Here is a 115,343-nt window from a genome sequence, read left to right on the forward strand (position 1 = left end):
AAGATAGACTGGGCGGTCTGCTATATAACAATAAACGCAAAAAAGTCACAACAAAGAAAATCTAGAAAAGACATAACGTTAGATGGAATTTTTGCAGGCCTTAATGCTTAAGGTCCAGTGTATGAGTAAGCATTATAACCATAAGTAGCATAATGTTATTCAGTATTTCAGCGAGTGCCTTGGAGCGCTTCGCGGGGATTGAAGATGGCTCAGATGCGAACCTAAAGGCCGTCTGCCAAGACTATATGGTTAACAGTTTCTTAAAAAATGACTTTGAACTTTTTTTTCATTTATTACCAAAATCCATGAAGAAAATGGAGGCGATGCTTGAGAAAGATTGGCCAGAGGGACACCTAAAACGTTTTGGTGCTGAGCCATTAACGGAATATGATTTTTTTGAGATAGATGATGAGTTCAGAGAATCAATTTATAAAGGTCATCCAGTTAAAAGCATAAGTATAAAATATCAAGCGGGTGTTATGAAGCGTTACCGCGGTAGTTCGTGCTCTTTTGAGCAATTTGAGGATAAACGTTGGTACTTAGCCCAAAAGCCTTAACTAAGTCAAAAAGCCTTATTATTAAATCAATAGGGCTTTGCTTTTTTAATGCCTAAAAAATATTAAAGGGATTTATGAGTTATAAAATTTGTAAGCAGACAGATGATTGCATTGTGCTACAAGATACTGGTGGCATTATCGACTTTGTTTTTGGTATTGGTATGGCGGCAATGGGTGCAGGTGTCATCTATTTAGGCTGGTTTGGCTACCAAGATACCGGTGAGATATTCATGCCACTCATTATAGCCCTTGTCGGCAGTTGTTTTTTCTTTCCTATGTTTAAGCGTAACCGATTAACGATTGATGCGACCCGTAAAGAGGTGGTGAAAACAAAGTCCTGGTTCGGTATAACCAAAGAAAAAGAGATTGTGACTAATAGCAATCTTTCATTACTCGAAATGTCTGGTTTCATTACCGGTGAATTTAACGCTTTTTTTGATCGTCAACAAAGCGTTATGCATCATTATGCGCTTAAGTTTTATAGCTACCCTGAATGGCATATCACTATCAGAAATGTTTCAACCATGATCAATATCGTGATGTTTTTTGAAAAACACTTTGATACCGATTTAGCATTAGTTGTTCAGCATAAAAGGCATAAATTTAGTACTAAAGGGTTATTAAAAGACCATAAGCCCACTGCACTTCCAACAGGTGGTTTAGTACGCGAATCTGGCTTTCAGCAACTGACTGTAGGCGGCATGCCTTTTACATCATTAAGGTTTTGGCTGTTTGCGATGAGTACCATAGGCATATCATTTTTTATGTCGATATTTATATTATTCTTTTCTGAATCCGTTTTTACACCCTATGTATCCTTGCCGATTCAATACGCTTTATCAGCGTTACTGATTGGCTTTTTTTCTTGGGTATTTCTTTACCGCGCAGCAGGGACAAAACTCAGAATTTATAATGATACTTTGATTATTAAACATGGTGCATTTAACGAGAAAACCTATAAACGTTCAGATATTATTGGCGTAGTAAACATTACTAGAAATACGTATTTAGTGACTCGGCTAGGTGCAGAATGGTTAGCTTTTAGATTACCCACAGAATACAGCTATGCCATTCATAGTTGGTTAATGCCATATCTGAAACGCTGAATCAGAATACTGGAACCATTTACTTATTTAACTCAATTACAGGATGTTATCTATGGATATTTTTAAAAAAGCCAGCTTGTTGGTGGCCATGACTACAGCCATTACCACAATGAGCTTTGCTGCGTTGGCGAGCAATCAAGGCGCTATTGATGCATTTGAAGCCAAAACTAAACCCATAGCACAAGATGCAAAAGTCTTATCCGACAAGCAATTAGTATTGATGGATGAGTTTAATCAGCTCGTGGCGTCGGGTAATGCTGCTGCAGTATTTCAAAGTGGTAAGGTTACAGAGTTACAAGCCCTCGGCGAGCAGACGTTGGTGCAAGCTAAGCTATTTGTAAAAGAGTATGAGCAGTTTTTAGCGCAATTACCTGAAACCTCTACCTGTTATACACCTGAAAACGTCACTGAATATAATCAGCTTATTAATGAGGTGGCGACTAAGAATCAATCTTTATCTGAGTTAAGCAGTACGGTCGCACCAGGTGATGAAGTGGCGGCCACGATGGCAGTATTAAACTTACAAATGCATGCCGGGCAGGTGAGTGGTTTGGTGCAAATGTTCCAACTGGTGAAGATGTGTTACATCTCTGATGCGATGGGTTATACCAAAGAAGATGTTGAGCGTATGCAAGCGGAAGAAGAGCAGTAAAGTCTATGTTAGCGATCATTTATTAACACGGAATTATAATGCAGCATTAAAAATAAACCCCATTCGCTTTTGCTTATGGGGTTTATTGTTATCTGTGACAACGCCTTAAATTAGACGACACAAATTGCTCTATGACTAGAATTAAAATACCAATGGATTAACCTGATCATATAAGTGTTGATATAACGTTTGAGTAAACCCTGTGTTGTTATCAAAGGTGACTGATACATTATTGGACGCAGATGTTTGCATTTTTTCATGGAGTTCAACTTTCATCAGTTGCTGGTCTATGAATAAGAAGTAGTCTGGATAGACATATTGCTGTGCGGTGCCTTCAACGATTTCAGCAACTTTAATCAATAAATGATCACTTGGACTGGTGCTTTTTGTCATTTGATAACGTTGTTCAATGTTGCCATTGCTATCAAGCAAAGCAATGGTTTGTTCTTCTTCATCAATAATGATGTCGAGAGGGAAGTAAAAATCAAACAAAATTTCAGCTACCATTGTTGTCGAAAGTGTTTCTTCAGTGACAAAGCTTGATAGTTCATATGTCTCATAATCTTCAACTACTCGGCACATTACATCTTCGGTTTGAGTGACCGTTAAGCTATATAGTGTATCTGGCCAGGTTAATGCGTCTAATTTTAGCTTTTCTGGAGATGTATTTAACACAGATTGCCAAAAGTCACTGGTATTCGCGTTAGTGATTTTATTGATATCGATTGTAACAGGGACATTCGTTCCGGCATAAATCGTGTTGTAGGTATTACCCGTAATGCTTGGCTCCGTTACTGGGCCATTGTCTTCGGTGTACCAGCGCTTGTCCGTTGTGTGCCAACATTCGTTAACCTCGTCATCGGCTTCATCTAATGGCGCTTCAAATGCCAAGGCTTGGCCGGCTAGCGCGGATACCCAGGTTAACACTTTTGTGTTGTCAGCATTTTGCATAGAAAATCCACTCAGATCAGAAGATAAGGTTAGAGATAAGGTATTAGTGAAACCTTTATCATTAATGATATTACCTAGCACAAGGTCCCAATCATCTTGCGACAAAATACGCGAATCGATAGGTAATTCTGTAAATCCTAATGCGATGGCAGAGTCACTAAAGAGTATATTAATAGCTAAGGTAAAGGCGTCATCTGAGAAGAACTCTTCGATAGACAGACCACTATCACTTAATATTTGCCAAATTTGAGCATAAGTCGCAGCAAGAATTTTTTCTGCTGCAATTAAGTTTGGAATTTGAGTCGCGATGACTTGTTGTAAATAAGCAATGGCATAGTCTATGCGCATAAAATTAGCTGTGGCTGACGTTTCAGCAGAAACTGAGTATAAGGTGTCGGCATCTAATTGATACAAAATAGCTAATAGTGCGTCTAACTCTGTTGATAGCTGACTAATGTCACTGTCAGACAGGTTTTGATTCATCATTTCTATCACACGAGACTGCTTGATATGGGTTAGGTTGTTAATCGCGCCATTATATTGAGGGCTTGCGATTAATGTACCTTGTCCTGCGTCATTAACGATAGATTTTGGTGCTGCTCGGTTAGTCGGGTTTTTAACCTTAAGCGCTAAAGAGCGGGCCTGGATTGCTTGTGTTGCTGCTGCCGCTTGCCAGTTAGCCACTAAATAATAGTCTGGCGTTTCAACTTCGCTTGTCCACTCTAACTGATAGTTACCCTCAGCATCGGTAATTGCGAATGGTTCATCGCTATCACAAGCTAAGTTTTTATTTAAATCAGCGCACACTGTCGCGCCAGATAATGCGCCTTGATAAACCGCTAACCCAGCAATTTGATGATTATATTCAGACACCGGTGGTGTTGTAGGGGTAGTTGGTGTACCTGCATCTGGTTGGGTTACGTCTGTAGTTGAATCATCGTCTGATGAACCACAACCCATCAATAGGGCGCTAGAGATTAAAATAGCTAATAAACTTTTATGGTGCATTAATGTGTCCTTACATTAGATTATTACTGCGTTTTAGCTCAATGGTTGTGCAGTAAGTATTGCATTACAATGCAGCAGCTAACCCACCATTGAAGGTGAGTTTAATGTGTGTCGCTGATACATGCTGGCTTGGTGTTATTAAAAGAGATGGTTAACCTGCTGCGTAGGCAAATAGCTGACCACGATTTTTAATCTTGGTTTTTTTATAAATGTTTTGCACGTGCATTTTGACCGTGTTAACGGAAATGTTGAGCTCTTTGGCCATTTCTTCGTTAGTCAGTCCATGCAGTATAAGCGATAGAATTTGTTGTTCTTTTTTTGTGGTAACAGCAAGAATTTTTGCGCGGTTGCCTGACGACGGAACTCGTTTTTTTTGCAAAATGTACTTAGATACGGCTTTATCGCTAAAGCTAATATCGCCATCTTGTACTTTGTTTATGCTCTGTATTTGATCGACCAGGCTTGCGTCGATGCTCATCGCCGCATGAAATCCAGAAGAGATTAGAATCACTTCGAGCTCTACGTTTAATGCTGGGCAATAGGCAATATGTAAATGACTCTTAAACAATTCTGCAGATAAATAGCTTATCTCTTGTAGCGGGTGCTCAAGGTAATGAATCAATATTGCGGTGCTATTTTCAATACTCGCAATCGTCGACAACTCAGCAGATGCACAGCTTGAACTGCATGTAATAAGATTGCATTCTATGAGATTTGCAAGATGCTGAAATGGCTCTTGCAGATGTAGAGGGAAATCGAGAATAAGCAGGTGTTTAGTGAGCATGTTACTTTCCTTGTTTAAAAATACAGCATCCCTTTGCGGTATTTTTTGAGCCTCGCGGTTGCCTGTTATGCAGAAAGTGGCATCGCTTAGTTATCAAAATTGCGTACTGTTAACTCATTTTTTATTTTTGGCGCTAACTCTGATCTTGCCTGGGCTTGTCACATTGTTTGCATTTAAATTTGTGCAGTTTATGAGCCGAGTAAGATAAATTAAAAAAATAGAGCTGTACATTATGCTCATGCTATAACTTGACAAATACAGCGTAAGTACATGTTTACACGCTGTATTTGAGGTCGTCACTTGCTGTTTAAATGAGCAGGGCGATATAGTACAACATTATAATCCTGTTGCATACGGTAAAATGGGTGTTTTTTGTTCAACACCCATTCTTTACGATATACCCTTTGTGCTGTGAGGCGGTTAACGTTTAGGTTTACGTGAATGGCTAGATTTGCCCTTGTTTGCGGCGGGTTTTTTAGGCTTGCTTCCTCGACCTTGCATAAAGTGTTCTGGGCCTTCAATGGTGTCGCGCATACTCTTGAGTGGCTTTTTCTTGGCTTTTTGCGGGGCTTTTTTTACTTCAGATGACGAGTGTTCAATCAACTTCATTAAGGTACTGAGTTCTTGCTCGTCTAGATCGCGCCATTCACCAATCGGTAATCCTTTAAGCGACACATTCATTATTGATTGGCGCTCAAGCTTGGTGACTTCAAAGTTGAAGTATTCGCACATGCGGCGAATTTGGCGGTTAAGGCCTTGGACTAACACAATTTTAAATGCATAAGGTGACACTTGCTCAACCTTACACTTTTTAGTCACTACGCCTAGTATTGGGACGCCAGCAGACATGCCTTTGATAAAATCATCGGTGATAGGTTTATTTACGGTAACCACGTATTCTTTGTCGTGATTATTACCCGCACGCAAAATCTTATTCACTAAATCGCCATTGTTGGTTAAAAATATCAACCCTTGCGAGTCTTTATCTAGGCGACCAATCGGAAAAATGCGCTCGCTGTGGTTAACAAAATCGACAATATTGTCGCGCTCAGTACCTTCGGTGGTACTGACAATACCAACAGGCTTGTTTAATGCGATGAACACTAAATCGGCTTCGTCACGTGGCTCAATGTCCTGGCCGTTGACTTTCACTTTGTCACCAAACTCAACCGTGTCGCCAATTTTGGCGCGTTTGCCGTTAATAAATACATTGCCCTGTTCAATGAAGCGATCGGCTTCTCGACGTGAGCATATGCCACTCTCGCTGATGTATTTATTTAAACGGGTTGCAGATTCACTCATAGCGGTTCCTTTATCAACATAAACGCGCTGCACTGGCAGGCTGGATCGGCGCAGATAATATCATAAACTTTTTGATTATTCTGTAAGGCACAGACGCTTAACCCTGGTGAATCAATCATCCAAGTCACATTACAAATCCAAGCCTAGTTGCGCCGTTGCATCATGATGTTGTGCCAGTAAGTTGATGTCGCTTAGTGGCGTAGGGGTATGCATGAGCTGTTGCTGTAGTAAGCGATATAAATCGACAGCTAGCTGCGGTGCATCATGATTGTCTGGGGTATGAATAAACAAGTAGGGGTGTTTGCCCTGGTTTATCCATAATGGCAGTTGCTTAAGCCAGTTTTGAAAAAAGTGCACATTTGCTTCGGCCTGTGGATGGCCAATAAAACGCACTACTGGATGTTGAGCTGTGGCAATGGCATGCACTGGCACGTTAGGCTTTTTTTGATGAGCGTCTATTACCGCGGCCGTGGTTGGTGGCGCAGCAAATACTGGCCGAGTGTCCATAATAATGCGATTGCATTGGTTATCGATAAGTAAGCGATTAAGGTCGCGTTCGGCGTCTCCTTTGGCAAAAAAGGCTGGATGACGAACCTCGACACCATAGGTTAACCCTTGAGGTACTTGCGTTAAAAATTGCGCTAAAGCTGGCAAATGCTGTGGACCAAAGCTGGCCGGTAATTGTATTTTCCACATACCTGTTACGTCGAGTAATGGTGCCATTACCGAGAAAAACTGTTGTACTGCGGGGCCGGCATTGTGCAGCTTTAATTCGTGAGTAATGTGTTTAGGCAGTTTAAAGGTAAAGCGAAAGGTGTCATTAACGGCATTACGCCAAATTTGGGCTTGCTGTAATGAAGGTGTGGCATAAAACGTAGTGTTGCCCTCTACGGTATTAAATATTTCTGCATAACGGGCGAGTCGCTGGCTTGAGTCATTATTGCCATACACGGTTTGCTGCCAATGGTTTTGCGACCACATTGCTAACCCCAATCGTATGAATGGTGCATGCGGTTGTTGAGCTGATGTCGGGGAATGCGTATTCAAAATGTTCCTCAGAATAAAAACGGTTTTTGCCTTGTTTATGACAAAAAACGCTTTAACGGCTTAAAAAGTGATATTTAGTTATTTTGTCTATATCTAATCAGTTTGCCCATCTGATAAAATTAGCATCATTGGCTATGCTATCTGGTTATCATATCAGCCAGAAAACAAAAAATGCATTATCTTGGTGTTAAGCGTGAGTTGGAGTGTTTGTGTCTAGTTCTGATCCTGAAAGTCAGTTTGATAATTACCGCCCTAAAGCGTCTTCGGCAAAGCCGGTTAAAGTCCGTAAAAGTAAAGCCGGCTGGTTACTGATTATTTTTGTGTTAGCGACAGCCTATTTGGTTGAATTTGAGGTAAGAACCTCTTATTACCAATCGTACTTTTTACACCAATACGCCACTAAGTTGACCTATCAGTTACGTGACTATCGTAGCGACGCAGTTATTTACCCTAAATATGGCCCGTTTGATGACCGCCACGGGTATAGCCGACTGCCGCAAAAAATTGATCGCTTAATCGAACGTAATTACCAAATTACCCAGCAAGTGGCGTTTTCGCCGATGTTGATGGATTACACCGAAAAAGGTTTTTTCCCGCCTTATCATGAAAAAGCCCAATCAGGCTTATTAATTAAAGACTGCCGCGACATGACAGTGTTTGATTTCTCATACCCTAAACGCGTGTATCAAGACCAGGACAATATTCCGCAACAAGTCATCAGTACCCTGTTGTTTATTGAAAACCGTGAAATGCTCAGCCCAGAAGCCAACTACAACCCTGTGGTCGATTGGCCTCGTTTTGTGTTGGCCGCGGCCAGTCAAATTGCTGAAATTGCCGGCGTTGACATGTCTAAAGCGGGCGGCAGTACGTTAGCCACCCAAATTGAAAAATTTAGGCACTCTAATCATGGCTTAACCTTAAGCATTAAAGACAAGTTACTGCAAATTGGCTCGGCCATTGTGCGGGTCTATCAACAAGGTGAAAGCACTGTTAATGCTCGTCAGCGTATTGTGCAAGATTATCTTAATACCGTGCCGTTATCGTCGGCCCCCGGTTTTGGCGAAGTGCATGGTATTGGTGATGGTTTATGGGCATGGTTTAAAACTGATTTTGCTCAGGCCAATCAGCTACTGTTGAGTCGTCATACCCAACAAAACTCAGCGCAGCGTGGCAAGGTGTTTAGAGAAATTGTCGCGCTTATGATTGCTCAGCGTCGTCCGTCATATTACCTACTGCAAGGCCATGATGATTTGGAGTCATTGGTTGACAGTTATTTGCGTTTACTGGGCCGCGATGGCCTGATTGAAACCCAGTTAATGGTGTCGGCACTAGAGCAAACGCTTACCTTTAACACCACTAAGTTAGCAACAACTAACCCTGCCAATAATAAAGGCGTTAACGCTGTACGCATCCGCACCGCGGGCATGTTAGACGTAAATCTATATGATTTAGACCGTTATGACTTATCGATTAACAGTACATATCATGGTGATTTACAACAAAAAGTGAGTGATTACTTACGCAGCCTGGCAAATGTCAGTTCAGCCGAACGCATTGGTTTATTGGGCGAGCGTTTATTGTCTGTGCAGCAACTCGATAAAGTGCTATACAGCTTTACCTTATATGAGAGCACCGACAGCGCTAACCGCGTGCGTATTCAAACCGACAGTATTGATCAGCCTTTTGATATTAACGAAGGCAGTAAACTCGAACTCGGCTCTACCGCTAAATTGCGGGTGTTGGCAACGTACCTAGACATTATTGCCGAGTTGCAACAGCGTTTCTCAGCTATGACGGTAGCTGATTTGCGCCAGGTTGATGTAGAGCGCAAAGATCATATTACTCGCTGGGTGGTGGATTATTTAATTACCACGCGTGACCGTAACTTAACTCGTATGCTCGACGCGGCGCTGCAACGTGAATATTCAGCTTCACCAGAAGAGCGCTTCTTTACGGGTGGTGGTCTGCATGTATTTAATAACTTTAATAAGAAAGAAAACAGCCGCGTACCTACCTTATATCAAGCCCTGCAAGAGTCGATTAACTTGCCGTTTGTACGCTTAATGCGCGACATTGTTAGCTACAGCAGTAGTTACAATAGCGAAGGTAGCGTGTCGCAATTGTTGCGAAATGACAAAGATCCACGCCGCGAAGAATACTTAAAAGCGTTTGCTAAGCGTGAGGGAAGCTCGTTTGTAAAACGTTTTTATCGCAAATATCGCCAGCTTGCGCCTGAGCAACGTTTAGAGGTGTTATTTGATGGGATCTCGCAACAAGAGCACAAGTTAACGGCGGCATATCGCTATTTAAAACCCTACGACGGTGCCCGCGAACTTAAGGCCTTTTTAACAGCGCGTTTGCCGACTAAAAGCTTTACCGATAAACAAATTAACTTACTGTATAACAAATACGGCGAAGAAAAATTTAACCTTGCCGACCAGGGTTATATTGCCCGAGTGCACCCGTTGGAGTTATGGGTATTACGTTATTTAAATGATTACCCAGAAACCGGCTTAACTCAGGTATTAGACGATGCCCAGCCTCAACTGCAAGAGGTGTATCGTTGGCTATTTAGAACCCGCCATCAAAATGCCCGCGATGTGCGTATTCAGGTCATGCTTGAGGTTGAAGCATTTTTAAGTATCCACCAACGGTGGGTGAGAATGGGTTATCCGTTTGAGTATATGGTGCCATCGTTAGGCTCTGCGTTAGGCAGTTCGGGTGACAGACCAGCAGCGCTCGCAGATTTAATGGGCATCATTCAAAATGACGGTTATCGTTTCCCAACCGTGCGCATTGATGAGCTGCAATTTGCGAAAGACACCCCATATGAGGTGACGCTTGCCAATAATAAGCAAATGGTCACACGAGTGATGCATCAAGAAGTGGCCAGAGCCCTTAAGCGCGCGCTTGCGAATGTGGTGCAAAATGGTACCGCCAGACGACTCAATGGCAGCTTGTTAGACAGTCAAGGCCAGGCGATTATTATGGGCGGTAAAACCGGCACAGGTGATAACCGCATCGCAACCGAAATCCGTAATGGGCGCAAGGTATCATCAACGGCGATTAACCGCACAGCAACGTTTGTGTTTTACCTGGGCGATAGTCACTTTGGTACCTTAACGGCATTTGTTCCCGGGGAAAAGGCAGATGATTTTAGCTTTACCTCTGCACTGCCATTGCAAGTGCTTAAAGGTATGATGCCAATCCTGTCGCCAATGATTAATCAAACCGAGCAGTGTCAGGCAGGGTTGTGATTTAATTAAAACGATTGTTTAACCAGCCCATGGGTTATTGGGCTGGTTATCGTGAAGAGAACTTTTGCTACAAAGGCATTGCTACAAAGGAATGGCTACAAGGCTATTGATTCAAGGCTATTGATATAAGCTAAGCATCACCACTACATGACACACAGCAACGATACTAGTGAGTATGGTGCGCAGAGTCATATAGCTGGCAGAACTTGATAATTGCTTGGCTTTAAACTCAATATACAATAAATACACGTAACCACTGAACAGTAAGATTAATGCCGACAATTCAAACGGCGTTAATAATGCAATCCAGCAACCTAGTGCAATAACGTTACTGACAATCAATAGCTTAGCGATATTATCATCGAGGTTCAGCACTACAGCTTTGCCCCACAACGCCCCCGCCATAAAACTTAAAATAATCGCACTGTAACTAATAAAGCCAAGTAAGGTATGCTCAGGTGATAGCACACTATGATTAAACGCCAATAGGCTTAACGCAATAAACGGAATTAAACCTGCAAATCCGAGCCATTGCCAAGTGCTGATATTTTTCATGGTATCTCCTTTGCTGTAAATAATACCGTTAACACCAATATAAATGATCTTGGTTGTACAACCTATAGGTGAGTGAAACACAATGAATATTTATCTTAAAGACGTTAGCGAACAAGATTTAAGTTTACTATTTGAGTTTCAAAATGACCCCATCGCCAACAATATGGCCGATGTTCCGGCGCGCACTCGTGAGGCATTTTACCTACACTGGCAGCAAAATATTTTTGCCAATGATCAAGGTATCGCAATCGGTATTTGGCATAACAATTTGTTGGTTGGCCATTTGGTATCGTGGGTCAATCTTGAATTAGCCACAATCGATGAGCCAGAAGTGCGTTTAATTGGCTACTGGATTGGGCGAAAATACTGGGGGCAGGGCATAGCGACTCAAGCACTTAAGTTGTTTTTACAGCAATATATCACTAGCCCGGTTTACGCCTATATTGATGCGCAAAACCAGGGCTCGTTAAAAGTCGCTCAGGCCAATGGGTTTGTGGAGGTCACTTCGCAATACCCATCGCTGTTTGCTAAAGATAACTTATTAATATTTAAGCGTGATAGCGTTAAAAATTAATGACCAGCACCGCCGCATCCACCACAACAACTGCCACCATTACCTTGTTTTTTCTGTGACGTTTCTGTTTTGGGTGCTGTGTTGGTTTGTTCAGATTTTGGCGCAACATGACTCACAGATTCTGTCTGTTTGGCAGGTTTAAAAATACCGCTAATTGAAAAGCTCATGGTGCTACCTCGTGATAAAGTGATTTATAGCAAATGAATTAAACATATAATTATTTTACATGTTTAAATTGTATAATTCCCACTTTTACAGTCAAGTATTATTTGTGGCACTTTGTTAGGTATGCGTTAAACGTCACATTAAGTCATAACACAATGTCATTACGAGTCTTTGTTTTGATGTGAATGGACATGATAAACTGCGCATCCACCTGTTTGGAGCTGTTATGTCTTTTGCTGAATTATCGCTACACCCTACGTTAATGACCCGTTTAGCTGAGCTTAATTACCAGCAAGCGACGCCGATCCAATTGCAGGCTATACCGGTGATTTTAAGCGGTAAAGATGTCATGGCTGGCGCGCAAACCGGTACAGGGAAAACCGCCGCTTTTGCGCTGCCCATATTGCAGTCAATTTTGACTCAGCAAGCGCTCAGTCCTAATAAAGCCATTAAGGTTATTCGTGCTCTAGTGCTGGTACCTACCCGCGAATTAGCCCAACAGGTTCATCATAGTATTGAGCAATATGCCTTTGGCTGTGGCATTAACAGCGTAATGGTATATGGCGGCGTGAGTATTGGTGGGCAAATTACTCAGCTCAACAATGGCACCGACATTTTGGTAGCAACCCCAGGGCGATTATTGGATTTATTGCGTAAAAGAACGCTTACTCTGTCGCAGTTAACACACCTTGTGTTTGATGAAGCTGACCGTATGCTGGATATGGGCTTTAAAGATGAGATTATCGATGTGCTCAAGCAAGTGCCTAAAACACGGCAGACACTGCTGTTTTCAGCCACGTTAGATGATCGTATTTTTAGCTTTAGTAAACGCTTACTGCAATCGCCTAAAGTTATCGAAGTTGCAAAGCGCAACACCACCGCCGCGAGTATCGTTGAGCGTGTTTATAACCTCGACAGCAACCGAAAGTGTGCGGCATTGTGTCATTTAATTAAGCTTGAAAAATGGCAGCAAACCTTGATTTTTAGCCGCACCAAACAAGGTGCTGATGCCCTTGTTAAACAAATGAAGCATGCAGGTGTTAGCGCTGAGGCGTTTCATGCCGATTTATCACAAGCCGTGCGTGAGCAAGTGCTAAACCAGTTTAAAAGTGGCGAGCTTACCGCGCTGGTGGCCACTGATGTTGCAGCCAGAGGTCTAGATATTAACGAGCTTAATTATGTGGTTAATATGGAGTTACCGTTTCAGGTTGAAGACTATGTTCACCGAATTGGCCGCACAGGCCGTGCAGGTAATCAAGGCCAGGCAATCACGTTACTGAGCGTCGATGACGAGCCGTTACTGGTTAAACTAGAAACTTTTTTAGACCGCCGACTGCCGCAACAATGGTTAACAGGCTATGAGCCCGATTTAACACAAATGGCGGTGACTACGCGTAAAACCACCAAAAGTGCCCTTAAGCAACAAGCGCGTAAAAAAGCCTTGGGTCAACGTCCGTCACGCAATAAAAAGTCATCACCTTAGCGCCACTGTATCTTAGCGTCACTTTCTCATGAGAGTGGCGTATTCGCATCATCGTGATTAATCGTCTTTTAATTGCCATATTATTGTCATGTTTTTTGAACCTTGCTGTCACATTAGATGCTTATCTTATCTGTCGAATAATCATACCTACAGCTAATGTTGAGCATACACAAGGAATACATATGAGCAAGGCGACGTTTAACCCAACTCGTTTTAATAAAAGCAATAATACTCCATTTAATGAAGTGATGGACGCTCACTTATCACGCCGTAATTTTGTTAAGCGTGGTTTGGGCTTAAGTGCCATGACCGCCTTTGGTGGATTTGGATTAAGTGCCTGTGGTTCTGATAACAACAGCAGTACGCCTAATACCCCTACGACACCAACAACACCGACAGCGCCAACACAAAGTTCAGCTGTGTTAGGTTTTGAGTCAATTCCAGGGTCGTTAACCGATGCAGTGGCCATTCCTGCTGGCTATTCGGCCTATGTATTAGCGCCTTGGGGTACGCCACTTAACTCAAAAGCGGCTGCATGGAAAGATGACGGAAGCAACACTGCAGATGACCAGGCCAATTCTGTGGGTATGCATCATGATGGTATGCATTTCTTCCCGCTCAATGATGCCGGTGATGACGGTTTATTGTGCATTAACCACGAATATATTGACCAGGATGCTCTGCACCCAACAGGCCCAACTTACGACACCGATGGCAAGCGCAGTGTTATTGATGAAGTGCGTAAAGAAATCAACGCACATGGTGTATCAGTTGTGCGTATTAAGCTGGTATCTGGCATGTGGCAAGTGGTTGAAAACGACAGCTACAACCGCCGATTTACTGGTGCGAGCGTAATGGATGTAAGCGGCCCATTAGCCTATAGCTCTTACCTTGAAACTCGCTACTCGCCTGACGGCAGCCAGGTGCGTGGCACGTTAAACAACTGTGGTAATGGCTACACGCCCTGGGGCACGTATTTAACCTGTGAAGAAAACTGGCCAGAATATTTTGTGAATAAAGGCGAGCTGACTGCAGTGCAATCACGCACTGGCATTCCAAATACTGACACGCGTTATGGCTGGAACCACTTAGCCGGTAATGACGATGAACGTTTAGACGAGTTTGCTCGTTTTGACATGACCCCAAGCGGTTCAAGTGCGGCTAACGATTACCGCAACGAAGCCAATGGCCATGGTTATATTGTTGAGATTGATCCATACAACCCTAACTCTCGCGCAGTTAAGCGCACAGCATTAGGCCGTTTCCGTCACGAAGGTTGCGTGTTTGGTAAGCTTGAAGAAGGCAAGCCTCTGACGTTTTATTCTGGTCACGATTCTCGCTTTGAATACCTGTATAAATTTGTGTCTGACGCAGTATGGGACGCAGCAGATGCCAACAGCACTAATCGTTTAAGTGTAGGCGATAAGTACATGAATGCCGGCACCTTATATGTGGCCAAGTTTAATGAAGATGGCGTAGGCGAGTGGTTGCCTTTAACCCTAGACGGAATGACAACTGACGGCGGTACACTAGCGGATAGTTTTGGTTCTTTAGAAGAAATTATTTTAAACACAGCGGGCGCAGCAGATTTGGTCGGTGCAACCCCAATGGACCGCCCAGAATGGGCTGCGGTTGATCCATTTACTGGCACGGTCTACCTGACTTTGACCAATAACAGCCGACGTACTGACAATACTAACCCTGCTAACCCACGTTTAAATAATAACTTTGGTCATATTATCCGTTGGGATGAAGGCGACGCTGCCACTGACTTTAGCTGGGATATTTTTGTCTTTGGTTCGCCAGATGATGGCGATGCAGCAACTAACTTATCGGGCTTAACTGATCTCAATCAGTTTGCTAGCCCAGATGGATTGGCGTTTGACCCTCGCGGTATTTTATGGGTGCAAACCGATAATGGCGCCTCTGAAGTGGGTGAAGAAACTAACGATCAAATGCTCGCGATTGTGCCATCAACTATGGTTGATGCCGACGGTAACCAACAAGTAGTGAGTGCCGACAATCAAACTCAGCTTAAGCGTTTCTTTGTTGGGCCAAACGGTTGTGAAGTCACCGGTTTTGCGATTACTCCTGATTACACTTCCGTTTTTGCTAATATTCAGCACCCAGGTAACTGGCCTTACTCTGATAAAGCAGACGAAGCCACACCAGCAGGTGTTACTGTACGTCCACGTGCCGCAACAGTGATTATTCGCAAAGATGATGGCGGTGCGGTTGGCGTTTAATGTGTTGTAGGTTGCTTAGAGATAACTGCGAGATAACTCATTAGTTGCCTTAAGCTGTAATCACTTTTAATGTTCAAACCCTGATAGACTTGTGCTATCAGGGTTTTATTATTTATCAACGTATAATTTATCAGCGTATAAGTTATCAACATATAATTAAAAACAGGAGCGTTATGCTAAAAGGCATTCACCATGTGGCCATCATTTGTAGCGATTACCCTCGCTCAAAAGCGTTTTATACCCAAATATTGGGGCTGAAGATTATTGCCGAAAATTATCGCGAGATCCGCGACTCATATAAGTTAGACCTTGCTTTACCAGACGGTAGCCAAATTGAGCTGTTCTCGTTTAATGGTGCCCCACAAAGACCGAGTTTTCCAGAGGCGCAAGGATTACGACACCTAGCGTTCAAAGTTGACGATATCAATCAAGTGGTACAGCATTTACAACAACAGGGTGTGGAGGTTGAGCATATTCGAGTCGATGAGTACACCAATAAGCAATATACTTTTTTCAGTGATCCTGATGGTTTGCCATTAGAGTTATATCAAACAGCTTAACAAGCTTTCTCCCAACGTTACCGCTTAGCTTTTTACTCTCTCATTGCGATCATACTTACGCTGCCTATGTCGTTTTTGGCAGCGTGCTTAAGTTATTTTGTGTCAACGTTACCTTTACCTTGTTATTAATTATCATCAGTTGCAGCGTAAACAGACTCCTAAGATTACAATCTTTACACAAATGATAATGATTTGTATTTGCGATCTTTATTGTATTTATGTAGAGTGCGTCACATAAACAAGCTTTCATAAACGCTAATTAATAATAGGATGATGTTAGACATGAAATCGAACAGTTACAGTAAGTTGTCGTTAGGTGCACAGGCCATTGCCGCGGCATTAGTGTTTGGTAGCCCAGCAGTTTATGCCGCTGACACCACTAAAGAAACGTGCGATAAGGACATATTAGCCAACTGTAAGCCAGCAGAAACTGACGAGTCTATCGAGCGCATTCGCGTACATGGTGTGCAAAATTCTGTTTACATGTTTAACAGTTCAGCCGACAAACGCCGTCTAGCAGAGTTAGTCGACACGCCACAGGTGATTACGGTATTAACCCAAGACCAAATTCAAGAGTCAGGCAACACCGACCTAAAAGACATTTTGTCAGCCCAGGCGGGTGTAACCCTAGGTACAGGTGAAAACGGTAACGCGTTTGGCGATCGTTATATTATCCGTGGCCACGAAGCGCGCAGTGACGTGTTTGTTGATGGCCTACGTGACCCTGGCATGACAACCCGTGAAAGCTTTGCTACTGAGCGTGTTGAAATTACCAAAGGCCCAAGCTCAACCTTTGCTGGCCGTGGTTCATCAGGTGGTGCGATTAACTCCGTCACCAAAAAAGCCTCAGTAGCGTATGATTTTGGCCGTGTCGATTTAGGTGTAGGCACTGACGATCACAGCCGTGTCACCATTGACTACAACTTACCATTGTCTGAAAAAGTCGCAGTACGATTAAATGGTTTAACCGCACAAGAAGATAAGCCAGGCCGCGAAGGCATTAGCCGTGAACGTGACGGTGTGCAGTTATCGGGTGTGTATGAAACCACCGATGCACTGTCATTCATCGCAGACGTTTATCATATAAGCGCTGAAGACGTACCCGATTTAGGCAGCTACTTTGATCAAGACACCCGTAAGCCTTTAGAAGATATTCCTGTCTATGCACAAGAAGGTGACTTTTTAGACTCAGAGGTGACCACTTTTACCCTGCGTACTGAATACGAGCTTAATAGTGACATTACCCTGTATAACGCCACTCGTGTGGGCCATACCGAAAACGGCTACATTACTACCGGTATGAGTGGCACAACTCGCGCCGATACCGATGCAACTGCGCCAGGTGAAGATACGCTAACATTGAGTACTCACCAGGGTAATCAAGATGTAGATTATTTTAGCACCCAGTTCAACTTATTCTGGAACACCAAAATCTTTGGTTTTAACAACAAGCTAGTCTTTGGTTTGGAATACTCTGACGAAAACGTCGATAACGGTGTGTATAACATTACCAACAACAACTCAACCAACTGTTCTACAGATGGCCGACGCGGCGTGTCTGAGTCCTACTGTATTATCGATGGCAATGGTAATACCGTTGACAACATCAGCCAGTTAATGGGGCGCACCTATGTAAAAGGTGAGTCAGATGCCATCTTCGACATCCAAACTGTTGCAGCATACATGATGGATAACGTTGAACTGACAGAGCAACTGTCGATGTTTTATGGTTTAAGACTCGACAGCTTCGACTACAGCAACCAAACCAGCAACACCTTATATGAATATTCAGACACCATGTATAACTTTAACTTCGGTTTAGTTTACGATCTGTCTGAAGATGCCAATATTTATGCTAACTACAGTACAGCAACCAACATCAATGGTGGCGAGTCTGACCTAGGCGGCAACTGTGGTTATGGCGGTGTATGTGGTACTGAAGATCAAGCCAGTGAAGCCGATGCTGAAATTGTAGAAAACATTGAACTTGGTACCAAGTGGATGTTATTTGACGATAAAATGATGTTCTCAGCCTCTATTTTCCAAATCACAAAAAGTGACGTAATGGAAAGTGTAGGCGAAGACGACTATGCAACCCTAGGTACGCTAAACACAGGTAAAAACCGCGTTAAAGGGATTGAATTTGGCATGGTCGGTAATATTACAGATAAGCTGAGCATACAATTTTCGGCGGCTAAAATGGATTCAGAAGTATTGGATTCTTACAACTCAGCAAACATTGGTTTAGCACTCAGTAACTTTGCCGACGAAAGCGCGTATTTACAATTACGTTATCAGTTAACAGAATCATTTGTTATCGGTGGCAGCTACACATATCAGAGCAACATGTTCGGCGGACAACCTGATACTGCCGCAGATTACGACAGCACAAATGAACGTTACAATATTGAAGTACCTAGCTATCAAGTGGTTGATTTATTTGCCAGCTACAATGCCACAGAAGCCTTAACATTTCGCTTAAATGTGGGTAACGTAATGGATGAAGAGTATTGGACCGCAGCATACCGTTCAGGTGCATTTATGTATCTGGGTGATGCGCGTAACTCAAAACTGTCGATGACATACGAATTTTAATCCGTAGTTAGTAATCAATGGTTAACCATTGATTAGTTAACCACTCACTCCAACGCTTAGCCTCTCGTTAAGCGTTGGTTTTTTGATTTTAGGAAGCCAGCTCACAAACCCCATTACGGCTTCAAATGACTTTAATGTAGATGACTACACCGACAGTCATCTACATTGTATTGAGCTTCGTGACAGAGCCTAAAGTAGATAATATTCTAATAAGGATAAGTGCATGGTTGTTATAGAAAAAGTTCTAAATAAAGAGCAGGTTAGCGCTTATCGTCAGCAGCTGGCGCAATGTCCCTGGGGCGACGGTCGTCAAACGGCAATGGGCATGGCAGCATCTGTTAAACAAAATCATCAAGCTGATGCGCAAGACGCCAAGGTACAACAACTGGCTAATCAGTTATTAGCACGTATTGGTGACACGCCTAAAGTAGTTTCAGCGGCATTACCGCATAAAATTTTCCCACCGTGTTTTAACCGCTACAGCGAAACCGAAGAGTATGGCTACCATGTGGACGCCGCGATTATGCGTATTCCACATACCAGCGAGGTGATCCGCAGCGACGTGTCGATGACGGTTTTTTTAAGTGAGCCAGAAGAATACGACGGCGGTGAATTGGTTATCTCTACCGAGTTTGGTCAGCAGCAAATTAAACTGCCAGCAGGGTATGCCGTGGTGTATCCATCAAGCAGTTTACATAAAGTCACCGCGGTCACTCGCGGCCAACGTGTTGCTGCAATTACCTGGATGCAAAGCATGGTGGCAGATACAAGCTTACGCCAAACCTTGTATCAACTTGACCAGAGTATTCAAAAGCTGATTAATGCCAACAAAACCGATCGCGCTGAACTCGACAATTTACACAATGTGTATCACAACTTAATCCGGCAGTTTACTCAGGTATAAACATCACAAAAAGGGCGTATATTTTGTCAATATACGCCCATTGAACTTGTTGAATTTATTGTTTTTAATATATTGTGTTTAATTTATTAGCTTATCGTCATCTGCCCAGTGTAAAGAATAAAGTTACGCAGTAAAATCACCCCAAGTAAACTTAAACACGCTGTACCGGCCACGTATGAAAACGTACGTTTTGAGGTAGCAGTCATAAACAGGTTCATGGCTAAAGGCGCAGACAATCCCAATCCCATAATACCGAACCAGAACACCCATCCCCAAAATCCTTCGCCAATGGCAGTAAAGGCCGCCATTTTACTTTGGCCTCCACTGAGAATAAGCCCAGCAAAGAAGGTAAACATGAGTACGATTTCACCCAAAATTAACGGGATTTCAACGCGGTGAATAAAGTGTACTTCTTTACCGTTAGGGTTGCCGTTAAGTAACACCCCACCTAATAACGAGGCTGCAGAGCCAGACGACAAACCAGAAGCTAAAAACAGTAAAGGTAATACAGGGTTGTTCAGCATTGGAAAGCGCGGTTGGGCTGAGAGTAAAAAGCCGGTATACGCCCCTAATGCCACCGAAAATATAATCAGCAATCCGGTCACACTAGCTTCATAGCGGGCTAATTTTTCACTGAGCTTAGTGATAAATGCAAACCGTGGTCGACACCAGTCCTCAATAGGTTTACGAAAGGTGATGGCTATCCAGGCATACATAAATACCTGGTAAATCATCAGCACCACAACGCCTATGGACATCACCGAGGTTGGGTTGTAAAAAACTAATATTTTCCAAAACTCAAAAGGCTTGGTTAAGTCGAGCACCAAAATACCCAGCCCTGCTAACACCGCAATTGGCGCGACAATACAGGCAGCTTGCACAAAACCAGAGCGATAAGCTTGGTCTTTAAGACACGCATGCTTTAACAGCACAGCAAAAAACATCGCCCCAGCAGACACCCCAGCCAAAAACAGATAAATGGCAATCGGCCAATGCCAGACTAACGAGTCAAAGTGGAAGGCACTCATAATGTAATCTCCCCTGGTTTGGCGGTAATTCTAAACAGTTTAGGGCGGGTGCCTAAATCTTGTTTGTTTCGTTGAGTCGCATTAGCTTTTAAGGTCGCAACGATTAACGAGTCGGGATCTTTAAGGTTACCAAACACCAATGCATTAGTTGGACAGGCTTCAACACAGGCTGGCTGTTTACCTTGTTTAAGATTTGTCTCTTTACAAAAGTCGCACTTGTCGGCCGCTTTAGTGACTGGATTGATAAAGCGTATTTCATAAGGGCAAGCTAAAAGGCAATATTGGCAACCAACGCATTTATCGGCATGCACCGATACTATACCGGTTTTCTTATCAATATAAGCAGCACCTGTTGGGCACACATTGACACAAGGCGCGTCTTCGCAATGCTCGCAAGAGTGGCGGGTAAAGTGGTAATACTGATCAGGGTACTCACCATAAGGGCCTGTTTTTTCGATGCTTAAACGGGTTACGCCTTCAGGTACATGGTTGGTTTCACGACATGCTTCAACGCAGGCATTACAGCCAATGCATTTGGTTTCATCATGAATGATGGCGTACTTTATGGCTTGTTCAGTTTCTGCATCTGTGGTGCCATTGACCGCGAAAGGAGAAACTGACACTCCCGCAACTAATGCACAGGTTCTTCTCAGGAAATCTCTTCTTGAATTTTCCATAATGTATTACCTCTGCACACTATGACAACGCTGGCATTCATCACTACGTTGTTTGGTTGTTAAGGTCATTATTCTGTCAGTTTGCGGATGCAATTGATGGCATGCACTGCACGCAACTTTTTGCGCATGTACATTATGAGTCCACTCAGTATCTGCTAACTTTTTAGGGATATGGCATGTTAAGCAGACATTGTTTTGGGTCGCAACGGCTAGGTCGCTGTCGGCTGAAAACACCATTAAATCATTCGGTTTTTTAGGGTGATTACCTTTTTCACCATGACAAGAACTGCAGCTTAAATTAAGCTCATCGAGGGCGTGATGTCCCTGCATTTTGCCATTGCGTTTATGGCATTTCATGCACGAGTCATTGTTAATTTGCTCAGTAGAGTCATTGCAATGTGCTTGCTGACTAATAAGGGCAAGCGATAATACACTTGCACTTAACATCAGTAGCCAGTTTATACGGGACATAGCCAGTCCTCTCTACAATGGTTTGATCACAGGAAATGTCGGGTGAGAGTAGTAAGCTGCCACCCGACAGGGTTTTCACGCAGGTAACACGCCTTGCAACATCTGCACGTCATAAGGTTTGCCTCGAGCCATTTCAACCAATTTCACATTGAATTTCTCGAATAAACTTTTCGCGTTAGCGTCATCTTCTTTACTGAAATCAGAGATAATCAATTTCACTTCAGATGAGTCATGGTCTATGACTACGTAATCGAGTTTCGTGTGGTTTTCGGCTGCGGTATGGGCATCCATTTCAAACACATTGTCCATGGGGACATTGCAGCAAACATCGTACTTTCCTCCCACCATTGCTTGTAGTGATTTCATGAAATCAAAGCTTTGGGTGTCAAAAAGCGCTTTTTTGAGCGTGATAGTGTGCTCTTCGTGATCTGTTTTGAAGAACTTAATACATGTCATAATAAACATGACAATGATAAAAGGAACGGCAATAAACAGAACTGAGTACACAAACGCATAACTTAAAAAGACTGAAGTAAACATATATACCTCCCAAACGCATTTTAAAATTATTTTTTTAAAACCATCCTTTGTCGTAGATGCATGATCAATACTATGCCTGATGTGGTCGATTTAATTGATCTTAATCAATAAATCACAATGAGTTGCTGATTGTTGGTGAGAGTTTAGGGGTGGCTCTAATTCACTGTTTTTATCTTTTTGTTTTAGGTTTTTGGGTAATAAATAAAGCATTAATGAGTAATGCTAGTTATGCAATTTTGGTTAGTTAAAATCTATTTTGCTCAAATAGGGATTACGTAAATTGTAATTCGTGATTATCTGTGGGTTTTAGGAATTTAGTTTTGTGAATTTAATGATCTAGGTTAACTAAATAGTAAATAATTAAAATATCGTTATCATATATTTGCTGTTTGGTTAATATTATAGGTTGCATTTGCAACAGGAGACATTGATATGAAACCGATTGAATTAGATAAATTGGATTTATTAACGCTCACTATATTAGTTAACCTATATGAGCATAAGTCAGCTACGCATGTCTCTAGAATGTTAGATATACCCGCATCAAAAATTAGTCGCTGCTTACACACGGCAAGATTAATTTTTGGCGATGACCTGTTTATTAGGCGAAAATACGGCTTAGTGCCGAATGATTATGCCGGAAAAATTTACCCCATAGCCAAAGAGATTGTTGATTGTGCAAAACATTTTAATCGGGTCAACAGTGCAGAGCAATTACACCATCGCTATTTTGAATTAACCTTCCCAGGCATGATAGCGCACGCATATCCTAGAGCCTTGATGCATGCCATCAAAGTACACAATAAAAATATTCACATCAACGTCAGTAGTTGGAGTAATCACTCACTCGAAACCCTGACCAACGACCCTCATGGTATCGTTATGTGTTGTTGTAAAGACCCTGATGAAATACGTTTTTTTGATCAAAATTTGCAGGTTGAAGTGCTTGCAACATTAAACCGTCAGTACTTATTGTGTTGTAAAAAACACCCTATTTTAAAACAAGAAATTAGCCTCGAAACTATTTCTAACTATCCGTTTATCAATACCTTTATTGGCGTGCAGGCGCCGGTGCTTAATCCGTTTCAAGAATATTGCCAATCTCATAAGCTTACCTTAAATACTGAAATGACGATTACCAGCATTTCATCGTTATTTGAGTACCTCTCTGATTGTAACTCGTTAGCAATTACGCCCTATAAAGCGGTATACGACATGCTCGATGATGACTCAGGTATCCATGCTTGCCAGTTATCAGAAGTGGAGTGTGAACGTATTTTTCAAGTCGTTGAGCCTTTAAAGCTGGTAATGGTGACTTACCCTACGACAGACAACGAAGAATCTACCTGGTTAAAGAAAAAAATCCGCGAATTAACCTTAGAGCTAGTATAAGTTTGACAGCATATCTACGTTTTAAGTGTGCAGGATAATGAATATATCCTCCCGCTTTATGATGCCAATAAGTTGATAGTTTTATCATCTGCATAGATTTATTTCGCTACAACCGCTTTATATTCCCTCATCAATGATTAAACATGCTATTTTTATTCATCTTTAATAAATAAAACTAATGGATGTTGATATTGTTTCGTTAATTCAATAGGCGCTATTGTTGCTCATGCTTTAATCGTGGCATTATTGCTGATTTAGCATGTTGATATAACGGGATGTAAAAGTGGTTAATGCTGTTTTTAAATTTATGATTACATATTATTGAAAAAGTTTGTTGCGGTGTGAGAAATTAGATTTATATAAAATACATTTTATATTTTGGTATTTTTGTTTTTGGTTTACTTTAATGATTAAGTATTTTTCCTCTGATTTTTCACTTTTATGCTATTTATTAGTGTCATTTTGTTGATTGTCAGTGAGTGTAAAAGTCTAGCTGTATAATAAATACACGTTATATAATCTTTTAAAAATAAGGCAACTAATAAGGCTTTACTGTTTTATTCAGAGTAGGCTAATCTTCAGTTCACATAGCGCGCATAAGTGCTGCAAAGGACGGCTGCATAAGGAGACTGTGTGAGCACAACTCAATCTATTTCAATCCCGACTTCAAAAATGAAATCGTTTCTGTCGGGTGCATTAGCAGTAATGCCATTAACCATTGCCGTGATCCCCTGGGGCATTTTAGCTGGCTCATTCGCATTAGAAATTGGCCTCACCGCGGTAGAAAGCCAGGCCATGTCGGCGATTATCTTTGCTGGGAGCGCGCAATTGGTCGCCCTTGGGATGATAAAAGCCGGTATTGGTATCGGCAGTATTTTAATTACCACCTTACTCATTACCTCTAGGCATTTACTGTATGCCATGGCCATGCGCAGCCAAATTAGTCCATTACCCCTTAAATGGCGCCTAGGGCTGGGTTTTTTACTCACCGATGAGTTATTTGCTATCTCCAACCAAGCCCATGGCGGCGATACGCCCGCACAGCATCAGTTTGATCGCTGGTATGCCTTGGGTGGCGGCTTAACTTTTTATATAGGTTGGAACATCGCCACCTTACTGGGTATTGTGGCTGGCCAGTCTATCGATAATTTAGGCGAACTCGGACTCGACTTTGCTATTGCTGCCACCTTTATCGCCATTGTGGTACCAACAGTAAAAAAACCATCGATATTAGTGTGCGTGTTGGTGTCACTCACGTTAGCGGTGGTGTGCGCCGTGTTTGCCATTCAAGCAGGGCTTTTGATTGCCGCCATATCGGGCATGGCAGCGGGTATGGCTTATGCCAAACTCACCAATGAAGGCGTTGCCGTTACCGATACGCCTTGTGCTGATATTGCGCCCACCAAGGAGGACGCCCTATGACATGGTTAATTATTATATCGATGGCGGCAGTGGTGTTTGTGAGTCGGCATTTGCTGTTAGAACCCAAAATCCCCATTAGGTTAAGCAAAAACACCTTAACCTTTTTAAGTTACTCAGCCCCAGCGGTGTTAACCGCCATATTAGCGCCCATTGTGTTTGTGCCAGAAGGTGAGCTGGCTATCAGCCTGTACAACCCCTACTTAACCTGTGCGCTGGTGGCCACGGTGCTAGCTTATATTACCCGCAATACCTTGCTGACCACTGTGCTCAGCATGGGGTTATTTTTCTTTTTGTATTAACCCTAACCCCATTGATGATTCTCAATAATTGTTAACTGACATTCACAGGTGCAATAGATTAGAATAAGCGCCATATACTGGATCAATAGAGTGAAATCATGCACGTACACATTTTAGGTATTTGTGGCACTTTTATGGGCGGATTAGCCCTGCTTGCCCGCGCAATGGGCCATAAAGTGACCGGCAGCGACGCCAACGTTTACCCGCCCATGAGCACTCAGCTTGAGCAGCAAGGTATTGAGCTAATCCAAGGATTTGACCCAATTCAACTGGGCAAAGAAGACGAAAACCAACCCGACCTAGTGGTGATTGGTAATGCCATGAGTCGAGGTAATCCGTGTGTTGAAGCGGTATTAAACCGCGGCATGAAGTACACCTCTGGGCCGCAATTTTTATCCGAACATATATTGCCAGACCGCTGGGTGCTAGCCGTAGCGGGGACTCACGGTAAAACCTCTACCTCAAGCATGCTCGCCTGGGTGTTAGAGTATTGCGGCTACGAGCCAGGTTTTTTAATTGGCGGCGTACCGCAAAACTTTGGCGTGTCAGCCCGTTTAGGTAACTCGCCATTTTTTGTGGTTGAGGCCGACGAATACGACAGCGCCTTTTTTGATAAACGCTCTAAGTTCGTTCATTATCGTCCGCGCACATTGGTAATCAATAATTTAGAATTTGATCATGCCGATATTTTTGCCGATCTGGCTGCGATTCAACGTCAATTTAATCATGTTATTCGTACCGTACCCGGTGAGGGTAAAGTGATTTGGCCTGCACAGGTTGAAGCCGTACAGCAAGTGATTGACATGGGCTGCTGGAGCGAGCAAGAAGTGTATTCAACCCAGAGCAGTTTGTTAAAGAATGAGGGTGAACCAAGCTCCTGGCAGTCGCGTACTATTGCCGACGATGGTCATGAGTTTGAAGTGTTGTTTAATGGTGAAACGCAAGGCGTTGTCAATTGGGGCTTAATTGGCCAGCACAACATTGAAAACGCCATAATGGCCATTGCTGCAGCACGTCATGTGGGTGTTGCGCCAAATCACGCGATTGAAGCGCTAGCACAATTTAGCCCGCCAAAGCGCCGTTTGGAGTTATTAGCCACCGTGAATGGCGTAGCAGTGTATGACGATTTTGCTCATCACCCCACAGCGATTGCCACCACATTACAAGGCCTACGGGCCAAAGTTGGTGCAGGTGATAACAGCAGCGGTAATATTATTGTGGTGCTAGAGCCGCGCTCCAACACGATGAAAAGCGGTGTTCATAAAGACACGCTCGCCAATTCAATGGCATTAGCCGACGTAGGTTATTTGTATCAGGCCGACAATATTGGCTGGGACATTACCGCCAGCATGGCCAATGCGCCGATACCTGTGACAGTTTTTCATAACATTGAAGATATTATTACTAACGTAGCCAATACCGCCCAAGCAGGCGATACCGTGGTGATTATGAGTAACGGTGGCTTTAATGGTATTCATCAAAAAATAATTAAGGCTTTAGCGTAAACCGCGCAGCCGCAAGAGGGTACAAGATGGCCTACGCCAAAAAAGCCAAAGCAATTAGTCTCGCCTGGACCGGCGCCTCGGGTGCGCCGTATGGCATCAAGCTACTTGAATGTTTGCTGGCGAACGACTACCAAGTATTTTTAATGATTTCGAGTGCCGCAAGGGTGGTACTGGCCACCGAGCATGGTTTACAGCTTAGTGCCAACCCAGAAAAAGCCAAAGCGCAATTGCTTGAACAGCTTGATACCCCAGATGCGCCTCTTAGCGGTGAGCTAGTGGTACTGGGCAAAGATGAGTGGTTTTCGCCGCCGGCTTCAGGCAGCGCCGCGCCAAAGCAAATGGTGATTTGCCCGTGCTCAACCGGCACGTTAGCGGCTGTAGCCACTGGCATGAGCAACAATTTGCTCGAAAGAGCAGCAGACGTGGTATTAAAAGAGCGCGGCCAATTGATTTTGGTTCCGCGTGAAACTCCGTTTAGCGCCATACACTTAGAGCATATGCTAAGCCTAACCCGCAATGGTGCGACCATCATGCCAGCGGCGCCAGGCTTTTATCATAATCCCCAATCGGTAGAAGATCTGGTAAACTTCATGGTTTCGCGGATCCTCGATCATTTAGGGATCGAGCACGACCTTACGAGTCGCTGGGGATACGGACACACCCAGCCAAACGACATCGACAATTGAGATATTTATGAAGCACACAATTGAAATGATGATTTCTGAGCAAGAAATCAATAACACCCTAGATCAGTTAGCCGAACGTATTAACGCCCATTATGCGCACAGTGAGCGTTTATTAATGGTTGGCCTATTAAAAGGGTCTGTCGTGTTTATGGCCGATTTGTGTCGTCGTATTAAAGGCCATGTCGAAATCGATTTTATGGCTGTGTCGAGTTACGGCAACAATATGAACAGTTCTCGCGATGTTAAAGTACTTAAAGACGTACAGTCTGACATTGCGGGCCGTGATGTGTTAATTGTAGAAGACCTTATCGACTCTGGTAACACCTTAAACAAGGTGCGCGAAATGTTATTGCTGCGCGACCCAAAAAGCTTAGCGCTGTGTACTTTACTGGATAAACCTGAGCGCCGCGAAGTTGACGTGCCTGTTGATTTTATCGGTATCACCATTCCTGACGAGTTTATCGTGGGTTACGGTATCGACTACGCTGAGCAATATCGCAACCTGCCTTACATCGCTAAAGTGGTGCCATTAGATTAGATCTTTTTGATATAATGGATACACTCCCGCTATAGGCGGGAGTTTTGTTTTAAGTGTCTAAATTTTTTTGCGTCTTTTTCATTTTTATAACGTCTTTAGATACATGTAATAAAAAGTGTTTAATGCGCAATTTATTGATTAGAGGTATGACAATGAGTAACACCAACAATGCATTGGTGATCGAAAACCTTAAAAAAATCTATAAAGGCGGCGTGCAAGCTGTTAAATCGATTAGTTTAACGGTCAAGCAGGGTGACTTTTTTGCGTTACTCGGCCCTAATGGCGCAGGTAAATCGACCACCATCGGTATTATCAGCTCATTAGTGCAGAAAACCTCTGGCACAGTGTCAGTGTTTGGATTTGATATAGACAAACAGCTTGAACAAGCAAAATTGTGTATTGGTTTAGTACCGCAAGAATTCAATTTCAATCAATTTGAAACCGTACAACAAATTGTGATTAACCAGGCAGGCTATTATGGTGTGCCTAAAGATGTTGCCATAGTTCGTGCAGAAAAGTACCTCACTCAACTCGACCTATGGCAAAAGCGTCACGCCCAAGCACGCGAGTTATCGGGCGGTATGAAACGCCGTTTAATGATTGCGCGCGCGTTGATGCACGAGCCAAAACTGCTTATTTTAGATGAACCAACTGCAGGGGTAGACATTGAACTACGCCGCTCAATGTGGGACTTTTTAAAGCAAATCAATCAACAAGGTGTGACCATTATTTTAACCACTCACTACCTTGAAGAAGCCGAAATGCTGTGCCGCACCATTGGTATTATCGACACAGGTTTGCTGGTGGAATGCACCACCATGAAAGCCTTGCTCAGCAAGCTTGATGTGGAAACCTTTATTTTAGACTTACGCCACGACCTAGAGTCTGCACCGCAATTAACCAATATGAACTGCCGTCTAACAGACAGCCATACTTTGGAGGTCGATGTGGCTAAATCACACAATATGAATGAGTTATTTGCTCAATTGAGCGCGGCAAATATTGAAGTGTTATCAATGCGCAACAAAGCCAACCGCCTAGAAGAGTTGTTTGTAGAACTGGTCGAAAAAGCCAAGGAGTCAAAATAATGAATCGCCTGTATTTTGTGGCTTTTAAAAGCATTTTAACCAAAGAAATTAATCGTTTTACCCGTATTTGGGTGCAAACGTTAGTGCCGCCAGCCATTACCATGACATTGTATTTTCTTATTTTTGGTAATTTAGTCGGCAGCCGTATTGGTGAAATGGGTGGCGTAAGCTACATGGAATTTATTGCCCCAGGTTTAATCATGATGTCGGTAATAACCAACTCATATTCTAATGTGGCATCGTCGTTTTACAGCGCCAAGTTTCAACGCAACATTGAAGAAATCATGGTCGCGCCAGTACCGCATTACGTGTTAATTGCCGGTTACGTTGGTGGCGGTGTCGCCCGTGGTTTGTGTGTGGGTTTAATTGTGACTGTCGTGGCAATGTTGTTTGTCAATATCACCCTTCATCATGTTGGCCTTGTCATATTAACCGTATTTTTAACTTCGGTACTCTTCTCACTGGGTGGGTTAATCAACGCGGTATTTGCTAAAAGCTTTGACGACATCAGCATCATTCCGACCTTTATTCTGACGCCTCTGACTTATTTAGGCGGGGTATTTTACTCGTTATCATTATTGCCTGAATTCTGGCAAGGCGTGTCGGGCTTAAACCCAGTAGTCTATATGATCAACGTATTCCGTTATGGCTTCTTAGGCTTCGCCGACATTAGCGTGCCACTGTCTATCGCTATTATGGTGGGCTTTTGTGTTAGCTTATGGTTTGTTGCTTATTATTTGATATCTCGTGGGATTGGATTAAGAAGTTAATACATACCAAGCACAAAAAGAATTTACAAAGGGCTCGCAAGGGCCTTTTTTTTGGGTGGTGTTTAGAAAATATTTACCTTGTAGGCTTATTCATAGGCGGGCTAATGATCGTTTTTAACTGTAATCCATTGGGCTTTGTACGCCTGTTTGGTGTAAACCTGCAACATGAGTATAGATTTGAGTTGTTTTTACATCATCGAAATAACATGGCGAAATAACATGGCCATATATGGACGCTCCCGGTGAGTCAAGACAATACTCTGCTCACCGAAGGCTTTTTGGCCTTAGTTTTCTGTACAACATTCTCACTCTTATCGTTGCTTTTGATGCGCTCATTTACCGCTAGAAGCGGTTGTACTGCCATATATACGGGCTTAACAGCCAAGCTGCGCCCCTAATGAAATCCGTACCACTGCGCCGGTCAATTGAAACACCCATGCGGATTAGGTTTTTCCTATCCTTGGCCTATTCGGGCTAGCACTGGTTGGACTGAGCCATTTCTTCATCAATAACAACAACCCTGGTGAGTATTTAATGCGCTATCTCGCGGCTCTTATCACCCACTCGGGTTAACAACCCTTGGCCAGACCGAGCTCTGCAAGATAGCGACAACGGGGTTAACAAGTACCATGGTTTACACCTTGATTTGCAGCATATTGCGGAGCATAAGGCACTTGCTTTTGTAATAAAATCCATATCAGTCTGGCGAGTCTATGAGCCGTGGCAACCACTGTACTGCAGATGCTTTTTCGGCTTCTTAACTGTGTTATCCAGAGGTTTAAATCATCTTGTTTTTTACTTGCATGGCTGACGACGGTTCTAGCACCATGAATAAGCTGTTTGCGTAAATAGCCGTTGCCTCGCTTGGTGATATTGCCATTGACACTTCGATGGCCAGAGGCAAATTGCTTTGGGGTTAACCCCAGCCACACACCCAGTTCTTTAGCAGTATTAAACGCCTGGCCTTTGCCAATTGATGCAACAAACGCTGAAGCGATAATAGGGCCGATACCTGGAATGCTGAGTAATATTTTTCCATTAGGGTCACGTTCGACAAGCTTTTTTATCAAGGTATTAATTCTGTTTAAACGTGTATTAACACTTTGATATTCTTCCCAGAAGTCATTAGCCATCAGTTTAATAATCGGACGTTGTGACGCATCGTTAATGATGTCCCACATAGCCACTTCAAATGCTTTATAACCTTGGGCAAAGCAAATCCCAAAATCGACTAATACACCCCGAATTTGATTAGTGCAGGCAGTTTTCTCCTTCACTAAACGTTCTCTGACTCGGTGTAAAAGCAATCGAACAAGGCCACCCAAAATAGTTGGCGAAATAATAGACAGTAAACTAAGCTTTATTTACCCTTCCTAAATGGTATTTAAAGATGGCCAGACCAAGACAGACAATCGTTAGTCTAGAAGATACTCCTTACTATCACTGCTGCTCGCGTGTGGTGCGTAAGGCATTTCTGTGTGGAATTGATAACTCAACAGGTGAGAACTTTGAGCATCGGCGTGAGTGGGTTGATTCACGCATTCTTGAGTTAGCGACCATCTTTGCTATCGATATCTGTGCCTACGCCGTGATGAGTAATCACTTACATGTGGTGTTGAAAGTCGATGCTGACAAAGTAAAACAGTGGTCAGATAAAGAAGTGCTCATTCAATGGTACAAAGGCTTTAAGGGCACGTTACTCACACAAAAATACCTGAAAGAAGAAGACCTTAACTCATTTGAGCTTCAAACGGTTAATGAATGCATTACCGAATACCGTAAGCGCTTAATTGATATCAGTTGGTTTATGCGCTCACTCAGTGAGCCCATCGCCAGAATGGCCAATAAAGAAGATAAGTGCACAGGCCGATTCTGGGAAGGGCGCTTTAAGTCTCAAGCACTACTTGATGAAGCCGCAGTACTAGCCTGTATGGCTTATGTTGATTTAAACCCAGTCAGAGCTAAGATAGCTGCAACTCCTGAAACCTCAGATTACACCAGTATTCAGCGCCGTATCAATTCAGCAATGAAAGGTGAACAACCTCCAGAGCTATTACCGTTTGTAGGTAATGAGCGACTCAATATGCCTAACGGACTCATGTTCAGCGTGAAAGACTACATAATATTGGTTGAAGATACCGGTCGGATTATTCGAGAAGATAAGCGTGGCGCAATTAGCTCAAGCAGTCAGGATATACTGAATAGATTAAACATCCCAGCAGAGAATTGGCTTAAAATCACCACAGAGTTTGGTGCATTATTCAAAGGTGCTGTCGGTGCCTTACCTGCATTAACAGAGTATTGTGAGCACCTAGAGCGAAAACGACGACAAGGCGCATCAAATTGTCAACGTTGGCTGCAAGCTTAAGTAAAACAGACTAAAAAATATTGTTTATCCACTGCTTGATTGATATCAGGTCCCTAGACGTGCGCTACGTTTAGCGTTTTCCCCTGCAGCCTTCGTATAATTTTAAGTGGTAATATCTTTAGATTGAATTTGTCGATTTGAACAATACAAAATACGTAGATTACCGTGCAGAAGATTAAAAATAAAAGTCATTATGTCTATCGGCATAATCGTGGGTGGCAATATTAAGAAGAGCCTGTATATGCCTTGTTTAAGAGGCGTCGTAATACCAGCTGTCTGCTAAAGCGTTTGATGCTTGGAATGACCTACAAAACAAGTAGCCATAAAATTAAAAATTTAATTAAGACAGACATTTAAAAATTTGGTCCCATTGGTTACTTATATGATGTAGCCATCTTGGTTGCATGGTCGAGTTGAAAACTCAATAATATCGATTACCCCACACTGATATGTTCAGTCATGCCGTCTCAGCTCATATCTTTAACTTGATCCCTTTGCTATATTTTATTGTAAAGCAGACTCGTGCTCAGATTTATCTCAGGAGGTTATGTGACGAGATTACTCGTATTGTTGATTATCTTTAGTGTAATAACCATATCTTCTGTCTATGGAAAAGAATTGAAGTTTGCAGTGGTACCTAAGTTCAACAGTATTTTTTTTGAGCAAAGTAAAATTGGTTGCATAGATGCTGCCGCTCAAATAAAAGGCGTAGAGTGCATATATCGGGGACCCAATATAAGTAACGTGAGGATGCAAGACCAGGTAATAAATCAGCTGATTGATGAAGGTATAGATGGTATTGCTGTCGCCATTACACAATCTAAATATCTCGCTAATAATAGCCTGAAAAGAGCTAAAGAAGTAGGCATCCCGATTATTACCTATGACTCTGATTTTGATGCTTTAGAAGACCCTAATAATTTACGCCTGGCCTATGTAGGCACAGACAATTTTGAATTAGGTAAATCATTAGGTGAAGAGTTAAAAAAACTTCGGCCCAATGGGGGAACACTTATAATGCAATCTGGGCGACCAGATTCTCCTAATTTGAATTTAAGACTGATGGGAGTCCGTTCTGCATTATCTGGAAAAAAATACGATGCCCCTCCTGGAGAATTGCTTAATAACGACTCGGGCTGGACTGAAGTTAGAGAGCCTTTTTTTAATTTTGATCAACTTGATCAATCTGTTAAGCAGATGGAATCTGTTTTGAAAGGTAAGCCTGTAAAAACTGACTCTTTTATTGCTGTCGGTGGTTGGCCGCAAAATGACCAGGCACTTTACCGTGAAATGATTGGCCCGTACCTGGCAAAAATTAATGACAACAAGGTCATTATCGTTATCACTGATACATCCTCTGAACAATTAACGATGTTGGGAGAGCATCTTGCTCATATCAATATTGGTCAAAACCCATATGAAATGGGCAGACAAGCCATTTTGACACTTTATAATATTGTAACAGAACAACAATATGAGAAAACAATTTACATCCCGACTTCAATTTGTACACCTGATAACGTTGATACCTGCACCAAGAGTGTGGGATTGTAAGCATTACCTATTTAAAATAATTACATGGCCAAAAGCCTTCGGTGAGTGAGTGTTATATTGATTCACTGGGAGTATATTAAAATGAGTTGAATGCTTTAGGTCTAAATAAATCGATAAAAACTCATTTTTCCAACAGATTAGCTGTTGAAAGGTAATAGCTGCTTCGTTGCTAATAAAAGGAATTAATTTTGCGTTTTTTCAATTGGGTCTACTTTTTGTTTTTTATGATATTAACTTTCTGCGCTAATTCATGGGCAACAAATACTGTTGATATTTTACCTATGCGCGACAGGGCTGATTTTCTCGATAATATATTGGCAAAACGTGTTGAGCTATTATTGCCCAAGCTAATGAACGAACATAAGCTAGATATGTGGGTCATCATTGGCCGTGAGTACAATGAAGATCCAGTGCTTAAAACATTATTACCTGCAACGTGGTTATCTGCTCGTCGTACAACCATATTAGTGTTTGCTCGTAAAAGTGATGGCAGTATAGGTGCTCATGCTATTGCGCCTTATAACGTTGGCCATGTCTTCGAAAAAGCGTGGGATAAAGCAAAACAACCCAATCAATGGTTAGCACTTAATGAATTAATTGAAAGCTACCGACCTAATAGCATCGGTATTAATCAATCTTCACATTGGGCACATGCTGATGGGTTGGTCGCAACCGATAAAGAAAGCCTGTTATCGCATTTACCTGAAAAATACAAAACCAAAGTTGTTTCAGCTGAACCGGTTGTCATCGGTTGGCTAGAACAAAGAATCCCTGAAGAAATAGCGATTTACAAAGATATTGTAAAATTAGCGCATTCGATAATAGCAGAAGCATTTTCAAGCAGGGTTATCACCCCAGGGCAAACAACGACTGACGATGTGGTTTGGTGGCTTAGAGAGCGCATTGTTGAACTTAAGCTACAAACTTGGTTTCACCCAACCGTTTCAATTCAACGAAGTGATAACGTTAATGTTAAGCATAATTCAAGTTTAGCGAATGACGACGGTAAACAGATTATTTTACCGGGCGATCTATTGCATGTTGATTTTGGCATAACCTATTTACGCTTAAATACCGATACGCAGCAACATGCTTATGTATTAAAACCGGGTGAAACCGAGGCGCCCCACTATTTACAAAAGGCACTGTTATTTGGCAATCAACTCCAAGATATCTTTACGGGGCATTTCTCTGAAGGATTGACGGGTAACCAAGTGTTGGCGCGTTCTCGTCAACAGGCCATTTCACAAGGGTTACAGCCAACCATTTATACCCACCCGCTGGGTTATCATGGCCATGGTGCCGGCACTACGCTGGGGATGTGGGATTCGCAAGAGGGAGTACCAGGCGATGGTGATTACCCATTACATGTAAATACCGCGTATGCCATTGAGCTGAATAACGCTATTTTTATAGAAGAGTGGAAAAAAGAAATTAGAATCATGTTAGAAGAAGATGCCATTTTCGATAAATCGGGGGTGTGGTATCTCAATGGCAGACAAACAGAACTTCTGTTAATTAAGCCTCGTGCCAGTTAATGGTTAGTTATTGTTGCTGAATGAAAACTCAAAGAATAAGCCGATGTGTTCATCGGCTTATTTAATGCAAGATTTGTTTACGTTCTAATCGCAGTTGCTACATTTCTTTTACTGCATCATCTTTTATTGATTCTGCTGTTTTGTCCGTTAAGGTAATAAGTAAGCCAGTGAGTAAGCTCATGCTATAGCCAAGTACAGCGCCAATCATTAACGGTGGAATAATAGCGGCAAGGTCGGCATTAAGTGCGAATGTGATACAGCACCCAATAAAGGTTCCAGGAATAAACGCAAAGTTTTTATTGCTGGCTTGTAGGCACATAAACGCAGTCACAATACCGGTTAATGCGTAGCTAATGATAGATGAGCCTAATACGCCACTGCCTGCAATAATTAACCATCCCCAGAATACGCCTGAAAGATTGGTTGTCATTGCCATCATCATTCCTTTTACGCCCGTTTCGGTTTGCGCGAAAAAGGTGCTGCAACCAAGAAAGCCGACCCATGTGACCAGATGAAACACATCCGCAAGCCCAGCCCAAACGGCTGCCAATAAACCTGCAGAAATAGCAATTTGCCAACGATGCGCCATAGTCGCCTCTCAAGATTAAAAAATAGAACGGTGAGTTCTAAATTTAGCACAATAAGGCCAATATATGCAGTTTAGTTTTATAAAAAGCGATCCAGTTCGCAAATAATCGCGATAGCTAATACAGTCTCAAAACGGGCTCGAGCGCTTATTTTATAATGATATCAAGATGCTGTTATTGATTTTGCTGTAGCTCCGCGCGTCTACAGATTGATCATTATTTTATGCTGGTTTGGTTTAAAATGGGTGATTTAAGGACATTGATAGCATGAGGTTATTAAGATAGGTTTTATCGTGGATGTGCATCTGTTTTACGTGCAACATTATTTAAAAGTGACTTTGCCGCCCACTATTTTATAGGCTGGAGCGCCTCTTACTAAGGTGTCTCGAGCAAATATTTGGCCACACTCAGGACAGGTGCACGCCACTTGAGTATTATCTTTTACGATACGTTCTTTAAAGCATTTTATTAAGGCACCTTTACCGCCTTTGCGATAGGTAAACAGTTGGGCTTTACACTGAGCGCAGAAGATATCCACTGTCCGTGTTGGGCCTTTTTTGTTAGGTTTTGCCATATTAAGTCTTATTTCCGCGTTTGAAGGTGAATGTTTATTGTCATAAAATCGTGATTGATATGAATAATAATGAGTTTTGATTGGCCTATCTGCAACCAGTGGTGGTCCATTTTGATGGTTTTAAAACTTAACAGGTCAATTAATGTTCGTTTAGTATTTTGTCTGGTCGTAAACATTTAATCATTGAACAAATTATTTAATTTTGATCTACGCTTTTAAATCATATTAACTCTTTAATCTGAGTTCAGGATATTGAGACAACTCGTACGGCCACCGTGAATGTAGGTCGCTGTAAAAGTTACACAGGGATAAACATTAATGGCTATTGCTAATTTATGGGCAAGCGAACTCGAGTATCGACGTACAGTGTTAAAGGCAGTGTTAATTGTCATCATTATTGCAGGCAGTCTTTTTGTTGTTAATAACTGGTTTAGTGGTTTCCAAATCTATGCCATGGTTGAGCTGGCAGTGGTATTTTTGTGTATTGGTATCCTCGCTATTCATAAACGCACAACTAACCTGACCTTGTGGTGTTGTATATTTTTATTTGCCCTGTATACGGTCATTTTGATTGGCATTTATAGTGCCTCGTTTAATTCTGGGCTATTTACCTGGTTATTTATTATTCCTGTTTTGTCATACCTGTTATTAGGCATCAAGCTAGGCACCCTTTATACCAGCGTATATATGACGGCAGGCATTGCGATTTTAACGTATGCCTTGATATACAATCTTGCCGATATTTATCCCATTACCATTGCCAATATCTTACTGTGTTTGGTGGCCATTTGGGCGTTGTCATATAGTTATGAATATAAACGAGCCGAGGCGGTAGAGCGCTTGCAAAAAATGGCGTCAATAGACCCACTTACCGGGTTAAATAACCGTTTATTGTTAGATTCTATTTTTGAGATGTTGTGCCAAAGCCTGACGGAGAAGCAATCATCTGTCTCTATGTTGTTACTTGACTTAGACCACTTTAAAAAAATTAATGACCAATTTGGACACGATGTAGGTGACAAAGTATTAGTTGAGGTATCAACAATAATCAGCGATATGCGACGTCGTAATGATTGGGCTTTCCGTTTTGGCGGCGAAGAGTTTTGTATGTTAATCCCCAATACGAGCCAACAACAGGCTGAAAAAATTGCTGAACGTTTAAGACTGGCGATTGATAATATTACGGTTATTGACGGGTGCCCACTGAGTATTACCATTAGTGTTGGCGTAGCGCGCTGGCCTGATGATGGTAGCCATTTACCCCAGATATATAAAGCCGCTGACGAAAGGCTTTACACAGCGAAAGCTCAAGGGCGAAATAAGGTGATATCGGAGTAATATCGCAAACAACCTAAACGGATTATCGCGTCGCCCAGTTGATCATATCGGTGAATGTTAATCCGTGTTTTTGACTCTATTATTGATGGCTTCTGTCAGCTGCTGCTTTTGCTTATCTTCGCCACAAAATTCTGCAAAACCTAATCCCCAACCATGGGGATTAACCTGGGTAGCCAGGTTGACCACTCTGTAACAATAATCACCTTGTTTGACAATTCTGTTAGGGTCTAATTTGTGATTTAACGTATGAGGTTGGCTTGTATCCGTTGGACTTGGGGCTAACTCAATAAAATCCAAAGTCGCATCCATCTCACTCAAACTGCCTCTTGGTTGATGTTGCGCTGCGGTTTGCTTGCCAACAAGTTGCTCAAACTCAAATTGATTTTGTTGCTGTAGATATTGGCTTGTAGCCTGTTTCATTGAGATTGCAGCATTAAAAGTATGAGTTGATACCTCTGCAGCAAGGGTTGTCGGTGTACTCGTTTTATTGGGCTTATTTGGCGCTGATGAATTCGCTGAGTTACTGACAACAACCGGCGCGATTTTAGTTGCTTCATTGTTAACCTTGAGCTGGCGCTTGTGAACATTGGATTTAACTTGAATGGGTTGCGCTACCATTTGAGGCTGGCTGCTGGGTTCTGGATTATTTTCGTTAAGCATCGATTGGTATTGCTGCGAGGTAATGAGGTAGCTTTTAATCGCGCTGTGTTTTATTGGTGTTTTGTGTTCAGCCAGTCTTTGATTGCTGTCTTGTTGCCAAAACCAAGCTATTAGCAACATCAATACACTGTGCATCACAATCGCATAGAGAAAAGGTGTAGCTAAGCGCTGTTCATAAAGCGAATTAGCTTGTCTGTTATTGCCTTCACGCGTTGCTGTGATGCTATCCATGTCACTAAAATATCGTTTATTTTATGGGTGTTAGGTTTGATTGTTAATAGAAAGTAAAGTTCAATTTGTTGCAGAGGAAGGGGTAGAAAAGGGTATTCTTGTCATCCGCATTAAGCGAATTAAAGCGGGTTTGTGTAAGTTGCGTTAAGAGTAGCTTGCCCTAAAACAAGCGCACAAAACTGACGATTACCTGAAGTCAATAAGCGGCTGTGGTTATCGAAAGCACAGGTAACGTTAATCTGTTTTCAGTGTATTAACGGTGAGCCTCTCTTGATTTGAGAGTCTGATTTGTATGCCATCAATGGTGGTTATCCGCTGCTCTTCAATATCTTTTTTACGCACCTGGTAACTGGCTGTCATGGCTTCAATGGGAGATGAAATAGTGACTTCTACAATCGTATTATCATCATACCAACCCCAGCCCCAATATCCTGCTGTTGCCAGCATTGAAATCGCAATCATAGTGTAAACGATAGCACGGCTAAATAAGGGCGATGTATGTGGTTCTGGCATATCAACAATACGATTTTTTGGGTTACCACGCCCTCGGCGTAAGTACACTACAGCTCCAACGATCACCAATATGGTGATTAAAATTTTGGTTAGCACGGTATTTTCCACTCATCAATAATTGGCTTGATTATACAGACTTTGAAAAAAGTTAACGTTAACTAGGGCGTGTTTATCTTAAGACAACCGTGGCGATATCAATATAGATAACAGGGATATCGATGTTGTTATACATCGCATCATATCGTGCCTAAAGTAAGCATTAACGTGAAGGTATTGTTCGTCTTTTTATCGATTTTATCGAACGTAAATCACACTATTATGCAATATTTATTCAGTTAGTTGACTGCTATGCTGTAGGTACCATTTGATTGCATATAGGGTTCACATGAAAGTACTACAACGTTTTAGCGCACGGCCGGCAATGGACGGTGATGGCGTTAACATCAAGCGTATTACCGACTTTGAGCAACTTCGTTTTGATCCCTATTTAATGATCGATGAAATTAAATCAGACGACGAGCAAGACTTTATTGGTGGCTTTCCGCAACATCCTCACCGTGGCGTTGAAACCTTTACCTATATTCGTAAAGGTGGGTTTGAGCATCGTGACCAAATGGGCAATGTTAAACCAATCCGCGCAGGTGATGTACAGTGGATGAGCACCGGTCGTGGTGTGGTGCATTCTGAAATGCCACTAGCGGATGCCAAAGAAGGCCTGCATGGGTTTCAAATTTGGCTCAATATGCCTGCTAAAGATAAAATGCGCCCGCCAATTTATCAAGACAGTCTCAACCAACATAAACCCCAATTGAGCAATGAGCACGGAGCCACGCTTTTTGCGTTAGCGGGTGCGTGGGGATTTAATCATAATCCATTAGCAATCAACGCCGCGATTGAAGGGCTTGCGGGGAATGGCGCTATTGCCGATTTAACGTTAACAGCACATGGTCATGGCACCCTGAACCTTGAACGCTTTGAAACTGTTTGTGTGTATATTTATCAAGGTGAACTGCATTATGTTGATAGCCAAGGCTTGCGTGAAACCGCTGCGACTGGGCAGTTTGTTGTATTAGACTCGCTTGAGGTGTGTCATTTTCAGGCAGAAGATACAGGTGCGGGGATGTTGATTTTAACCGGTAACCCTATTAACGAGTCAATCGTGCAAATGGGCCCCTTTGTGATGAACACTCAGGCAGAAATAGACCAAGCGGTGCGTGATTATCAGCAAGGGCTTTTTGGCCAGATTGAATAGCTAACTAATCATAAAATATCCCTGTTTGAGAGAAATAATTGTCAGCGTAAGCTGAAGAAAATTGCTACAATAGCAGTATATGGCCAAGGACAATTTGATGTGCAGAGTGACTGCGCACAGATGAATCACCTTGGCTAATTTGTTTGTGCAGCACTTGCGTGCTTTTTAGCTTTCGATATCAGAGGATATTCGCCTTGAGTCAGTCTACTGAACCAGCCGTTAATACGGCTTTCGCATCACTTAATTTAAAAACTGAATTGCTTGAAAACCTACAAACCATGGGTTTTGAATCGATGACTCAAATCCAGGCCGAAAGCTTACCGCCTATTTTGGCCGGTGAAGACGTGATTGGCCAAGCAAAAACAGGTTCAGGTAAAACTGCTGCGTTTGGTTTAGGTTTGCTCAATAAGCTTGATGTAAAACGTTTTCGTATTCAAACCATGGTGTTATGCCCAACCCGTGAGCTTGCTGACCAGGTAGCAGAAGAAATCCGTACACTTGCCCGCGGCATTCATAACATTAAGGTATTAACCTTATGTGGTGGTGTGCCAATGGGACCACAAGTGGGTTCGCTTGAACACGGCGCGCATATTATTGTAGGTACGCCGGGCCGTATTGTCGATCATTTAGATCGCAACCGCTTAGATTTAAGCAACATGAATATGCTTATTTTAGATGAAGCCGATCGCATGTTAGAAATGGGTTTTCAGCAGCATATTGATCAAATTATTTCTGCAGCACCGCGTGAGCGTCAAACCTTATTATTTAGCGCGACTTTCCCTGAGCAAATCAAATCGATCGCCGACCAAATCATGTATAACCCTGTGATGGTTAAAGTTGAGCAAAAGCATGACAACTTAACCATTGAACAGCATTTTTACCGTGTCGACGACAACCATGGCCGCTTAGAAGCATTGCGCTTATTGTTACTTGATAAGCAACCGCGCAGCTCAGTGGTTTTTTGTAATACTAAGCGCGAAACCCAGCAAGTGGCTGATTCATTAGCCGAGTTTGGTTTTAGTGTGTTAGCTCTGCACGGTGATTTAGAACAGCGCGATCGCGATCAAATGTTATTACAGTTTGCTAACCGCAGTGCGCGTATTTTAGTGGCAACCGATGTTGCGGCGCGCGGCCTAGACATTGATGAGCTTGATGCGGTATTTAATTACCACATTGCATACGATACCGAAGTGCACATTCACCGTATTGGTCGTACTGGCCGTGCCGGGAGCTCGGGTGCAGCTTATACCTTCTTTGGTGAAGATGACGGTTACAAAATGGCGATGATTGAAGAGGCCATGGGTAAAGATGTTGTCAGTGAAACATTGCCACCAATGAGTGCGTTAAACAAGCAGCCACAAGCTGCTGAGATGATCACTATTCAAATTGATGCCGGTAAAAAACAAAAAATCCGCCCAGGCGATGTTGTTGGCGCATTAACTGGCGATAACGGCTTAGACTTTAATGATATCGGTAAAATCAAAGTGACCGAGTTCCGTGCTTATGTTGCGGTAACCAGCAAGGTATCAAAGCAAGCACTGAATAAATTGAATAAAGGTAAGCTAAAAGGTCGTAACTACCGAGCCTGGTTTATGTAATCGTAATAGATGTTTAAACAAAAAACCGCTGAACAATGTTCAGCGGTTTTTTATTGGCTAAGCGACAATTGGCTAAGCAACGTTTCTCTAAGCGATAAGACATAAACCGTATCGCTTAACTTTACTGTTAGCTTTTTACCTTGGCATTGGCGTATGGATTAACGCTGCCTTTTGACGTGGGTGCATTGCCAGTATTGTTGCTTGTTGCTGCACCGCCGGTGCCACTGCGACGTGGTGGGCGATTGCGTTGTGGCGGTTTATTACCATTGGCGATAGCTTCGGCTCTGTTACCCGGCGCTTTAGGTTTGCTAGCACCTTGTGATTGGCCATCATTGCTGCGTGCTTGCTGGCGTGAGTCATATTTACGCGCTGGCTTATCACTTTGAGCACCATCATTGGCATGTTGTTGCGCATGCTTGCTGCGGTTTGGGTTGGGCTTTTTAACACTATTGGCTTTATGACCGCCTGAGCGACTGCCCGCTTCAGGGATAGTGAAAGGGGCTTCAAAACCGGCAAGTTGCTTACGCTCAATAGTACGCTTAATTAATCGCTCAATATCATGCAGTAGCTTAACTTCTTCAATGCCAACTAACGATACCGCTTGACCGGTAGAACCTGCACGGCCGGTACGGCCAATACGATGGACATAATCTTCAGGTACGTTAGGTAAATCAAAGTTAACCACAAATGGCAGTTGGTCAATATCGATACCACGTGCGGCTATGTCAGTTGCTACCATGACTTGTACTGTGCCGGCTTTAAAGTCTGCCAATGCTTTAGTACGGGCTGTTTGGCTTTTATTACCATGAATAGCGGCGGCTTTAATGTTGGCGGCTTCTAAACTTTTAGCTAAACGGTTAGCGCCATGTTTAGTGCGTGAAAACACTAATACTTGCTTCCAATCATTGGTTTTAATCAATTCGATTAACGCCATAGATTTACGTGTTTTGTCTAATGGGTACACGCATTGAGTCACGGTATTTGCCGTAGCGTTACGTGGCGTCACTGAAATCTCAACCGGGTTGTTGACTAACCCTTTCGCAAGTTCGCGGATTTCATCAGAGAAGGTTGCCGAAAACATCAAGTTTTGACGTTTAGGCGGCAGTAACGCTAACACCTTTTTAATGTCGCGAATAAAGCCCATGTCTAACATGCGGTCAGCTTCGTCTAACACCAGGATTTCTAATTTACTAAAGCTGATCGCTTTTTGTTGGCATAGGTCAAGCAGACGACCTGGGGTAGCCACTAAAATATCTACGCCATTACGCAGTGCGGCAAGTTGTGGAATAATCGATACACCACCAAATACTACAGCCGATTTTAACGGTAAGTTAACGCCATAGGTGGCCACACTTTCTTGAACCTGGGCGGCTAATTCACGCGTTGGTGTCAATACTAATGCACGCACTTGCCCACGTTGGGCGCGGCTGCCTTTTGACAATAATTCTAGGATCGGCAGGGTGAAGCCTGCGGTTTTCCCTGTCCCAGTTTGGGCGGCTGCCATGACATCTTGTCCGGCTAATACGGCTGGAATGGCTTGTGCTTGAATCGGAGAGGGGGTGTCATAACCTTGTTTTTCAACTGCTTTTAAAATAGCAGCATTCAGACCAAGTGAGGCAAAACTCATAGAAAAATCTCTTTGGGCAACACATTGTTGCTTTGAATAAAAGGTAGCCAGATACGGCGGCCGTGAAGCTTACCTGAAAACCGCTATAAGTGCTATTAAACTCTTATAATTGCAGACCACAGCGTGTAGGTTTGCCAGACTGTAATAGCCTGAGGGAACATTTGACGAGCAAGGCTTACGAATATAATGATTTAGAATGAAATAGTGTTAATCTTGAGGCATCGATCAGTGCTAAAACTCAACTTATTACATACAATAAAATGACAACCTAACTTGAGCAGCTTAGCTGAAGTTATTGAACGTTAAGGTATTACTGACTGATGAAATTAACGGCACTATCACATATTGAGAAAACGGCATACGAGCTGCGAGACCATGCTCATGCTGTGCTCAAAAATGTGCTGTTAATGTCTAACATTTCTACCTTAGAGCTGCAGTTGGCCATGCGCCAATTATCGAGCCACAGCCGGGTGGCATTGCATTTTCACCCCGACCGAATTGATAACAGAGGCTTAAGTGTTATCGATGGTCTATTGCGTGACGGTGTGTATAAAAGCCAGTTTGAAACCCATGTGTCTAATGGTCATTTGTCACCAGAGCTAGGTGGCTCTCGCGATCATTGGGAAAATCAACTGTTTGGCAATAGCTATGCTGGTATTAAGCATCGTCCCAAATACGGCGCCCTTGATTTTGGCTTATGCCCGTTAGGGCCTGCACCGCGTTTTGGCAGCTGTTATTTTATTACTCACTCGCAGATATTATCTCGTTGTACCTTCAGTTATATGGACTCATATCGACTACCCAAAGAAAAGGGCACCATCAAATGTTTTGATGCCATTCTTGCGGCATTATTGAGCGAAAGTTTTGAGCGCCAATATGCTTTGGGTTGTGCAGGCCTTAAACCGAGCAAGTTAATTTCTCACTTTAGCCAGCATTTAACCGATCCGGTGACCTCACGCTTTGAGGGCATGACCAGTGGTAATTTAGACCATTACATTGAGGCGCAAATTCACGGTGATGTGTCACTAGATAAAGACATTGCTATGCTGGTGGCTGACCCGTCTTTTAAAGACAGTAAAATTGGCGAGTCTTTAGTGGCATTGTGCGATGAATATGAAATCGAGTTGCATTGGCACAACGGCAGACAAATGCACATTGCAGATGTACCAGATGACTTTAGAGGTGCGGTGATGCCTGAGTTGGCAAAAAGTATTGCTGAAGATGACATTATTAATGCCGATATTATTGGCCGCGCGGCACATCAACTGCAAAAACAGCCCACCTCGTGGAGCGAGCGCGGTGCGCATACTAAAAAGCTGCAAGATTTAAAACTGTTATGGCATGTGTTGGTTAAGTACGGTCACACTCCCTCGAATGAACCTTTTCTGTTGTAGTTTAAGCTTGATTTAAGCGCGATTCCCTATAACTGATATCCATTACTGATAGTCCATTAGCAAAATGTGAATCAGTTAACATTTACACTGTTTAAGGTGTTATCTCTGGCTCAGTGCTGCGATACTGCGAGCCAATTTGGGGCGAAGATCAACACTGCCGGAGCGTTATGGATAAGTCGTTAGAAAAATCATTAACTCAGTGGCTTAAAAGTCAGCAATCTGCCTGTGGCATTTACCTTAAATTATCTATTTTATGTGGCTGGCTTAATGGCGTGGCCATTATTGGTCAAGCCTATTGTATTGCGCGCATTTTGCAGCAAGTGATTATGCAAAATATGCCACTGCAAGCATCGAACATTGAAATTATCGGCTTAATTGGTTTATTGCTGGTACGCGCAGCATTAGCACAAGTGCGTGAGCGAGTGAGTTTTGAGGCGGGTAAGCGTTTGCGCAGTGATATTCGTCAAGCCGTATTGAATAAGTTGGTTGAGTTAGGGCCTGTGTTTATTAAGGGCAAACCTTCAGGCGCCTGGGCGAGTTTAGTATTTGAACAGGTTGAAGACTTACACGACTATTACACTAAATACGTGCCGCAAATGATGTTAGCCGGTTTTATTCCATTGCTTATTTTAGTGTGTGTATTTCCACTTAACTGGGCGGCAGGGATTATTTTATTAGCCACAGCCCCCTTAATCCCAATGTTTATGATTTTGGTGGGCATGGGCGCCGCCGATGCTAACCGCAAAAATGTTAAGGCGCTGTCTCGGTTAAGCGGCCACTTTATGGATCGTTTAAAAGGCTTACAGACGGTTAAGTTATTCCACCGTGGTGAAGCTGAGTTAGTTAATATCGAAACAGCATCAGAAGATTTTCGTAGTCGCACCATGTCTGTGCTACGACTCGCTTTTTTAAGTTCTGCGGTATTAGAGTTTTTTGCTGCAGTGTCTATTGCCGTGCTAGCGGTTTACTTTGGCTTTAGTTATTTAGACCATTTAGATTTTGGACATTACGGCGTAAGTATTAGCTTATTTACCGGCATGTTTGTACTTATTTTAGCGCCAGAGTTTTTCCAGCCGCTGCGCGATTTAGGCACCCATTACCATGCTAAAGCACAAGCTATTGGTGCTGCTGAAACCCTGGTCGAGTTGCTCAATGTTCAGGTTGAAGGTAAAAATGCTGACGGTAATGACCAGCTCAAAATGCCATTTACAGCCGATGCCATCAGTATTGAAGCTGTTAATCTTGAGGTGTTCAGCCTCGATGGTCAGCGTTTATTAGGGCCAATTTCATTTACGCTGCCTGCGGGCGAGCATTGGGCGATAGTTGGCCCAAGTGGCGCGGGGAAAACCAGTTTACTCAATGCTTTGTTAGGTTTTTTACCCTATAAGGGAAGCCTGAAAATCAATCAGCGATCGCTGTCGAGTATTCAATTGGCCGATTGGCGACGTCATTTAGCCTGGCTTGGCCAGGATCCGCAATTGTTTCATGGCACGGTGCGCGATAACGTCGCACTGGCTAATCCACAATTAACCGACTCGCAAATTATGGCATTACTTGAGCAGGCTAACATTAGCGACTTTGTCACTCAGCATGCCCAGGGGCTCGACCTGATGATCAGCGATCAAAGCGCCGGGGTTTCTGTTGGCCAGGCGCAGCGATTTGCTTTAGCACGGGCACTCGCGCAACCTGCCAAGCTGTTTTTACTCGATGAGCCAACTGCCAGTTTAGATGCTCAAAGCGAGCAGTTTGTGTTGGCGTCATTGCAAACCGCCATGCAAGGCGCGAGTGGGTTAACCGTTACCCATCGGTTAGATGATTTAAGCGCAATGGACAAGGTGTTGGTGATGGATAAAGGTCTTATTGTGCAGCAAGGTAAGGCAAGTGAGTTACTTGGCAGCGATGGCTTGTTAGCGCAAATGCTTAATCAGCAGCAGGAGGTGTATTAATGACTCACTCAACTGAGCAAACCTCACTGCAAACTGACGCGCCTCAAACTGCAGCACATGCGATATCAACGCGTAGCACATCATTACGAGTATTAGCGCCGTTTTTAGCCTTGTTTCGTCGCCAATGGCTAATGATGCTGACCGGCTTAATATTAACCTTTATCACCTTATTAACCGGCATTGGTTTGTTGTCATTATCGGGCTGGTTTTTATCGGCCACGGCAATAGCGGGGTTATCTGTTGCCACTGCACAAATGTTTAACTTTTTTACCCCAGCTGGCGGAGTACGGTTTTTCTCTATTGCCCGTACCGCTAGCCGCTATGGTGAACGTTTAGCCACCCACGAAGCCACATTTAAATTGTTAACTCAATTGCGTATTTGGGCGTGGCAAAAGCTTTTACCCCTCAGTGCTGCCAACCTGCAAGGTTTACGTAAAGGTGATTTGCTTAATCGTTTAGTGGCCGACATCGATACCTTAGATCATTTGTATTTACGCTTGCTCACGCCTTTAGTGGCGTCGCTACTGATGATTGCAGGGCTGTTTGTTTTTTTAGCCTGGTTTGATCTCAGCTTAGCCTTGAGTTTGTGCAGCATTTTATTGTTAGCCTGGTGCGTACTACCTGTGGTGTTTTATGTGCTTGGTAAAGCGCCTGGTCGGGCATTAATTGATGCGAAACAGCAATATCGAGTTATGTTATTAGATGTGATTCAGGGCCAAGCCGAATTAAGTCTATTTGCGGCTAACAGCCGTTATTTAGCCAAACTTGAGCAAGCGCAAGCGCGATTATTTAGCCAACAAACAGCCATGGCCAATATTACCGGCTTAAGCCAGGCCATGTTGATTTTGGTTAACGGCAGTGCCGTGGTTGTGATGTTGTATTTGGCCAGTCATGGCGTGGGCGATAAGGTACCGCCTGGGCCGTTAATGGCATTGATGGTGTTTGCCACCATGGCCAGCCTTGAGATGATGATGCCCATCGCAGGTGCATTTCAACATTTATCCAGTACCTTGCTTGCCGCACAGCGTGTCACAGACATCACTGAACAAGCCCCCGCTGTGAGCTTTAATGATCAAAGTTCGCTTCAAGTTAGCTCCGGTGCGTTGCAATTGCATCAGGTGCATTTTGCTTATCAGCCAAACTCACCGATTTTACAGGGCGTTAATTTAACCCTAAACGCGGGTGAAAAGGTGGCGATAGTTGGCCCTACAGGCTGTGGTAAATCGAGCTTGTTTGGGCTGATTACCCGAGAATGGTTGTCGCAGCAAGGCAATATTACCCTCGATGGGCACCCCATCGCCGATTACAGCGAAGCTGAACTGCGGGCAGCTATGACGGTGGTGAGCCAACGTATTTATTTATTTGCTGGCACATTGCGTGACAATTTAGCGCTGGCGCTGCCGTTTATTCAAGGCGAGCCGAAAAAAGCCCACGATGAGCGATTTGTCGAAGTATTACAGCAAGTTGGTTTAGCAACATTATTACAAGGCGACAAGCCTTTAGACACCTGGATAGGGGAAGGTGGTCGACAATTATCGGGTGGCGAACAGCGTCGAATCGGCGTGGCGAGAGCGTTATTGCGTGATGCCCCGCTATTGTTATTAGATGAACCAACAGAAGGGCTCGATAAACGTACCGAGCGCGAAATACTGTCATTGTTATTGAACTTTGCAGAAAATAAAACCCTATTAATGATTAGCCATCGCACCGCAGCCTTAGACAAAATGGATGCGGTTTATACCATCAAACAGGGCATATTGCAGCGTACAAATTTTGCGAGTTAACCCACTAAAGTCTGCGCTAATACTGAGATTTATGCTTATTTTCTTTATTAGCGAGTAAGCATAAATGCTTAGGTAACTAATATCCTTTCTGATACAAAAATTACATAAAGCGATTTCGCTCGTTGCGATAAATTGATCCGTCTCACAAATTTGCGATTAGGTTATGTTTCAAAATTACAGTCTGCGCTGGGAGTGTGATCTTTGTTCATATATTAGCAGTTGCAAACATATACCATAAGCTATCGAAATTTTTTATAGATGGTGAATGACATGGCTGGTGTTGCAAACCCAGTGATAACCATTAAGCGGGGGCTTGATATCCCGATTGCTGGTGAACCACTACAGCAAATAGATGGCGCGCCAAAAGCGACACAAGTGGCGTTGATTGGCGAAGAATATGTTGGCTTAAAACCAACCATGATGGTTGAAGTTGGCGATCGCGTAACAGCAGGCCAAACGCTATTTGAAGACAAAAAAACGCCTGGAGTGCAATTTACCGCACCTGCAAGTGGTGTAGTATCTGCGATTAATCGTGGCGAACGCCGTGTATTACAGTCGGTAGTGATTGATTGTGATGCTGAGCAAACAGCGACTAAGATTTTGCAACCACAGGTGCTTAGCGGTTTAAGTCTTGAAAGCGTTAAGCAAGGCTTAGTCGACAGTGGCTTATGGACTGCATTCAGAACTCGTCCGTTTTCGCGCGTACCGCAACTTGATGCGACTCCTGCTGGCATATTTGTCACCGCCATTGATACCAATCCGTTAGCGGCTGACCCTCGAGTAGTGATTGCAACTCAAACGGCAGCATTTGAGGCCGGGTTATATGTATTGAGCCTATTAACTTCTGGCACAGTGTACTTGTGTCAGGACGACGGTGAGTCACTGATAAAGCAAGCCAATGAGTATGACTTATCAGACATTAGCGTTCAGCGTTTTAATGGCGTACACCCTGCAGGTTTAGTCGGTACCCATATCCATTATCTTTTGCCAGTCAGTATTGAGCGTCAAGTGTGGCACCTGGGTTATCAAGACGTAATTGCCTTTGGCAAACTGTTTTTAACCGGTGAACTTTACACCGACCGCATTATTGCTATTGCTGGCCCAAATGTACTAACACCGCGTTTGGTACGTACTCAATTGGGCGCCAAACTCAGCGAATGGGTTAATAGTGAAATTGACCAGCGTCAGTCGCGCATCGTATCTGGGTCATTATTGTCAGGCCACACTGCGGCAGGGGTTTATGATTACCTTGGTCGTTTCCATAATCAGGTCAGTGTGCTAACTGAAAATGATCGCCAGGAAGTATTACCTTGGGTGCGTCATGACAACAATAAGTTTTCGCTCACCGGTATCATGATGTCTGGCTTTAGCCGCACCAAAAAACTATTCGATTTTACCACTCATGCAGGTGGCTCTCCTCGCGCCATGATGGCATTTGGCCAACTTGACCATGTTATGCCGCTGGATATTCTCCCTATCTTATTGGTGCGCGATTTAGTGGTCCGAGATACCGACGAAGCACAACTGCTTGGCGCATTAGAGCTAGATGAAGAAGATTTAGCTTTATGTACGTTTGTGTGCCCAGGAAAGTATGACTTTGGTAAAGAACTTCGTGCTTGCCTAGATATTATCGAGAGGGAAGGTTAATGAGTCAGCAACAGAAAAAGCCCAGCCAAGATAGCTATTACGCTCATGGCGACTCGATGCGTAGCTTCTTACGTTCATTATGGATAGCCAATGGCCGCAGCACTAAAGGCCATGTGCATATTCGTGATGCCATTGATGTTAAACGCACCATGCACATTGTGGGCATGTGTTTATTTCCGGCAATGTTATTTGGCATGTACAACTTGGGGCTACAAACTCAGGTCGCCATTATGGCTGGTGCTTCGCAACCAGAAGCATGGCAACTGGCCATTTATAACTTATTGTTTGGCCCGTTAACTGAAAGCTCTGGCTTAATCAGCTTGTTTGCCTATGGTGCCAGTTTTTACGTGCCATTTTACCTCACGGCATTGCTAGTGAGCCTGGTGTGGGAGGTGGTATTTGCCAAAGTTCGCCATCAAGAGTTACACGAAGGCTTCTTTGTTACTGCGTTGCTGTTCTCACTTATTCTACCCATTTCGACACCGTTATGGATTGTGGCCTTAGGCCTCAGTTTTGGTGTTGTGGTGGCAAAAGAGATGTTTGGCGGCATGGGGTATAACTTCTTAAACCCTGCACTGGCGGGTTATGCCTTTATTTATTTTGCTTACCCAACAGAGGTGGCCGCATTAAGCCAGTTTGTGGCGGTTGATGGTTATTCTGGCGCAACCACGCTAACGCTAACCGTGGCTAAAAAGCTCAGCTTTGTCGATGCCAGCTGGTTTAGCGTGTTTAGCGACAGCACTTGGTGGGATGCGTTTTTAGGGTTTACCCCAGGTTCCGTTGGCGAAACGAGTACCTTAGCGATTTTAATTGGTGGCGGTATTTTATTAATGACCCGTATTGCTGATTGGCGTGTGGTAGCGGGTGTGATGGTTGGGATGATATTAACCGTCTTATTGTTTAACTACTTTGGTTCAAGCAGAAATCCTATGTCAGCAATGCCGTGGACATGGCACTTAGTGACAGGAGGTTTTGCCTTGGGGATGATGTTTATGGCAACCGACCCGGTTACCGCCTCATATACCCGCAAGGCCAAATTTGCTTATGGTTTTACGATTGGTTTGATGACCATCGTTATCCGTTTACTCAATGCAAAAATGCCTGAAGGCATTATGTTAGCCATTTTGTTCACCAATTTATGGGCACCGTTATTCGACTACCTAGTCGCTCAAGCCAATATTAAACGGAGACTAAAACGTCATGGCCTTTAAAAAAGATACCGTTACCGGAACAATGATTTTTATCATCGTTTTAAGCTTGATTTGCTCGTTTATGATCACCGGTACTGCCGAGATTTTAAAAGAGCGTAAGTTGGCTAAAAAGCGTGATGAAGTGAAGCAGTTTGTATTGAAAGCCGCGGGTATTGATATTAGCCAAGGTGACTTTAGCGAGCTGTTTGCGCAGCGTGTTAAGCCTAAAATGGTTAATTTAGCCAGTGGGCAAGTCACTGAAAAAGACAATTTGCTCGACTATGACGAGCGTATGGCGGCGATTAATCCTGACACGTCAAGTAAGCCTAAAAAAGACATCGCCAAGATTAAAACCATGGCAAATGATATCCGTATTTTTGAGGTTTACGATAGCAATAACCAGCTCTCTAGTATTGTAATGCCTATTTACGGTAAAGGTTTATGGTCGATTATTTATGGCTATATGGCGATTAAACCAGACCTTAATACCATTGAAAATATCGTCATTTATGAACACGGTGAAACCCCGGGTATTGCCGATTTTGTTACTGACCCACAGTGGTTAGCGTTATGGCAGGGTAAAAAACTGTTTGATGAAAAAGGCAAAATGGCGATTAAAGTCATTAAAGGCGGCGCTAAAGAAGGTGACGTTCATGGTATCGATGGTGTCAGTGGTGCTACGCGAACCGGTGTTGGGATCCAACGTCTAGTCGAGTTTTGGTTTGGCGTTGAAGGATATCAAACCTATCTACACGCGATTGCTGCGGAGGGTAAGTAAATGAGTAATAACACGTCTACTCGCGAGATTTTAACATCGCCAATATTTGAAAATAACCCCGTTGCCATGCAGGTACTCGGTGTGTGTTCAGCATTGGCGGTGAGTAACTCAATGCAAACCGCATTAGTGATGACCTTAGCCGTGACCTTTGTACTGGTATTTTCAAACTTAATTATCTCCAGTATTCGCCACTTTATTCCTAACAGTGTGCGGATTATTGCGCAAATGACCGTGATTGCCTCATTGGTGATTATTGTCGATATGGTGCTGCAAGATGTGGCGTATGAACTGTCAAAACAGTTATCTGTGTTTGTCAGTTTGATCATTACTAACTGTATCATCATGGGCCGTGCTGAAGCCTTTGCCATGAAGCATCCGCCGCATTTAGCTGTGGTTGATGCATTAGGCAATGCCATGGGCTATGGCTTAATTTTACTGGGCGTTGCTTTTGTTCGTGAATTGTTAGGCCGTGGCAGTTTGTTTGGTCACGACATACTCACCACCATTGAAAACGGTGGCTGGTACCTTGCTAACGAAATGTTCACGTTACCGCCAAGTGCATTCTTTTTAATTGGCGTGATGATTTGGGCCATTAAAGTCGTTCAGCGTAAGCGCAGATAAGGAAGCATCATGGAACACTATATTAATTTATTTATCCAAGCTGCATTTATCGACAACATGGCCCTGTCTTTTTTCCTGGGTATGTGTACGTTTCTTGCCGTGTCTAAAAAGGTCTCTACCGCCTTTGGTTTAGGGATTGCCGTGATTGTTGTAATGGTGCTTGCTGTGCCATTAAATCAAATCATTTATGTGAATATTCTTGCGCCTGGTGCGTTAGCCTGGGCAGGTTTTCCTGAGTTAAATTTAAGCTACTTGCAGCTCATTACCTTTATTGGGGTTATTGCCGCATTAGTGCAAATTTTAGAAATGTTTTTAGACCGTTACATTCCTACTTTGTATCAGTCATTGGGGATATTTTTACCGCTACTAACCGTAAACTGCGCCATTTTTGCTGGGGTAATTTTTATGGCTAACCGTGACTATGACTTAACCGAATCGGTGGTGTTTGCATCGGGTTCAGCTGTGGGTTGGGCGATGGCGATTGTATTACTTGCAGGCTTACGTGAGCGAATGAAGTTTCATGCCATACCTGATGGTTTACAAGGTATCGGTATTACCTTTATCACTACAGGTTTGATGGCACTTGGGTTTATGTCTTTTGCTGGCATCACGTTATAACGCATTGATAAGAAGGGCTATGTAATGGAAATGGCAATAGGTATAGGCATGTTTACCGTTGTGGTATGCATCCTAGTAATGGTGATTTTACTCGCCAAGCGTAAGTTAGTCAGTACCGAAGATGTCACTATTAGCATTAACGGTGAAGCAGATAAAACGGTAAGAACGCCAGCGGGCGACAAGTTACTTGGCGCGTTAGCAGGGCAGCAAATTTTTATTCCGTCTGCATGTGGTGGCGGTGGTACTTGTGGTCAATGTCGCGTTACAGTAAAGTCTGGTGGCGGTGATATTTTAGCCACTGAGCTGGACCATATTACTAAAAAAGAAGCCAAAGAAGGTTGTCGATTGGCGTGTCAGGTTACCGTGCGCACTGACATGGAACTTGAAGTTGACGAAGAAATCTTTGGGGTTAAAAAGTGGCAATGTGAGGTTATTTCAAATGATAACCAGGCAACTTTCATTAAAGAATTGCTGTTAAAAATTCCAGATGGCGAAGAAGTGCTATTTAAAGCCGGTGGTTATATTCAAATTGAAGCCCCTGCGCATGAAGTGCGTTATGCCGATTTTGATATTCCTGAAGAATATCGTGGTGACTGGGTTAAGTACGGTTTATTCGACTTAGTGTCTAAGGTAGATGAAGACGTATTACGTGCTTACTCAATGGCAAATTACCCAGATGAAAAGGGCCGTATTATGCTTAACGTGCGTATTGCGACCCCGCCAAAAGAAGGGTTACCACCAGGCAAAATGTCATCGTACATCTTTAATTTAAAAGCCGGTGACAAGGTGACGATTTCAGGGCCATTTGGTGAGTTCTTTGTTAAAGAGACCGATGCTGAGATGGTGTTTGTTGGCGGTGGTGCCGGTATGGCGCCAATGCGTTCGCACATTTTTAATCAATTAAAAAGTGTTAAAACCAAGCGTAAAATGAGTTTCTGGTATGGAGCTCGTTCAACCCGTGAAGTGTTTTATCAACACGACTTTGATCAATTAGCTGCCGAAAATGATAACTTTGTCTGGCATGTCGCGCTGTCTGATCCTTTGCCAGAAGATAACTGGACGGGTTACACCGGCTTTATTCATAACGTGCTGTATGAGAACTACTTAAAACAGCATAAAGCGCCAGAAGATTGTGAGTTTTATATGTGTGGCCCTCCAATTATGAATGCATCAGTTATCGCCATGCTAGAAAGTTTAGGTGTTGAATCTGAAAACATCTTACTCGATGATTTTGGCGATTAGTGTCACTGTGTTCTAAGGTTTCGCCCATTTAGTGTAGCGGTGAGATAACAAAAATCCCCAAGCGCGTTTAGCGCTTGGGGATTTTTTATGTGCTAGATGGTGTTATTCGCATTAACCTAAACGTTCTGAAAAAGCCAAATAGCGCATCACTTCATCTTTATTAAAACTCAGCTCTTCACCATTTTGCTCACTCGATAACAGATTCTCTCGGGCATAGCGTTTAATCGTTGTAGGACTTTTATCAAGTATTTTGCAGACTTCATCTAAAGTTAAATAATCATTGTCACTCATATTCTTCTCCATCCTTATCGGTTGCTTGCTAGAGTCTTTTACATTGTTAATCTATTGGCTTCGTTTCGCTATTATTTCGTATTTCGTATTTCGTATTTCGAGCTTAGGCTATGTAAATATAGGCTTAATGCTGACTGTTATGCATCATCACATTGGTGATAATTTTGGTTGTTGGCGCGGTTTGGGGTTTAAGTGCGACTTGGTACATCGCCTGCGCAACGGCATTAGCATCAATAGGTTGGTATTTATGTAATGGCCCAATAAAAAGCCAGCTGAACAGGCTAAACACAGCTTGCCCTATCCCTTCTAAAAAACGCCCTTGAGCACGTTCGCCCAATAATAAGCTGGGTTGAAAAATATTAAGCACAGGCAATGCCATAGCCGTTAATCCTTGTTCGAGTTCACCTTTTACTCGATTATAAAACACTGTCGATTTAGCACTAGCACCTTGAGCGGTGACTACCATAAATTTAAGTGTGGGATTATTTTGTACCAGGCATAATTTGGCAAAGGCGAGTACGGCAAGTTTATCGACTTGAATAAAGGCTTCTTCGCTACCGGCTTCTTTTATGGTGGTGCCGAGGCAGCAAAATGCATGGTCGATTTTATCAGGTAAGCTGAGTTCACGTATTTCATCAATCTGGCAGGCAATAAATTGCACTTTTTCAGCGCCAAATTGATGCTCAACTAGTGCAGGTGTTGAACGTCCAATCACAATAACTTTGCTGTATTGTTCGCTTTCAATTAATTGACTCAGTAATGCATTACCTACTAAGCCTGTCGCACCCATTATCGCTGCAATCATATAATCCTTTATTATGCTAAAACGTTGAACTCATGCTATTGACTGTAATCTGTCGGCGATAGGGATTCAATAAGAATATTTGTATAGCATTTTTAGTGATGTTTGTTAGCTTATAGCATTATCTTAATCGGCTCATTTTAAGGACATGTTATGACAGCGCATTTGCCGCTTACCGATTTTATAGAATACCCGCAAGATGAAATGCTTAAACGTGCCCAAGATAACTACCAGCAGGTTAAGCGTCGTCACTCTATTCGGGCCTTTTCCGATCGCGCCGTACCGCAAGCCATTATTGAGCAATGTATTTTAGCAGCAGGCACAGCGCCTAATGGTGCTAATCATCAACCCTGGCACTTTGTGGCCATTAATAGCCCTGAGATAAAAGCACAAATTCGTCAACAAGCTGAAGCGTTAGAGCAGGCTTTTTATGCTGGCAGAGCTGGAGAAGAGTGGCTAGATGCGTTAAAACCATTAGGTACAGATGCGAACAAACCGTATTTAGAACATGCACCCTGGTTGATTGCGGTGTTTAGTCAAAAACGTAGCGAAGATGAAGGTGAGCAAAAGAGCAATTATTATGTACACGAGTCTGTGGGGATAGCGACCGGTTTTTTAATTCAGGCGCTTCATCATGCCGGGCTTGGTACATTAACTCATACCCCTAAACCCATGAGTTTTTTGAGTAAAGTATGCGGCCGAGACAATGATAATGAGCGGCCTTATATGTTAATTATTGCCGGTTATCCAGCCGACAATGCCACAGTTCCACAGCATGCAATGGATAAAAAATCACTGAATGAAATGTGTGACTTTTTGTAAATAGACCAAGGCATTCGCAGTCATGATTTCGGCCGAGGTATGATGGCTATCGTGGCAGTGTTTCAAGCTATAAAGTATTAAAGGGAGTTAATATGAAGTTAATAAGTGCAGTACTGGCGTTGACTTTGGGCGGCATGATGTCGATGTTAGCTGAGGCTGACATCCAAGAAACCCAATCGGCTCAGGGCGATCTCGTTGAGTTGTCGATTACACTTAATGAAGATTCAATTGGGTTAAGTTGTTTGCCAAGAACAGAGGCGGCCAGTGTCACCGCCGATTGGGTTGTTGAATGTAATAGTTTGGCTTATTCGTATCTGAGCGCTAAATCCGCGCAAGGAATGATGTTTATGCGCCAAATTAATAAAAAACCATTTGGTATGGCGGCTGATTTTATTGCGACCAATTTAATGCAAAATCCGGCTGGATTTAAAGCGGCACATATCTCGCAGGAATTTGAGTTTACGACTAAAAAGACTTAAAGCATTGTTAAAGATTAAATAAAAAAGCGCCACCATGGCGCTTTTTCATTATTTGTATAACGACGGTGAGCCTTTAACTGGCCGAGTTTTAAAGCGTCGGTGGAGCCACATATATTGGCTTCTGTTGCGATTAATTAATTGCTCAACAATTTGATTACCGCGAATGGCATCGTCGGTTTCGTTGTCACCAGGGAAGTTGTCGAGCGCCGGCATAATTTCGAGATTATAACCTGTGTCGTCGGCGTTACGTTCAACAAAAAAAGGCAATACATTGGCTTTACCGAGTCTAGCCAATGAGGTGGCACCGGTAATCGTTGCCGCGTCTGGTACGGCAAAAAACGGGATAAATACTGCGCTTGAGCGGCCAAAGTCTTGATCGGCGGTATACCAGATAACATCCGGTGCGCGTAAGCTGCGGATCATTTGGCGTACATCACGCTTTGGCACCAGGCCTTTGTTTGAGCGTAAACGACCTTTTACCTGCAAATACTCCATCACCGGATTGTTATGCGGACGATATACCCCAATGCCGGGGGCAAATTGGCCAAAGATGCGTGCGCCCATTTCAAGTGGTAAGCAATGCACCGCAAATAAAATCACCCCTTTACCACTGTTTAGACTGTCACGGACATGTTCAGTGCCTTTAATGGTCATGTGTTGTTGAATACGATCATTTGACCACCACCAGGCATTAATGGTGTCAAATAACGCTTTGCCGGTTTCTTCAAAGGTACGGTCGAGGAGTTGTTGCTTGTCTGTGTCGCTCATGTCTGGAAAACATAACTCAATATTGCGACGCGCTGTGTGCACACGACCTTTAGCCAATTTTTTAACTAGGCGGCCAATGGCGCTGCCCATTTTCATTTGCCAGCGCAAGGGCAGCAATAACGTGGTGCGCATTAATAATACGCCAAACCACATAGGCCAATGTTTAGGATGATATAAATCAGAAGAAAATTCGGCTTTTTCGACCACAGATAACTCGTCTTGTTTTCAAAAATTATTTGTCATTCTAACTCATTATTCTGCTGAAAATTAGGTACAATTGCGGTTAAATTTTTGCAACACAGTGAATACATAATGAAGGTTTCTCTCCCAGCGTTTGAAAACGCGCGTATTTTAGTGATTGGGGATGTAATGTTGGATCGCTATTGGGTGGGTCCAACTGGACGCATTTCTCCCGAAGCGCCTGTGCCTGTTGTTAAAATTAACCAAATTGAAGATAGACCCGGCGGCGCGGCCAACGTGGCCTTGAATATTGCTGCTCTGGGCGGGCATGTTCATTTAGCCGGCCTTGTGGGCCAAGATGACACTGCAGATGCGTTAACTCAGGGGGTTAAAGTGTTTGGGGTTGAGCCACAATGGTTAAGTGTTGCCGATAAGCCCACGATTACGAAATTGCGGGTTTTATCTCGTAACCAGCAATTAATCCGTTTAGATTTTGAAGAATCGTTCGATAAAGCCAGTAGCCAGGCGTTATTTGATCAAAGTGAAACGATTTTAGATAACGTTGATGTGTTAGTGCTGTCTGATTATGCCAAAGGCGCGATTAACGAGCCGAAAGACTTTATCGCCAAAGCCCGAGCAAAAGGCGTGACTGTATTGGTCGACCCTAAAGGCCATGACTTTGCACGCTATCATGGTGCATCACTTATCACTCCTAATATGAGTGAGTTTGAAGCCGTCGTGGGTACCGTAACGGGTGAAGATGATCTGATTGAAAAAGCGCAGGCGTTAATTAAGCAACATGACTTTAAAGCCATTTTAGTGACACGTTCTGAAAAGGGCATGACTTTAGTGTCTAAAGATCAGCCTGAACTGCATATCCCCACAGTTGCCCGTGAAGTGTATGATGTTACAGGCGCGGGTGATACGGTGATTTCAGCGTTAGCGACATCGATTGCTGCAGGAGCAACCTTAGCGCAAGCATGTGCGATAGCGAATACCGCTGCGGGTGTGGTTGTAGGTAAACTCGGCACCTCGACCGTGAGCCGCATTGAGCTTATTCAAGCGTTAGCCCTCAATCATGGTGAGTCTGGTTTTGGGGTAATGACAGAAGATCAATTGGCCTATGCAATGGAGCAGGCGCGATTACGTGGCGAACGTATTGTGATGACTAACGGTTGTTTTGATATTTTACATGCTGGTCATGTGAGCTATTTACAGCAGGCTAAAGCGTTAGGCGATCGCTTAATTGTGGCGGTTAATGATGATGATTCTGTAACGCGTTTAAAAGGCCCTGGTCGCCCGGTTAACCCTGTTGATCGCCGTATGGCGGTGCTGGCGGGTTTAGCATCTGTGGATTGGGTTGTGCCTTTTGCTGAAGATACACCGCAGCGTGTGATTGCCCGTTTGTTGCCTGATGCTCTCGTCAAAGGTGGAGATTATAAAGTAGAAGATATTGCTGGCGGCGCAGAAGTGATTGCCGCCGGAGGCAAGGTGGAAGTGCTTGGATTTGAAGAGGGTGTATCAACCACTGCTATCATCCAAAATATTATGTCGAAAAAATAGTTGATGGTTAAACACTGGCAATGGTTATTCATCGGCCTTATGGGTTACTGCACTAGCGTTGCCAGTGAAACCTTATCGACTCAATCTGCACCATCAGGTCAGCTTAAGCATGCTGTAACGGCGTCATTGCCAGTAGATACTATGGCAATATCGCCTCATTCCCAGGGATATTTTATTGATATCGGCATCAAGCGTGCGTTAATTTGCCAGTTACCTCAATTACCCGCTTGCTTGCAGTTATTGCCTCAATCCCTGCAACAACAAGGTGGGTTTTCGCCACAAGCGATTCGTGCCGCAATGGGGTATAAAAGTGCGATGGTGTTGTCGGCTGTTGATGATCATATTGCCGGCATCATTGTAGTTAATCCAACAAAAGACATTGCTGAGCAAAGTGGCTCTATAGGGTTAACAACCTATCAATTACCTTTAAGGCAACAAGCACAATTAACCTTATGGCATGAGATAGGGCATTTACACAATATACGTCTGCAAAACAAAATCTTACCGGGTGTATTAACTGAATATCAACATGAATGGCTGGCTGATTTGTATTTACTGTGGCGAATTGCACAGCACTATCCGCAGCTAGATCTTGCGTGGCAGCAATTTCACCGACGTAATCTGGCATTAATTAACGATAGTGGTAATTTAACGCATTGGAGTGCACCACAACTGCAAATTGCGTTAACTCACTATAATATTGAGCAATTGCAGAATTTTATTCGGTATGATGATTTTATTGCCGCTGTGTATCCGTTCATGCCGTTGTGGTCTGAGCGTGATATGGCTGAATTTTCTAGTCTAATACAACGCACATTTGGTGCCGGTGTTGTCCAACCTTTGCCTGGGTATATGTTTTGGCGTCAACCTAAGCTGGTTGAAGTGTTATCGCCAACTCTTGAGCAGCTGATGGGCAAAGACTCGGCGCAGCAATGGCTACAAAATCAGTTCAACACAATTCAATAATTTGTAACGCTTTGTAACTCAAAAAATACACCTCTTATTTTACGGCCTGCAAATCATTTATCAGACAATTTCTATAACCTTTGATTTTAAAGGGGTAAACCATTAGTTATCGCGATAATGTTCTGTTTTACACTCATTTTCTGGATATTGTACGGTTAAAAATGTTGTAAATTTGCTAATTCTTAGCAGAATTTTCTAGTATGGTCTGGTAAGCTCTTGCACCAAAATAATTAGAGAGACCACGTTTATGGCCAAGCGTTCACGCGTTGAAACTGAGTTAACCGTTAACCAAATTTTAGACGAAGCCTTTAAACAAATCCTCACGATTGGTTTTGAGTCAATGTCATATACCACCTTATCTGCAGCCACTGGGGTAAGCCGAACTGGTATTAGCCATCACTTTCCACGTAAAACGGAGTTTTTAGTGCGTTTAGATGAACGCATAGGGCAGTTTTTTATTGAGGGATTAGATTTTTCCTCAATTGAGTCACTACAGCAATCTTGGTATGCATTGATGCAACACCCTGAGCGCAAAGCCGTATTACAACTATTTTTTAGTTTGTGCGGTAGTGTGGATGACAATGTAAAAACGCTTAAATCGCTAAACACGGTAAAAGAGGCTGCAATCAGTCATTTTGCTGAGGCAGGTAGCCAGTGTGTTGAGCAACTAATTGGACACAGTGCATTAGTACTGTTACAAGATGGAAAAACTGCGCAATAAGCTATTGATCGTAGAGTAAAAAATTTGGCTAAATAGTCATTTTACCTTGTAAGTAACACATCGGTGCTTAAATTGACGCTATGATCAATAAAACACCGACATACCATGGCCTGAAGCGCAACAATTTACGGGTTAAATTGAGTGTGAAACAGGATAGGAAATGGTAAAAAAACGCGGGCTGCACAGTAAAGTGCAGCCCGCGTTTTTTTAAATACAATTAACGCTGTTTTCTACTTTCATAGGCGTCACACAATAATTGTGCTTTTTCATCGTCATAGTCACGTAGACCACTCAACACTAACGTTTTCATACCGCTACCAATCACTTTACCTTCACTTTGTAGCTCAAAAGTTAGGGTGACATCACCACGTTTGCCATTAATGACGAGGGCCTGGTCAACGAGATGTAAGCTCATGGTGCTAAAGTCAAAGTGGTCAAGATGGAACGACATGCTCTCGTAAATAACCAATGGTCGGTCTGGGTTAATCATCACTTGATGTTGCTTCATCATTGGCATCAACACATGGATGAAGTTAAGCCCTGAAAACGCCACATAGCTTTTAATAAATGCCGCGGTTTGTACATCGCACTTGCATACCTCACCTTGGCGTTCAATGTGTAAGTATTCTTTCCCTTTGGTATCGCAAATGCTGAACTTGTCGGTAACGCTTTTATCAAGATGCAGTTCGACATTATCACCCACCATGCCAGCAAACTTAAACTTCATGTTCGCGCTTAAACCGTATTCTGTTAATACCAAGGCAAAGAGTAAGTCGCCAGGCACACAAAAACGCTTGGCACCGACATCATGGATAGGGTTAAAGTCTTCTGCCACTTTTTTGGCAAAGTCGCTCGCCTGCTGGGCAGAGATAAACACACTTTGATCTTGCTTAGTAAAATAAGGTGATAAAAACATAAAGAATAATTCTTATTGGTCAGTTGTCTGCTATCGCACAGCGGCGGTTTGTTACTGATTATGCAGCAATAAACATGCTTTTGGGCAACAATATATTAATAAAATTGCTAATTGAGCCAGAGTGTACTTTAAAACTCACAATAAACTCACCCGATGACTAGGGCCTGTTTCGCACTTAAGGTTAATTTGTCTATAGTTTGTCGATTATGCAGGTATGTTTTGGGATGAACGACAATGAATGCGGTTGCGAAATTATACAAAATTTTATGAATCACAGGGATGTTTTTTCATTGATGTAAGGCGCCAAGTGGCAAATTTTACCAAAATAAAAAGTTGTGTTTACCGTGCTTTTTGACGCTATACATGGCTTTGTCCGCTTGCTCGCATACGTTAGCAAACTCATCGAGTTCGTCGAATAAACTGATGCCTATGCTTAAACCGATGTTTATCGTTTCGCCGTCAAGTGTGAGCGGTTTTCGATATAAGTCCAGTAGTCTTTTTGCCATCTGGGTTAAAACATCAATATCATAACATTGAGTTAAAATGACAAATTCATCACCGCCAAAGCGGGCAACATGAAAACGATATTGTTTACTTGCAGTATCAGGGGGTGAAAACAGCTGTTGGCATATGCGAGTAAGATCTTTGGCAATATGAATAAGTAAACTGTCGCCATAACGATGGCCTAAATGGTCGTTAATGACTTTAAAGCCATCAAGATCGATAAAGCACAACGCGCCGAGGTGGTGTTTATCATTATGCTGTTTTTCTTGTTCAAAGGCCGTTACTAGGGCGGTACGATTGAGCAAGTTAGTGAGCGGGTCCCGGTGAGCCAGTTTGGCTAAATCTTCTTCGTAACGTTTTTCTTTGGTGACATCAATATGGGTTCCCATAATACGTAATGGCTTGCCATTGATATCATATTCAATGATTCGGCCACGGTCAGATACCCATGACACAGTGCCATCTTTGTGGATCATGCGATGCACCGCTTCATAGGTTTCAGCTTGGCCTGCGACGTGGCTTTCAAATGCAGCTATCACCCAGTCTTTGTCTTCTGGATGTAAATTGTTTTTCCAACTGTCGATATGGGCAGGAAGCTCTTGACGAGTAAAGCCGAGTAAATGACCCCATTGTTGGTTAAAAATGGTCAGATTACCGCTAGGAATGTGTTGCTCCCACAGACATAACCCAGTGCCATCAAGGGCAGCATTGAGTTGCTCATTTACCCGTTTGTTCACTAGGGTAAGGTGGCTGTTCTCACGCTCTAATTGCATAATTTTGAGCTTACATTGCTCAAGTTCAAGCTGCAGCGGAGTCATGTTGTCCTGCAATGCCATTGATAACCGATAATCCCTTTAAGTCATATTTGTCTAGTTTAGCGAATTTTTAGATAAAAAAATACCAGCTAATGAGCTGGTATTTTAACTGATAATGTATGCGTTAAAGTGCTTTTAAAATCGCTTCTACGCTGTCTTTGGCATCGCCAAATAACATTTGGGTATTGTCTTTAAAGAACAATGGATTTTGTACACCGGCATAACCGGTATTCATTGAACGTTTAAAGCCAATCACGTTTTGTGCTTTCCACACTTCGAGTACTGGCATCCCCGCGATAGGGCTATTTGGATCTTCCATCGCAGCAGGGTTAACCGTATCGTTGGCGCCAATCACTAAAACAGTATCGGTATCGCTAAAGTCTTCGTTGATTTCGTCCATTTCGAGCACGATATCGTAAGGCACTTTAGCTTCTGCCAATAGTACGTTCATGTGGCCGGGTAAGCGCCCAGCAACAGGGTGAATACCAAAGCGAACCTTAATGCCTAATGCACGTAACTTTTTAGTGATTTCAGCGACTGGATATTGCGCTTGCGCAACTGCCATACCATAACCTGGGGTGATGATGACTGAGTCCGATGCTTTAAGCATATCAGCGACATCTTCAGCGGTAGTTTCACGATATTCACCCACGGTTTCATCACCAGATGATGCAACGCTGTCGTTACCAAAGCCGCCAGCAATCACTGAAATAAACGAGCGGTTCATGGCTTTACACATAATGTAAGACAGAATCGCACCCGATGAGCCCACAAGTGCGCCCACAACAATCAGTAAGTCATTTGATAGCATGAAGCCCGCTGCTGCTGCGGCCCAACCTGAATATGAGTTCAGCATTGATACCACTACAGGCATGTCTGCACCGCCAATTGATGCCACTAAGTGCCAGCCAAATGCAAAGGCAATTAAGGTCATTAAAATGAGCGGTGTGATTGCGCCGCCGGCTTGAACAAACATCACCATCAAAATGAATGAAACCACTACCGCAAGCAAATTAAGCTTGTGGCGATGCGGTAACATTAACGCTTTTGATGAAATCAGTCCGCGTAACTTAGCAAAGGCCACAATAGAACCGGTAAAGGTTACTGCACCGATAAACACGCCTAAAAACACTTCAACTAAGTGAATATTGAGCATGGCACCGGTTAGGTGTTCGGATTGTTGGGCTGCGTTGGCTTCGATAAATGCCGCTTTTGCCGTGGCAAGTGTGGTATTCAAGTCTTGCCCTAATACCAACACGACTTCAGACACTTCATGGGGCTGAATATCAATAAAGCTGTTAAAGCCTACCAATACCGCAGCTAAACCAACAAAGCTGTGCAAAATGGCGACCAGCTCAGGCATTTCAGTCATTTCGACTTTCAATGCTAAGCGGATGCCAATAGCACCGCCAATGACCATGGCGAGAATAATCCATTCTACGCCGCTCGTAGCAGGATTGAGTATGGTGGCCGAAAGGGCAATCGCCATACCAATAATGCCAAATAAATTACCGTTTTTAGCCGTTTCTTGTTTTGACAACCCAGCTAGGCTGAGAATAAAAAATACCGCGGCAACGATATAAGATGCTGTAACCAGTCCTTGAGACACGATATTACCCCTTAATCTTTACGGAACATCTTCAGCATACGCTGAGTGACGGTAAAGCCGCCAAAGATGTTAATACTGGCGATAAGCACCGCGACAAACGCAAGTGCAGTGACAAGGGCTGAGCCTTGACCTATTTGCAATAGCGCACCTACCACAATAATGCCGGAAATGGCGTTAGTGACTGACATTAGCGGTGTATGTAACGCATGAGACACGTTCCAAACCACGTAGTAACCTACAACGCACGACAAAATAAACACGGTAAAATGTGATAAAAACTCTGCAGGTGCCACAGATGCTACAGCTGCAAAGCCGGCAATCCCCAGCGCCCCTAAGATGTATTTAAGCTTTGATGGGGCTTTTTCTACTTTAGCGGCTTTAGGTTCTGCACTCGCTGCTGGTTTGGCTGGCGCTGCTGAAACTGAAATAGCAGGTGGTGGGAAGGTAATTTCACCGCCACGAGTCACTGTCATGTTACGCATCACCACATCATCAAAATCGAGTACAGCATTACCGTCTTTGGCTTTACACATTAACTTCATCAAGTTGACTAGGTTAGTGCCATAAAGTTGTGACGATTGCGCTGGTAAACGACCGGGTAAGTCGGTGTAACCCAATACCTTAACGCCGTTGTCGGTAATAAAGCGCTCACCTGTGACGGTATATTCACAGTTACCACCTGTTGCAGCCGCTAAATCGACAATCACTGACCCCGGTTTCATGGTGTCTACCATGTCTTTAGTGATCAGTTTTGGCGCTGGGCGACCAGGAATAAGCGCGGTAGTGATAATAATGTCGACTTCTTTCGCTTGCTCGGCAAATAACGCCATTTCAGCGGCAATAAATTCATCTGACATGACTTTGGCGTAACCGTCAGATGAACCGCCTTCTTTGTTTTCGAACTCAAGCTTTAAGAAGCTGCCGCCCATTGACTCAATTTGTTCAGCGACTTCTAAACGAGTGTCAAATGCGCGTACGATGGCGCCTAATGAGCCTGCTGTGCCAATCGCGGCAAGCCCGGCTACACCAGCACCAATAACCAACACTTTGGCTGGTGGCACTTTACCTGCAGCAGTAATTTGCCCGGTAAAGAAACGACCAAATTCGTGTGCGGCTTCAATCACCGCGCGATAACCACCAATGTTGGCCATTGACGATAATGCGTCTAGTGATTGGGCGCGTGAAATACGCGGCACCATGTCCATTGCCATTACGGTAATGTTTTGACTTGAAAGTTTTTCAACTAGCTCTGGATTTTGCGCTGGCCAAATAAAACTGACCAAAGTGGTGCCCGATTTCATTTTTGCTATTTCTTCATCGGACGGTGCATTCACTTTAAAAATAAAGTCTGCTTGATACACATCGTCGACTACATCAGCCCCAGCGGCTTCAAATGCAGCATTATCAAAGCTCGACTTTACACCTGCCTGTGCTTCGACTGCCACACTAAAGCCGAGCTTTTTTAGCTGTACCACAGTGGCTGGAGTCGCCGCGACTCGAGTTTCACCTTCGATACTTTCTCTCGGTATTCCAATCTGCATGACTGTTTCCTGATGGTTAATAAAAGACCGTCTATTGCTTTCCCCATCAATAGACCATTGTGTTTGAGTATTACTTGCTTCACATGGGCACTTAGCGGGTAGAAAAAGTGCAGCATATGACCATTGAAGTCGGGTAAACTATTTAACCAATGGCATTGCTATGACATCGCGATATCATATTCATATGTCGTTTTACTCAGAGAACAATCAACCTGATAGTTTTTCATTAGTTAATTGGACCTCCTAGCTTGCGACATGAGGCGTGTTCGGTACAAGTGCCTTTAGGCTAATTCCTTGGTTTTAAATTGAGGTAATTTAAAAACTTTTAACTCCGCCACACTTTTGTAGCTTAAAAAAACACCTTTGCATATTCCTAAATGGAATAAAAAATTATCTTTTATTCTTTTTTGGTTTTCGAACCTAGTAGTAAGCTAGCTCACATTACACTGTTATAAGGCCGTCTTATGTTGTTAAAAGAACTTTCAGCGCTAGCATCGCCATTGTCTCAAGGGCAAGTCGACAAGCTAAAACAATTCACATCAGAATTATCGTCTGTGCAACTTGCATGGGTTAGTGGTTATTTGGCAGCAAGTGCAAGTCAGGGCCAAACAACAGGTGCGCCAGTTGCAGAGACTTCTGCAGCACAAACAGTGACCATTTTATATGGCAGCCAAACTGGTAATGGCCGTGGTGTTGCTCAGGCATTAGCCGCTAAAGCACAGGCACAAGGTTATGCTGTTAACTTAACCTCAATGGGCGAATACAATGTTCGCCAATTGAAGCAAGAAACAGTGTTACTGCTTGTTGTCAGTACCCACGGCGAAGGTGAAGCACCAGATGATGCCATTGAACTGCATAAGTTTTTAGCCTCAAAGCGCGCGCCTAAATTAGATAACCTACATTACTCAGTTTTAGCATTAGGCGATTCAAGCTACGAGTTCTTTTGCCAAACTGGTAAAGACTTTGATGCGCGTTTAAGTGCATTAGGTGCCAAAGCACTTTTGCCTTTAGTTGAATGCGATGTTGATTACGAAGATGCTGCGGCGCAATGGCAAGACAGTGTCGTCGAAGCGGCTAAGCCACATATTCAAACCTCAGGGGCTAGCGTAACCGCTATCGGTGCAACGGCTGTAGTCGGTGAAAGCCAATACACCAAGCAAAACCCATATAGCGCTGAAGTGCTTGTAAGCCAAAAAATTACCGGCCGAGATTCAGACCGTGACGTACGCCATGTTGAAATTGATTTAGGCGAGTCAGGGCTAACCTATCAAGTAGGTGACGCGTTAGGCGTGTGGTTTAGTAACAACGAAGCCTTAGTTAATGAAGTGATCAACGGCCTTGGTTTAGATGCTGACGAAAACGTTACTGTATCTAAAGAATCATATTCATTAAAAGCGGCATTAACCGACAAAAAAGAACTCACTCAGTTATACCCAGGCCTTGTTAAGTCTTGGGCTGAGTTAACTGGTAATGCAGAACTTGCCGCCATTTGTGAAGACAAAGAGCAAACCAGACAGTTTATTCTTAAGCATCAGTTAGCCGACTTAGTGGCAGCTTATCCAGTCAAAGTCAGCGCTACGCAACTGGTTGATATGTTACGTCCATTAACACCACGCTTATACTCTATTGCTTCAAGTCAGGCAGAAGTTGAATCAGAAGTGCATTTAACCGTGGCACTGGTTGAAGATGAACGTCAAGGCCATGCACGTTTTGGCGGCGCATCACACTTTTTAGCTTCAGCAGAAGAAGGCCAACAGGTTAACGTTTATGTTGAGCCTAACAACCACTTCCGTTTACCAGAAAACCCAGAGACACCTGTGATTATGGTTGGCCCTGGTACTGGTGTTGCGCCATTCCGCGCCTTTATGCAACAACGCGCCGCAGACGGTGTGGCGGGCAACAGCTGGTTATTCTTTGGTAACCCACACTTTGAACAAGACTTTTTATACCAAGTTGAGTGGCAGCAGTATCTTAAAAACGGTGATTTATCACGTTTAGATGTGGCTTTCTCGCGCGACCAGGCTCATAAAGTGTATGTGCAGCACCGCATAGCCGAGCAAGCTCAAGCATTATGGCAGTGGCTGCAAGACGGCGCCCATGTGTATATTTGTGGTGATGCAGAGCGCATGGCCAAAGACGTACATCAAGCATTAGTGAATATTGCGGTTGAACAAGGTGGCTTAAGCGCTGATGACGCCGAAGCGTACTTTGAAACACTGCGTAGCGAAAAACGTTACCAAAAAGACGTGTATTAAACTCGGTCTAGGTCAGTTTTCAATACCCAATCGCACTAATGAATTGAACAGAATTAAGAGAGGCCAAGGCCATGAGTGAGCAAAAGTTAGCGTTAAACGAATACTTAAAAATCGACAGCGATTATTTACGCGGCGACATCCAGGGGGGGTTAGATACCCAAGTGACTGGATCATTTAGCGATGGCGATCAGCAGCTAATTAAATTCCATGGATTTTATCAGCAAGACGACCGTGATTTACGTAATGAACGTAAAGAGCAAAAGTTAGAGCCATTACATAGCTTTATGCTGCGTGCTCGTGTACCTGGCGGTATTTGTACTCCACAGCAATGGTTAGAAGTTGATAAAATTTCATCAACATTAACTACCTCTAACAGTATTCGTTTAACCACGCGTCAAACGTTTCAGTATCACGGTATTCCAAAGCGCAACCTTAAGACGCTAATCCAGGGATTAGATCGCGCTGCGCTAGACTCTATTGCAGCCTGTGGTGACGTAAACCGTAACGTAATGTGTAACCCAAACCCGGTTGAGTCTAAGTTACATGCGCAGGCTTACGCGGTTGCCAAGCATTTATCTGATCATTTATTACCGCACACTCGTGCCTATGCTGAAATTTGGTTAGATGAAGAAAAGCTATTAGGCACTGAAACGGTAGAGCCAGTTTATGGCAAAACCTATTTGCCACGTAAGTTTAAAATGGCAGTTGCGGTTCCACCAGATAATGATGTAGACGTTTACACTAACGATCTTGGTTTTATTGCGGTTGCAGAAAACGGCGAATTAGTCGGCTTTAACTTAGTTGCAGGCGGCGGTATGGGCTCTACCCACGGTGAAGTTGAAACCTTCCCACGTTTAGCGGATGACTTTGGTTTTATTAAAACGGCTGATGTCACCAAGTTTGCTGAAGCGGTCATGACAGTTCAGCGCGACTGGGGTAACCGTGTTGTGCGTAAACGTGCGCGTTTAAAGTACACCATTGTGGACCATGGCTATGATGCGTTTAAAGCCGAAGTTGAGAAGCGTGCTGGGGTTAAATTTGAGCCTAAACGTGATGTGATCATTGGCGATCGCGGCGATCGTTATGGCTGGGTTGAAGGCATCGACAATAAATTCCACTTAACGTTATTTATTGAAAGTGGCCGTATTAAAGATATGCCAGGTCAAACCTTGCAAACCGGTTTACGTGAAATTGCCAAAATTCACAAAGGCGATTTCCGCATGACATCTAATCAGAACATGATAATTGCCGGTGTTGCAGCAGAAGATAAAGCTGAAATCGAAGGTTTAGCACGTAAGCACGGCCTATTAGGCCAGGTGTTAAGTGGCACTCGCGGGCATTCAATTGCTTGTGTGGCATTACCCACTTGCCCATTAGCGATGGCAGAAGCTGAACGTTATTTCCCTGAGTTTATCGATCACATTGATGGGCTACAGGCTAAGCATGGCATTAGCGAGCAATCAATTGTGGTGCGCATGACCGGTTGTCCAAACGGCTGTGCTCGTCCATTTGCTGCTGAAATTGGCTTAGTGGGTAAAGCGCCTGGTCGCTATAACTTGTATTTAGGCGCCAGCTTTGAAGGCACGCGTTTAAACAAAATGCATAAAGAAAACATTCAAGAGGCTGAAATTTTAGCTGAATTGGATGCCTTGTTTGGCCGCTACGCCACAGAGCGTGATGCTGGCGAAACCTTTGGTAACTTCACAGTACGCATTGGCGTTGTGAAGGCGGTTAATGACGCCGCTAAGGATTTTCATGCCTAATGAAGTGGTAACGACTACATCGAAAGATGCAGGCGTCGATCATAGTGTCACTCCCGCTCAACTGCAGGCGTTGTTATCAGCGCCTAAAGCTGAGCAAGTAGCCGCGCTGGAAAGCATTAACCAGTTTTTAGCAGGGTTAACGGCTCAAGAACGCGTTGCTTGGGGGTTAGCGTATTTACCTGGGGATCATGCATTATCGTCAAGCTTTGGTATTCAAGGCGCGGTAATGTTGCATATGGTCACCCAAGCGCAAAGTGATATCCCAGTGATTTTAACCGACACTGGCTATTTGTTTCCTGAGACATACCAGTTTATTGACCAGTTAACCGAGCGTTTAAACCTCAACCTTAAAGTGTACCAGGCTGAGCAAACTCAAGCGTGGCAAGAAGCGCGTTTTGGTAAGCTTTGGGAGCAGGGGATTGATGGCCTAGAAAAGTATAACCGCATCAATAAAGTTGAGCCTATGCAGCGCGCATTAGCTGAGCTCAATGTGAACACCTGGTTTGCGGGGTTGCGTCGCAGCCAATCGAGTACACGTGAGGCATTGCCGATTTTAGCCATTAGTGGCAAACGTTTTAAGTTGCTACCCATCATTGAGTGGAGCAATAAAGACGTGCACATGTATTTAACTGAGCATAATCTGCCGTACCACCCATTGTGGGAACAAGGTTATGTGTCAGTAGGTGATACCCATTCTAGCAAGCCGTTAGAGTTAGGTATGACAGAAGAAGAAACCCGTTTTAACGGCTTAAAACGCGAATGTGGTTTGCACTTCGATATCTAGCTTAACCTCCTTCATCTGCGCGATAGATTATTATCGTGTTATATCATCCATCTGCAATTTGCAGATGGATGATAATCACATGTTTATCCCCGCTTTTACTGCCTGGTAACACCAATCCGCATTAATAAGTGCCCCTCAGAATGCGTCCAGCGGTTTTTGATTAACGCGAAATGGTAAAATATCCTTTTTTCTCCCGTTATTTTTGTCATGCAAAAGTTTGAATTTTTAGCGCAACTTGGCAGAGCGATTATTCAATTTTGCGTCCATATGATTGCGAAAAACCGAGTGTGGGTCTGCGAAAATAGGGGTAACAATCGCCCACATTCCATATGACGGTTAAGATGAAATAGTCGCGAGCAATAAAAAGGTTAAATTTTATTTAAATTTTCATGCAGCAGTGCCGATAATAGTCTAGATTAATACGTTCCCGTAGACGGTTTTTGTGGACGTTTTGGGATTGTTTTTGCAATCCACGTACCTTCAAAAGCTTCGCTCGCATCCTCGAGCACTTTGATTGACTTGTTAGCGTAATAAGTAATCAATTGAGTTAATCCCGATAACCCAGCTGTACATGGGTTATCGGGTAACCTTTACTCACATATCCTCTATTTCTACGTCATCATTTAGTTTGTCCGCTTATCTTCCAATTTAATTGTTATTATTTTGTTTATTTTTTTGTTGTCAGGCCTCAGCAGATGCCAAATGACTCAATTAATGCTAAATTAATCCGCTGTTTATCGATGTAATTGATAATTCGCACTTAAAAAATTTTAACGCTAACTCATTTCAAGGAAGAGTTAACAGACATATAAATTGGAGTTTATAGATGAATAAAATGGCAATTGCTGCTGTGGTATTGGCTGTCGGTGCTGGTGGATATTTACTGACACAACAAGGTGCATCGGTGGGTACAAGTGACCCCATGCTTGATTACATTCCCGCAGACACATTAGCGTTTTCAGGACAGTTAGCGCCATTCCCACTAAAAGACTATTTATATAGCATTGCGGGTAATTACCAAGCTCAAGGTTTGGATGAGTTACTGCAAATTGACGACACTTCAAGCCCACAAGAGCGTTTTTTTGTAAGCTTATACAAGCAATACATGACATTACTGCCTACACCAGATGCATTGCTTAGCACTTATGGTTTAGCTGATTCGATAAAAAGCTATTTTTATACACTCGGTGCATTACCTGTAATGAAAACTCAGCTAAGCAATCCTGCTGCATTTTGGCTAGAGCTTGATCGTGCTGAGCAAGAAAGCGGTTTAGAGCATACCACGGGTAAAGCTGGTGACAGTGAATACCGCGCTTATGCACTAACCGATGCTGATGATAAAGAACAAATCAATCTTATTTTTTCTGAAAAGCAAGGTTGGTTAACGGTCACGTTAAACACCTCAGTAAATGATGTGGCGCTGCTTGAAACCGCACTCGGTGAGAAAAAAGTCGATAATCCACTCAGTGGTACCACGATGTTACAAGACATCGCAAAATCACATGGTTTTATGCAAGACAGCATTAGCTTCATTAACCATGTTGAACTGGTTAAAGGGTTAACCACCACCGACGGTAACATGCTGGCTAAGCAAATTAGCAAAATGGCTGAGATACAAGGTGAAGATCCACTCGCTGAGCTTAAAACGCCAACTTGCCAAACCGAGTTTGCTGCAATTGCGGCCAATTGGCCGCGCACAGTAATGGGGCTTAACAGTTACTCGATTAGCAGTGCAGAAAGCACCATTGATGCCGCTATTGTGGTTGAAAGTAATAACCAGGTGATTCTGTCAGCGTTGAACAAAATGCGCGGCTTTATTCCGGCGTTTAATAATAGCGACCACGAAAATATTTTATCGCTTGGATTAGGCATTGATGTTAATCAATTAGCGCCAGCGTTAAATGAAATATGGAAAGACTTACAAACGCCATCTTATCAGTGCGAAGCACTTGCGCAACTGCAAGGTGAGTTAGATGAATTAAACCCAGCAATGGTCGGTATGATGACCGGCATGGCTAATGGTGTTAAAGGCATAAGTGTCACTTTGGCAGACTATAAGTTAGCCGAAACCAATGGTGAGCCAAGTTTTGAGAAGCTTGATGCGTTAATCAGTATTTCGGCTGAAAAACCGATGATGTTAATTGATATGGCTAAACCATTCTTCCCACCGTTGGCGAGTGTTGACCTGAAAGACAATGGCGATCCTGTTGATATTACGCCAATGTTAATGTTGCCGCCTGAGTATGGAGTTAGTGCGAAAATGGCGATTAAAGGTAATCACCTGGTCGTTTACACTGGCGACAGAGGTACAGAGCTGGCTGATGGTCTTTATAAGCAAACATTAGACGCCAATGGCTTCTTTGATTTTGCGGTCGATTATCAAAAAATGTTTATGCCATTAGTCGACATGATTGAAATGAGCGGCGAGCCAATGCCAGAAGAATTATCGGCATTAAAAGATTACGACATGCGGTTAAACATGTCTGTCGACTTTACCGACAAAGGTATTGTTATTGGCTCTAAAGTGAATAGCAAAGCCAGCGCTAAGTAGTGCTCATCTTGTCTTAATAGTAAATAAAAAGGTGACCTAATTAGGTCACCTTTTTGTTTTAATCCTGGAATGAGGTGAGTTATAAAATATCGTTTAACGCAATACCAATACCAAAACGTTGATTATGATGGTTGTAGTCAATAAGGCTTTCGCCGTAACCATTGAAGTATTGAGTATATACGCGCAAATTACCGATGATTGGGTAACTCCAGGTTAACTCGACTGCACCACGATTTGGCGATTCAAAGTTATTACGCAGTAACATTGTAAAACGATGCTCATCTAGACCATAGACACCCGTGAGCTCAAAGTTACCCATGTAGTGGTTAATATCGGGGTTATCATCGCCATCAGCTGAATTAGGCATTTCTTTCTCGTCTTCGGGAATACGCCACCAGACTTTTAATCCTAGCGCGAATGGGCCTTTATCAAATACGGCACTGCCGTAAATGCGGTTCCAGCTGCGCGATAATTCGGTCGTTTGGCCGTTAGATTGATGCACTGCACCAAATCCTAAAAATGAGTTAGTAAAGCCACCAATTTTCCAGTCGTTGTTAAACAGCATAAACACTTCAGGTTCGTGGTTAGTTTCACGAAACGGTGATGACGCGTCTTGGTTGTAAACTTGCCAATAAGACTGATTAGTATAAGCAAAGAATAAATGGCCGTTGTCGCCAAACACGTTGTACATCACAGGAAATTTAAAACTGATTTGGAATTTAGCTTCTAATTTATCGATATCAATATCATCATCTGGGTATCTAGCTTCAAATGGTGCAGAGTGGGTCCTAGTTTGATACGTGACTGGCAGTAAATAGTTGGCCTTGTGAGGCGTGAGCACAAAAGGCTTTTCTGAGGTAGCGAGTTCTTCTTTTACGCGTTCTTCTACTAGTGAATCTTCAGCCAAAGCGCTATTGATACTGCCAAGCATTAACAGTGACATTCCAAGGTATTGCGTGCTTTTTTTCATTGCATTATCCATTAGCAAAATAGTCAGTATGAATTCTTTGATACACATTGTTATCAATTGTGCAGCTTTTGTCGAACAAAGTTCGTTTTTGTGTGTTTATCGGGGTAGCTTATACGTTTTGGTGGCGTAAATTGATTAATTTACGCCATATTCTTTTTGGTTATAAAAACTAACTTTTTACTATTGTATATGGAATATAGAAACCGCTATATTTGATCATAGTAAATTATCTTGAGGTAGATGTGATGGAATTAGTATCGATGCCGGGTCAGAAGGCCAAAGGCAAAGTATGGTTAGTTGGCGCAGGTCCTGGTGACGTTGAGCTATTAACCCTAAAAGCCTATCGCATTCTTAAAAATGCTGATGCAGTGCTATATGACGCATTAGTGAGCCAGGATATTCTAGACCTTATTCCTAACAGCGCTGAAAAAATTGCCGTAGGCAAACGCGCGGGTAAGCACAGTGCCGCTCAAGATGAAATTAATCAACTGCTTGTTACTAAAGCGTTTACCCGCAAAAATGTGGTGCGTTTAAAAGGTGGCGACCCGTTTATTTTTGGCCGTGGCGGCGAAGAGCTACAAACATTAGTGGCATCAGGCATTGCCTTTGAAGTTGTACCGGGCATTACTGCTGCCAGTGGCACATCTGCTTACGCGGGTATTCCGCTTACGCACCGTGATTATGCCCAGGGTGTCACCTTTATTACCGGACATTGCCAGTTAGCCAGTCGCCCAATGGATTGGCAAGGTTATGCCAATCCTAACAATACGCTAGTGGTTTATATGGGGATTTTAAATGCCAATATTATTAGCGAAGGGCTCATTGGCGCAGGTAGAAGCGCTGATACACCCGTGGCTATCGTGTCAAAAGCCACCACATCATCGCAACAGCGCTTTATTGGTAAATTAGGCGAGCTTGCCCAGTTAGCAGCCGATCCAGCATTACACATGCCAGCATTAATGATTATTGGCGAAGTGGTTGAATTAGCAGACACTTTACACTGGTTTGAACCCAACACTGAACAACACGCAATCGATTTAGAGGCAGCAGCCAAAGCGCTGTAGTCACACAATTTAACCCGCTGTGAAAGCAGCATATTAGGTAATGGAGATTCATCATGGCAGGCCGTTCGTTAAGCCATTTACAACAACTGGAAGCAGAAAGCATCCAGATCATCCGTGAAGTTGCCGCCGAGTTTGATAACCCTGTCATGATGTATTCGATAGGGAAAGACTCATCGGTGATGCTACACCTTGCGCGTAAAGCATTTTATCCAGGCAAAATTCCATTCCCGTTGTTACACGTAGATACCGGTTGGAAATTTAAAGAGATGATCGCTTTTCGTGATGCTCAGGCAAAAGCGTTTGGTTTTGAGTTATTGACTCACACCAACCAAGAAGGTGTTGAGCAAGGTGTTGGACCCTTTACCCATGGCAGTGCTAAACACACTGACATCATGAAAACCCAGTCTTTAAAGCAAGCTTTAAACAAATACGGTTTTGATGCTGCTTTTGGTGGCGCCCGTCGCGATGAAGAAAAGTCTCGTGCTAAAGAGCGTGTGTATTCGTTCCGTGATAAACACCATCGCTGGGACCCTAAAAACCAACGTCCAGAATTATGGCGCACTTATAACGGCGCGGTAAACAAAGGCGAAAGCATTCGTGTATTCCCATTGTCTAACTGGACTGAGTTGGATATTTGGCAATATATCTATCAAGAAAGCATTGAAATTGTACCGTTATATTTTGCCGCACCTCGCACAGTCGTGAATAAAGGCGGACAGCTCATCATGAAAGATGATGACCGTATGCCTGTAGAAGCTGGTGATGTTGAGTCTGTTGAGCGCGTGCGTTTCAGAACCTTAGGGTGTTATCCGTTAACAGCCGCGATGCCATCTGAAGCTGATACGTTAGAGAAAATTATTGAAGAGATGTTGCTTACTCGCTCAAGTGAACGACAAGGCCGCTTAATCGACTCGGACCAAAGTGCGTCGATGGAGCACAAGAAACGCCAAGGTTATTTCTAATTAACCCAGCGGGCAACGCCAATAGACCTAATTTGAGTGAGAGAGATAATGGATAAAGCAACAGCAAATACCGACCGCATGGCAGCAGAAATCCAGCTGCACGGCGTAAAAGAATACCTGGCCTTACAACAAAATAAAGGCTTATTACGTTTTTTAACGTGTGGCAGTGTTGATGATGGTAAAAGTACCTTAATTGGCCGTTTACTACATGACAGCGCCCAGATTTACGAAGACCAGCTAGCCAGTTTAAAAAATGACAGCGCTAAAATGGGCACCACAGGTGAAGCGATCGATTTAGCGTTATTAGTTGACGGCCTGCAAGCAGAGCGTGAGCAAGGCATTACGATTGATGTGGCTTATCGTTACTTTTCAAGCGAAAAGCGTAAATTTATTATTTCTGATACGCCTGGCCATGAGCAATACACTCGTAATATGGCAACCGGCGCATCGACATGTGACCTAGCCGTTATTTTGGTTGATGCCCGTTACGGCGTACAAACGCAAACTAAACGTCATGCGTTTATTGCATCTCTTCTTGGTTTGCGCCACTTTGTTGTCGCGGTTAACAAGATGGATCTCGTCGGCTTTGATCAAACGGTGTTTGATAAAATACAGGCTGATTTTGCTGACTTCGTAAAAGACTTCGGCGACTTAGATATTCACTACGTGCCGTTATCAGCGTTAAATGGCGACAACGTTGTTAACCGCAGCACGCAGTGTGATTGGTATCAAGGTGGTACATTGCTCGAGTTACTAGAAACGATTGATACTCAACGTGAACTCAGTGAATTACCGGTACGTTTTCCTGTGCAATATGTTTTGCGTCCAAACCTTGATTTCCGTGGGTTTGCAGGCACTTTAGCTTCTGGTGTGCTTAATGTTGGTGATGAAGTTGTCGCACTTCCTTCTGGCAAGCGCAGCAAGATTGAACGCATAGTGACATTTGATGGTGATTTGCAAGAGGCGGTAGCCGGTCAAGCTGTGACTATTACCCTTGAAGATGAAATTGACATCTCTCGTGGAGATTTGTTAGCGAAACCAGACAGCGCACCCCAAATGGCTAACCATATCGTGGCAGACTTAGTGTGGATGGATGAAAAGCCATTACAAATCGGTCAGTTATACGATGTAAAAGTCGCGGGTAAAAAGACTCAAGCTGTTGTCAGTGAAATCGAATATGTTACCGATGTAAATACTCTTGAGCGTAGTGCTGCGACTACGTTGAGCTTAAATACCATCGCGAGAGTTAAGTTAGATCTTACTGAGTCGATTGTACTAGATGCATACAGCTTAGTGCGTGATACTGGCGGAATGATTTTAATTGACCGTTTATCAAATGCCACTGTTGCAGCCGTAATGGTGGTGAGTGGTCATCAAGGTGATAAGCAAACCAACACTGAATTTAGTGCATTTGAAATTGAGTTTAATGCGTTGGTCCGTAAGCATTATCCACACTGGAATGCCCGCGATATTAGCGTACTTGGAAAATAATTAATGAGCGAAATATGGTTGTTAGCGATCATTTTGTTAGCTCTGGTCGGCGGGCTCCTTGCGGGGCTTGCTACACCGGCCGCCATGTTTTTTTTCGCTTCATTATTGTGTTATATGCTTGGGCTGGTGGATTTAAGTGTCAGCCTGAGTAGTTTTACCAATAACGGCTTAATCACACTTGTGCTCCTGGTGCTTGCCGCCACCGCGCTCGAAAAAACCTCTTTGTTAGGTAAATTAAGCCAAGTGATTGGTAAAGGTTCGCTGTTTTCAACCTTAGCTAAACTCGGAATTTCGACAGCGTTGTTGTCATCATTTACTAACAATACCGCTGTAGTGGCTTCGCTAATTGGTGTTGTGCGCCGAAACCAAGCACATGCACCGTCTAAGCTATTATTACCGTTAAATTATGCTGCCATTTTAGGTGGTACATTAACCTTAATTGGTACCTCAACTAACTTAATTGTTAACTCATTTGTTGAAAACGCGGGTTTAGAACCGTTAGGTTTTTTCGAGTTTTCACAAGTGGGTGCACTGTTGGTGGTGGGGGGATTAACTTTACTGACCATTCTCGCTAATTTTTTACCCGACAGACGTGAAGAGTCAGAAGATGAGGCTTTGCCTTATTTACTTGAAGCTCACGTAGCTAAAACGTCCACTCTGGTGGGTAAAAGTGTTATCGATAACCGTTTACGTGCACTTAAAAAACTGTATTTAGTTGAATTAGAGCGCAGCGGCATTCGTATTTGCCCTGTGCCACCACAAATGGTGTTACAAGCCGATGATGTATTACGTTTTAGTGGTGCAGTTGAGTCGGTTGAATTATTGCATCAATTTGATGGCTTAGAATGGTTTGGTAAGCAACACGCGAAAGGCCAAAATTTGGTAGAAGCGGTATTAGCACCATCATCAAGTTTAGTCGGCACCACCTTAAAAGATTCTCGGTTCCGTGAAGTGTTTGATGCTGCGGTCATGGCGATTCGTCGTGGGCATATGCCGTTAAAGGGTGGCCTGGGTGACATCGTATTACAACCTGGCGATGTATTACTATTAACCCCAGGTGATCGTTTTTCAAAATGCCCCAATTTAACCACAGATTTTGCGGCCATTAGCGGTTTAGACCTCAGTGTCCGGTTAGATGAAAAACGTGGTAATTGGGTATTAGCCGGTTTTGCCTTAACCATCTTAGCGAGCATTTTTGAAGTACTTCCTTTAGCCAAAGGGTTAGTGTTATTGCTACTCAGTTATGTGGCAATTGGCGCGGTTACCCTAACGGAACTTAAACGACGTTTCCCACTCGAGTTAGTGGTTATTGTCGGCAGTGCTTTGGGTTTAGCCAACCTGATGGTCACCACAGGTCTCGCAGATCAAATGGCTCAGGGCTTACTCAGTGTGTTCAGTGGTTATGGTGTGTTTGCTGCTTTTGTCGGGGTGTATTTTATCACTTTGATTGTCACTGAACTGATCACCAACAATGCAGCAGCGGCGTTAGCGTTCCCAGTCGCTTATGCAATAGCCATAAGCTTTGGTGTTGATCCTCGCCCGTTTATTATGGCTGTGGTGTTCGGTGCAAGTGCGAGTTTTATTTCTCCTTACGGTTATCAAACTAACCTAATGGTATACAACGCGGGCAACTATAAACTCAGCGATTTTGTGCGTTTAGGTTTACCGTTATCGATTTTGTATTCGGCCATAGTGTTAATGGCAGTACCGTATTTTTTCCCGTTTTAGTATGAGTTTTCGTGCGGTGTATATTGCCGTAGATCAGGAGCTGTTATGAGCAATATTGTTTGGCATCAACATTCGATAGACCAAGCCGCCCGAGGGGCGCAAAAGGGCCAAAATCCGGTGTTGTTATGGTTTACTGGTTTGTCTGGTTCTGGCAAGTCAACGCTTGCTGGCGCCTTAGAGAGAGCGTTATTTGAGCATGGCTTTCATACTTATTTGTTAGACGGTGATAACGTTCGTCACGGCTTATGTAAAGACTTAGGTTTTAGCCTTGAAGACCGTGATGAAAACTTACGTCGTGTAGGCGAAGTGGCTAAATTGATGGTTGATTCGGGCTTAGTGGTACTGTCGGCGTTTATCTCCCCTACGCGTGAAGAGCGTGATCGCGTCCGCGCATTATTTCCTCAAGGTCAATTTGTTGAAGTGCATGTTTCAACGCCATTGAGTGTGTGTGAATCTCGAGATCCTAAAGGGTTATATGCTAAAGCGCGTAAAGGCGAGATAGCTAACTTTACCGGTATTTCATCACCATATGAGGTGCCTGAATCTGCTGAGTTAACCATAGACACCAGTAAAGGCGATCTTGGCACGCAGGTGAATGGTTTATTAGCTTATTTAAAAGCAATCGAAGTGTTAAATCCACCGAGACAAATAGCCGGAGCGGGAATTTAACTAGCTGTGAGCAAATAATTAAAAAAGGGCAGAATAGTAACATTCAGCCCTTTTTTACTTTTACCAGAGGTTTAATTAACACTTTTTTCATCACTCTTTGCCAGTTTCCGCCCATAAAACGATCGCGATCAGATGATTTAAAGCGCGCTTTTTTCAGCGCGTCGTCGATGCGGCTCATGCGATCGATATGATTAAACTCTGGGATCACTACGTGTTTAGGTTCTACATCAAAACCGAGTACGTTTCTACTCTGTAAGCTGTGCCACCAGTCGAGATACTCTTTTACCCCTTCGCTATTATTGTTATTTAACGCTAATAAATTTTCTTGGCCCCGCAGCGGAAAATCGTTGGCTATCGCCACACAATCAACACCACCGATCTTGGCGACATATTCAAGCTGGTCGATGTAGTCTTCTATGGTTGGAGTGGGGTTGTTTGTTAGCCAAAAACTCATCATAAACACTCCAAACACCCCCCCCGTGTCGGCTACCGCTCGGATCACTTCATCAGATGAGCAGCGTGCATGATTGACAAAGTGCCTGGCTGCGCCATGACTGAGCACGATGGGCGATTGGCTCGCCTTAGCGGTATCAAGTGCGGTTTGTTCACTTGAGTGGCTAACATCGATAAGCATGTTTCTTTTGTTAAGCTCGGTAATTAGCGCATGACCGGCGGTCGTAAGAGGCTTATTAAGGCCCTGTTTGCCATTATTGTCTAATGCGCCACCCGCGAAACGATTGCCATAGTGATGAGTAAGTTGTAATACACGTAAGCCCTGCTGATGCAGTGACTCTAGTTGCGGCCAAAGTGGAGGATTTCCATTAGCTGAAATGCCATCGGCTTCGACACAGTCTGCCCCTTGGATTTGAAAGTACACTGCAGTGCGTTGTTGCGCGCGAGCCTTGTCGATATCGGCGCCCGTGAGGCCTTGCAAGTATATCTCTGGATTTTCGTTAACGGTTTTGGCTGCTTGTTTTATGCTGTTAATACAGGCTTGATAGGTGCGTTTATAATTTTTAGTGCCATCGCTTTGCTCGATGGTTTCTATGGCAGAAATGTCAGCAATAAAAGCATCGAGTTTAGATGCTTTAACATCATTGATGTCGTTGGGTAAAAACGATAGACCGTCGACATACAAGCGTGGGAATTTGGCAGCCCAGGTGGGCATTGAATAGAGTGGGCTTAATAATGTGGCTGCTCCAAGGCCTTTTATGATGTGGCGGCGTGTTGGGTTGCAGACTTTTAAGGTCATTATTATTCCTTAGTTGAGGCCGATATTAGCGGCACTTTTTTAGGTGACACTCTCTTTGGCGTGACGTTTTATTGCTTCGGCTAATGCATTGAGGCCATTGGTTCGTGACGGACTTAGCTGACCACTGAGGCCTAATGTATCGAAGTACTGCGTCACCTCAAATTGGCTGATTTGTTCGGTGGTTTTGCCCTGGGTTGCCACAAGTAAAATGGCAATCAGTCCTTTAACTATCCGCGCATCGCTGTCAGCGAGGTAAAAATGCTGGCCGTTGTGCTGATGATGATATAACCAGGCCTGGCTTTCGCAACCTTTTACCTGAGCATCAGCTTGCTTGAACTCATCGGCTAATGTGGGTAATTGTTTACCGAGTAGCATGATGTGACGATATTTTTCTTGCCAGTTTTTAGCTTGCTCTATCTGGGTGACTGCCGTTGATAGCTCAGCAGGTAACGAGATAAATAACTGACTTTCTGGTGTATTAGTTGCACTGATTTGGGTCATTAACTGTGTTGTCTCATAAAGCGTGTAAGTTGCCAAGTTATAACAATAACTCTTTTACCGTAATTAACGCATGAATAAATTGATCAATATCTTGCTTATTAGTATAGATGCCAATTGAAGCGCGGCAGCAGCCGGCTAAATTAAGATCGCTCATCAGTGGCATGGCACAATGATGGCCGCAGCGAACGGCAACCGCCTGTTGGTCTAGTAATATGCCAACATCTTGGTGATGCTCATTAGCGAGGTTAAACGCCACAGAGCCAATATTATTCTGCAGTGGATTATCTGCAATACCGTACAGAGTTATGTCACCCAAACTAAGCAGTTGCTGTTGTAAATAAGCCATTAACTGTTGCTCGTGTGCTGCGATATCTTGGCGCGGTAGGCCCTGTAAAAATGTGATTGCAGCGCCTAAACCTATGACTTCTGCAATGGCGGGTGTGCCCGCTTCAAGCCTGTTTGGCACCTCACCATATTCAGTACGATCAAAGCTAACGGTTTTGATCATCTCGCCGCCAGTGAGCATGGGGGTTAATGCATCTAGTTGTCCAAAGCGACCATATAAAATGCCTACACCAGTAGGGCCATACATTTTGTGGCCTGAAAACACATAAAAGTCGCAATCAATGCGTTGTACATCGATATCAAGGTGAGCAATAGCTTGGGCGCCATCAACTAAGGTTAGTGCACCGGCATTTTTTGCCTGGGCTATTAAGTCGTTAATGGGGTTTACGGTGCCTAACGCATTAGACACGTGGCATAAGGCAACGAGCTTTGGTTTACTTTGCAGTAATTGCTCATATGCAGTGAGATCAAGCTGCGCATTGGCTGTTAACGGGATAGGTTTAATGATGGCCCCAGTGCGTTTCGCAAGCTCTTGCCAGGGGACTATGTTGGCATGATGCGCTGCAGTATCAATTAAAATAATATCATTAGCTTGTAGCTGTGCAGTTAAGCCGTATGCCACCATATTGATTGATTCGGTCGTGCCGTGAGTAAAGATAATTTCTTGCGGCTTTGCGGCATTTATAAAGTGGCCAACCTGCTGGCGCACTGCTTCATATTGACTGGTGGCCCGAGCCGATAACTGGTGCGCGGCGCGATGAACATTGGCATTGTTGAGCTGATAATACTCATTCATTGTATCAATCACAGCTTGAGGTTTTTGGCTGGTTGCTGCGGTGTCTAAATAACATAAAGGATGATCGCCTAGGGTCTGCTTTAATGCCGGAAATTGATCGCGAATGGCTGGGTGATCAAATGGCGCTTGCAACGGCAATGGGGATATCGACTTCATGAATATGGGGTTCTTTATCAAAATAAAAGGCATCAAGATCTTCAGTGATCTTGATGCCTAATGCAAGGTTTTGTCGGCAATTAGCTTAATGCAGCGAGTTTACGGACAAGGAAAACGATACAGTGTTGATAGTTCATTAATCCTAACCATCAACTCAGTCGACAAAGTCACTTTATGGCTGTCGATATTTTGCTTGAGCTGGTGCAGTCCTGTTGCGCCGATAATGTTTGATGCCACAAATTTGCGACTATTAACAAACGCTAAGGCCATTTCTGTTGGGGTTAAGCCAAACTCACGTGCCAGGTCGATATAGGCTTGAGTCGCCTGTAATGCAACTGGTGTGCTGTTGTAACGAGCAAAACGTTTGTATACCGTTAAGCGCGCGCCTTCCGGCCATTGATCATTTTCATATTTACCCGTCAACATACCAAATGCCAGTGGCGAATAAGCCAGTAATGGTACGTCTTCACGGTGACTGATTTCAGACATGGCAATCTCGTAACTGCGATTGAGCAAGTTATAAGGATTTTGCACACTCACAATTCGCGGTAAATCGTGTTTTTCAGCCAGCTTGAGGTATTTCATAAAGCCCCAAGGGGTTTCGTTCGAAATACCGATATAGCGGACTTTACCTTGTTTAATCACTTCAGCGAGGGCTTCAAGGGTGTCTAAAATAGGCGTGTAATGTTCGTCTTCATCGTGCTCATACATCATCTCGCCAAAGAAATTGGTATTTCGGTCTGGCCAATGCACCTGATATAAATCGATAGTGTCGATTTGCAAACGGCTTAGCGAGTCATCAACGGCTTGATGCACATTGCGCCAGTCTAGGGCCATATTGTCGCGAATATAGTCGCCTTTAATGCCTGGGGCGGCAATTTTACTGGCAATGATCAGTTCATCACGATTACCCTGGGCTTTTAGGTAGCGACCTAAAATACGTTCGGTTTCACCCTGGGTGCTGGCTTGAGGTGGCACAGGATACATTTCGGCGGTATCAATAAAGTTAACACCCTGGCCAATGGCATAGTCAAGTTGAGCGAAAGCTTGTGCTTGGGTATTTTGCTCACCCCAAGTCATTGTCCCGAGGCAAATTTTACTGACCTCAAGGGTTGAATGTCCAATACGTTGATATTCCATTATCTTCCTCCTATGGAATGTACTTAATTTGAGGCTACCAAGCTTTTGCATCCTTGCAAAGCGCTATCAAACTGTTAGGAGAAGACTGCTTAAAAAACACTCTAAAGCAACGCGTGCGGGAGATTAATGGAATGCTTTTTAAGCTATAAGTCCATTATCATGGCGATTTCACAGGCATCGTGGCCGGTTTCACCTAAATGCTGACAGTGGTTAAAACCGAGTTTTTCGTAGAGCGCTAAGGCTTCAACTAACACTGCTGTGGTTTCTAAATACATCGATTGATATTGCTGTTTTTTAGCAAACTCAATGCATTGCTGGGTGAGTTTTTTGGCCATGCCCTGGCCGCGGATAGCGCGGCTAAAATACATTTTTTGCAGTTCGCACACGCCGATATTCCCCGCAAGCGCTGCAACGCCGGCGCCGCCAACGACCTTACCTTGGTATTCAATTACCCAATATTGTGAGCCTTGCGCTTGATACACCTCACTTAAGAAGTCGAGGGTTTTATCAGCCACGCTAAAGCCTTTGTCTGGGGTTAAGCCGTATTCTGCCGACACTTCACGAATAACCGCAGCTATCGCGGCATCATCTTGCGCTGTGAGTGGACGGATTATGGCATCGATGCTGTGGCTTGAAATATTAGAGTATTGAGTCATTAAATAATTCCGCATTAATAAAAGGGGTCATGGCCAGTAACAGCGCCTGAGTATAAATGCTTTCTCGAGTGGCTAAACCTTGGGTCAGTAAGCCTATCGCGCCGCCTTTTTGTTTAATATTTTGGGTGCTAAACATTCGGTCCATCACATGGCCAAGTTCTTCTCCAGCGGCTAGAGCATCATATACGCTCGGCGGTAAGGGTAAGTTGGCACTTCGGCCGACCGATAAAGTGCCATTACTGATAATCGCTATATATGCAAACGTGGCAGGGCCATGATCGAATTGGTCAACGCCGCCTTCCATTGCCACATAAAAGTCGGCAACTTGTGCCTGTTGTTGGCAATAACGAGCACGATTAATGGCGCCTAGTTTAGTTTCGGCTTCGGTCATCGGTTGTTCTGCCACTTGCGAGGGAGCATGCATACCTTGGCAGCGCACAGTGCTGTTAGGGTAATACTGCGCAATGGCGTTTTTAGCAGCATTAATTTTTACCGGATTGTTAGAGCCGACAATAATATCGATGCAGTGAAGGTTGTCGTGTTGAGTTGTTGTCATAAGTTGTCGTTATTCGTTATTTGTTATTCAAGATTGAATTTATCGGTTAGTGATATTCACCACTTTGTGCTGTTTTAGGTGATGTTTTAATTTTTTAGCTCACATAATATTTTTACATAATCATTATAAATAACAATAAAACAATGCTTTACGATTTTGGTATGAAATCTGCTTAGTGATAGCTATCAGGTGAAGATATGTATTAGTCAGTTTACGACTAAGCTTACGTATCAGCCTATTCTATTTCGAACCTCTTTTAAAAGGAATTTAACCTATGTCTATTCGTATTGCGACCATTAGCCTAACTGTAGGTTTAGTATTAGGTGCGACGATTTTTGGCGCGTCATACACTGAAGCTGAATCGATATTCTCGTTAACAGATTCTGCCGACGTTAATGCGGAGCTAACACATACCCAACAAAAAATGACCCTAGACAGCCAATCACTAAACCAATTAGTCGCTAATACTGGCGCGGGTAAATTAATTGTTAAAGGTGTCGAGGGGCAAACACACATTGAAGTCACCGCAGATATTTATACCGACAAAGACAGCGACGATGTTGAGATTGAATTAACCCTAAACAAGCAAGGCGACAATGCCATGTTTGTTGCCGATATTGAGTCTAACGGTTTTATGGAGCAATCTCCTTTTATCGATGTGTTACTGACGGTACCAGCGGCTCTAGCGCTAGAGATTACCGACGGTTCTGGTTCTATTGAAATAAGTGATGTTACGGCCGCCATTACACTCAAAGATGGCTCCGGCAGCATTGTGATGGACCATGTTGGCGCGGTGAAGTTAGCTGATGGCTCAGGTTCGATTAATATGAAAAATGTGAGTGGTGATGTGACTTTGCAAGATGGCTCAGGCTCTATCAACATTTCACAAGTGACTGGTGATATTGAGGTGAGCGATGGTTCGGGCTCGATTAATATCGACCAGGTTAACGGTAAAGTCACCATTAGTGATGGTTCTGGTGGCATTAATGTCAGCAATACTAAAGGACTTGAGATTGTCAGCGCAGGCTCGGGTGGCGTGAATCATCAGCATATCGATGGACCGATTATCGTCAACTAGTCATATTGTGCGTTGTTGTTTTGATTGATTTGAATAAACAATCAGCAAAACCTGCCTATCTTGCAGGTTTTGTTTTAAAGCCAAAATTAATCGTGGCATGATGCGACATTGATTTGGCAAGGATAAACCACAATGGCAAAGAAGTATTATGTAGTTTGGGCAGGGCGCGAAACGGGTATTTTTACCAGCTGGGATGTGACTAAACGTTCTGTTGATAAGTTTCCTCAGGCTAAATACAAATCCTTTGCCACTGAAGCAGAAGCAAAAGCGGCTTTTGCCAAGTCGCCGCACAGCAGTATTGGCAAGGCTTCCGCTAAATCATCAGGCACTAAAACGACAAGCACCAAGGCGAAAGCGAGCACCAGTACTGCAACCGAGGCGTCTAACAATGCGGTACTGTCGCAGTTTGATGTAGTGATTTACACCGATGGCGGTTGTGAGCCCAATCCGGGTAAAGCGGGTTCTGGTATTGCAGTATATCGTCAAGCTCAGCTTGCCGAGCTATGGTATGGTTCATTCAACCCTAATGGCACCAACAATACCGCAGAGCTTAATGCATTACATCAAGCCTTATTGATGGCTAAAACGGCATTAGATGCCGGTCATAGCGTGCAGATTATGAGTGACTCGCAATATTCAATTAAGTGTATTAGCGACTGGGCTTACGGTTGGAAGTCAAAAGGCTGGGCCCGCAAAGGGGGTGAAATCGCTAACCTAGATATTATTAAACAAGCGCATGAACTTTATGATGCGATAAAAGATAAACTCACCATTCAGCATGTTGCAGCCCATATCGGCATTGAAGGTAATGAGCTCGCCGACAGAATGTCAATCTATGCCATTGATCAAAAGCACACCGCTTTTAGTCAATTTAAGCCACCATTGGATATCGGTAAAATATTAGCATTGCGTACAGGCTAATGACTGATCATCACGGACAAAAAAGCCGGATTGCTCCGGCTTTTTACGTTTTAAAAGGCTTTTAAATTAAAGCTATTAGTTCAGCTTTTGCTTAATACTCACACAACGTTGTTCTTGTTGGCGAGTTTCAAGCAGTGCGCGTCTGGCCAGTTTTGATAAACCGGTTTCGCTGTTTAATACCTGGCTAATTGCATCAATATTGCTTGAGCTGCAATCGGTAGGGATTAATTGCGCTGCAAAGCTGCGCATAAATACCGGCCCTTTATCGTCCATGAGTTGCAAGTTTGCAAAGCGTTGGTCGGCAGTGGCTGCACTCAATAGCTTTTGCTCGGCAGGATAAAGGTTATACATAGCAACGCGCACCTTTGAAAATGCCATGCTGTTGTTATGTTCAATGGTATTTAGCCATTGGCGTTTCAGTGCTGATTCTGGACGGATAACTTCAGCTGCGATAGCGGCTTTTTCACCAGAGTCTGATTGATCAAGATGCTTTTCTTTAGCCAATAATGCATGAGCATCACCGTAATCATAACGATTAAGTTGGCGGATCATGGCCCAGCGTAAGTCTTGATCTATGCTTAAGCCTTTAATGTGGCTTTTGCTTTTCAATAAAGATTCAATATGCTCCAGGGCGTCGCCGTGGCTTGATAGGCTTATGTAAGCATCGAACCAACGACGTTGAAAATCTCGGTTACGATAGCTTTCCATGCTCATACGCAAACTCATTTGGCTGAGTGCTTTTGATATTTTACTGTTATAACTGGCATGCATCGGCGCCATAAGATCAAGGTAATTTTTGGCTCGCTGCATATTATCCAGCACTTGACCTAAAATGGTGTAATCTTTTTCCTGCGGCGCATTAATCAGGGCAATATTTAAGAATTGATCCAGTGATGCTTTACCGTCGATTACGCTGTCCCACATGCTTTGCCATAACATCGAACGTAATAATGGATCGCTCACCTGGCTCAGTAATTGTTTGGCGGTCGTAAATGATTTTTGATCTAATTCAACTTTAACAAAACCCCAGTCGTCGTAGTTTGGATAGACTAAATCTGGACAAATTTCGCCAATCAGTTGGTTAACTTCGGTATAAGCCCCTTTATAGGTTACCGCAATTGATTGTTGCATTTCTAAACCATAACGTTGCTTACTAAACAATCCTATTTGTACACGCTGCTCACGCAAAGTTGGGTGTTGGCTGTCTTCTGCAGTTTGTATTAGGGCAAATGAGTCTATTTGATTACCCTGGCAAGTGTATTGTGCCTTGATGGTGTTAACGCCTGCTGCGTATAGCCACTCTTTAGTCCATAGCGATAAGTCGCGGCCGCTGGCTGTGGCTAAACTATTAATAAAATCATCGAGCTCGGCATTTTGATAGCTGTATTGCTTTAAATATTGGCTAACACCACGACGGAAAGTTTCTTCACCTAACAGATGACGCAGCTGTTTAATGGTCGATGCGCCTTTTTGATAGGTGATGGCGTCAATGTTATCAAATGCATTTTGGCTGGTGGCTACCGGCACTTCAATGGGGTGAGTGGTGACTAAACTGTCTTGATGATATGCCGCTTGCTTACCAGAGGCGTAAAAGGTGCGCCAGGCATGGCTAAACTCGGTGGCTTCGCTGGTGGCCAATGTACCCATAAATGAGGCAAAACTTTCGTTTAACCATAAGCCGTTCCACCATTTCATGGTGACTAAATCACCAAACCATTGGTGAGCCATTTCATGCATGATAACCCCGGCCAAACGCTCTTTTTGTTCGGCGGTCATTTTGGCATTAAATAAAAAACGATCTTCTGAAAAGGTAATCGCGCCCGCATTTTCCATCGCGCCGTATAAAAAGTCTGGCACTAGCACTTGATCATACTTTTTGAACGGGTAAGCAATACCAAAATAGCGGTCAAAAAAGTCTAAACCTTGTTTGGTGTAGGTAAACCAATCTTGTGGTGTGACTTGCTCGGCAACCGATTGACGCGAGAATAAGCGCATCGGATAGCGGCCTGAATTGTCTTCCCAGACTTTATAAGGGCCAGCATGCATCGAAAAGTTATAAGGGCTTAATTTGGGCGTAACAGGGAAGGTCCACAGGTTGGTATCGCCTTGATCGACCACGTTAGTCTCACGCATGGCGCTGATTACTTGCCAGTCTTTGGGCGCGTGTACATTAATTTGGTAGGTGGCTTTTAAATCTGGCTGATCAAACACGGCAAACATTTGCTGCGCGGCCGCGGGTTCAAAATGCGAGTATAAATACACTTTACTGTCTACTGGGTCAACAAAGCGATGTAAGCCTTCGCCATTGGTGCTGTGTTCACGGGTAAACTCGACAACCACTGTGTTGTTGCCACTCACCAATAAACTTTGATTAATAACGATGTAAGCGCCGTTGTAGTTAGGGTATACCTTGGTGCCGTTAATGGTAAATTGTTTAATGTTGGCTTTATTGAGATCGAGCGTTAACGATTTAGGCACACTGCTTAGGTCAAAGTGTACTGTCGAGATGGCACTGAATTGACTGTGTTCACTTAAAAAGAAGGTTAAATCGTATTGTACATTTGATACCACATTGGCACGTGCTTGCGCTTGCACCTGGCTGATGTAAGCCGAACCGTCACGTTGTAACGATGAGGTTGAAAGTGAGCTACTGCAGCTGAACATGCTGGCACAACATAATGCAACAAAAGCGGTTTTAATAACCCGTGGACTAAACAATTCAGTGGATAACAATTTCACGTTAGTGTTCCTAACTTATTATTGGGTGTATGAAAAAGCCGACATCAATGTCGGCTTTATTGCTATGTGCTTGTGTATTACAAGCCCAAAAATGACTTCGATTTAACCTTACGAATTTCTTTTTCGTCAGACCATTCAATTAAGCCGGTTTCAAGATCCATTAAGCGCATGGTCATTTTGTAGTACACGTCTTTGGTGCTGCCATCTTGCTTAACGATGCTTGATAAGTTGCCATATAACATGTACTGCGCGCCAATTTGACGGCCAAATTTAATTGCGGTTGTTGGGTCTACCATGCCGGCATTATTTTGATAATCAAGCTGCTTACGCACAGTATCGACTTTTGTCATGTCGATAAAACGGAACTTACCAGAACGGAGCAACTTGTTGCTAATCGTGTCGGTAACAGATTCGGTATCAATATGCTCAGAGGTTTTGTTTTTAATTTTATCGACAAAAATAATAGGACGATTATTTTGGGTAATAACAACCACTGGTGGGAATGTCATCATGCTGTCGACCATTTTAGCTGCAATGTCTTGCAGATCGGTTGAGCCAAAGTTTTCGTTTACCGTTTCGACTTCAGTGGCATCGCCGTATTCTACTTTAGATTGACAGGCGCTCAGCCCTATCACTGCGGCTAACACAAATATCAGTTTCAAGTTTTTCATAATAAATTCCATTGGTGATGAGTGACAGTTGATAAGGGTTATCATCTATTAGATGATTATCGAATAAAAACGGGTACGATTTCCAGTCTCTATTGCCCAAATTAATGTTGTACGGCTTGGTTTTACTTCAAATTTTACATTTTGGCTGTTATTTAAGCGTATATCATAGTCGCCAGCATCGATAAATTGCTTGGCTATTTGTGCCTGACGCGGCAAGGTTAACCAACTTCTGCGGTCTGCCTGTTCGCTAATCACGTTAAAAATTTGCATCACAAGTGCGCCAGCATCGACTTGATTGTTGGCTCGTCGGCTACCACTTTGTACACTTTGGTTTAATTCGTACTTGGCGTAAATCCTCGCCGCCTGGCGAAATAATGCCGCGGGTAGGTCTTCTTTTAGAGCATTAATCGCTAATGCGTCGATATTGGCAATGTTTTGCGCTTCTAGATTATCACCCAAGCCTTGAATTAAGCTTGCCGTCGTGAGTTGTCGTTGCGGTTGATAGGTGGCAAGTGATGCGCTTTGGATATTGCCATTAATCGGAAACGGGACCGTAATACTTTGTTTTTCTGGTACAAAGCTTCGCTCAACTATAAATACCACCTGACCTTGGCCAGCAGTTGGCATCACAGCATCGCCCCAACGTTGTTGAAACTCATCAAATTGCGGCATGGCCAATTGTTTGGCTAAACGAACTAAGTCTTGTTGCAAGTAGCGATTTTCTGGGGTGATTTGCGCCGCTTTGCGGTAATCAATAAATGCATCATTTGGCTCGTTAGCCAGCTCGTGCAGTAAGCCGGTAATGTAGTAGCTGTATGCATTTAAAAATGAACTGGTAACGCTTCCTGCAGATTGACCCAATTGTGCCATTTGCGCGTCGATGGTGCCATTCGCCATATTTTGTACTGACTTTTGCGATTTTTGATAACGCGCTTGCTCAATGCTTTGCAGCTCATTACTGCGGCGCACTTCGACTAAAGCGCCTTGGGCATCACCACTAAATAAGTAATTTAATGCTTGATACTGGTGCACCATAATGCGCTCATAACCTGGGCCGCGATAAGGTATGGCGTTGTCGTTTAATAATAAACTACTCGCGCCTGAACCGATTTTACTGGCACTGATAATGGCTTTATCGTCAAAGGCTTGATATGCCGAAATGGCTTGTTGATAATAAGTTTTACTGCGCTCAAAATCGCCGGAAACTTGCATAATCCGCCCCGCCTCTTGCGCATAGAGCAGGCCGTCATTGCCGCTTATGTTGTCAGCTAATTCATTGATATTTGCCGTTGGAATATCACTGCTTAACTGCTGCTTGTATGGGGCGATTTGTGAAGGATAATTAACAAACACACTGTTATAAGCGCAGCCAGTTAACCCAACCATGAGTAAAAACGCCATAGAGAGTGATTTTAGCATGGCATCACCTCTGGCTGTGGCGTCATTAAATTAATGCGTTCAAGCAAGGTGATGCCTTGCAGATGGTCATATTCATGTTGGAAAATACGTGCGACAAAACCGTGTAACATTTGTTGTTGCCACTGTCCGTCAAGTGATTGGTATTGCACTTCAATTTGGCTATGCCGCAAAATATTTAAGCGTTTCCCCGGGATGGATAAGCAACCTTCAATGCCAGCTTCTGTGGCTGCTGAGGTTGATAATATCTTGGGGTTAATGACGACAGTTGGCGACATTGCAGGGGCGTCTGGGTATCGCTCATTTGGGTTAGAAGCCATAATAAACATTGCCGCACGGCTAAACACTTGTGTGGCCGCGATACCGACACCGTTAGCACTGAGCATTGTGCTAAGCATGCTATCGGCCAGCGCACGCAATTTATCGTCAAACACCGTCACAGGCTCAGCTGTCAGCGTGAGAATATCATCGCCTGTCGTGGCTATTGTGAGGGGGTGATTTAAGTCCATCTGTGCCTGCTAATGGTTAAAGTGATCACGTTAAGCTATTTACCAATGAGCCTAACCGCACGTGTGTTGCCATGGTATAAAGTATGACGATATTAATAGTGCGGTGGCGGTGTTTCATCGGCTTGGGACGCCATATTACTGGGCTCCATAGCCTGCATTTTGTTGACCATTAATAGCATTTGCTGTTGTTGTCTGGCAACTAATGTATTGAGTTTAATCACTTCTTGATTAAGTTCTTCAATGGTGATGTCTTGGAACGAAAGCTTCATTTCAAGGTCGTCAATCTTCTGCAAAACGTGCTCCATGTGGGCCTCTATTTTCTCTGTTATTGCTGCCAATATTCAATTAACCCTTGGCTACTAATGCTGACAATGGTGCCTTGGGCTGTCATTGCGGCAGAGTATACTACAGCGCCTCTGTTTTGGGTGTTTTTACTCAGCTGAACTTGCCAGTGTCCCAATGATTGACCTGATTCAATTTGCCACAAAAAGATTTCTTTTGAGGGCGTACCGGTTAGCAACTGTGTATCATTTTTGACAAAGCGCGCCGAAGAGAAGTTCATTTGCCTGCGAATGATATTCAGTTTACTCACCCGCTCCCCAGAAGCCGATTGCCATACTGTGGCATTGCCGGTGATATCAGCGGCAAAACTTAAGCTACCGCTGTCGTTGATAAGGACTTTGGTAATACGTGAACTTAACTGAAATTGTTTAATGGGTTGGCCACTTTGACTATTCCATAAGATCACGTTGCCATCATTACCGCCTGTTAGTGCTATTTGGCCATCGGCACTTATCGATACGCTATTGACCTTTTCTTGATGACCTAAAAATTGAATTAAACGATTTTTTTGCGGCGATAATGACATCACGGAACCATCAACAAGCCCCACCAATGTTTGGCCGTTATTGGCGATGGCGACACTTTGCGCATAGGAAGGCAGTGACCACCAGCCCACTGAGCTACCGTCATCAAGGCGCCAAATGGCTAATGAGCTGCTGCTAATCGTTGCGGCAAAGACATTGTTGGCTGATATGGCCGTATCAATGACGTTACTGGTGTTATCCTGCTGACCTTGAAGCCATTGGTAGGACAAGCTTGGACCGGTTAAATCCCACACTTGCACACCATTGTTGGCGGTGCTCACTAATGCTAATTGGCCGTCGTCAGACAAGCTTGCACTGTAACTGGCGTCGGTGGTGATCTCGACAATCTTGTTTGGCACGGGCTGACAACCAGATAAAAGCCATACGCACAGCCAAGTTGAGCAAAAAAACAGCATTGAAACCCGTGTCATGAACTTGCCCCTTGAATTATTGTCGTAAACCTTGTGATATAAGGTTGACCCAATGGTATAACCCCATTAACTAGTATAAAGTGGCAAGCGAACATGACCACTAAAACATCTCATAGTTAGAATGTATTAGGTTATTGTAACCACTAAAGGATGCTGAGGAAGCTTTAATGAAATCTATTTACAAATTATCGTTAGTTGCATTAGCTGTTGTTGGATTGACTGCATGTAACCAAGAACAAGACGTAGCACAAAAGAAAGTAGAGCTAACAACTGACGCTCAAAAAGAAGCATACAGTGTGGGTGGTTCAATTGGTAAGTACATGTCTGGTCACATTAAAGAGCAAGAAGAGTTAGGTTTTGCTGTTGACCGTACTATGGTTATCAAAGGCTTTAGCGATGGCCTAGGCGAAGAAATGCAGTTGACCGAAGAAGAAATGCAAACTGTATTGCAAAACCTAGATAAAAAATTAAACGACAAGCGTTTAGAGCAAGCCGAAGCGTTAGCGGCTAAATCTGTTGCTGAAGGCAAAAAATTCCTAGAAGACAATAAAGCCAAAGAAGGCGTAACCACGACTGAATCTGGCCTACAATACGAAGTATTAGAAGCGGGTAAAGGTGACAAGCCAGCAGCAGAAGATACAGTTGAAGTTCATTACCGTGGTACGTTAATTGACGGTACTGAGTTTGACAGTTCATATGCTCGTGGCGAAACAGCTAAGTTCCCACTAAACCGTGTTATTCCTGGTTGGACTGAAGGCGTACAGTTAATGCCTGTAGGCGCTAAGTATAAGTTTGTTATCCCTGCAGAGCTTGCATATGGCGACCGTGATACAGGTACCATTCCTGCTAACTCAACATTGGTTTTCGAAGTTGAACTTGTGTCTGTAGAAAAAGCCGCTGCTGCCGCAGCTGCGACCAAGTAATGCGGTAAATCAATATTGACTCGTGTTTGGTGTTAACGCCCAAATGATTGAGTTAATAACAAAAAGGACGCTGAGCGTCCTTTTTTATTGGGTGTAACTTGGTCGTTTTACCCAGATCAACGGCTAATAATCGTAACGTTTACAGCCACTTTAAACGATAAAATAAATACATTTGCAAGGCGATAAGGCCAAATAAGCCACCGCAGAATGCGGCGAATGCCCAGTTAGTCTCTGCACCTGGAATACCACCAATGTTGACGCCGAGCAGGCCAGTTAAAAAGCCCAATGGTAAAAATACGGCCGATATCAAAGATAAAAAGTACAGCCGTTGGTTCACCTGTTCTGATTGTTGCGATTGCAGTTCTTCTTGCGTCACACTGGCTCTGTCACGTATGGCATCAAGATCTTCAATCACTCGAATTAAGGTTTCATGGATTTCACGCAAACGCAGTTTATCGTTATCATCAAAGAGCTCACTGGTTTCATGTAACATCCGCGAAAAAGCTTCACGCTGCGGTGCTAAGTAACGGCGCAATACTACGGTTTGTCTACGCAGCTCGGCAATATCGGTACGCAAGCTTTTATTCACCTGAGTGACCACGCGCTCTTCTAGCTCGTCGAGTTGCTCTTCAAGCTTACCGATAAATTCAACTTTTCGATGTGTTAAGCGCTCACAAATGGCCATGATAAATGCCGCAGTATCGATGGGGCCTTTACCTTGAGTAATAGCATCTGCGATATCGATAACCGATTGTAACTGACGCTCGCAGGTCGAAATAATTCTACTTTCTTCAGCATAAATACGTACCGCAACCATATCTTCAGGATCTGAATTAGGGTTTAAGTTCACGCCGCGCAGTGCCAGCAGTACACCTTTGCTTGAGTTGACTACGCGCGGGCGAGTGTCTGTCGCTAACAAGGTATCGGTTTCGACACGATCGAGCCCAGAGTTAAGTATCCATTTACGCGCTTTAGGTTCACGATAACGAAGGTGTAGCCATAATAAACCGTCTTGTGGCTGCCATTGCGCCACTTGCTCCTCGCTGAGCGACTGACCGGCATTTGGCCCAGTTAGCAGTAAGCTATAAATAAAACCAGTATTCATTGTTTATCATTCCAAGTGTTCGTTATCACAGCCATTAAATTTGGCCCAAGTGTATTGGGTATATTGATTATAGCGAATGAAACCCTATATTTATCTAACATTTAATCTAATGTGGACTGATCAGACGACAATACAGGCAGCAGGTTTTGATTTCTTCGGTTAAAATAGTGATAACGCTAATTACAGAGCAACAATAATGGAATACCAATTTCGTCGTAACCGCCTAGAAGGAACGGTTTTTGCTGAATTTAGTATGGATCATGAAGTATTAGGCCGCTGGTTTGCTGAAGAACTAGGGGATGACAATAGCCGTGCTAATCATATTTTGACTCAAATTATTTTAATTAAAACAGGTAGTAAAAATCAGTGGCGTCATGTTGGTGCAGACTTGACTATCGATATTGACACAGAGCAGGTAAGAGTCTTTGCTAATGTTATCGATTTTGAAGAAGAGCACGACTTAGATGAGGCCATGAATTTGTATGATGCAGAATCTGAGTCGTATTGCGGTTTAGAAGACTTTGAATCTGTATTGCAAAGCTGGCTTGCATTTATCAATCAGAAATAATACTTACCCCACACTCATTGGTGTGGGGCATCCACTCACGCTAAATTTATCTCGTAAGCGTTATTGGTTTAAATAACGTACCGCCATTTCAGTGCGTGATTTGGCATTGGCTTTACGCAGCAGATTTTTTACATGCACTTTAACAGTGCCTTCACTGATGTGCAGGTCTTCTGAAATCATGCGGTTACTTTTGCCTTCAGCCAGCTCCTGTAATATTTGTAACTCACGAGGCGTAAGGTTTTCAATCCAGGTGTTGTCATCAGTAGCATTTTTAAGCTCGTAAAGATAAGCCTCAACTTCATCACTAATGACTCTATGGCCTAACATGGCTTTTTTGAGTTGCTCAAGTAATAAATCTGGCTCAGTGTCTTTCAGCAAATAGCCATCAGCACCTGCGCGAAGCAGTCTAATAACATCTTGTTTGGCGTCTGAAACGGTTAAAATAACAATTCTCGCGGTAACCCCTTCCTGGCGCATGGCATTAAGCGTGTCGAGGCCAGACATGCCTTTCATATTTAAGTCGAGCAAGATGATATCGGGTTCATTCTCTGCAACGGCAGTGAGTGCTTCTAAGCCAGTGCCCGTTTCGCCAAAAAGTAAAAAATCGCTGTCAGAGGTGATCAGTTGACAAATGCCACGGCGAAGTAAGGGATGATCATCGACAACAAGTACGGAATACGGCTTACCCATTTAAAGGCTCCTGTTGAGGTGGAAAACTGAGCGTAACGGTAGTGCCGCCATGCTGATTACTGCTGAACGACACAACACCATCTAATTTATTGGCCCGTTCATGCATGATACCAATACCAAAATGTTGATCGCGTTCTTGTAAATGTGAAACACCAATACCGTCATCACATATCGCTATGGTTATCATATTATTTGTTGTTAACTGACAATCTATCATTATATGAGATGGGCTGGCGTGTTTTATTGCATTTAGTGTTGCTTCACGAATTAATTGTAAAATATGAATATGTTGTTTGGCTTCCAGTAAATGAGCTGACAATTTGTAATTAAGCTTGATGTCAACGTTACTTTGTTGACGTAATTGGTCAAGCATGACCTCAATTGCCTGGCTTAAATTGGGCTCTTTTATTGTTAATCTAAAGGTGGATAACAACTCACGTAATTGTACATACGCTGTGCTGACTCCTTCATTGATCTCTATCAACTGTCCTTCGACTTCAGGGCTGCGACAACTTTGATCTAAGCTTTTTCTGAGCAAACTTACCTGAATTTTTAAAAACGACAGTAATTGACCAATAGAGTCATGTAACTCTCTGGCGATGACGGCACGCTCCTCCATTAATGCCAGTTGCTGGCGTTGCTCTGTTGCATTATGGATGGTGATTGAACGTGACAGCATCATGGCAAAGTTTTCAAATAACTGACGGTTTAATGGTTGGTTTGATATGACCTCTAAATACCCCAGTTGAGTGACTTCAATGGTTAATGGAAACTGTACTGAGTTGACGGTATTTGGGGTAGCAGGCCAACCACCTTCAGCATTGATAACGTCTTTGGAGTCATCTTCATGCTTAATCACTAACCTGAGAAAATCCAGGTTTTCATAGTATTTAAGCTGGTTAATTGCAGATTGTAATGCTTTATAGTCGAGTTTATCTGCATGGAGCATAACCAGATTATCATAGAGAAAACTCAGTTCGTTATTGGCTCTGGTCAACGCAGTGGTTTTTTCGTTAACTTGACCTTCTAAATCTTCATATAGATCGGCTAACTCGGCAGCAGTTTTTTGTAGAGCATTACCCAGCGCGGTGAGCTCTATATAATCCGTTTTAGGCATTTTAACTTTAAAGTTACCTTTAGATATTGTGGCTGCACTGTCCATTAATAACTGCAATGGTTTAACCACTCGTTTACGCGTAAATATTACCGAAATAAATGCAATCACGAGCAAGATGACCAAGCCAATAATCTGGCCAATAACCAATAGTTTTAGCTTAAATGCGGCAAACAATTCCATCTTTAATACGAGTGTATCAATGGTATCGACAAAGTCTTTTAATGCCGCCGAATACAGGCGTGCATTGCCTTCTTCAATGTAGCTTTTCATCACCTGCCATTTGTCGATAACCAACAAATATTGGTCACTCAGTTCTTGCGGGCTGTACCAGGCGAGTGTTCTTTTTAATGCATCAGAGTTAAGGGTGTTTTCAAACTCGACAATTTTTTCATCGGTGTTAATGCTGCCGGCATTGGTAAACAGCAATAAACGGTAACTTTGCATACGCATTGAACCAGAAGCATTAATCCCCTTAGCGTCGCCGAGACTAAACGTTAAGTTAACAATAGAAAACACCGCCAGGCTTGATGACAGTATAATCAGTAATAACATTAAGCCTAAAATGGTGGAGGTAAGACTGCCTCGAGTAAACATAAAACCCTACTTTGCATGTCGAAAAATGAAATCTGGATCAGACAAAAGTATGGTTTTACCCCCTGTCTAATAGTGTGTTCTACATTAGGTGTATCTGCATTACATTAACGAGTTTACAGAACTGTGAGATACATCCTGTTTACATGTTGATCTGGCGCAAACTTTCTTCGCTATACCCCATTGGAGGTATGTCTAAATTCGAGCTTAGTAGCTACTTTTGATTGTGGAGATGTCGTGATTATTAACATAAATATAATGTAACACGGAGATAAAGGGTGATGAAGATGAACGCAAAATCAATTGCACTCAGTGCGGTTATTGCGGCCAGTTTTATGGCAGCAGGCGCAATGGCGAGTGACAAAACCGAGCCTCGTAATGAGGTTTATAAAGATAAATTTTCAAATCAATACAATAGCTGGCATTCAACTGAAGAAAGCAAAGAAGTGGTTGATATGTTAGAGCAAGTGCCTAGCCTAGTTGTATTATGGGCAGGTTATGGCTTTGCAAAAGATTATAATGCACCTCGTGGCCATATGTACGCTGTGACGGATGTGACTAACACATTACGTACTGGCGCACCGAAAAATGCGGAAGATGGCCCAATGCCAATGGCCTGTTGGAGCTGTAAAAGCCCTGATGTACCTCGCGTGATTGAAGAGCAAGGTGAAGACGGTTACTTTAGCGGTAAATGGGCTAAAGGCGGCCCAGAAATTGTGAATGCACTTGGCTGTGGCGATTGTCATGAAAAAGGCTCACCAAAATTACGTATGTCACGTCCGTTTGCAGAGCGCGCAATGACAACATTGAATACGCCATTTGATAAAGCTTCTCGTAAAGACAAGCAGTCAATGGTGTGTGCCCAGTGTCACGTAGAGTACTACTTTGAGAAAACAGCAGAACGTCCAGGTTTTGTTAAATTCCCTTGGGATATGGGCACCACTGTTGAACAAATGGAAGTGTACTATGACAGCATGGAGTTCTCTGATTGGACTCATGCCGTGTCTAAAACGCCAATGTTAAAAGCGCAACACCCAGGATATGAAACTTGGCAGTTAGGTGTTCACGGTCAAAATAATGTCAGTTGTGTTGATTGTCATATGCCTAAAGTGACTAACGACAAAGGCCGTAAATATACCGACCATAAAGTGGGTAACCCGTTCGATCGCTTTGAAGAAACCTGTGCAACGTGTCATAGCCAAAGTAAAGAGTTTTTGGTTGACTTAACGCATAAGCGTAAAGCGAAAGTACAAGAGTTAAAAGAACGTGCTGAAGCGCAATTAGTGAAAGCTCACTTTGAAGCGAAAGCTGCTTGGGATGCCGGTGCAACTGAAGCTGAAATGAAGCCAATCTTAATGGATATTCGTCATTCACAATGGCGTTGGGATTATGCGACTGCATCACATGGCGCATCAGCTCACGCTCCAGATGAAGCATTACGCATCATTGGTACTGCGGTAGATAAAGCTGCTGATGCCCGTGTTAAATTGGCTCAGCTATTGGGTGCTAAAGGTGTTAAACAGCCTATTGCTTATCCAGATACTTCTACTAAAGCCAAAGCGCAGGCTGCATTAGGCATGGACATGAAAACCATGAATGCTGAAAAAGCTGAATTCAAGAAAACACTTGTGCCTAAGTGGAAAGAAGAAGCTAAAAAACGCGAAGCGACTTATAAGTAACCTGTAATGACAACGACATCGCGGCTAATACCGTTATGTCGTGAATGAACAGACAAAACCGCTCTTTTTAGGGCGGTTTTTTATTGCTGCGATTTGAAATGCCCCATCTCTGTAATTATTTATATCCCCCCACGACTCATTTCTCCTACCACTCATTTTTACAATCTCTCACTTTAGTGGCATGCCTTACGAGTGTGGTCATTGTAAACCACTCTCAACCCCCTAACTCACGGTATCTCTGCCATGTCACATGTAAATTTATCGATAATGTCGTTGCACCAAAATAAAGCGGTATTGTTTTTTCTATGCACACCATTGGTGCTTTTATGTGCATAGGTAATCAATGATTTTGATAAAAACCGTTTTAAAACAATTACTTAGAAAAGTGGCCTGATGATTGAATTACTCAATACAACAAATCAATAACAACTACATTTTTCACACTTTTGGAGGTCGAGATGAAACTCGTCAGCGCTATCATCAAGCCATTTAAATTGGATGATGTCCGTGAAGCCATTGCAGGCATGGGCATTGAAGGTATGACTGTTACTGAAGTTAAAGGCTTTGGTCGTCAAAAAGGGCACACGGAGCTTTATCGTGGTGCAGAGTATCAAGTGGATTTTTTACCCAAAGTAAAACTAGAAATTGCCACTAAAGCTGAAAATTTAGAGATGTTAATTGAAGCAATCACTACCGCGGCACATACCGGTAAAATTGGTGATGGCAAAATTTTTGTGACTGAATTAGAACAAGCGATCCGTATCCGTACGGGTGAACTTGATAACGAAGCATTATAGGGGGCGATTATGGAAGAATTAACAAAATTAGGGCTCACAGTCACAGAGTTACGTTTCGCATTAGATACCTTCTACTTTTTAATTTCGGGTGCGTTAGTCATGTGGATGGCGGCAGGTTTTGCCATGTTAGAAGCTGGCCTTGTCCGCTCTAAAAACACCACAGAAATTTTAACTAAAAACGTGTGTTTATATTCTATTGCCTGCGCAATGTTCTTACTTGTTGGTTATAACATTATGTACGTCGACAATACTGAGGGTGGTATTTTGCCATCGTTTGGTTCGTTGATTGGCTCACAAGCAAGCGATGCAGATCATGCTTTAGAGTCTGACTTCTTCTTCCAGGTTGTGTTTGTTGCAACAGCGATGTCTATCGTATCTGGTGCAGTAGCAGAACGTATGAAACTGTGGGCATTCTTAGCTTTCTCTGTGGTAATGACCGCGGTTATTTACCCTGTTGAAGGTTACTGGACATGGGGCGGCGGATTTTTATCAGAAGCCGGTTTCTTTGACTTTGCTGGTAGCGGTATTGTGCACATGGCTGGTGCAGCGGCTGCGATTTCGGGAGTATTACTACTCGGTGCGCGTAAAGGTAAGTATGGTGCCAACGGTCAAGTTAATCCGATCCCAGGTTCAAATTTACCGATGGCTACGCTAGGGATGTTCATCTTATGGATGGGGTGGTTTGGCTTTAACGGTGGTTCACAGTTATTAGTGTCTGACGCTGAAAATGCAACAGCAGTGGCTAAAATCTTTGTAAACACAAACTCTGCAGCGGCCTTTGGTGCTATTTCTGCTCTGTTGGTTTGTAAGGTTATTTGGGGTAAAGCTGACTTAACCATGATTTTAAACGGTGCATTAGCAGGTTTAGTTGCTATTACAGCAGACCCATTATCACCATCATTCTTAATGGCAGCTGTGATTGGTTTAGTCGCCGGTGCTGTGGTTATCTTCTCTATTATTGCATTAGACCGTGTTAAAATTGATGATCCAGTCGGTGCGATTTCTGTCCACGGCGTAGCTGGTTTCTTAGGCTTAATGTTAGTGCCTTTATCAAATGCCGACGCAAGCTTTGGTAGCCAGTTATATGGTGCAGCAGTTATCTTTATTTGGGTATTTACTGCATCGCTACTCGTATGGTTTGTGTTGAAAATGACCATGGGTATCCGTGTAACAGAGGAAGAAGAATACAACGGCATGGACGTGTCTGACTGTGGTGTTGATGCATACCCTGAGTTTGTGAGTGTTAAATCAGCAAGCTAATTTTATTCGTCAATCACGTATAAAAAACAGAACCTTCGGGTTCTGTTTTTTTATATTTGTAGTAAGTTGGTGACATACGATGTAAATAATACCATTGCGCATTAATAAGTGACCACTCAGAATGCGTCCAGCGGTTTTTGATTAAGGCGTCGCTATGCAGTCATGGTTGTTCCCTTTCAAATAGCGAGAACGTAAAGCAAAAGCCGCTGGGGCATTCCTTTGTGGTGAGTTTTAAAAGGGCTTACACTGCGTTGCATGACTTCGAAAGAGAATAACTATTCATTCAGTCATTCGCCTTGTTTAAGCCCTTTTAAATTCTCGCTGAGAGATCATTTACTAACGCGCAATGGTATAAAGAGGCATATGGCAATGGTGAATCAATTTAAGTTGGCTTGCGTACTATCGATGCTGATGTTGAGTTTGGCTGTGAATGCCGGCACTGTTGTGGTGCGCAAGTCATCTGAACCTTTTAATGCTTTTGCGGTGCGTGATGAGGTGTTATTGCAACATGAATGGCAAGAGTTAATTAAACAACAACAGCAGCTAAATATTTTGCAATCACTGCCTTTAAACTGCATTTCTGTTGCGGTGACTTATCTTTATTTTCAATGTGGCCAACAACATTACCGACCGTATCAATATCAAAACCAGCAATTATTCATTGAAATTGACCCTTATCAACGCAATCCATCGTTGCCCAAATAGACATCATAGCCCGTAATGGGCTATGAAATACGTGTTGATTAGTGGCTGAAAGTCGGGCCATTGACTACGCTTTTAGATAGCTTATTACTATCTGAGGGCTGAATTATGTTCGCTTATCACTCAAGCAGGAGCGCAAATAGGGCGTTGAGCCCAATCGAAAATGGATTTTTAGCTTGTGTAAAAAAGTTGTGTTTACGCCCTCTACATTTATATAAAATCAGTGTCAGGGTATTTATCTTAATTGTCATGATATGTAGCGTAACCGCTTGTCAGTCTCCCTCGCCTGCAGTAAAACAACTTGATGTGCAGACTCTATTTAAAGATGAATTATTTACGCCAGTCAGTACCATTCACGTTGATGATATTTATCGTTTGCCTGACGCCTTCGTTGCTAAATTTAGACGCCAATATCAATCTGAAAACTCACTTCGTAATCAAAACAAATTAGCCAATGAATGGTTAGCGCAATACATTGGTGCACAGGCGGGTGGGTTTGAATATCGCGATCATTACACTCGCTCTGCCAGTGAAACCGTATTAAATCGACAAGGCAATTGCATGTCTTTGGTTGTGTTGTCTGCTGCGCTAGCTGACGTGTTGAACGTTCCGGTTGAGTTTAACGATATTGATGTGGAACCTATTTGGGACCGTCGCGGTGGTTTTTTCCTGGTAAATGGACATGTGAATTTGACTCTGATGCCACCAGAAGATAATCATACCGTGCTGTTTAGAGGTGCAGAAGTATTGGTTGATTTTTTGCCTGAGCGTTCGGTTCGAGCATACAAGAAAAAGCAGGTCAATAAACGCCAACTGAGCGCAATGTATTATAACAATATTGCTGCCGAAGCTTTAGTTAATAATGATTATGACAGGGCTTATGCTCTGGTTAAAAAAGCCATTGTGTTACATCCTCGTTATGTCGCTGCCATTAACACACTTGCTGTGATCTATCGTCATAAAGGTGACAACGTGAGCGCGGAAAAAGTGTATCGTGCGGCGTTGCATGTTGACCCACAAGATTTGTCGACTTTGTATAACTTGGCCTTAATCTTGGGTGAGCAAAATCGTTTAACTGAATGGGCGCAAGTACATAAAGTACTTGAGCTTGCTCGAATTAATAATCCTTTTTATTATTTTGATATGGCTCAGCAAGCTTATTTTGATAAGCAATATCAAGATGCATTAGTGTGGTACAAACGTGCCGTTGAGAGGGCAGATTATCGCCATGAGTTTTATTTTGGCTTATCGCGAGCATATTGGGCTACGGGTGAGGAGCGATTGGCAGAGAAAAACATGAAACGGGCTTTAGCATTGAGTGATGACAGTAACAAACAACGTTACCAAAGTAAGTTACAGGCAATGAGTCGACATTAAGGTAAGCGACTTTGCGTATTATCGCGTGAGCTGGTTATAATGTTGTGCCGGTTGGTAGCTATTTTGCTCTGCTAAATCGAGTATTTCTTGGTAACGATAAGACTGTTTTAATGCAGAGATTGCACGGTCAACAATGGCGGCAGTGTGTTCGTCGTGGCATGCAATTTTGCGTTCAGCTGGAGCAAATAATGCCAGCTCTGTCACCGCGAGATTAGTATCGAGTTTGTCACGAAGAAGGTGGCGATAATATTCAAAAATACGGCGTTCAAGCACAATTGATTGTGTATGGCCATTAAACAGCATGACTACCTGACTTTTTTGATTTGATATTTCGCTGTAATTTGAGCTTGTTGTTGCTATCGCTTTAAATTCGTCTCCGAGATATTGTTTCGCATTTTGAAATCCCAACATAGAGATGGACTCAAGATCTTGTATGTTATGAACCTGCAGATTATTTTTAGTTAAATAAAACACACTATTTTGATACTCAATTAAGCTTTGGGTATAAAACAGCCCCTCAACATTATCTGGTGTGTTAACCATGCAATCGATTATTTTTGTGTTAACCAGGCGTTGTGCGCGTAGATTAGGCGCATGAACCAGCTCTTTTATTTCTATATGATTAAGGCCGAGTGCGGCAACCAGCAAGTCGTATTGTACCCCTTGAGCTTTATCGGCAAAAAAGTATGGCGCGATACTGTTGCTGGTTGAAAAGCTAATTTGCTTTATATTTGGTAAAGATACTTGCTGATAGTATTCAGCATGTTGGTTAACTAATGGGTGCTCTGTATCTGCCGCAACCACAACAGCTTCGGTTGCTGAAATGGCATGGCCGACGAATAAGTTAAACGTAAAAAGCAAAAAAAACATGCCAAATTTCAAACGTTAACCTCCTTTAACTGTCTAGTTGTATTGAGTGCTAAGATCCTAACTACCTTGTTTAATTTACGTTAATCATTAACAAAAATCATTTTAATGAGTGTTTAATAAATTACCTGAATTTAAGTTATCACATTACACGCTGGCAACTGTTCTGATCACAATGGGAACTCTTGCAATAACCACAATAAAATATTTTTTATCGGAGTCGTTAAGATTGCTAAAACCCGCTGTAATTCCAATACCATTGGGCGACTTAATGTTATCGCTCAACGTATCATCTAATGATAGCTGCAATACCTCTAACTATCGGCATTAATGAATAATACTTGATTGATTTGTCTATAAATACTGGTTAAATTGAAGATTCATGTTCATTTTCCTGATGTACTTTATTCATTTTTATATCAATTTTATGAATTAAATTTTCTGTTTTTCAATCTATTGAATCAGAGTTCCTGTAGGTTTTGCCGGAGTTGTAACCACTATGTATTATCAAAATGACGATATTCGTATCGATGAAATAAAAGAATTGCTGCCCCCTATCGCGATTCTTGAACGATTTCCGGCAACTGAAAATGCATCGGCAACCGTGTTTAATGCGCGTAACAATATCCATCATATTTTGACCAGGAAGGACGACCGCCTATTAGTGATTATTGGTCCTTGCTCTATTCATGATCCGGTAGCGGCACTTGAGTACGGACAGCGTTTAGTGGCATTGCGCGAACAATATAAAGGTCAGCTTGAAATTGTGATGCGAGTCTATTTTGAAAAGCCTCGTACAACAGTTGGCTGGAAAGGATTAATCAATGACCCTTACATGGACAATAGTTTTCAATTAAATGATGGTTTACGTACCGCTCGCAAACTGCTGGTGGATTTAAACGAGAGTTGCATGCCAACTGCGGGTGAGTTTTTAGACATGATTACTCCACAATACGTAGCTGACATGATGTGCTGGGGGGCAATTGGAGCGCGTACTACTGAGTCACAAGTACATCGTGAGTTGTCATCTGGCTTGTCTTGTCCTGTTGGGTTTAAAAACGGCACAGATGGCACGATTAAAGTGGCAATCGATGCGATTGGTGCGGCGAATGCACCACATCATTTTTTATCTGTGACTAAGTTTGGTCATTCTGCGATTGTATCGACTAAAGGCAACCCCGATTGTCATATTATTTTGCGCGGTGGTCGAGAGCCTAATTATAGCGCTGAACATGTTAAAGATATCTCGGCACAATTGGGCAAAGCGGGTTTGGCTGACAACATTATGATCGATTTTAGCCATGCCAACAGTAGTAAAGACTATAAGAAACAAATGCTCGTTGCTAAAGATGTCGCCGGGCAAATTTCTGCAGGTAACCAAGCTATTTTTGGTGTGATGGTTGAGAGCCATTTGGTGGAAGGTCGTCAAGACTTAGTGGAAGGTGTAGCGCTGTGTTATGGACAAAGTATTACCGATGCCTGCATAGGTTGGAGTGATACCGAATCATTGCTTGCGACACTAAGCCAAAGTGTGATTGAGCGTCGCAAAAAGTAACTCATTAATATTAATAAAAAATAAGGCGCATTATGCGCCTTATTTTTTTACCTGTTCGACTAGGTATTCATTTGCTTTTGCCAAGCTGCCAAAGGCTGAAATAAGATTATCACGGCCTTTATCTTGCAATTCTGGGTTACCAGATTCAATCATCATCCATACCCAGGTTTGTATTAGTTGTAATGGTGGGTATTGAACTTTCGTGCTATCCAACATAAAGCATCCTTCACACTGTAAATCGTTGTTTGCTTATAACCAAACAGTCGTTTATTTATGCCTCAAGAGTATCAAATAATATCCACAGAAATAACTCTATTTGGGCTTTAAAAGCACTAAATGACGAAATAAAACCAAATTATAGTAGTAAGGTATATGTTTGTTTTTATTTTCGTAAGTCAAAAGTCTTACTTGTTTTGAGGTGAATACTAAAAATATGATACGAATCTGCGATTGTAATACCATTGCTTGTTAATAAGTGATGACTCTGCGAGAGTTTGAAAGTGCTTAAACAAGGCGTATGACTGAATTAATAGTCGCTTTCTTTTGAAGTCATGTAACACGTGTAAGCCTTTTTTAACTCTCACCTGAAAGGAATGCCACAGCAGCTTTGCTCGACTTCTGTTATGTGAAAGGGAATAACCATGACTGCATAGCGATGCCTTAATCAAAAAACACTGGATGTATTTAGAGGTCACATTATTAATGTGGATGGGTATAACAGTAGATTGTGACGTAAGTCTGATAAGAAAATGCTTTATAATAAGACAATACTGATAAACCTCATGATCACATTGCCACGCTAAGCGGCCTAACATTGGAGTAACGATGAGACCTTCTGCATATTTTGAAGGCCCAGTAGGGAAACTAAACTGGCATGTTTTACGATTATTATGGCCCTATCTTATTGAGTTTAAAGGCCGAGTACTATTGGCCATGTTGTGTTTAATTGTTGCCAAAATTGCGAGTGTCGGCCTGCCGTTTATTTTGAAAGATCTTGTCGATACCTTAGATAAGCCGAGCACGGCACAAGCGTTAGCTGTACCGTTTGGTTTAGTCATCGCATATGGCGCAGTGCGTTTTTTGAATGTGATTATTGGCGAGGTGCGGGACACATTATTTGGCCGAGTCACAGAACGTGCTATTCGTCGACTTGGGCTGGCTGTGTTTGATCATTTGCATCGATTAGATCTTGATTTTCATCTTGATCGCCGTACCGGTGGTTTGTCTCGAGATATTGAGCGAGGCACAAGTGGTGTGAGCTTTTTAATGCGCTTTATGGTGTTTAATATTGTGCCTACGTTGCTCGAAATCACGTTAGTGATTGGCATCTTCTTTTTTAATTACGGTGTTAATTTTGCGCTCATCACCTTAGTTTCAGTGATTGCCTATATTGGTTATTCGATAAGGGCAACGGAATGGCGTACAGGATATGTGCGCGATGCAGCCAAAGCTGACTCACTTGCTAATACCCGTGCGATAGACAGCTTGTTAAATTATGAAACGGTAAAATACTTTAATAACGAGCACTATGAATCACGACGATATGATGATGCTTTAGCTCAATGGGAAGTCGCTAAGCGTAAAAACCGCTTATCGTTATTGGCTCTTAATGGCGGACAGGCATTGATTATTGCCATTGCAATGACTGCAATGATGGCATTAGCCGCACATCAGGTCGCATTAGAGCTAATGACTATTGGTGATTTTGTATTGATTAATGCTTTTATGATGCAGCTGTTTATTCCGCTCAATTTTTTAGGCTTTGTATACCGTGAAATCCGTGGTGCATTAGCTAATATCGAACGTATGTTTGACATTATGGCTAACGTGCCGCATGTAGAAGATAGGCACAATGCTTCAATATTGAGTCCAAGCGTTGGGGCAATAAAATTTAATGATGTGAGTTTTCAATATGATCAACGGTCTATTTTAAAGCAAGTAAGCTTTGATGTGCCAGCGGGCCAAAAAATTGCTGTTGTCGGCGACAGTGGTGCAGGTAAGTCGACCATTATTAAGCTTTTGTTCCGCTTTTATGATGTAAAAAGTGGTGCAATTACCATTGATGGTGTCGATATACGTGATTTGACTCAACTCGCATTACGTAAAGCGATTGCTGTAGTGCCTCAAGATACAGTGCTATTTAATGATTCAATCTATGAAAATATTCGTTATGGTCGCCCAGATGCGACAGAAGAAGAGATTAAGCAAGCCACTCAACTTGCTCATTTAAGCGACTTTATTGAGTCATTACCTGATAAAGGTAATACCAAAGTTGGAGAGCGTGGTTTAAAACTATCGGGTGGTGAAAAACAGCGCGTCGCTATTGCGCGGGCAGTGTTAAAGGGCGCACCCATTTTAGTGTTCGATGAGGCAACATCCTCATTAGACTCTCGCTCTGAGCAAGCAATATTAAGTGCTTTGCGCGACGCCGCAAAAGGCCACACAAGTTTAGTTGTCGCGCATCGTTTGTCGACCATTATCGATGCGGATCAAATCGTGGTGCTTAGCAAAGGGGTGATCGTTGAACACGGTACTCATAGTAGTTTATTAGCGCAACAAGGCTTGTATTCACGTTTATGGCATATCCAACATGAGCAAAATGAGTCGCATGCAAATTAATGAAAAGGGTTAACGGGGTCAGCACTATTATGAGTGCTGTATTCTCGTGATTGAACTTTATGTCTATAGATGAGTATTGTTACATTTATAATGAATGATTGTTTTGACGACAAAGATTAACGCAGTTACCCTTATACCTAATTAACTTGAAGATGCTCCTAACCATCAATTCTCAGGTTGATTGGGTAAAAAAACAATATCAGTAATACAACCTATACTGCTTTGTTTTATAAGAGTTTTTAATCAATTAGTGTTTTAATTAAGGTGCAAAATGATGTATGGAGGTGACTTGTGCATAATATTGCGTTGATTGCGGCGCTTGAAGGCACCCGACATCAAGTGACAACGGATTGGTTTGCGATTATGGCCATGCTGAAAACGCGAAATATGTCAGATGATGCAATTGAGATCGTGTATAACGATTTGTGTGCAGGGTTACGTGTGACGACTCGTGGGTTGACGTTAGCTAAGGCTGTTGAAAAGCCGCTGACAGAGAATATTGTTAAGTAGGTCTATCGACCACCACTTTCGAAAAAATGTTATTCCGCTTTAATTTTCAATATGCCTAGTTCACATCTAATTACCTCAAAAAAACTTGGCAATAAGGTTAGCCATTTAGGCATAGATGTGAGTTAAAAATGTGCAATAAGTCAAAAGCGAGTGGTTAAGCGGATTATTTATAACAGAATAACAAGCAGCAGTAGGTGTTACTGATAGTTGAGGCTATTTTTTGCGCCAACCGATGCAGACCATTTTGATCAAAGACTTTGGAGAGGTGTCGAGTACTAAACGTTTAATTTTACCGTGCTCAAAGCACACAAGTTCACCTTCGATCTCAATCATGCGATCGCAGTTTTTACAGCTAGCACTTAAGCTTTTTTCGTTAACAGGTATATTTTCCGCTGCAACTTTCAACATATGATCCTTGGCTTACAAGTGTTCCTAAATCACATCAATCTAAATTAATGTGATCAATATCAAATTCTATTCTACACCCTATTAGTATTTTCAGCAAAGCCCTGCTGTACAAAAAAAGATATATCAGTACTACCTAATTAGTATACCCAAACTACTTGAAGAGACGTGTTTCAGAGCTTCACCGAGTTTTCAATACTAGGCGCGTTAATGCGGTAATGTAGGTACCTTATAAATTGACGCAACAACGTAGTGATAACACGGTGAAACTCCCAAGGGGCAAGTTTTACACGCGTTTATGCTGTGTTATTGATTTTGGAAAGGGAACGACCATTACCCGCAATCAATGCCTTGCTTAAACGCGTGTAAATTCTTGCTGAAATCGAGCATCTTCAGGTAGTTTGGGTATAAGTTAGTAGACTTATTGCATGTGTCGATAATGTTTATCGAGTGTCACGGCAACGCCCGTGGTTTGCACAATGCGGGCATGGTGCCTAGTAAGGTGTCTTGGATCGGTAACGCCACATGAATGGGCAATCATCGTTAAATCATAATGCAGAAAATGATTATAATTAGCCACGCGCGCGGATTTGTCTTTAGGGTCTAATCCTTGCTGTAAACGAGTGTTGTGTGTAGTGATGCCGGTAGGGCAGGTGTCTTTATTGCACTGCAGTGACTGAATACACCCCAAAGCAAACATATTGCCTCTGGCGGAGGCGATAAAGTCAGCTCCCGTTGCTAAAGCCCAGGCAACATAAGATGGCATGACTAATTTACCCGTGGCGATAATTTTTATCCGCTGCTTTAAACCACGCTCATTGAGTAAATCGACCAGTAAAGGCAAGCTTTGCTTTAGGGGTAAGCCTACATTATCCATTAAGGCCTGAGGTGCTGCGCCTGTGCCGCCATCTGAGCTGTCGAGAGTAAAAAAGTCTGGCGCAGACTCAATACCGCGCCGCTCAATTTCATCACATAAATCGTTCACCCAGGTAATATCACCTAATACGGCTTTAATCCCTGTTGGTTTACCGGTGATGTCACGTACTTGATTAATCATGTCAATAATATCGGCCACGCAGGTAAATTCGATATGACCATTTGGACTAATAGAATCTTGACCGACAGGTATGCCTCTTATTGCAGCTATTTCTTCGGTAACTTTAATTGCGGGTAAAATGCCGCCTTTACCAGGTTTAGCGCCTTGGCTTAATTTAATCTCGAACATTTTCACTTCAGGATGTGCCGCGACTTCGGCAAGCTTTTTAGGGTCTAAATGGCCTTGTTCATTACGCACACCATACTTTGCAGTGCCGATTTGAAAGACTAAATCACAATGACCTTTTAAATGATGCGGGCTCAAGCCACCTTCACCGGTGTTTAGCCAGCAACCCGCTTGAGCCGCGCCATGTGATAATGCCGTAACTGCTGGACGAGATAAGGCGCCGAAGCTCATTGCGGAAATATGGCAAATTTTGTCCGTGCTATAAGGATGCTGGCAGTGTGGCCCTACCGTTACCGCGACAGTTTGATGTTGGTCATGATCACTTATAGGAAAGGCTGAGTTCATAAACATTACAGTGCCAGGCTTATCCAAAGCTTGAGTCGACCCGAATGCGATGGTGCGATCAACATTTTTAGCAGCACGATAAACCCAGCTACGTTCAGCACGATTAAATGGCAGTTCTTCACGGTCTTGCGAGAAAAAGTATTGTCTAAAAAACTCGCCTTGTTTTTCAAATAAGTATCGAAAGCGACCAATCACAGGGTAGTTATGTCTAATTGCCTGCTTTGTTTGCAGTTTATCGGCGATATACATATAAACCACAGCAATCAATAATAGCCAAAACAGCACCAAAAATAGACCTGAGAAAATGTCTATTCCCCACATAAACCAATGTTGTTGCGGCATGATACTGTCCTTATTTAACAAATATTTTTATTACCATATTAGCAGAGATGTCTTTGGGCAAGTTAAATTGATGATACTAATCAGTAGGCTAACGTTACTCGACGAAAATGATGTAAAAATATGACTATCATGGCTTCAGAAATAAACCCTTTGGTCGATAATTAAGCTATCGGCCATTGTAAGTGAGTTAAGATTATGGACATTAAAAACACCAATACCGCGAGTGTGAACTCGCAGACTAACAATCAAACTAACGCTCAAACGACAGCCAACCAACAAGCAACTAAAAGCGCGGCCACAGAGCCTAAAATGACCAACAGTCAACTTAGTCGTCAAATGATGAATAACTCGATTCTTGCTGCGCAAGAAGAAGTGAGCATTGCCGCGGGTGATAAGTCGATGGCACTGCTTTATCGCGCAGCTATTGAAGCCATTAACGAAGAGCTCGCACCGACCCTAGGCGAAAATTCGGTACAAAAAAATGCCGAAGAAGGCATTGATTATTCGCCTGAAGCTACGGCCGATCGTATCGTGAGTTTTGCGACAAAGTTTTTTGCTACCCATCAGCAACAAAATCAATCAATGGGGTTTGATGACCAAGTTAGTAGCTTTATGGTGAAAATTGGCGACGCCATCGATCAAGGCTTTAAAGAAGCCAGTGATATTTTGTCTGGGCTCAAAGTATTGCAAGGCGACATTGCCGAAGGGGTCGATCAAACCTATGAATTGATCCAGCAAAAATTGGCTCAGTTTGCACAAGACCGGTTAGATGCTAACGCCGCTAAAGCAGAAGCAACAGAGGATTAATCTTGTGTTGAGATTTTTACACTCACCGACATATGCTGTTCGCAACGATAAAAAAACTTAGGCTGTTAATTGAGCAAATATCTGTATAGATTAGTATTATTATTCATACCAATCTCAAAGGATAATCGCCATGTGGATTAACGGTACTGTCATTAAACGCATAGACTGGAATGACAAATTATTTTCTTTGCGTATTAAAGCTGATATTGAGCCCTTTATTGCCGGGCAATTTATTAAGTTAAGTCAAATGCGCGATGATAAGCGCGTTGCCCGCGCTTATTCCCTCGTTAACCCGCCCGGCACAGATTATGTTGAAGTGCTTGCTGTCGCAGTTGAAGATGGTCAGTTATCGCCTGATCTGCAAAACCTCATTCCGGGCGACACCATAGAAAT

The 115,343-nt window shown here is 43.1% G+C and carries 103 protein-coding genes and 1 pseudogene (1 of these 104 running past the window's edge); 61 read left to right on the forward strand and 43 right to left on the reverse strand.

Annotated features, from left to right (window positions below; translation table 11 throughout):
* The first annotated feature begins 152 nt into the window (after nucleotides 1-152).
* The 3 genes from GQA99_RS08240 to GQA99_RS08250 all read left to right on the forward strand — a co-directional run bounded on the left by GQA99_RS08240 (nucleotide 153) and on the right by GQA99_RS08250 (nucleotide 2,315).
* Nucleotides 153-557 (forward strand): hypothetical protein, encoded by a 405-nt coding sequence (locus GQA99_RS08240; protein ID WP_160053416.1) that lies wholly within the window; start codon nucleotides 153-155, stop codon nucleotides 555-557.
* A gap of 74 nt (nucleotides 558-631) precedes the next feature.
* Nucleotides 632-1,663, forward strand: a complete 1,032-nt coding sequence (locus GQA99_RS08245) for a hypothetical protein (RefSeq protein ID WP_160053417.1) — start codon at nucleotides 632-634, stop codon at nucleotides 1,661-1,663.
* A 52-nt stretch (nucleotides 1,664-1,715) separates the two neighbouring features.
* Nucleotides 1,716-2,315, forward strand: coding sequence for a hypothetical protein (locus tag GQA99_RS08250; protein ID WP_160053418.1), 600 nt, complete (start codon nucleotides 1,716-1,718; stop codon nucleotides 2,313-2,315).
* Between the two features lie 141 nt (nucleotides 2,316-2,456).
* Here GQA99_RS08250 and GQA99_RS08255 read toward each other — a convergent pair whose 3' ends face one another.
* From GQA99_RS08255 to GQA99_RS08270, 4 genes are all read right to left on the reverse strand, one after another.
* Nucleotides 2,457-4,274, reverse strand: a complete 1,818-nt coding sequence (locus GQA99_RS08255; RefSeq protein ID WP_160053419.1) for a hypothetical protein — start codon at nucleotides 4,272-4,274, stop codon at nucleotides 2,457-2,459.
* 151 nt (nucleotides 4,275-4,425) lie between these two features.
* Nucleotides 4,426-5,058 carry a helix-turn-helix domain-containing protein gene (locus tag GQA99_RS08260; RefSeq protein ID WP_160053420.1) on the reverse strand — a complete coding sequence of 211 codons (633 nt, stop codon included), beginning with the start codon at nucleotides 5,056-5,058 and terminating at the stop codon, nucleotides 4,426-4,428.
* 420 nt (nucleotides 5,059-5,478) lie between these two features.
* Nucleotides 5,479-6,360, reverse strand: coding sequence for a 23S rRNA pseudouridine(2604) synthase RluF (gene rluF / locus GQA99_RS08265; RefSeq protein ID WP_160053421.1), 882 nt, complete (start codon nucleotides 6,358-6,360; stop codon nucleotides 5,479-5,481).
* 129 nt (nucleotides 6,361-6,489) lie between these two features.
* The gene (locus tag GQA99_RS08270; protein WP_500691080.1) at nucleotides 6,490-7,359 is read right to left on the reverse strand and encodes a DUF72 domain-containing protein; all 870 of its coding nucleotides are present in this window, start codon (nucleotides 7,357-7,359) and stop codon (nucleotides 6,490-6,492) included.
* A gap of 257 nt (nucleotides 7,360-7,616) precedes the next feature.
* On the opposite strand from GQA99_RS08270, the gene GQA99_RS08275 reads away from it, so the two are divergent.
* The gene (locus tag GQA99_RS08275) at nucleotides 7,617-10,664 is read left to right on the forward strand and encodes a transglycosylase domain-containing protein (protein WP_160053423.1); all 3,048 of its coding nucleotides are present in this window, start codon (nucleotides 7,617-7,619) and stop codon (nucleotides 10,662-10,664) included.
* A gap of 117 nt (nucleotides 10,665-10,781) precedes the next feature.
* On the opposite strand, the gene GQA99_RS08280 is transcribed toward GQA99_RS08275, so the two are convergent.
* Nucleotides 10,782-11,219: a DUF3429 domain-containing protein gene (locus GQA99_RS08280; protein WP_160053424.1), complete on the reverse strand. Its 438-nt coding sequence runs from the start codon at nucleotides 11,217-11,219 to the stop codon at nucleotides 10,782-10,784.
* Nucleotides 11,220-11,301: 82 nt separating this feature from the next.
* On the opposite strand from GQA99_RS08280, the gene GQA99_RS08285 reads away from it, so the two are divergent.
* The gene (locus tag GQA99_RS08285; RefSeq protein ID WP_160053425.1) at nucleotides 11,302-11,793 is read left to right on the forward strand and encodes a GNAT family N-acetyltransferase; all 492 of its coding nucleotides are present in this window, start codon (nucleotides 11,302-11,304) and stop codon (nucleotides 11,791-11,793) included.
* On the opposite strand, the gene GQA99_RS08290 is transcribed toward GQA99_RS08285, so the two are convergent.
* Nucleotides 11,790-11,960, reverse strand: a complete 171-nt coding sequence (locus GQA99_RS08290) for a hypothetical protein (RefSeq protein WP_160053426.1) — start codon at nucleotides 11,958-11,960, stop codon at nucleotides 11,790-11,792. The genes GQA99_RS08285 and GQA99_RS08290 overlap by 4 nt on opposite strands.
* Nucleotides 11,961-12,184: 224 nt before the next feature.
* Here GQA99_RS08290 and GQA99_RS08295 point away from each other — a divergent pair, with 224 nt between their 5' ends.
* The 5 genes from GQA99_RS08295 (at nucleotide 12,185) to GQA99_RS08315 (ending at nucleotide 19,746) form a co-directional block, all read left to right on the forward strand.
* A complete protein-coding gene (locus GQA99_RS08295; RefSeq protein WP_160053427.1) occupies nucleotides 12,185-13,441 on the forward strand; it encodes a DEAD/DEAH box helicase in 1,257 nt (418 codons plus the stop codon).
* A 182-nt stretch (nucleotides 13,442-13,623) separates the two neighbouring features.
* On the forward strand, nucleotides 13,624-15,687 hold the full coding sequence (locus GQA99_RS08300) for a PhoX family protein (RefSeq protein ID WP_160053428.1): 2,064 nt from the start codon (nucleotides 13,624-13,626) through the stop codon (nucleotides 15,685-15,687).
* 173 nt (nucleotides 15,688-15,860) lie between these two features.
* The gene (gene gloA2, locus GQA99_RS08305; RefSeq protein ID WP_160053429.1) at nucleotides 15,861-16,247 is read left to right on the forward strand and encodes an SMU1112c/YaeR family gloxylase I-like metalloprotein; all 387 of its coding nucleotides are present in this window, start codon (nucleotides 15,861-15,863) and stop codon (nucleotides 16,245-16,247) included.
* A gap of 282 nt (nucleotides 16,248-16,529) precedes the next feature.
* Nucleotides 16,530-18,842, forward strand: coding sequence for a TonB-dependent receptor (locus GQA99_RS08310; RefSeq protein ID WP_160053430.1), 2,313 nt, complete (start codon nucleotides 16,530-16,532; stop codon nucleotides 18,840-18,842).
* 223 nt (nucleotides 18,843-19,065) lie between these two features.
* Entirely contained in the window at nucleotides 19,066-19,746 is a 681-nt protein-coding gene (locus GQA99_RS08315) for a Fe2+-dependent dioxygenase (RefSeq protein WP_160053431.1), read from the forward strand.
* 86 nt (nucleotides 19,747-19,832) lie between these two features.
* Here the strand turns inward: GQA99_RS08315 and nrfD are convergent, their stop codons facing one another.
* The 4 genes from nrfD to GQA99_RS08335 all read right to left on the reverse strand — a co-directional run bounded on the left by nrfD (nucleotide 19,833) and on the right by GQA99_RS08335 (nucleotide 22,462).
* A complete protein-coding gene (gene nrfD, locus GQA99_RS08320) occupies nucleotides 19,833-20,774 on the reverse strand; it encodes a cytochrome c nitrite reductase subunit NrfD (RefSeq protein WP_160053432.1) in 942 nt (313 codons plus the stop codon).
* On the reverse strand, nucleotides 20,771-21,451 hold the full coding sequence (locus tag GQA99_RS08325) for a 4Fe-4S dicluster domain-containing protein (protein ID WP_160053433.1): 681 nt from the start codon (nucleotides 21,449-21,451) through the stop codon (nucleotides 20,771-20,773). The genes nrfD and GQA99_RS08325 overlap by 4 nt, the downstream gene beginning before the upstream one ends.
* A 6-nt stretch (nucleotides 21,452-21,457) precedes the next feature.
* A complete protein-coding gene (locus GQA99_RS08330) occupies nucleotides 21,458-21,922 on the reverse strand; it encodes a multiheme c-type cytochrome (RefSeq protein ID WP_160053434.1) in 465 nt (154 codons plus the stop codon).
* A 75-nt stretch (nucleotides 21,923-21,997) separates the two neighbouring features.
* Nucleotides 21,998-22,462, reverse strand: a complete 465-nt coding sequence (locus tag GQA99_RS08335; protein ID WP_160053435.1) for a hypothetical protein — start codon at nucleotides 22,460-22,462, stop codon at nucleotides 21,998-22,000.
* A 432-nt stretch (nucleotides 22,463-22,894) separates the two neighbouring features.
* On the opposite strand from GQA99_RS08335, the gene GQA99_RS08340 reads away from it, so the two are divergent.
* From GQA99_RS08340 to GQA99_RS08375, 8 genes are all read left to right on the forward strand, one after another.
* Nucleotides 22,895-23,854, forward strand: coding sequence for a LysR family transcriptional regulator (locus tag GQA99_RS08340; RefSeq protein ID WP_160053436.1), 960 nt, complete (start codon nucleotides 22,895-22,897; stop codon nucleotides 23,852-23,854).
* A gap of 672 nt (nucleotides 23,855-24,526) precedes the next feature.
* Complete coding sequence (locus GQA99_RS08345; RefSeq protein WP_229785960.1) at nucleotides 24,527-25,276, forward strand: AzlC family ABC transporter permease; 750 nt, start codon at nucleotides 24,527-24,529, stop codon at nucleotides 25,274-25,276.
* A complete protein-coding gene (locus GQA99_RS08350) occupies nucleotides 25,273-25,575 on the forward strand; it encodes an AzlD domain-containing protein (protein WP_160053437.1) in 303 nt (100 codons plus the stop codon). The genes GQA99_RS08345 and GQA99_RS08350 overlap by 4 nt, the downstream gene beginning before the upstream one ends.
* 98 nt (nucleotides 25,576-25,673) lie before the next feature.
* Nucleotides 25,674-27,080 carry a UDP-N-acetylmuramate:L-alanyl-gamma-D-glutamyl-meso-diaminopimelate ligase gene (gene mpl, locus GQA99_RS08355; RefSeq protein WP_160053438.1) on the forward strand — a complete coding sequence of 469 codons (1,407 nt, stop codon included), beginning with the start codon at nucleotides 25,674-25,676 and terminating at the stop codon, nucleotides 27,078-27,080.
* A gap of 26 nt (nucleotides 27,081-27,106) precedes the next feature.
* Nucleotides 27,107-27,766: a flavin prenyltransferase UbiX gene (locus GQA99_RS08360; protein WP_160053439.1), complete on the forward strand. Its 660-nt coding sequence runs from the start codon at nucleotides 27,107-27,109 to the stop codon at nucleotides 27,764-27,766.
* 7 nt (nucleotides 27,767-27,773) lie between these two features.
* The gene (hpt, locus tag GQA99_RS08365; protein ID WP_160053440.1) at nucleotides 27,774-28,304 is read left to right on the forward strand and encodes a hypoxanthine phosphoribosyltransferase; all 531 of its coding nucleotides are present in this window, start codon (nucleotides 27,774-27,776) and stop codon (nucleotides 28,302-28,304) included.
* 152 nt (nucleotides 28,305-28,456) lie between these two features.
* Entirely contained in the window at nucleotides 28,457-29,392 is a 936-nt protein-coding gene (locus tag GQA99_RS08370; RefSeq protein WP_160053441.1) for an ABC transporter ATP-binding protein, read from the forward strand.
* On the forward strand, nucleotides 29,392-30,162 hold the full coding sequence (locus GQA99_RS08375) for an ABC transporter permease (protein ID WP_160053442.1): 771 nt from the start codon (nucleotides 29,392-29,394) through the stop codon (nucleotides 30,160-30,162). The genes GQA99_RS08370 and GQA99_RS08375 overlap by 1 nt, the downstream gene beginning before the upstream one ends.
* Nucleotides 30,163-30,779: 617 nt before the next feature.
* Here the strand turns inward: GQA99_RS08375 and GQA99_RS08380 are convergent.
* Nucleotides 30,780-31,469, reverse strand: a pseudogene (locus GQA99_RS08380) (IS110 family RNA-guided transposase); the annotation flags it as partial.
* A gap of 83 nt (nucleotides 31,470-31,552) precedes the next feature.
* Here GQA99_RS08380 and GQA99_RS08385 point away from each other — a divergent pair.
* From GQA99_RS08385 to GQA99_RS08395, 3 genes are all read left to right on the forward strand, one after another.
* Nucleotides 31,553-32,530 (forward strand): transposase, encoded by a 978-nt coding sequence (locus tag GQA99_RS08385; protein WP_160053443.1) that lies wholly within the window; start codon nucleotides 31,553-31,555, stop codon nucleotides 32,528-32,530.
* Nucleotides 32,531-33,079: 549 nt separating this feature from the next.
* Nucleotides 33,080-34,084, forward strand: a complete 1,005-nt coding sequence (locus tag GQA99_RS08390; RefSeq protein ID WP_160053444.1) for a substrate-binding domain-containing protein — start codon at nucleotides 33,080-33,082, stop codon at nucleotides 34,082-34,084.
* A gap of 224 nt (nucleotides 34,085-34,308) precedes the next feature.
* Nucleotides 34,309-35,622 carry a M24 family metallopeptidase gene (locus tag GQA99_RS08395; RefSeq protein ID WP_160053550.1) on the forward strand — a complete coding sequence of 438 codons (1,314 nt, stop codon included), beginning with the start codon at nucleotides 34,309-34,311 and terminating at the stop codon, nucleotides 35,620-35,622.
* A 97-nt stretch (nucleotides 35,623-35,719) separates the two neighbouring features.
* Here the strand turns inward: GQA99_RS08395 and GQA99_RS08400 are convergent, their stop codons facing one another.
* Entirely contained in the window at nucleotides 35,720-36,211 is a 492-nt protein-coding gene (locus GQA99_RS08400) for a DUF1097 domain-containing protein (RefSeq protein WP_160053445.1), read from the reverse strand.
* A gap of 320 nt (nucleotides 36,212-36,531) precedes the next feature.
* Nucleotides 36,532-36,783, reverse strand: coding sequence for a hypothetical protein (locus tag GQA99_RS08405; protein ID WP_160053446.1), 252 nt, complete (start codon nucleotides 36,781-36,783; stop codon nucleotides 36,532-36,534).
* Between the two features lie 318 nt (nucleotides 36,784-37,101).
* Here GQA99_RS08405 and GQA99_RS08410 point away from each other — a divergent pair, with 318 nt between their 5' ends.
* Nucleotides 37,102-38,121: a GGDEF domain-containing protein gene (locus GQA99_RS08410; RefSeq protein WP_160053447.1), complete on the forward strand. Its 1,020-nt coding sequence runs from the start codon at nucleotides 37,102-37,104 to the stop codon at nucleotides 38,119-38,121.
* Nucleotides 38,122-38,178: 57 nt separating this feature from the next.
* Here GQA99_RS08410 and GQA99_RS08415 read toward each other — a convergent pair whose 3' ends face one another.
* Both GQA99_RS08415 and GQA99_RS08420 read right to left on the reverse strand, forming a co-directional pair.
* Entirely contained in the window at nucleotides 38,179-39,012 is an 834-nt protein-coding gene (locus tag GQA99_RS08415; protein ID WP_160053448.1) for a hypothetical protein, read from the reverse strand.
* Nucleotides 39,013-39,246: 234 nt separating this feature from the next.
* Nucleotides 39,247-39,621 (reverse strand): hypothetical protein, encoded by a 375-nt coding sequence (locus GQA99_RS08420; RefSeq protein WP_160053449.1) that lies wholly within the window; start codon nucleotides 39,619-39,621, stop codon nucleotides 39,247-39,249.
* Between the two features lie 289 nt (nucleotides 39,622-39,910).
* Here GQA99_RS08420 and GQA99_RS08425 point away from each other — a divergent pair, with 289 nt between their 5' ends.
* Both GQA99_RS08425 and dbpA read left to right on the forward strand, forming a co-directional pair.
* Nucleotides 39,911-40,777, forward strand: coding sequence for a pirin family protein (locus GQA99_RS08425; RefSeq protein WP_160053450.1), 867 nt, complete (start codon nucleotides 39,911-39,913; stop codon nucleotides 40,775-40,777).
* Between the two features lie 194 nt (nucleotides 40,778-40,971).
* Complete coding sequence (dbpA, locus tag GQA99_RS08430; RefSeq protein WP_160053451.1) at nucleotides 40,972-42,375, forward strand: ATP-dependent RNA helicase DbpA; 1,404 nt, start codon at nucleotides 40,972-40,974, stop codon at nucleotides 42,373-42,375.
* A 127-nt stretch (nucleotides 42,376-42,502) separates the two neighbouring features.
* Here dbpA and GQA99_RS08435 read toward each other — a convergent pair whose 3' ends face one another.
* A complete protein-coding gene (locus GQA99_RS08435; RefSeq protein ID WP_160053452.1) occupies nucleotides 42,503-44,002 on the reverse strand; it encodes a DEAD/DEAH box helicase in 1,500 nt (499 codons plus the stop codon).
* A gap of 320 nt (nucleotides 44,003-44,322) precedes the next feature.
* On the opposite strand from GQA99_RS08435, the gene GQA99_RS08440 reads away from it, so the two are divergent.
* The 9 genes from GQA99_RS08440 (at nucleotide 44,323) to nqrF (ending at nucleotide 55,222) form a co-directional block, all read left to right on the forward strand.
* Nucleotides 44,323-45,396, forward strand: coding sequence for a DUF3626 domain-containing protein (locus GQA99_RS08440; RefSeq protein ID WP_160053453.1), 1,074 nt, complete (start codon nucleotides 44,323-44,325; stop codon nucleotides 45,394-45,396).
* Nucleotides 45,397-45,563: 167 nt separating this feature from the next.
* The gene (gene cydD / locus GQA99_RS08445) at nucleotides 45,564-47,342 is read left to right on the forward strand and encodes a heme ABC transporter permease/ATP-binding protein CydD (protein ID WP_160053454.1); all 1,779 of its coding nucleotides are present in this window, start codon (nucleotides 45,564-45,566) and stop codon (nucleotides 47,340-47,342) included.
* On the forward strand, nucleotides 47,342-49,126 hold the full coding sequence (gene cydC, locus GQA99_RS08450) for a heme ABC transporter ATP-binding protein/permease CydC (RefSeq protein WP_160053455.1): 1,785 nt from the start codon (nucleotides 47,342-47,344) through the stop codon (nucleotides 49,124-49,126). The genes cydD and cydC overlap by 1 nt, the downstream gene beginning before the upstream one ends.
* Before the next feature lie 270 nt (nucleotides 49,127-49,396).
* Nucleotides 49,397-50,773 (forward strand): Na(+)-translocating NADH-quinone reductase subunit A, encoded by a 1,377-nt coding sequence (locus GQA99_RS08455; protein ID WP_160053456.1) that lies wholly within the window; start codon nucleotides 49,397-49,399, stop codon nucleotides 50,771-50,773.
* The gene (locus tag GQA99_RS08460; protein ID WP_160053457.1) at nucleotides 50,773-51,984 is read left to right on the forward strand and encodes an NADH:ubiquinone reductase (Na(+)-transporting) subunit B; all 1,212 of its coding nucleotides are present in this window, start codon (nucleotides 50,773-50,775) and stop codon (nucleotides 51,982-51,984) included. Before GQA99_RS08455 ends, GQA99_RS08460 begins: the two co-directional genes overlap by 1 nt.
* Nucleotides 51,974-52,741 (forward strand): Na(+)-translocating NADH-quinone reductase subunit C, encoded by a 768-nt coding sequence (locus GQA99_RS08465; RefSeq protein WP_160053458.1) that lies wholly within the window; start codon nucleotides 51,974-51,976, stop codon nucleotides 52,739-52,741. Before GQA99_RS08460 ends, GQA99_RS08465 begins: the two co-directional genes overlap by 11 nt.
* Nucleotides 52,742-53,362, forward strand: a complete 621-nt coding sequence (locus tag GQA99_RS08470; RefSeq protein WP_160053459.1) for an NADH:ubiquinone reductase (Na(+)-transporting) subunit D — start codon at nucleotides 52,742-52,744, stop codon at nucleotides 53,360-53,362. It abuts the gene before it with no gap.
* A gap of 9 nt (nucleotides 53,363-53,371) precedes the next feature.
* Nucleotides 53,372-53,980 carry an NADH:ubiquinone reductase (Na(+)-transporting) subunit E gene (gene nqrE / locus GQA99_RS08475; protein ID WP_160053460.1) on the forward strand — a complete coding sequence of 203 codons (609 nt, stop codon included), beginning with the start codon at nucleotides 53,372-53,374 and terminating at the stop codon, nucleotides 53,978-53,980.
* Nucleotides 53,981-54,004: 24 nt separating this feature from the next.
* Complete coding sequence (gene nqrF, locus GQA99_RS08480) at nucleotides 54,005-55,222, forward strand: NADH:ubiquinone reductase (Na(+)-transporting) subunit F (RefSeq protein ID WP_160053461.1); 1,218 nt, start codon at nucleotides 54,005-54,007, stop codon at nucleotides 55,220-55,222.
* Between the two features lie 111 nt (nucleotides 55,223-55,333).
* Here nqrF and GQA99_RS08485 read toward each other — a convergent pair whose 3' ends face one another.
* Both GQA99_RS08485 and GQA99_RS08490 read right to left on the reverse strand, forming a co-directional pair.
* Nucleotides 55,334-55,513 carry a helix-turn-helix domain-containing protein gene (locus GQA99_RS08485; RefSeq protein WP_160053462.1) on the reverse strand — a complete coding sequence of 60 codons (180 nt, stop codon included), beginning with the start codon at nucleotides 55,511-55,513 and terminating at the stop codon, nucleotides 55,334-55,336.
* Nucleotides 55,514-55,637: 124 nt separating this feature from the next.
* Nucleotides 55,638-56,318, reverse strand: a complete 681-nt coding sequence (locus GQA99_RS08490; RefSeq protein WP_160053463.1) for a Rossmann-fold NAD(P)-binding domain-containing protein — start codon at nucleotides 56,316-56,318, stop codon at nucleotides 55,638-55,640.
* Nucleotides 56,319-56,468: 150 nt separating this feature from the next.
* Between GQA99_RS08490 and GQA99_RS08495 the strand changes: the two genes are divergently transcribed.
* Together GQA99_RS08495 and GQA99_RS08500 are read left to right on the forward strand one after the other, a co-directional pair.
* Nucleotides 56,469-57,137 carry a nitroreductase family protein gene (locus tag GQA99_RS08495; RefSeq protein ID WP_160053464.1) on the forward strand — a complete coding sequence of 223 codons (669 nt, stop codon included), beginning with the start codon at nucleotides 56,469-56,471 and terminating at the stop codon, nucleotides 57,135-57,137.
* 92 nt (nucleotides 57,138-57,229) lie between these two features.
* The gene (locus tag GQA99_RS08500) at nucleotides 57,230-57,616 is read left to right on the forward strand and encodes a hypothetical protein (protein ID WP_160053465.1); all 387 of its coding nucleotides are present in this window, start codon (nucleotides 57,230-57,232) and stop codon (nucleotides 57,614-57,616) included.
* Nucleotides 57,617-57,664: 48 nt separating this feature from the next.
* Here GQA99_RS08500 and GQA99_RS08505 read toward each other — a convergent pair whose 3' ends face one another.
* The gene (locus GQA99_RS08505) at nucleotides 57,665-58,591 is read right to left on the reverse strand and encodes an LpxL/LpxP family Kdo(2)-lipid IV(A) lauroyl/palmitoleoyl acyltransferase (protein WP_160053466.1); all 927 of its coding nucleotides are present in this window, start codon (nucleotides 58,589-58,591) and stop codon (nucleotides 57,665-57,667) included.
* A gap of 105 nt (nucleotides 58,592-58,696) precedes the next feature.
* Between GQA99_RS08505 and hldE the strand changes: the two genes are divergently transcribed.
* From hldE to GQA99_RS08520, 3 genes are all read left to right on the forward strand, one after another.
* Nucleotides 58,697-60,127, forward strand: coding sequence for a bifunctional D-glycero-beta-D-manno-heptose-7-phosphate kinase/D-glycero-beta-D-manno-heptose 1-phosphate adenylyltransferase HldE (gene hldE, locus GQA99_RS08510; RefSeq protein ID WP_160053467.1), 1,431 nt, complete (start codon nucleotides 58,697-58,699; stop codon nucleotides 60,125-60,127).
* Nucleotides 60,128-60,130: 3 nt separating this feature from the next.
* On the forward strand, nucleotides 60,131-61,093 hold the full coding sequence (locus GQA99_RS08515) for a hypothetical protein (RefSeq protein WP_160053468.1): 963 nt from the start codon (nucleotides 60,131-60,133) through the stop codon (nucleotides 61,091-61,093).
* A 247-nt stretch (nucleotides 61,094-61,340) separates the two neighbouring features.
* Entirely contained in the window at nucleotides 61,341-61,814 is a 474-nt protein-coding gene (locus GQA99_RS08520) for a TetR/AcrR family transcriptional regulator (RefSeq protein WP_160053469.1), read from the forward strand.
* A gap of 217 nt (nucleotides 61,815-62,031) precedes the next feature.
* Here the strand turns inward: GQA99_RS08520 and GQA99_RS08525 are convergent, their stop codons facing one another.
* The 4 genes from GQA99_RS08525 to GQA99_RS08540 all read right to left on the reverse strand — a co-directional run bounded on the left by GQA99_RS08525 (nucleotide 62,032) and on the right by GQA99_RS08540 (nucleotide 67,199).
* Nucleotides 62,032-62,730 carry a DUF3581 domain-containing protein gene (locus GQA99_RS08525; protein WP_160053470.1) on the reverse strand — a complete coding sequence of 233 codons (699 nt, stop codon included), beginning with the start codon at nucleotides 62,728-62,730 and terminating at the stop codon, nucleotides 62,032-62,034.
* A 317-nt stretch (nucleotides 62,731-63,047) separates the two neighbouring features.
* Nucleotides 63,048-64,070, reverse strand: coding sequence for a sensor domain-containing diguanylate cyclase (locus GQA99_RS08530; RefSeq protein WP_160053471.1), 1,023 nt, complete (start codon nucleotides 64,068-64,070; stop codon nucleotides 63,048-63,050).
* 103 nt (nucleotides 64,071-64,173) lie between these two features.
* The gene (gene pntB, locus GQA99_RS08535; protein ID WP_160053472.1) at nucleotides 64,174-65,658 is read right to left on the reverse strand and encodes a Re/Si-specific NAD(P)(+) transhydrogenase subunit beta; all 1,485 of its coding nucleotides are present in this window, start codon (nucleotides 65,656-65,658) and stop codon (nucleotides 64,174-64,176) included.
* 11 nt (nucleotides 65,659-65,669) lie between these two features.
* Nucleotides 65,670-67,199 carry a Re/Si-specific NAD(P)(+) transhydrogenase subunit alpha gene (locus GQA99_RS08540; RefSeq protein ID WP_160053473.1) on the reverse strand — a complete coding sequence of 510 codons (1,530 nt, stop codon included), beginning with the start codon at nucleotides 67,197-67,199 and terminating at the stop codon, nucleotides 65,670-65,672.
* A gap of 464 nt (nucleotides 67,200-67,663) precedes the next feature.
* On the opposite strand from GQA99_RS08540, the gene GQA99_RS08545 reads away from it, so the two are divergent.
* The 4 genes from GQA99_RS08545 to GQA99_RS08560 all read left to right on the forward strand — a co-directional run bounded on the left by GQA99_RS08545 (nucleotide 67,664) and on the right by GQA99_RS08560 (nucleotide 74,552).
* A complete protein-coding gene (locus GQA99_RS08545; protein WP_160053474.1) occupies nucleotides 67,664-69,454 on the forward strand; it encodes an assimilatory sulfite reductase (NADPH) flavoprotein subunit in 1,791 nt (596 codons plus the stop codon).
* A gap of 71 nt (nucleotides 69,455-69,525) precedes the next feature.
* Entirely contained in the window at nucleotides 69,526-71,217 is a 1,692-nt protein-coding gene (gene cysI, locus GQA99_RS08550; protein WP_160053475.1) for an assimilatory sulfite reductase (NADPH) hemoprotein subunit, read from the forward strand.
* Nucleotides 71,210-72,001, forward strand: coding sequence for a phosphoadenylyl-sulfate reductase (locus GQA99_RS08555; protein WP_160053476.1), 792 nt, complete (start codon nucleotides 71,210-71,212; stop codon nucleotides 71,999-72,001). The genes cysI and GQA99_RS08555 overlap by 8 nt, the downstream gene beginning before the upstream one ends.
* Before the next feature lie 826 nt (nucleotides 72,002-72,827).
* The gene (locus GQA99_RS08560; protein ID WP_160053477.1) at nucleotides 72,828-74,552 is read left to right on the forward strand and encodes a hypothetical protein; all 1,725 of its coding nucleotides are present in this window, start codon (nucleotides 72,828-72,830) and stop codon (nucleotides 74,550-74,552) included.
* Nucleotides 74,553-74,631: 79 nt separating this feature from the next.
* Here GQA99_RS08560 and GQA99_RS08565 read toward each other — a convergent pair whose 3' ends face one another.
* Nucleotides 74,632-75,522, reverse strand: coding sequence for a phospholipase A (locus GQA99_RS08565; protein WP_160053478.1), 891 nt, complete (start codon nucleotides 75,520-75,522; stop codon nucleotides 74,632-74,634).
* 245 nt (nucleotides 75,523-75,767) lie between these two features.
* Between GQA99_RS08565 and cobA the strand changes: the two genes are divergently transcribed.
* From cobA to cysC, 5 genes are read left to right on the forward strand one after another with little or no spacing between them, the layout of a single operon-like run.
* Nucleotides 75,768-76,586: a uroporphyrinogen-III C-methyltransferase gene (gene cobA, locus GQA99_RS08570; protein ID WP_160053479.1), complete on the forward strand. Its 819-nt coding sequence runs from the start codon at nucleotides 75,768-75,770 to the stop codon at nucleotides 76,584-76,586.
* Nucleotides 76,587-76,639: 53 nt separating this feature from the next.
* On the forward strand, nucleotides 76,640-77,548 hold the full coding sequence (cysD, locus tag GQA99_RS08575; protein WP_160053480.1) for a sulfate adenylyltransferase subunit CysD: 909 nt from the start codon (nucleotides 76,640-76,642) through the stop codon (nucleotides 77,546-77,548).
* A 48-nt stretch (nucleotides 77,549-77,596) separates the two neighbouring features.
* The gene (cysN, locus tag GQA99_RS08580) at nucleotides 77,597-79,039 is read left to right on the forward strand and encodes a sulfate adenylyltransferase subunit CysN (RefSeq protein ID WP_160053481.1); all 1,443 of its coding nucleotides are present in this window, start codon (nucleotides 77,597-77,599) and stop codon (nucleotides 79,037-79,039) included.
* Nucleotides 79,040-79,042: 3 nt separating this feature from the next.
* On the forward strand, nucleotides 79,043-80,767 hold the full coding sequence (locus tag GQA99_RS08585; protein WP_160053482.1) for an SLC13 family permease: 1,725 nt from the start codon (nucleotides 79,043-79,045) through the stop codon (nucleotides 80,765-80,767).
* 45 nt (nucleotides 80,768-80,812) lie between these two features.
* Complete coding sequence (gene cysC, locus GQA99_RS08590; protein WP_160053483.1) at nucleotides 80,813-81,436, forward strand: adenylyl-sulfate kinase; 624 nt, start codon at nucleotides 80,813-80,815, stop codon at nucleotides 81,434-81,436.
* Between the two features lie 43 nt (nucleotides 81,437-81,479).
* Here cysC and GQA99_RS08595 read toward each other — a convergent pair whose 3' ends face one another.
* The 6 genes from GQA99_RS08595 to yjjX form a co-directional block, all read right to left on the reverse strand.
* Nucleotides 81,480-82,688, reverse strand: coding sequence for a membrane dipeptidase (locus tag GQA99_RS08595; RefSeq protein ID WP_160053484.1), 1,209 nt, complete (start codon nucleotides 82,686-82,688; stop codon nucleotides 81,480-81,482).
* A 39-nt stretch (nucleotides 82,689-82,727) separates the two neighbouring features.
* On the reverse strand, nucleotides 82,728-83,189 hold the full coding sequence (locus tag GQA99_RS08600; protein ID WP_160053485.1) for a SufE family protein: 462 nt from the start codon (nucleotides 83,187-83,189) through the stop codon (nucleotides 82,728-82,730).
* Nucleotides 83,190-83,226: 37 nt separating this feature from the next.
* Nucleotides 83,227-84,486 carry an aminotransferase class V-fold PLP-dependent enzyme gene (locus GQA99_RS08605; protein WP_160053486.1) on the reverse strand — a complete coding sequence of 420 codons (1,260 nt, stop codon included), beginning with the start codon at nucleotides 84,484-84,486 and terminating at the stop codon, nucleotides 83,227-83,229.
* A 99-nt stretch (nucleotides 84,487-84,585) separates the two neighbouring features.
* Nucleotides 84,586-85,626, reverse strand: coding sequence for an NADP(H)-dependent aldo-keto reductase (locus GQA99_RS08610; protein ID WP_160053487.1), 1,041 nt, complete (start codon nucleotides 85,624-85,626; stop codon nucleotides 84,586-84,588).
* A gap of 143 nt (nucleotides 85,627-85,769) precedes the next feature.
* Complete coding sequence (locus GQA99_RS08615; RefSeq protein WP_160053488.1) at nucleotides 85,770-86,282, reverse strand: GNAT family N-acetyltransferase; 513 nt, start codon at nucleotides 86,280-86,282, stop codon at nucleotides 85,770-85,772.
* Nucleotides 86,266-86,838 (reverse strand): inosine/xanthosine triphosphatase, encoded by a 573-nt coding sequence (gene yjjX / locus GQA99_RS08620; RefSeq protein WP_160053489.1) that lies wholly within the window; start codon nucleotides 86,836-86,838, stop codon nucleotides 86,266-86,268. The genes GQA99_RS08615 and yjjX overlap by 17 nt, the downstream gene beginning before the upstream one ends.
* Nucleotides 86,839-87,112: 274 nt before the next feature.
* On the opposite strand from yjjX, the gene GQA99_RS08625 reads away from it, so the two are divergent.
* Nucleotides 87,113-87,916, forward strand: coding sequence for a DUF4097 family beta strand repeat-containing protein (locus GQA99_RS08625; protein WP_160053490.1), 804 nt, complete (start codon nucleotides 87,113-87,115; stop codon nucleotides 87,914-87,916).
* Nucleotides 87,917-88,048: 132 nt separating this feature from the next.
* A complete protein-coding gene (locus tag GQA99_RS08630; RefSeq protein ID WP_160053491.1) occupies nucleotides 88,049-88,837 on the forward strand; it encodes a ribonuclease H family protein in 789 nt (262 codons plus the stop codon).
* 75 nt (nucleotides 88,838-88,912) lie between these two features.
* Here GQA99_RS08630 and pepN read toward each other — a convergent pair whose 3' ends face one another.
* From pepN to GQA99_RS08660, 6 genes are all read right to left on the reverse strand, one after another.
* Complete coding sequence (gene pepN / locus GQA99_RS08635; protein ID WP_170293518.1) at nucleotides 88,913-91,501, reverse strand: aminopeptidase N; 2,589 nt, start codon at nucleotides 91,499-91,501, stop codon at nucleotides 88,913-88,915.
* 152 nt (nucleotides 91,502-91,653) lie between these two features.
* Nucleotides 91,654-92,247 (reverse strand): penicillin-binding protein activator LpoB, encoded by a 594-nt coding sequence (gene lpoB / locus GQA99_RS08640; RefSeq protein WP_188958353.1) that lies wholly within the window; start codon nucleotides 92,245-92,247, stop codon nucleotides 91,654-91,656.
* Nucleotides 92,248-92,295: 48 nt separating this feature from the next.
* On the reverse strand, nucleotides 92,296-93,666 hold the full coding sequence (locus GQA99_RS08645; protein WP_160053493.1) for a COG3014 family protein: 1,371 nt from the start codon (nucleotides 93,664-93,666) through the stop codon (nucleotides 92,296-92,298).
* Nucleotides 93,660-94,172, reverse strand: coding sequence for a peptide deformylase (def, locus tag GQA99_RS08650; protein ID WP_160053494.1), 513 nt, complete (start codon nucleotides 94,170-94,172; stop codon nucleotides 93,660-93,662). The genes GQA99_RS08645 and def overlap by 7 nt, the downstream gene beginning before the upstream one ends.
* A 92-nt stretch (nucleotides 94,173-94,264) precedes the next feature.
* Nucleotides 94,265-94,477, reverse strand: coding sequence for a SlyX family protein (locus tag GQA99_RS08655; RefSeq protein WP_160053495.1), 213 nt, complete (start codon nucleotides 94,475-94,477; stop codon nucleotides 94,265-94,267).
* Nucleotides 94,478-94,497: 20 nt separating this feature from the next.
* Nucleotides 94,498-95,469 carry a WD40 repeat domain-containing protein gene (locus tag GQA99_RS08660; protein ID WP_160053496.1) on the reverse strand — a complete coding sequence of 324 codons (972 nt, stop codon included), beginning with the start codon at nucleotides 95,467-95,469 and terminating at the stop codon, nucleotides 94,498-94,500.
* 167 nt (nucleotides 95,470-95,636) lie between these two features.
* Here GQA99_RS08660 and fkpA point away from each other — a divergent pair, with 167 nt between their 5' ends.
* Nucleotides 95,637-96,392 carry an FKBP-type peptidyl-prolyl cis-trans isomerase gene (gene fkpA, locus GQA99_RS08665; protein WP_160053497.1) on the forward strand — a complete coding sequence of 252 codons (756 nt, stop codon included), beginning with the start codon at nucleotides 95,637-95,639 and terminating at the stop codon, nucleotides 96,390-96,392.
* A gap of 139 nt (nucleotides 96,393-96,531) precedes the next feature.
* On the opposite strand, the gene GQA99_RS08670 is transcribed toward fkpA, so the two are convergent.
* Nucleotides 96,532-97,497, reverse strand: coding sequence for a zinc transporter ZntB (locus GQA99_RS08670; protein ID WP_160053498.1), 966 nt, complete (start codon nucleotides 97,495-97,497; stop codon nucleotides 96,532-96,534).
* Nucleotides 97,498-97,693: 196 nt separating this feature from the next.
* Here GQA99_RS08670 and GQA99_RS08675 point away from each other — a divergent pair, with 196 nt between their 5' ends.
* On the forward strand, nucleotides 97,694-98,065 hold the full coding sequence (locus tag GQA99_RS08675) for a YacL family protein (RefSeq protein WP_160053499.1): 372 nt from the start codon (nucleotides 97,694-97,696) through the stop codon (nucleotides 98,063-98,065).
* Nucleotides 98,066-98,125: 60 nt separating this feature from the next.
* Here the strand turns inward: GQA99_RS08675 and GQA99_RS08680 are convergent, their stop codons facing one another.
* Together GQA99_RS08680 and narQ are read right to left on the reverse strand one after the other, a co-directional pair.
* The gene (locus tag GQA99_RS08680; RefSeq protein ID WP_160053500.1) at nucleotides 98,126-98,755 is read right to left on the reverse strand and encodes a response regulator; all 630 of its coding nucleotides are present in this window, start codon (nucleotides 98,753-98,755) and stop codon (nucleotides 98,126-98,128) included.
* Nucleotides 98,748-100,466, reverse strand: coding sequence for a nitrate/nitrite two-component system sensor histidine kinase NarQ (gene narQ / locus GQA99_RS08685; protein WP_160053501.1), 1,719 nt, complete (start codon nucleotides 100,464-100,466; stop codon nucleotides 98,748-98,750). The genes GQA99_RS08680 and narQ overlap by 8 nt, the downstream gene beginning before the upstream one ends.
* Nucleotides 100,467-100,744: 278 nt before the next feature.
* On the opposite strand from narQ, the gene nrfA reads away from it, so the two are divergent.
* The 5 genes from nrfA to GQA99_RS08710 all read left to right on the forward strand — a co-directional run bounded on the left by nrfA (nucleotide 100,745) and on the right by GQA99_RS08710 (nucleotide 106,278).
* The gene (gene nrfA / locus GQA99_RS08690; protein ID WP_160053552.1) at nucleotides 100,745-102,142 is read left to right on the forward strand and encodes an ammonia-forming nitrite reductase cytochrome c552 subunit; all 1,398 of its coding nucleotides are present in this window, start codon (nucleotides 100,745-100,747) and stop codon (nucleotides 102,140-102,142) included.
* A gap of 458 nt (nucleotides 102,143-102,600) precedes the next feature.
* The gene (locus GQA99_RS08695; RefSeq protein ID WP_160053502.1) at nucleotides 102,601-102,939 is read left to right on the forward strand and encodes a P-II family nitrogen regulator; all 339 of its coding nucleotides are present in this window, start codon (nucleotides 102,601-102,603) and stop codon (nucleotides 102,937-102,939) included.
* A gap of 9 nt (nucleotides 102,940-102,948) precedes the next feature.
* Nucleotides 102,949-104,199, forward strand: coding sequence for an ammonium transporter (locus GQA99_RS08700; protein WP_160053503.1), 1,251 nt, complete (start codon nucleotides 102,949-102,951; stop codon nucleotides 104,197-104,199).
* 363 nt (nucleotides 104,200-104,562) lie between these two features.
* The gene (locus GQA99_RS08705) at nucleotides 104,563-104,904 is read left to right on the forward strand and encodes a hypothetical protein (RefSeq protein WP_160053504.1); all 342 of its coding nucleotides are present in this window, start codon (nucleotides 104,563-104,565) and stop codon (nucleotides 104,902-104,904) included.
* A 246-nt stretch (nucleotides 104,905-105,150) separates the two neighbouring features.
* Nucleotides 105,151-106,278 (forward strand): tetratricopeptide repeat protein, encoded by a 1,128-nt coding sequence (locus tag GQA99_RS08710; RefSeq protein WP_160053505.1) that lies wholly within the window; start codon nucleotides 105,151-105,153, stop codon nucleotides 106,276-106,278.
* A gap of 18 nt (nucleotides 106,279-106,296) precedes the next feature.
* Here the strand turns inward: GQA99_RS08710 and GQA99_RS08715 are convergent, their stop codons facing one another.
* On the reverse strand, nucleotides 106,297-107,148 hold the full coding sequence (locus tag GQA99_RS08715) for a transporter substrate-binding domain-containing protein (RefSeq protein ID WP_189386224.1): 852 nt from the start codon (nucleotides 107,146-107,148) through the stop codon (nucleotides 106,297-106,299).
* A 496-nt stretch (nucleotides 107,149-107,644) separates the two neighbouring features.
* Here GQA99_RS08715 and aroG point away from each other — a divergent pair, with 496 nt between their 5' ends.
* Nucleotides 107,645-108,700: a 3-deoxy-7-phosphoheptulonate synthase AroG gene (gene aroG, locus GQA99_RS08720; RefSeq protein ID WP_160053506.1), complete on the forward strand. Its 1,056-nt coding sequence runs from the start codon at nucleotides 107,645-107,647 to the stop codon at nucleotides 108,698-108,700.
* Between the two features lie 39 nt (nucleotides 108,701-108,739).
* On the opposite strand, the gene GQA99_RS08725 is transcribed toward aroG, so the two are convergent.
* The gene (locus GQA99_RS08725) at nucleotides 108,740-108,916 is read right to left on the reverse strand and encodes a hypothetical protein (protein WP_160053507.1); all 177 of its coding nucleotides are present in this window, start codon (nucleotides 108,914-108,916) and stop codon (nucleotides 108,740-108,742) included.
* Nucleotides 108,917-109,525: 609 nt separating this feature from the next.
* On the opposite strand from GQA99_RS08725, the gene GQA99_RS08730 reads away from it, so the two are divergent.
* Complete coding sequence (locus GQA99_RS08730; RefSeq protein WP_160053508.1) at nucleotides 109,526-111,319, forward strand: ABCB family ABC transporter ATP-binding protein/permease; 1,794 nt, start codon at nucleotides 109,526-109,528, stop codon at nucleotides 111,317-111,319.
* Between the two features lie 291 nt (nucleotides 111,320-111,610).
* Nucleotides 111,611-111,829, forward strand: a complete 219-nt coding sequence (locus tag GQA99_RS08735) for a hypothetical protein (protein WP_160053509.1) — start codon at nucleotides 111,611-111,613, stop codon at nucleotides 111,827-111,829.
* 213 nt (nucleotides 111,830-112,042) lie between these two features.
* Here GQA99_RS08735 and GQA99_RS08740 read toward each other — a convergent pair whose 3' ends face one another.
* Together GQA99_RS08740 and GQA99_RS08745 are read right to left on the reverse strand one after the other, a co-directional pair.
* Entirely contained in the window at nucleotides 112,043-112,237 is a 195-nt protein-coding gene (locus GQA99_RS08740; RefSeq protein WP_160053510.1) for a hypothetical protein, read from the reverse strand.
* Nucleotides 112,238-112,655: 418 nt separating this feature from the next.
* Nucleotides 112,656-114,143: an FMN-binding glutamate synthase family protein gene (locus GQA99_RS08745; RefSeq protein ID WP_160053511.1), complete on the reverse strand. Its 1,488-nt coding sequence runs from the start codon at nucleotides 114,141-114,143 to the stop codon at nucleotides 112,656-112,658.
* Nucleotides 114,144-114,338: 195 nt separating this feature from the next.
* Here GQA99_RS08745 and GQA99_RS08750 point away from each other — a divergent pair, with 195 nt between their 5' ends.
* Together GQA99_RS08750 and GQA99_RS08755 are read left to right on the forward strand one after the other, a co-directional pair.
* Complete coding sequence (locus tag GQA99_RS08750) at nucleotides 114,339-114,950, forward strand: DUF5610 domain-containing protein (protein ID WP_160053512.1); 612 nt, start codon at nucleotides 114,339-114,341, stop codon at nucleotides 114,948-114,950.
* A 130-nt stretch (nucleotides 114,951-115,080) separates the two neighbouring features.
* Nucleotides 115,081-115,343, forward strand: partial view of a ferredoxin--NADP reductase gene (locus tag GQA99_RS08755; RefSeq protein ID WP_160053513.1) — the 5' portion only. It continues 487 nt past the right edge of the window; the window shows 263 of its 750 coding nt (coding positions 1-263); the start codon lies at nucleotides 115,081-115,083; the stop codon falls past the right edge of the window.

This window comes from Shewanella litoralis (assembly GCF_009828585.1).
GTDB lineage: Bacteria > Pseudomonadota > Gammaproteobacteria > Enterobacterales > Shewanellaceae > Shewanella > Shewanella litoralis.

Bases quoted from the DNA above. Each gene is read 5' to 3' on its own strand.
- GQA99_RS08240 (WP_160053416.1), top strand. From the start codon at position 153: ATGTTATTCAGTATTTCAGCGAGTGCCTTGGAGCGCTTCGCGGGGATT.
- GQA99_RS08245 (WP_160053417.1), top strand. From the start codon at position 632: ATGAGTTATAAAATTTGTAAGCAGACAGATGATTGCATTGTGCTACAA.
- GQA99_RS08250 (WP_160053418.1), top strand. From the start codon at position 1,716: ATGGATATTTTTAAAAAAGCCAGCTTGTTGGTGGCCATGACTACAGCC.
- GQA99_RS08255 (WP_160053419.1), bottom strand. From the start codon at position 4,274: ATGCACCATAAAAGTTTATTAGCTATTTTAATCTCTAGCGCCCTATTG.
- GQA99_RS08260 (WP_160053420.1), bottom strand. From the start codon at position 5,058: ATGCTCACTAAACACCTGCTTATTCTCGATTTCCCTCTACATCTGCAA.
- rluF (WP_160053421.1), bottom strand. From the start codon at position 6,360: ATGAGTGAATCTGCAACCCGTTTAAATAAATACATCAGCGAGAGTGGC.
- GQA99_RS08280 (WP_160053424.1), bottom strand. From the start codon at position 11,219: ATGAAAAATATCAGCACTTGGCAATGGCTCGGATTTGCAGGTTTAATT.
- GQA99_RS08285 (WP_160053425.1), top strand. From the start codon at position 11,302: ATGAATATTTATCTTAAAGACGTTAGCGAACAAGATTTAAGTTTACTA.
- GQA99_RS08290 (WP_160053426.1), bottom strand. From the start codon at position 11,960: ATGAGCTTTTCAATTAGCGGTATTTTTAAACCTGCCAAACAGACAGAA.
- GQA99_RS08295 (WP_160053427.1), top strand. From the start codon at position 12,185: ATGTCTTTTGCTGAATTATCGCTACACCCTACGTTAATGACCCGTTTA.
- GQA99_RS08300 (WP_160053428.1), top strand. From the start codon at position 13,624: ATGAGCAAGGCGACGTTTAACCCAACTCGTTTTAATAAAAGCAATAAT.
- gloA2 (WP_160053429.1), top strand. From the start codon at position 15,861: ATGCTAAAAGGCATTCACCATGTGGCCATCATTTGTAGCGATTACCCT.
- GQA99_RS08310 (WP_160053430.1), top strand. From the start codon at position 16,530: ATGAAATCGAACAGTTACAGTAAGTTGTCGTTAGGTGCACAGGCCATT.
- GQA99_RS08315 (WP_160053431.1), top strand. From the start codon at position 19,066: ATGGTTGTTATAGAAAAAGTTCTAAATAAAGAGCAGGTTAGCGCTTAT.
- nrfD (WP_160053432.1), bottom strand. From the start codon at position 20,774: ATGAGTGCCTTCCACTTTGACTCGTTAGTCTGGCATTGGCCGATTGCC.
- GQA99_RS08325 (WP_160053433.1), bottom strand. From the start codon at position 21,451: ATGGAAAATTCAAGAAGAGATTTCCTGAGAAGAACCTGTGCATTAGTT.
- GQA99_RS08330 (WP_160053434.1), bottom strand. From the start codon at position 21,922: ATGTCCCGTATAAACTGGCTACTGATGTTAAGTGCAAGTGTATTATCG.
- GQA99_RS08335 (WP_160053435.1), bottom strand. From the start codon at position 22,462: ATGTTTACTTCAGTCTTTTTAAGTTATGCGTTTGTGTACTCAGTTCTG.
- GQA99_RS08340 (WP_160053436.1), top strand. From the start codon at position 22,895: ATGAAACCGATTGAATTAGATAAATTGGATTTATTAACGCTCACTATA.
- GQA99_RS08345 (WP_229785960.1), top strand. From the start codon at position 24,527: ATGAAATCGTTTCTGTCGGGTGCATTAGCAGTAATGCCATTAACCATT.
- GQA99_RS08350 (WP_160053437.1), top strand. From the start codon at position 25,273: ATGACATGGTTAATTATTATATCGATGGCGGCAGTGGTGTTTGTGAGT.
- mpl (WP_160053438.1), top strand. From the start codon at position 25,674: ATGCACGTACACATTTTAGGTATTTGTGGCACTTTTATGGGCGGATTA.
- GQA99_RS08360 (WP_160053439.1), top strand. From the start codon at position 27,107: ATGGCCTACGCCAAAAAAGCCAAAGCAATTAGTCTCGCCTGGACCGGC.
- hpt (WP_160053440.1), top strand. From the start codon at position 27,774: ATGAAGCACACAATTGAAATGATGATTTCTGAGCAAGAAATCAATAAC.
- GQA99_RS08370 (WP_160053441.1), top strand. From the start codon at position 28,457: ATGAGTAACACCAACAATGCATTGGTGATCGAAAACCTTAAAAAAATC.
- GQA99_RS08375 (WP_160053442.1), top strand. From the start codon at position 29,392: ATGAATCGCCTGTATTTTGTGGCTTTTAAAAGCATTTTAACCAAAGAA.
- GQA99_RS08385 (WP_160053443.1), top strand. From the start codon at position 31,553: ATGGCCAGACCAAGACAGACAATCGTTAGTCTAGAAGATACTCCTTAC.
- GQA99_RS08395 (WP_160053550.1), top strand. From the start codon at position 34,309: ATGATATTAACTTTCTGCGCTAATTCATGGGCAACAAATACTGTTGAT.
- GQA99_RS08400 (WP_160053445.1), bottom strand. From the start codon at position 36,211: ATGGCGCATCGTTGGCAAATTGCTATTTCTGCAGGTTTATTGGCAGCC.
- GQA99_RS08405 (WP_160053446.1), bottom strand. From the start codon at position 36,783: ATGGCAAAACCTAACAAAAAAGGCCCAACACGGACAGTGGATATCTTC.
- GQA99_RS08410 (WP_160053447.1), top strand. From the start codon at position 37,102: ATGGCTATTGCTAATTTATGGGCAAGCGAACTCGAGTATCGACGTACA.
- GQA99_RS08415 (WP_160053448.1), bottom strand. From the start codon at position 39,012: ATGGATAGCATCACAGCAACGCGTGAAGGCAATAACAGACAAGCTAAT.
- GQA99_RS08425 (WP_160053450.1), top strand. From the start codon at position 39,911: ATGAAAGTACTACAACGTTTTAGCGCACGGCCGGCAATGGACGGTGAT.
- GQA99_RS08435 (WP_160053452.1), bottom strand. From the start codon at position 44,002: ATGAGTTTTGCCTCACTTGGTCTGAATGCTGCTATTTTAAAAGCAGTT.
- GQA99_RS08440 (WP_160053453.1), top strand. From the start codon at position 44,323: ATGAAATTAACGGCACTATCACATATTGAGAAAACGGCATACGAGCTG.
- cydD (WP_160053454.1), top strand. From the start codon at position 45,564: ATGGATAAGTCGTTAGAAAAATCATTAACTCAGTGGCTTAAAAGTCAG.
- cydC (WP_160053455.1), top strand. From the start codon at position 47,342: ATGACTCACTCAACTGAGCAAACCTCACTGCAAACTGACGCGCCTCAA.
- GQA99_RS08455 (WP_160053456.1), top strand. From the start codon at position 49,397: ATGGCTGGTGTTGCAAACCCAGTGATAACCATTAAGCGGGGGCTTGAT.
- GQA99_RS08460 (WP_160053457.1), top strand. From the start codon at position 50,773: ATGAGTCAGCAACAGAAAAAGCCCAGCCAAGATAGCTATTACGCTCAT.
- GQA99_RS08465 (WP_160053458.1), top strand. From the start codon at position 51,974: ATGGCCTTTAAAAAAGATACCGTTACCGGAACAATGATTTTTATCATC.
- GQA99_RS08470 (WP_160053459.1), top strand. From the start codon at position 52,742: ATGAGTAATAACACGTCTACTCGCGAGATTTTAACATCGCCAATATTT.
- nqrE (WP_160053460.1), top strand. From the start codon at position 53,372: ATGGAACACTATATTAATTTATTTATCCAAGCTGCATTTATCGACAAC.
- nqrF (WP_160053461.1), top strand. From the start codon at position 54,005: ATGGAAATGGCAATAGGTATAGGCATGTTTACCGTTGTGGTATGCATC.
- GQA99_RS08485 (WP_160053462.1), bottom strand. From the start codon at position 55,513: ATGAGTGACAATGATTATTTAACTTTAGATGAAGTCTGCAAAATACTT.
- GQA99_RS08490 (WP_160053463.1), bottom strand. From the start codon at position 56,318: ATGATTGCAGCGATAATGGGTGCGACAGGCTTAGTAGGTAATGCATTA.
- GQA99_RS08495 (WP_160053464.1), top strand. From the start codon at position 56,469: ATGACAGCGCATTTGCCGCTTACCGATTTTATAGAATACCCGCAAGAT.
- GQA99_RS08500 (WP_160053465.1), top strand. From the start codon at position 57,230: ATGAAGTTAATAAGTGCAGTACTGGCGTTGACTTTGGGCGGCATGATG.
- hldE (WP_160053467.1), top strand. From the start codon at position 58,697: ATGAAGGTTTCTCTCCCAGCGTTTGAAAACGCGCGTATTTTAGTGATT.
- GQA99_RS08515 (WP_160053468.1), top strand. From the start codon at position 60,131: ATGGTTAAACACTGGCAATGGTTATTCATCGGCCTTATGGGTTACTGC.
- GQA99_RS08520 (WP_160053469.1), top strand. From the start codon at position 61,341: ATGGCCAAGCGTTCACGCGTTGAAACTGAGTTAACCGTTAACCAAATT.
- GQA99_RS08525 (WP_160053470.1), bottom strand. From the start codon at position 62,730: ATGTTTTTATCACCTTATTTTACTAAGCAAGATCAAAGTGTGTTTATC.
- GQA99_RS08530 (WP_160053471.1), bottom strand. From the start codon at position 64,070: ATGGCATTGCAGGACAACATGACTCCGCTGCAGCTTGAACTTGAGCAA.
- GQA99_RS08540 (WP_160053473.1), bottom strand. From the start codon at position 67,199: ATGCAGATTGGAATACCGAGAGAAAGTATCGAAGGTGAAACTCGAGTC.
- GQA99_RS08545 (WP_160053474.1), top strand. From the start codon at position 67,664: ATGTTGTTAAAAGAACTTTCAGCGCTAGCATCGCCATTGTCTCAAGGG.
- cysI (WP_160053475.1), top strand. From the start codon at position 69,526: ATGAGTGAGCAAAAGTTAGCGTTAAACGAATACTTAAAAATCGACAGC.
- GQA99_RS08555 (WP_160053476.1), top strand. From the start codon at position 71,210: ATGCCTAATGAAGTGGTAACGACTACATCGAAAGATGCAGGCGTCGAT.
- GQA99_RS08560 (WP_160053477.1), top strand. From the start codon at position 72,828: ATGAATAAAATGGCAATTGCTGCTGTGGTATTGGCTGTCGGTGCTGGT.
- GQA99_RS08565 (WP_160053478.1), bottom strand. From the start codon at position 75,522: ATGAAAAAAAGCACGCAATACCTTGGAATGTCACTGTTAATGCTTGGC.
- cobA (WP_160053479.1), top strand. From the start codon at position 75,768: ATGGAATTAGTATCGATGCCGGGTCAGAAGGCCAAAGGCAAAGTATGG.
- cysD (WP_160053480.1), top strand. From the start codon at position 76,640: ATGGCAGGCCGTTCGTTAAGCCATTTACAACAACTGGAAGCAGAAAGC.
- cysN (WP_160053481.1), top strand. From the start codon at position 77,597: ATGGATAAAGCAACAGCAAATACCGACCGCATGGCAGCAGAAATCCAG.
- GQA99_RS08585 (WP_160053482.1), top strand. From the start codon at position 79,043: ATGAGCGAAATATGGTTGTTAGCGATCATTTTGTTAGCTCTGGTCGGC.
- cysC (WP_160053483.1), top strand. From the start codon at position 80,813: ATGAGCAATATTGTTTGGCATCAACATTCGATAGACCAAGCCGCCCGA.
- GQA99_RS08595 (WP_160053484.1), bottom strand. From the start codon at position 82,688: ATGACCTTAAAAGTCTGCAACCCAACACGCCGCCACATCATAAAAGGC.
- GQA99_RS08600 (WP_160053485.1), bottom strand. From the start codon at position 83,189: ATGACCCAAATCAGTGCAACTAATACACCAGAAAGTCAGTTATTTATC.
- GQA99_RS08605 (WP_160053486.1), bottom strand. From the start codon at position 84,486: ATGAAGTCGATATCCCCATTGCCGTTGCAAGCGCCATTTGATCACCCA.
- GQA99_RS08610 (WP_160053487.1), bottom strand. From the start codon at position 85,626: ATGGAATATCAACGTATTGGACATTCAACCCTTGAGGTCAGTAAAATT.
- GQA99_RS08615 (WP_160053488.1), bottom strand. From the start codon at position 86,282: ATGACTCAATACTCTAATATTTCAAGCCACAGCATCGATGCCATAATC.
- yjjX (WP_160053489.1), bottom strand. From the start codon at position 86,838: ATGACAACAACTCAACACGACAACCTTCACTGCATCGATATTATTGTC.
- GQA99_RS08625 (WP_160053490.1), top strand. From the start codon at position 87,113: ATGTCTATTCGTATTGCGACCATTAGCCTAACTGTAGGTTTAGTATTA.
- GQA99_RS08630 (WP_160053491.1), top strand. From the start codon at position 88,049: ATGGCAAAGAAGTATTATGTAGTTTGGGCAGGGCGCGAAACGGGTATT.
- pepN (WP_170293518.1), bottom strand. From the start codon at position 91,501: ATGTTCAGCTGCAGTAGCTCACTTTCAACCTCATCGTTACAACGTGAC.
- lpoB (WP_188958353.1), bottom strand. From the start codon at position 92,247: ATGAAAAACTTGAAACTGATATTTGTGTTAGCCGCAGTGATAGGGCTG.
- GQA99_RS08645 (WP_160053493.1), bottom strand. From the start codon at position 93,666: ATGCTAAAATCACTCTCTATGGCGTTTTTACTCATGGTTGGGTTAACT.
- def (WP_160053494.1), bottom strand. From the start codon at position 94,172: ATGGACTTAAATCACCCCCTCACAATAGCCACGACAGGCGATGATATT.
- GQA99_RS08655 (WP_160053495.1), bottom strand. From the start codon at position 94,477: ATGGAGCACGTTTTGCAGAAGATTGACGACCTTGAAATGAAGCTTTCG.
- GQA99_RS08660 (WP_160053496.1), bottom strand. From the start codon at position 95,469: ATGACACGGGTTTCAATGCTGTTTTTTTGCTCAACTTGGCTGTGCGTA.
- fkpA (WP_160053497.1), top strand. From the start codon at position 95,637: ATGAAATCTATTTACAAATTATCGTTAGTTGCATTAGCTGTTGTTGGA.
- GQA99_RS08670 (WP_160053498.1), bottom strand. From the start codon at position 97,497: ATGAATACTGGTTTTATTTATAGCTTACTGCTAACTGGGCCAAATGCC.
- GQA99_RS08675 (WP_160053499.1), top strand. From the start codon at position 97,694: ATGGAATACCAATTTCGTCGTAACCGCCTAGAAGGAACGGTTTTTGCT.
- GQA99_RS08680 (WP_160053500.1), bottom strand. From the start codon at position 98,755: ATGGGTAAGCCGTATTCCGTACTTGTTGTCGATGATCATCCCTTACTT.
- narQ (WP_160053501.1), bottom strand. From the start codon at position 100,466: ATGTTTACTCGAGGCAGTCTTACCTCCACCATTTTAGGCTTAATGTTA.
- nrfA (WP_160053552.1), top strand. From the start codon at position 100,745: ATGAAGATGAACGCAAAATCAATTGCACTCAGTGCGGTTATTGCGGCC.
- GQA99_RS08695 (WP_160053502.1), top strand. From the start codon at position 102,601: ATGAAACTCGTCAGCGCTATCATCAAGCCATTTAAATTGGATGATGTC.
- GQA99_RS08700 (WP_160053503.1), top strand. From the start codon at position 102,949: ATGGAAGAATTAACAAAATTAGGGCTCACAGTCACAGAGTTACGTTTC.
- GQA99_RS08705 (WP_160053504.1), top strand. From the start codon at position 104,563: ATGGCAATGGTGAATCAATTTAAGTTGGCTTGCGTACTATCGATGCTG.
- GQA99_RS08710 (WP_160053505.1), top strand. From the start codon at position 105,151: ATGATATGTAGCGTAACCGCTTGTCAGTCTCCCTCGCCTGCAGTAAAA.
- GQA99_RS08715 (WP_189386224.1), bottom strand. From the start codon at position 107,148: ATGTTTTTTTTGCTTTTTACGTTTAACTTATTCGTCGGCCATGCCATT.
- aroG (WP_160053506.1), top strand. From the start codon at position 107,645: ATGTATTATCAAAATGACGATATTCGTATCGATGAAATAAAAGAATTG.
- GQA99_RS08725 (WP_160053507.1), bottom strand. From the start codon at position 108,916: ATGTTGGATAGCACGAAAGTTCAATACCCACCATTACAACTAATACAA.
- GQA99_RS08730 (WP_160053508.1), top strand. From the start codon at position 109,526: ATGAGACCTTCTGCATATTTTGAAGGCCCAGTAGGGAAACTAAACTGG.
- GQA99_RS08740 (WP_160053510.1), bottom strand. From the start codon at position 112,237: ATGTTGAAAGTTGCAGCGGAAAATATACCTGTTAACGAAAAAAGCTTA.
- GQA99_RS08745 (WP_160053511.1), bottom strand. From the start codon at position 114,143: ATGCCGCAACAACATTGGTTTATGTGGGGAATAGACATTTTCTCAGGT.
- GQA99_RS08750 (WP_160053512.1), top strand. From the start codon at position 114,339: ATGGACATTAAAAACACCAATACCGCGAGTGTGAACTCGCAGACTAAC.